Here is a 110589-nt window from a genome sequence, read left to right as displayed (position 1 = left end):
TCGGTGTCGTTGATGAACAGCCGCGACTCGTCGAGCGAAAAGCACAGCCCGTTTGGCTGCCCGAAATCGTCGGCCAGCAATGTCAGCCGGGCGCCGTCGCCATCGATGCGGTAGACGCCCTGGAACGGCAGGTCCTGTGGCCGTGGCACGCCATAGAATTCCCTCCGGCCATAGCCCGGATCGGTGAAGTAGATCGATCCGCCTGTGGCAACGACGATGTCGTTCGGGCTGTTGAGCTGCTTGCCCTGATGGTGCGTGGCAAGCACGGTCACGCTGCCGTTGGGCTCGGCGCGGGTCACGCGGCTCGTCGCATGCTCGCAGGTGACCAGCCGCCCCTGGCGGTCCAGCGTGTTGCCATTGGCCTTGTGGCTCGGCTCGCGGAACAGCTCGATCTCGCCTTCGGCATTGCGGCGATACATCCGGCTGTCCGGAATGTCGGAGAAGACCAGCCATTTCTCATAGGGGTGCCAGACCGGCCCTTCGAGGAAGCCGAAGCCGCTCGCCAGCGTTTCGATCGCCGCATCGCCGACGACGTCGTCGAAGCCGGAATGGCGCGCACGCGCCGAAACCGACATCATCGGCTCCCGGCGCGAACAGCCGTGCTACTCCGCATGGTGACGAATGGCATGAGCGCTTCCCGATATGGTCTTCTTGTTGGGGCAGAGCGTAGGCGCGGTACCGACGAGCCGATACGGGTCAAAGCGCAGGGCTGACTGTGCGTTTGCACAGTCGGCCCTGCCTATTGAGCATAGAATAGGGCGACGCCAGATCAGGGCCGGCGAACACGCCGCAAAAGCGCGGTCAGGGTTGCGCTCGCGCAAGCTACGGCCACAAGCACGACCACGCCGGCAGCGTTGGATTTTTGCCCTGCGCGAAATGGGTCTTGCTGCGTGGGTTGAGGGCTGTGAACCAAGGTGTTCAGATCGGACCGGCTGCCGTGCCGAACGGAATAGGCCCGCGTGAACTCGGCACCGAGAAGGAAAATTTCCGACGAGTAGTAAACCCAGAGCAGTATGACGAGCAGGCCGCCGGCGGCGCCATACGAGGACGCAATCGCGCTGGTGCCGATGTACCAGCCGATAAGCGATTTTCCCAATGTGAACAGGGCCGCGGTCCCGACAGCGCCAATTGCCACATCGCGCCATTCCAAGGTTCGATCGGGTAAAACCTTGTAAATGGCGGCAAACATCACGGAGATAAGCGCAAACGAAACGACGCCATTGATCCCGCTGAGTATGATCGTTCCGAACGGCAGATGGGCGTTGATGAAAGCGCCCAGTGCCGAAATCGCGGCGCTTGCGATGAGAGAGACCAGCAACAGGAACCCGAGCGCGGCCACCAACCCCAGACTGGCGGCCCGTGCCCGCACCAGACGCGACAGGGAATTGCCTTGCGGTTCGATCTTCCAGATTGTGTTCAACGACTGCTGCATCTCGCCGAAAACGCCAGACGCGGCCACCAGCAAGGTGACCAGCCCTATGATCGCGGCCCAGGTGCCGTATAGGCTGCCGGATGCACTTTCCAAGGCTGTCTTGAGGAGATCGGCGCTTTCCGGTCCCATCAGCCCTGATATCTGCGCGGACAAGGCCAATTGTGCGGCATCGTGGCCGAAGACGAGACCAGCGATCGCAACCACGATCAGCAAGATCGGCGCCAGCGACGTGGCGGCATAAAAGGCCATCGCCGCACCATGACTAAGCGCATTGTCGTTGATGAAGCCGACTATGCTTTCACGCACCAGGTGCCATGAATCTGCAAATGAGGGTCGCACTTCGGGTCCGCAGGCATTGAGTTGGCGTTCATTAGCAATGCGCCGGACCTTCCGATGTTCCGGGTTGTGGCCGCCGCTGTTTCAGTGTTCCGCCAGCCAGGCATCGAGCCGGTCCTGTTCGCGGCGCAGCGCGTCGATGTTGATCAGGCCACGCGCCATGGCGAGATAGATCGCCCGCGTCCGCGAGTTGAACACGGAAGCATCGCCGGCGCCGTCCTCCGCCGGCACGATGCCGAGCTTGTCGTAGCAGTGCTTGATGCGGCTCTGCGCACCACGGATCGACAGGCCGCGCCGCGCCGCGATCGCCCGGTCGGTCAGGCCGAGCGCGATGTCGATCAGGCTCTCATATTCGCCGTCGGTGATGCCCTCGAACTTGTCCTGCACGCGGTGCTGGATGCCGCGGATCTCGCGGTCGATGATGCAGTGGCCTTCGCGGAAAACCCCGCGCAGGGCGGACCGCATGCCCTCCTCCGTCGCCGATTTGAGCACATAGCCGTAGACCGAGCCCGGCGGCACGATGCGCGCCACGCCGCGCACATAGGCTTCGTCGGCGAAATTCGACCAGAACAGGATGTGCGTGCCGGCGCGGCGGTTCCAGATCGCCTTGGCAACTTCGATTCCCGTCGCCTTCGGCATCTGCAAATCGAGCACGACATGCAGTGGCTCGCGTTCGGCCGCCAGGTTGATGGCGTCCTCGCCGTCGCTCGCTTCGATCACCTCGACGTCGCCGGGCCACAGCTGCTCCACCGTCCGCCGCGCGAAGCTGCGGTGCAGCCCGTCATTCTCGGCGATCATCACAAGCATCACATGGCCTCCGATACGGCGAACTCGCCAGGCACCGCTGCAGCCGCCGCCAAGTCTCGCGACGGCTGGCGGTCGATCTCGACGACGACACGGGTGCCGCCGTTCTTGCGGCCGGCTTGGCCGATGCGCAGCCGCGCCCCGATAAGGGCTGCCCGCGTGTGCATATGGCCGATGCCGCCATACGCGGCCGGGTCGACAGCGCCGCAGCCCTGGCCGTCATCCGTCACGATCACCCGCAGCACGCTCGCGGTCGACGCCAGCAGCACGTCGATGCGGTGCGGCGCGGCATGGCGAACGGCATTGTTGATCGCTTCCTGCACGATCCGGTAGAGCGCGGTCCGCACTGGCTCGGACAGGCTGTCGGCGCCGCCGTCGCTGGTGTCGGCGATGCGCACGGCGATCGGCGGCTTGGCCCTGGCGACGCTGCGGTTGAGATGCGCCTCGACCGCGTCGCGCAATCCGAACAGTTCGAGCACGCTCGGCCGCATATCGTCGACGATGTGGCGCAGTTCCGTCAGGCAGCCGGCGACCTCCTGCTCGAGATCGGCAAGCTGCGCTGCCCGCGCCACGCCCTGGCCGCGAAGGGCCGAAAGCTGGCGCGCGATGCGGGCGAGATCGGCAAGCGTCTGGTCGTGCAGGTCCATGGCCATGCGCCGGCGTTCGCGCTCCATGCCTTCGGTCAATTGCGAGGCGCCGACGCGCAGCAGTTCGACACGGTTGCGCGCCTCGCTCTCGGCCAGCATGGCGCGGCGCGCCTCCTCGGTCTGGATCAGCGCGAAGATGTAGGGCGCGATCAGGTCCGCGCATTGCTGGGCGACCGCGACATCGGCAAGCGTGTAGCAGTCGACCTCGTGCCGGCTGATGTTGAGCGCGCCGATGATGCCGCCGCGCGCCCTGAGCGGCACGACGATGCGGCTGCGCAACCTGGCGGCGAAGATCGGACCATCGATGGCGGTGGCGAAATGGAACCGCTCGTCGCTCAACGCATCGTCGGCGAGCAGATAGGGGACTTCGCCCCACAGCACCGAGCGGATCGGGCTGACTTCGGTCGGCAGGGGATGCTGGGCAAGCTCGCTCCAGCTGGTATGGAAGCCGGCTTCGTAACAGGCGTGCCGGCGGCCGTCATGCGACAGCACCGCCAGATCCATGTGATCGTGCGGGATGAGTGAGCCGATCTCGATGGCTGTCGCGCGGAACGCCGTGCCGGGATCGATATGGCCGGCAAGCGCCCGCGATATCGCCAGCAGCCGGTCGATCAGGACCAGGGACACTTCCGCCATTGTTTTCACGATCCTCCCGTGCCGCGAAATAGTGGACGCATGCCGCCGCCGCTGTCAACGACGGAGCCGCTGGCCATAGGGCTCCGCACTCAGCTTGACAAAAGAGCTGACGACAGCTCGGCGGTGTCGGCAGCCTTGTGGCGGCAATAGGAATTTTTTCTTGACTCGGTGCCCTCAGCTATGGTACATTTTTGCCTATGGTGCTGATTTGCGCCTATGACCCGCCGCACAGGCGGGTTTTTCGTTTGATGCTCCGTCAGCCAATGCGCGGGCGAAGGCTCCGAAGAAACCCGTCAGCCCGAATTCGTTGCCCTGCCATTGGCCCGCCCGATCAACTTGCGGTGCAATGATTGTAAAGGGTTCGCGTCCTGGTCTAGGGAGGAGGCCAGGAGACCGAACAGAATGCCAGTGACGCAAAACGTTGCTCCGGGCGCCCCGGGAATCCCGGCGCGCTGGACATCAAGCGCCAAGAGTGGCGTCGGAACGTCGCTTTCGCCGGTCGGCCGGATCTGGTTCACGATCAGCCACGGCATCCTCAACGAAGTCTACTATCCGCGTGTCGACAGCGCCTGCACCCGCGACCTCGGCTTGATCGTCACCGGTCCCGGCGGCTATTTTTCGGAAGAGAAACGCGATGCCGTGCATACGATCGAACCGTTCGAGGACGGCGTGCCCGCCTACCGGCTGGTCAATACGGCGAGCGACGGCGCCTGGCGGATCGAGAAGCGCATCCTCGCCGACCCGGCGCGCCCGGCGCTGCTGCAGGAAATCACCTTCACGGCGCTGAAAGGAGTGCCCGGTGACTACCGCGTCTACGCGCTTCTGGCGCCGCATCTGGTCAATGCCGGCATGGGCAACACCGCATGGGTCGGCGAGCACGAGGGCAAGCCCGTGCTGTTCGCCTCGGGGCGCGGCTCTTGCCTGGCGCTGGCTTCGTCGCTGCCCTGGAAAACCGGTTCGGCCGGCTATGTCGGCTTTTCCGACGGCTGGCAGCAACTCCACAACACCGGAGGACTCGATCCGGCTTGCCAGCGGGCCGAGGACGGCAATGTCGCGCTGACGGGCGAGATCGGCTTTTCCGCTACAGAGACCAAGGCCTTGCTGGCGCTTGGGTTTGGCGCGACATCAGACGAGGCCGCGGAACATGCTTTCGCCAGCCTGAAGCAGGGTTTTGAACCCGCGGCGAAATCCTACCTCCACAACTGGCGCAATTGGCAAAAGGGTTTGCTGCCGCTGGACGACCGGCACGCGGTCCCCGGGATCAACTTCTATCGCGTCTCGACGGCGGTACTGGCGACGCACCGGTCGATCATCGTGCCGGGCGCCGCGGTCGCCAGCCTGTCGATCCCGTGGGGCTTCAACAAGGGTGACGACGACCTCGGCGGCTACCATCTGGTCTGGCCGCGCGATCTGGTCGAGACGGCGGGCGGCTTTCTTGCTGCCGGCGATGCTGCCTCGGCCCTGCAAATCCTCGATTACCTCAGCTCCATCCAGCAGCCGGACGGCCATTGGCCGCAGAACGCCTGGCTCGACGGATCGGCCTATTGGCCCGGCATCCAGATGGACGAATGCGCCTTTCCGCTGCTGCTGGCCGATGCTTTGCGCCGCGCCGGCCATTTGCCGGGCGCCAGGCTCATGACCTTCCTGCCGATGATCGAGCGCGCCGCCGGCTATGTCGTGCGCAACGGGCCGGTCACCGGCGAGGACCGCTGGGAAGAGGATGCCGGCTACAGCCCGTTCACGCTCGCGGTCGAAATCGCCGCACTGCTTGCCGCGGCAGACCTGCTCGACGCCTGCGGCAAGACAGACGCCGCGACCTATCTGCGCGAGACATCGGACGTCTGGAACGACCAGGTCGAGCGCTGGACCTACGTCACCGGCACGGCGATCTGCAGTCAAGTCGGCGTCGAAGGCTACTATGTCCGCATCGCGCCGCCCGACAGCGCCGAGGCCAGTTCACCGAAGGACGGTTTTGTGCCGATCAAGAACCGGCCGCCGGGCGATACCGACCGACCCGCCGAAGAGATCGTCAGCCCGGATGCGCTGGCGCTGGTGCGCTTCGGTCTGCGGGCGGCTGACGACCCGCGCATGACAGACACGGTCAAGGTCATCGATGCGCAATTGCGCTGCGCGTTGCCGCAAGGGCAGCTCTGGTATCGCTACAACGGCGATGGCTACGGCGAGCATGAAGACGGCGCACCTTTCGATGGCACCGGCCAGGGTCGCCCCTGGCCGCTGCTGGCCGGCGAACGTGCCCACTATGAGCTGGCGGCTGGACGCGAGGAAAAGGCAGCCAGCCTGCTGGCAGCACTGGAAGGCTCGGCCGGATCGGGCGGCCTGTTGCCGGAGCAGGTCTGGGACGGCGCCGATCTGCCGGAACGCGAACTGCTGCATGGCCGCCCCTCGGGCAGCGCCATGCCGCTGGTCTGGGCGCATTCGGAGCATATCAAGCTGCTGCGCTCGCTGCGCGACGGCGCGGTCTTCGACATGCCGCCGCAAGGCGTCAAGCGCTATATCGAGGACAAGACGGTATCGCCGTTCAGAACCTGGCGGTTCAACAACAAGATCCGCACCATGCCGGAGGGCAAGACGCTGCGTGTCGAATTGTTGGACCCGGCTACAGTCCACTGGAGCACCGACAACTGGGCGACAGCCCATGACAGCCAGACGGTGGAGAACGCCTTCGGCGTCCATCTTGCCGATCTGCCCGCGGCAAGCCTCTCCGAGGGAAGCACGCTGACCTTCACTTTTTTCTGGCCCGGGACCGGCGATTGGGAGAATGTCGACTTCTCCGTCATATCGGGCGACCAAGATGGCCAGTAGATCATAGCCAGTAGACCTTCCCTCGATAGACCCCATAAATCTCCTAGAAAACAGGGACGAAACCATGCAGATCGGAATGATGGGACTGGGCCGGATGGGCGCCAACATGGTCCGGCGCCTGATGCGCGATGGCCACGAATGCGTCGTCTACGACATCAACCCGGCCAGCGTCGCCGCCCTGGTGACCGACGGCGCGTCAGGGGCGGCCTCGATGGAAGAATTCGTCGGCAAGCTGGCCAAGCCGCGCTGTGTGTGGCTGATGCTGCCGGCGGCAATCACCGGCAGGATCATCGACCAGGTGGCGGCCCTGATGGAGCCCGGCGACATCGTCATCGACGGCGGCAATTCCTATTACCACGACGCCGTCGACCAGGCCGCGAAACTGGCCGGCAAGGGTATCCATCTTGTCGATGTCGGCACCAGCGGCGGCGTCTGGGGCCTGGAGCGTGGCTACTGCCTGATGATCGGCGGCCCCGACGTGGCGGTGCAGCACCTCGATTCGATCTTCGCCACGCTGGCGCCGGGCGCCGATGCCGGCTCCAATCCGCCTGGGGATGCCGGGACTGCACCCTTCGGCTATCTGCATTGCGGACCGAGCGGTGCCGGCCACTTCGTCAAGATGGTGCACAACGGCATCGAATATGGCGTCATGGCCGCCTATGCCGAAGGCATGAACATCCTGAAGTCGGCCAATGCCGGCAAGCGGCAACGGACGGCGGACGCCGAGACCAGTCCGCTGGAAAACCCGCAATACTACCAGTTCGACATCGACCTTCCCCAGGTGGCCGAGGTCTGGCGGCATGGCAGCGTTATCGGCTCCTGGCTGCTCGACCTGACGGCCGGGGCGTTGAAAAGCGATCCGGGCCTGGTGAATTTCGGCGGCCGCGTTTCGGATTCCGGCGAAGGTCGCTGGACCCTGAAGGCGGCTATCGACACCGGCGTGCCGGCTCCGGTGCTGTCCTCGGCGCTGTTCGACCGCTTCTCCTCGCAGGGCGAATCCGAATTCGCCGACAAACTGCTCTCCGCCATGCGCTACGCCTTTGGCGGCCATGTCGAGAAGCCGAAGGCCGGCAAGTGACGACACTGGGGGAGACACGCGCATGAGCCAGGAACGATCCGACACGCTGGTGCTCTTCGGAGCCACCGGCGACCTCGCCCACAAGAAGATATTTCCAGCCCTTTACCAGATGGTCGCCAAGGGCACGCTTACCGAACCGGTGATCGGCGTCGCCTTCGATGCCTGGGACCTCAAGCAATTGCAGGCGCGCGCCCGTGACGGCATCGTCAATGCGCTCGGCAAGATCGACGAAAAAGCGTTCGCCAAATTCGCCTCGCTGCTGCGCTACGTCAGCGGTGACTACCGCGATGGAGCGACGTTCGAGAAATTGAAGAGCGCCCTCGGCACGGCGCAGCGGCCGCTGCACTACATGGCGGTGCCGCCGACCATGTTCGAGACCGTCGTCCAGGGGCTGGAGCAATCAGGCACCGCGCATGGCGCACGGCTGATGGTGGAAAAGCCCTTCGGTCACGATCTGCAATCGGCGCGCTGGCTGAACCGCGTCCTGCATCTGGTGTTCGACGAACAGTCGATCTTCCGTATCGACCATTATCTGGGCAAGGAAGCGATCCAGAACCTGCTCTATTTCCGCTTCGCCAATTCCTTCCTCGAGCCGATCTGGAACCGCAACTACGTCGAAAGCGTGCAGATCACCATGGCCGAGGATTTCGGCGTCGAGGGACGTGGCCGTTTCTATGACGATGTCGGCTGCATCAGGGACGTCATCGAGAACCATCTGCTCAACATCCTGTTGCTGCTTGCCATGGAGCCGCCTGTCGGCCGTTCCGCCGATGACCTGATCGACGAGAAGGTGCAGGTGCTGCGCGCGATCAGGACGCTGACAAAAGACGATGTCGTGCGTGGCCAGTTCACCGGCTATCTCGCCGAACCCGGCGTAGCGCCGAACTCGCCCGTCGAGACCTTCGCGGCGGTGCGTTTCTTCGTCGACACCTGGCGCTGGCAGGACGTGCCGTTTTTCATCCGCGCCGGCAAGAACATGCCGGTGCATGTCACCGAAGTGGTGGTGCGGCTGAAGCGGCCGCCGCTCGATGTCTTCGATCCGATCAAGCCCGCCGACCAGAACTACGTCCGCTTCCGCATCGACCCGCAGGTGGTGATCGCCATCGGAGCCCAGCGCAAGGCGCCGGGCGACGACATGATCGGCGAGCAGGTCGAACTGACGGCGCTCGACGACTCAAAGGGCGACATGCCGCCCTATGAGCGCCTGATCGGCGACGCCATGAACGGCAACGGGCAGTTGTTCACCCGCCAGGACGCCAGCGAACTGGCCTGGCGCATCGTCGGTCCGGTGCTTGGCGACACCACGCCGCCGCATCTCTACGAGCCGCTCACATGGGGACCCGCGGACGTCATGGCCGGGTTTGGGCCGCCCAATGGCTGGATCGATCCGGTGAAGTGAGAGGACCACACGATGGCCAAGAAAGTGAAGCAACCAGCATCGGGCACCGAGAAGCCGGACACTGAAAAAATCGTGCTCACGATCGACATCGGCGGCTCGCACGTCAAGATCCTCACCAGTGCCGGCGGCGCGGAGCGCCGCGCCGATTCGGGGCCCGACCTGACGCCGCGGCAGATGATCGATACGGTCAACAAGCTCGCCGAAGGCCTGTCCTACGACGTCGTCTCGATGGGCTATCCGGGGCCGGTCAACCACAACAGGCCGCTCGCCGACCCCGCAAATCTCGGCAAGGGCTGGGCTGGATTCGACTTCGCGGCTGCGTTCGGCAAACCGGTGAAAGTGGTCAATGACGCGCTGATGCAGGCCATCGGCAGCTACGAGGGCGGACGCATGCTGTTCCTCGGGCTCGGCACCGGTCTCGGTGCGGCGATGATCGCCGACAACGTCGCCCAACCGATGGAACTCGCGCATTTGCCCTACAAGAAGGGCAGGAGTTTCGAGGATTATGTCGGCGAGCGCGGCCTGGAAAAGCGCGGCAAGAAGAAATGGCGCAAACACGTCTTCGACGTCGTCAACCGGCTCCGTGCCGCCATGCAGGCGGACTATGTCGTGATTGGCGGCGGCAACGTCGACAAGCTCGATGAATTGCCCGCCGACTCCAGGCGCGGCGACAACACACGCGCCTTCGAAGGCGGGTTTCGTTTGTGGCGCGACAAAGCGCTGATAGTCTGATACTGCTATTGTTTAATATAGTTGTTCAAAATAACGTGTGACCTGACATCAAATCGTTGCAATACGCAGATTTGCCGACTAGGAATTCCGCGCTACACCAACGCCATTCGTCCCGTGGACGCACGAAGGACGCCATAGCATTTTGATTTCGCGCATGAACCTTTCCGGAAGTCGAATCCGATTTTCAGGTCATTCGCTGTAGACGGAGAAATAGAGTGACCGACGATAGCAACAGTGCCCGTAAAGACATCGATCTGCTCGAGCTGACCGCTCACATCGTGTCCGCTTACGTCGAGAAGAACCGCTTGCCCGCCTCCGGCCTGGCCGACCTCATCGCCAGCGTCAGCGCCTCGATAAACGGGCTCGGCAAGCCTGCGGTCCCGGTGGCTGCCCCCCTGGTCCCGGCGGTCAACCCCAAGAAGTCGGTGACGCCCGATTTCATCATCTGCCTCGAGGACGGCAAGAAGTTCAAATCGCTGAAGCGTCACCTGGGCGTGCATTTCGGCCTGACGCCGGACGCCTATCGCGCCAAATGGGGCTTGCCGTCGGATTATCCGATGGTCGCTCCCAACTACGCGGCCTCGCGTTCGCTACTGGCGAAATCGATCGGCCTCGGCCGCAAGGCTGCCCCCGTGAAGGCACCCGCCAAGGGTAGGAAGGCCAAGGCCTCGGCCTGATCATTTGGTCCTGAGCCAACAGTTAGGACGACTGGAACAGAAGCCTGCCGGCGAATCCGCCTTGGCAGGCTTCATGTTTTTGTGGCTTGGATGGACCGGACGGGTTCCTAAGCAATTCCAGGATAAGTGTGAAACGGTTTTCCGTCCGGAATTGCGTAAAAACAACGAGTTAGAGCGGGCCGCCGTTTCCGTGAAACGGTGAACTGCTCTAGGGGAGCGAGCCATGAACTACACCAGGATGGTGATCGAGAAAGAGGCACCGGAAGAATACGGCTACGACCGTATCCGCTACAATCTTTCGGAAAGTTCGATCGCCGACCAGAAGCTGTCCGACATCGGCCTGTCGCTGCCTGATCTCACGCTTTTCTATGGCGAGCATCGCGGCGACAAGCAGTTGCGTGCACTGATATCGGCGCAGGATGCCGGCATTTCACCGGACGATGTCCTGGTCACCGCCGGTGCCGCCGGCGCGCTGTTCATCATCTCGACCTCGCTTTTGTCGGCCAATGACCACCTCGTCGTCATCAGGCCCAACTACGCCACCAACATCGAAACCCCAAGGGCGATCGGCTGCGCCATCAGCTTTGTCGACCTGGCCTTCGAGGAAGGCTTCGCCATCGATGTCGAACGCGTCAAGGCGGCGATGCGGCCGGACACGAAGCTGATCAGCGTCACCTGCCCGCACAACCCGACCGGCACGATGATGAGCCGAGCCGAACTCGATGCCCTGGTGGCGCTTGCCGAAAGCAGCAACTGCCATCTGCTGGTCGACGAGACCTATCGCGACCTCTCCTACGGCCGGCGGCTGCCGACCGCTGCCTCGCTGAGCCCGAAGGCGATCAGCGTCTCGTCATTGTCCAAGGCCTTCGGCATTCCCGGCATCCGCATCGGCTGGCTGATCACCCGGGACGCGGCGCTCCAGGAAAAATTCCTCGCCGCCAAGGAGCAGATCGGCATTTGCGGCAGCGTTATCGATGAAGGCATTGCACGGGGCATGCTCGAGCGCCGGGACGCTTTCCTGGCAACGCTGCTGCCCGAAATGGCCAAGCGCCGCGACATCGTCCAGGCCTGGATCGATCGCGAACCGCTGGTCGACTGGGTGCGGCCCGAAGGCGGCGTCGTCGGCTTCCCGCGCCTCGATGTCGAAACCGGCTTCGACCTCGACCGGTTCTATGTGAACCTGCTGGAAAACCATGGCACCTATGTCGGACCCGGCCACTGGTTCGAGATGGAGAAGCGCTTCTTCCGCGTCGGCTTTGGCTGGCCGACGGAAGCCGAATTGCGCGGCGGCCTTGATGCCATCTCCGCCGCGCTGCGGCAGTAACTACCGCGTGCCGGCGATGGAACGGGCTGAAAATTCCTTGATCCAGCACTGATTTTGACGCATATCCGCTGCGAACTGAGCTAAAAAGTTCCGCCAGCCGGACCAGCGCCCATCGTGGAAGTGCCCCGCCAGCTGACGTCACTGCAACGGGGCCTCTTAAATCATGACAGCAGAACAGATATCGCCGGACCAGCGCTATGCCGCGTTCCGTCATCGCTCCTTCCTGAGCTATTGGGCGGCGCGTTTCCTCACCACATTTGCCACCATGGTCGTGTCCGTCGCGGTCGGCTGGCAGATGTACGATTTGACCCGTGACCCGCTCGATCTCGGCCTGGTCGGCATCGTCCAGTTCTTGCCGTCGCTGCTTCTGGTGCTGGTCACCGGCGTCGTCGCTGATCGCTTCGGCCGCCGCCTGATCATGGCGCTGGCGGTCGTGGTGGAGGCGATGTGCGCGCTGGCGCTGCTGTTCCTGACGCTGCGCGGCATCAGCGGGCCGCTGCCGATCTTCTGCGTGCTTGCCATGTTCGGCGTCGCCCGCGCCTTTTTCGGTCCGGCCTCCGCCTCGCTGTTCGCCAATCTGGTGCCGCCTCAGGATTTCGCCAACGCCATCGCTTGGAATTCATCGGCCTGGCAGACGGCAACCATCGTCGGCCCGGTGGCCGGCGGCCTGCTCTACGGCGTGTCGCCGGAAGCGGCCTACGGAACCGCGGCCGTCCTGATGCTCGTGTCCGGGCTGCTGATCTTCACCATCCCGAAGCCGTCGCAGCGCACCGAGTCGGACAAGCCGACGATGCAGCACCTGCTCGGCGGGTTCAGCTACATCTGGAGCGAAAAGATCGTGCTCGGCGCCATCTCGCTCGATCTGTTCGCCGTGCTCCTGTCCGGCGCCTCGGCGCTGCTGCCGGTCTATGCGCGCGACATCCTCCAGCTCGGCCCCTGGGGTCTCGGCCTGCTGCGATCGGCGCCCAGCATCGGCGCCATTTGCGTCGCCATCTGGCTGGCCGGGCATCCGCTCCGCAACCACGCGGGCATGATCATGCTGGCCGCCGCCGCCTCGTTCGGCGCCTTCACCGTGCTGTTCGGCCTTTCCACCATCACCTGGCTGTCGATCGTGGCGCTGGTCTTCCTCGGCGCCACCGACATGTTCAGCGTCTACATCAGGGAAACCCTGATCCAGCTGTGGACGCCCGACGAGGTGCGTGGCCGCGTCAACGCCGTCAACCAGGTCTTTGTCGGAGCCTCCAACGAGGTCGGCGAATTCCGCGCCGGCACGATGGCCGCACTGATCGGCACGGTGCCGGCCGTGGTGATCGGCGGCGTCGGCGCCATCGCCGTCGCGGGCCTGTGGATGGTGCTGTTCCCGCAACTGCGCAAGGTGCGCCACCTCAACGGACGCAACTGATCTTCTTACGGCTGACAGCCGACATGCCTCGCCTATACACAGGAGCCCCCATGATCACTTGCTACCTGAAATATGTCATCGACCCCTACAAGCTTGCCGAGTTCGAAGACTATGGCCGTCGCTGGATAGGTCTGGTCAACCGCCTCGGCGGAAACCATCACGGCTATTTCCTTCCGAGCGAGGGGGCTAACAATATCGCTTTTGCCATGTTCAGTTTTCCGAGCCTTGCCGACTACGAGGACTATCGCAAACGGATGGCTGCCGACCCTGAATGCCAGGAAGTGTTTGAAATGGAAAAACGCAATCGCAGCATTCTCAGCTACGAGCGCAGCTTCCTGCGGCCAGTGCTCGAACCTTAAAGGGCGTCGCGTCGAAACAGATTCACGCGCCGCGCTTTAGATCTTTGTTTTATGCATGTCGTCTTCCAACACCGAGGTCACTTTTGGGCGACATGCATTAGCTATCTGCTCGGCTTGCCGAAAATCATCCGCAGGAACTCGTCCAGCCAGCGCTTGAGATGCATGTCCCAGATCAGCCGGCCGCCGAGATGATCGCGGCCGGGCTGGGCACCGGGCAGTTCGAAGCGATGCGCGCCGCGCACCACCCAGCGCTGCATCATCACCCTGGTCAGTTCGCCATGGAACTGGATGCCCCAGGCATTGTCGCCGTAACGGAAGGCCTGGTTGGGATAGGTTTCGGCCGTCGCCAGCAGCGTGGCGTCCCTGGGCAGCGAAAAACCCTCGCGGTGGAACTGGTAGACCATCTCCGGCCAGTGCATCAGTTGCTTGCCGGCTTCGGTCGCCTTCAGGGGATACCAGCCGACCTCGACCAGCCCTTCGCCGTGTCCTTCGACCTTGCCGCCGAGACAGTTGACCAGCATCTGTGCGCCGAGACAGATGCCGAGACATGGCCGGTTCTCCCTCAGCGGTATTTCCAGCCAGCTGGTCTCGCGGCGAACGAACTCGTCCTCGTCATTGGCGCTCATCGGGCCGCCGAACACCACCGTGCCGGCGTGGCCGTCCAGTGTTTCGGGCAAAGCGTCGCCAAGCGGCGGCCGGCGAATATCGAGGTCGAACCCTTCTTCCAGCAACATGTGGCCGACACGCCCCGGGCTCGAACTCTCCTGATGCAGCACGATCAGGATCTTTGGCTTCGAACTCGTTTGGCGCGGCATGGAAGGCGAAGATCCTATTCGTCGCTCGATGTTCCGGTGGCGCCCGGCGCGTGCGCCGCTGCCTTGCGGCGCGCCTCGACGCGATCATGGCGTTCGACGCCGATCAGCTCGGCGACGCGCCAGACGGTGTTGTCCTCGAGCTCGTGCAACTCGCCGTCGGCATAGACGATTTCCCACATCAGGCCGATGAAGGCCTTGCGCGCATCGGCATCGAGATGGCGCTTCAGGACACTGGTGAAGGCATAGAGATCGATCGCCTCATTGTCGGCCCGCTCGCCGGCGGCGGCAAGCGCCTCGAGTTCGGCGCCGCTGATCGAATAGCTCTCCGCCAGCACCGCCTTGAACCGCTCCCACTCGACATCCTGGCGCACGCCATCGGCGTTCATCACATGGTAGAGCAGCGCCGAGGCAGCGATGCGCGGATCGTCCGTGCTGGCATGCGTGCCGGCACCGGCCGGCAAATCCCTGAGAAACGACAGAACGCGTTCAAACATAAGTCCATTCCCCAACGGCTCGATGGCCGGCCCAACTCAAAACAACCGAAACCGGCGCGGCGATTTTTCCGCTTCCTCGTCCGGATCGACGCCGGGATCGTCCGGCAACCGCGCAAGCTCCTCGGCCGGCTCGACGCCCTCGGCATCGCTCGGCACCGCTGCGAAGGCCGCCGCGGTGATCGGCCTGACATGATCCTCGTGGCGCTCGGCATCCTTGCTCGACGACATGTCAGGGCCGGCATCATCGATCACCTCGATCGGCCTTTTTTCGCTCGTCGGCTTTGCCAATGCTTCGATGACCGGCGCCGCACCGGCTGGCATGTCATCATGGCTGTCGATCAACTGGCCGAGACGCTCCATCGGCGCACGCCACTCGAAGGCGTCGAGCCGGCCGGTGATCGGCGACACTGGCGCCCAGCGTTCCGATACCACGCCGTCTGCGACCCAGGCCGGATCGCGCGGCGCCCGCACCGCCCTGGACAGCAGCTGCCGCACTTTGCCCTGATCCCCGGTCTCGGCCTCCTCGATGTCGGCGAGCAGCAGATAGGCGCCCTCGCGGCGGTCCATCCGGATCGCCGCCTCGGCCTCGCGGCGGGCGGTCGAGAAATCCTGTGCGTCGAGCGCGGCGCGCGCCACCGTCATCGACGATTCGGCGTGGTTCTTCTTCATTTCCTGCAGCTTCTTCGCCCGGTTGAGGCGGTCGAGCACGGCGTCGCCCGGCCTTGCATGGGTATAGAGCTCGGCGACCTCCGGATGCGGCTCGGCCTTCCAGGCCGCCTCGAGTATCTTCGAGCCCTTGCGCACATCGTTCTGCTTGAACAATGCGGCCGCGGCGGCAACGGCGGCGGGCGCGAAATCGGGCCTAAGCTTGTTGGCCTCGATCGCCGCCGTCCTGGCAGCGGCGGGATCGCTCTCGGCAAGCGCCTGCGCCTTGGCGGTCAGCAGTACGGCGCGGCGGCGGTTGGCGGCATCGCGTTCGATCTGCCGTGTCGATTTCTGCGCGTCGACCAGTTTCAGGGCGCCGTCCCAGTCGCCGCGCGCGGTCAGCTCTTCCAGCGTCGATTCCGCCGCCCAGGCCAGCTGCGGCGCCATCACCGCGGCGCGGCCGGCATAATGCCTGGCGGCGTTGCGGTCGCCGAGCCGTTCGGCTTCCAGATAAAGCCCGCGCAAACCCAGCAGCCGCATCTCGGGATCGTCGAGCATGCTTTCGAACTTCTGCCGCGCGCCTTCATGATCGCCTTCGAGCAGCGACGCCTGCGCTTCCAGCAGGTGGATCAGCGGCTCCTGGTCGGAACGGATCAGCTTGGCGGCTTCCTTGGTCTTCTTGCGGGCCAGCGCGCCATCGCCGGCGCCGGCGGCGATCATGCCGGTCGACAGCGCCTGGTAGCCACGGTCGCGGCGGCGGACGCGGAAATAGCGTGAGATGGTGTAGGGGCTGTTCCACAGCGACTTGAGCAGCCACCACAGGATCATCACCGCGGCGACCACGGCAACGACGGCCACCGCCGCCACCATCAGGCTGACCTGGTATTGATAGCCGTTGAAAGTGACGACCATGTCGCCCGGCCGGTCGGCCAGCCAGGCAAAGCCCAGCCCGAGCGCGAAAACGACGATGAGGAAGGCGAGCAGGCGGATCATTGTGTTGCCCTCATGCCTTCATCGCGCCCGAGATCAGCGCATCGACCTGGGTTTCGACCTCGATGCGTGCCTTCAGCTTGCCGGCAAAGTCCGCGCCAGCGGCCTTGGCGGCCTCGGGCAGCGTTTCATACTCGCTGAGTGCCTTGGCGTAGTCGCCCTGGTTGACCGCCGCCTCCATGCGCGCGACGGTTTCCGGTGCGCCGGCGCCTTCGACGGCACCGATCGGCCTGACCTTGACCAGCGATTCGGCGCTCGACAGAAGGCTCTGAACAAAGCCGGCATTCTCATCGACGGGCGTGGCGGCTGTGACCATGGCATTGGCGGCGGCATCAGCCTGCGATGCGATCTCGGCGCGGGTCGGAACGCCCTTTTCGGCATAGGGGCGCAGTGCCGCAAGCTGCGGCGCATCGGGCGAAATCGCGGCGAGGGTTTCGAGTTCGGCCGAAAACGGCCCGCCACGCTCAAGCGCCGCCTTCAAGGCCGACGCCGCGATGGCAAGCGCGATCTTCGGCTGTCCCGCCGCAGCTTCGACCTTGCCGGACAGCTGCGACACAGACTGCTCCAGCGCCGTCAGCCGGCCCTCCTGCGCCGTCGCCGCCTCGCCGGCCGACTTCACCAGCGCGTCGAGGCCTGCCAGTTTCTCGTTGAGCGGACCGAGATCGACCGGCGCCGAGCTGCCGGCCTTGCCGAGGGCGGCGACCGCCGTCTCGATCTGCGCGACCTTGTCGCCCAGTGCGGCGACCCCGGCTGCGTCGCCTGCTCCACCTTTCTCGACAGCCGATTTCAGCGCCGCCACATCGGCCTTGACCTGTTCCAGGCCCGAGGACAGGCCGACCATCTTCGCCGCTCCATCGCCGTTGCCGCCGGCGTCCTTCAAACCGGCGATTTCGGTCTTCAGCGAGGCGATGTCACCGTTGACACTATCGAGCGAGACGCCGGCACCGGAACCCGGCGCGCCAAGCAGGCCGGCAAATTGCAGCCCGCCGGCGCCGACCAGCGCGATGACGCCGCCGATGATGCCGGCGGCGACGCCGTTGAGGCCGCCGCGCTTTTCAGGGGGTGGCGCCATTTTCTCGTCCCGTGTCTCGGATTTTGCCTTGTTGCCGTCGGTCTGCGTGCGCTTCGCCGATGCGTCCTCGAAACTGTAGTCATAGGCTTTGGTCTTGCCGGCCGGCGCATCGGACGATCCGGGACCGTCGGACGATCCGGGATAAGGGATCTCGGCCTCGCTAGTGGGCTTTGTCGCCGCTGCCGGCGGCTGCTCCGGTTCGGCCCGGGCGTCGGTATGCTCCCAGGGCTCGAGATCGGTCTGGTCGGCGTGTACCGGCTCTTCGGGAACCGCGGGCTGCGAAGCGTTCGCGGCTTCCTCAGCCTTCGCCTCGTCTGTCCGGGCCTCCTGCCCGGCGGCGTCCTCGTCGGCGATGCGTGAGACGGCGCCCGGCTCGAGATCGATGGTCACCGGCTCGCGGCGGCTTTTCGAGTGTCGCATCTTCGGCGTCTTGACCATGCCTGGGCTCCGCACAATTCGCTTCGTCTCAACGCCTGGCGGCGCATGATGGTTCAGAAAGGGTCTAGCACATCACCAAGCGGTGAAAAGGGGCGGTGTGATGACGCGGCTCAGCGCGGCGCCTGCAAAAGCGCCAGCAGTGCGTCCTCGTCAGGCTGTGCGGCGATGCGGATCCTTTCGCTGGCGACATCGTCGAAGGCTGCGGCGATGCGAGTGGAAAGCGCAAAAACCCATATTTTTTCGAAGAGACCGCGCAGAGCGGGCCGCCTTGCCAAGGTCTGCATCGCCGCCGCCGCCTTGGCTGAATAGAGCAATACCGCGTCGGCAGGTTGCCCTGACAGGCGTTCGAGGATGACTTCGTCCGGATAGCCCACCGTCAGAGTGTCATAGGTCTCGACGGCGTGGACCCGAACGCCCGCCGTCCCGAGCCTCTGTTCGAACGCCGGAAAACGCACGCGCCCGCAGAGATAGACGATCGTCTTTCCAGAAAAATCGGCGGCGAGCCTGTCGGCCAGCGCCTCCGCATCGCCCGGGCCTTCACTGACCGACAAAAAACCCGCTCGACGCGCCGCTTGCGCCGTCCTTTTGCCGACCGCATGGCAAGGCAAGGCGGCGAGCGTCGCGATGATTTCTTCCGGCGCATGGCGCACGGCATTGGCGCTGGTGACGGCCACCGCGACGGCATCGTCCGGGATCGGTCCGGCGGCGGCGGGCAACGCCTTTGTTTCGGTCAGGGGCAAAAGAACCGGCTGAAAGCCCGTCTCCTCAAGCCGATGCGCAGTGCGCGAAGCACCCGGTTCCGGCCTGGTCACCAGGACGCGAAGCATTTCAGAGCCAGCCGTCGAAGAACTTTTCGCCGGCCTTGGCACGCACGCTCCGGGCTGCTTCACCGCCGATGCTGGCGGCGTCTTGCGCCGGTCCCTGCAGCTCGACCGTGTGCGACTGCATGCCGTCGGGCGAGATGATCAGCCCGGCAAAAGACAGTTTTCCGGCCTCGATCGCCGCATAGCCGGCGATCGGCGTGCGGCAGGAGCCATCCAGCGCCGCCAGGAAGGCACGCTCGCAGGCCAGCGCCTGGCCGGTCGGCACATCATGGACGACTGCCAGCATCTTTTCGACATCGCGGTCGCCGATACGGGTTTCGATGCCGATCGCGCCTTGCCCCGGCGCCGGCGGGAAGACATCGAGCGGTATCAGGTCGGTGACGACATGCTCGAGCCCAAGCCGCTTCAGCCCGGCATAGGCCAGGATCGTGCCCGCGGCCACGCCTTCTTCGAGCTTGCGCAGCCGCGTTTGCACATTGCCGCGGAACATCACCACGTCGAGATCCGGCCGCATCCGGCGGATCAGCGCTTGCCGCCGCAGCGACGACGACCCGACTTTCGCCCCGCGCGGCAGTTCGGCGATCGTCTTCGCCGCCTTGCCGACAAAGGCGTCGCGTGCGTCCTCGCGCGGCAAGAAGGCCGAGAGTTCCAGACCGTCGGGCAGTTGCGTCGGCATGTCCTTCGACGAATGCACGGCGATATCGATCCGGCCCGCCAGCAGCGCCTCCTCGATCTCCTTGGTGAACAGGCCCTTGCCGCCGGCTTCCGACAGTGGCCGGTCCTGGATGCGGTCGCCGCTGGTCGAGATGACCACCACCTCGAATGCCTCCGCCGGCATGCCATGCGCGGCCATCAGCCGCGCCTGTGCTTCATGCGCCTGCGCCAGCGCCAGCGGGCTGCCGCGTGTTCCGATTCTCAAGATTGTTTGCATGGCGCGCAGTCCGTGATAACCCCCCGGCAAGCGAGGCTTTTCCGGGGTTCTCCTAACGGGGAAAGCCCCATGATACAATCTTTAGGGACAGCGACGAATTGATCCGCGTGCTGGGCATAGAGACGAGTTGTGACGAGACCGCCGCCAGCGTGGTGGCCATCGACGGCGACGCCGCGCCAAAAATCCTGTCCAACATCGTGCTCAGCCAGATCGAGGAACATGCCGCGTTCGGCGGCGTCGTGCCGGAAATCGCCGCACGTGCCCATGTCGAGGCGCTGGACGGCATCATCGAGGCGGCGCTTGCCGATTCGGGCACAGGGCTCGCCGATATCGACGCGATTGCCGCCACCGCCGGCCCCGGCCTGGTCGGCGGGCTGATCGTCGGGCTGATGACCGCCAAGGCAATCGCCGCGGCGGCGAACAAGCCGCTGATCGCCATCAACCACCTCGAAGGCCATGCGCTGACCGCAAGGCTGACCGACGGGCTCGACTTTCCCTATCTCTTGCTGCTGGTCTCCGGCGGCCATACGCAAATCGTCGCCGTGCGGGGCGTCGGCGACTACCAGCGTTGGGCAACGACCATCGACGACGCGCTCGGCGAAGCCTTCGACAAGACGGCCAAGATGCTCGGCCTGCCCTATCCCGGCGGGCCGAATGTCGAAAAGGCGGCACAGGCCGGCAATACCTCGCGCTTTGCCTTTCCGCGTCCGATGAAGGGCTCGGCCCAGCCCGACTTCTCCTTCTCCGGCCTCAAGACCGCCGTGCGCCAGGCGGCGAGCGCCATTGCGCCGCTGAGCGACAAGGACGTCGCCGACATCTGCGCTTCCTTCCAGGCAGCGGTCGCCGATGCTCTGGCCGACCGCGTTTCTCGCGCGCTGGCGCGCTTTCGGCAGACATTTCCCGGCGCCAAAAGCCCGGCACTGGTCGTGGCCGGAGGCGTCGCCGCCAACCGCACGATCAAGATCATGCTGGAGCGGCTCTGTGCCGAGACCGGCTTCACCTTCATCGCACCGCCGCTGAAGCTTTGCACCGACAATGCGGCGATGATCGCCTGGGCCGGCATCGAGCGGCTGCGCGAAGGCATGGCGCAGGAGAACGGCTTCGATTTCGTGCCGCGCTCGCGCTGGCCGCTGGATAGCATCTCGGCGCCGATGGTCGGCTCCGGCCGGCGCGGAGCCAAGGCATGAACGAGCTGGCAAGCGGCAACGACACCGCGCCAACCGGCTGGCGCGTTGCCGTGCTCGGCGGCGGGGCCTGGGGCACTGCCTTGGCCTTGGCCATGCTGCGCGCCGGCCATTTCGTCCGCCTTTACGCGCGCGACCCGGAGACCGTCGCCGCGATCGACCGTGGCGAAAATCCACGCTATCTGCCGGGCATTGCGCTCCAGCCCGGCATCGTGGCGACGAGCAACATCCAGGCCGCGCTCGACGGTGCCGACTGCGTGCTGGCGGTGACGCCGGCCCAGTCGCTGCGGACTACGCTGGCGGCAGCGAAGGACCATATGCCGGCCGGTATCCCGCTGGTTCTGTGTGCCAAGGGCATCGAAAGCGAGACCGGCGCCTTGCTGTCGGCGATCGTCGAAGAAATCCTGCCGCTCAATCCGGTTGCCGCTCTGTCGGGCCCGAGCTTCGCCACCGACGTCGCCCGCGGCCTGCCGACGGCCGTTGTGGTCGCCGCCCGCGACGAGGCATTGGCCGCCGATCTCGCCGCCCGCTTTTCCGCCGAAAACCTGCGCTGCTATTCGAACGACGACCTGATCGGCGTCGAGATCGGCGGCGCCTTGAAGAACGTCTTCGCCATTGCCGCGGGTGCTGTCACTGGCGCGGGTCTCGGAGCCAGCGCCCAGGCCGCCATGGTGACGCGCGGCTTTGTCGAATTGCGCCGCATCGGCGCTGCCTTCGGCGCCAGGCCCGAAACGCTGATGGGGCTTTCCGGCCTTGGCGACCTGCTGCTGACCTGCTCGTCCACCCAGTCGCGCAATTTCGCCTATGGCCTGGCGCTCGGCCAAGGCAAGCCGCTTGCCGGATTGCCGCTGGCCGAAGGCGTGCCGACGGCGGCGATCGCTGCCCGCATCGCCACCGAGCGCAACATCGACGCGCCGATCATTGCCGCCGTCGCCGCCATACTGAACGGTGCCATCACCGTCCGGCAGGCTGTGACGGCCTTGATGACCCGGCCGCTGAAGACCGAAACCAACGATTGATCCCCCAACCTTGAACCCGAGATCAGGAGAGAGAACCATGCTGTTTGCTGTGATTTGCAAGGACAAGCCCGGAAGCCTGCAGGTGCGCCTCGACACGCGGCCCGAGCATATTGCCTTTCTCGAAGGGTTGAACGGCGACAAGAAGCTGGCATTCGCCGGTCCGTTTCTTGACACCGAAGGCAAGCCCAATGGCAGCCTCGTGGTCGTCGAAGCGTCCGACCTGGCAGGGGCGCAGGCTCTTTCGGCCGCCGACCCCTACGCCAAGGCCGGGCTGTTCGAAAGCGTCGAAATCCGCCCGTGGAACTGGACGTTCAACAAGCCGGCGGCTAGTTAATCCCGGTCGCCGCGCGACTCCTAGGAGGAGAAAGACATGAACTACTGGCTGTTCAAATCCGAGCCATTCAAGTTCTCCTTCGAGATGCTGAAGGCCAAGGGCAAGGCCGGTACGCAATGGGACGGCGTGCGCAACTACGCCGCGCGCAACAACATGAAGGCCATGCAGATCGGCGATCTCGGCTTCTTCTACCATTCCAACGAAGGGCTGAACGTCGTCGGCATCGCTGAAGTCTGCGCGCTTGCCCATCCCGACACCACCTCGGACGATCCGCGCTGGGAATGCGTCGACATCCGCGCCGTAAGGGATGTGCCAAACCCGCCGACGCTGGAACAGGTCAAGGCCAATCCGAAGCTTGCCGACATGGCGCTGGTGCGGCTCGGCCGGCTTTCCGTGCAGCCGGTGACGCCGGCCGAATGGAAGGAAGTCTGCCGCATGGGCGGCTTGACGCCGGCTCCGTGACGGCGCTGACGCCCAACAGCGCGAGGCAATTCATTCTCGACAACACGGCGCTGATGGCGCCGCCGCACGTGCCGGAGATCCTGCTTCATCTTGCCGACGAAGCGCATGATTTGTGGCAGCGGACCGAGGATGAGCTGGTCGAGATCGGCCTGCCACCGCCTTTCTGGGCCTTTGCCTGGGCCGGCGGCCAGGGCCTTGCCCGCTATATCCTGGACAATCCCGGCACGGTGCGGGGCAAGCGCGTGCTCGACTTCGCTTCCGGCTCCGGCCTTGTCGCCATCGCTGCCGCCAAGGCAGGTGCCGCCAAGGTGATCGCAACCGACATCGATCCGTTCTGTGCCACCGCGATCCGGCTCAACAGCGAGATCAACGGTGTCGGGACCGAATTCCTCGGCACGGATTGCATCGGCACCGATGCAGGTTGGGACGTGGTCCTGGCCGGTGATGTTTTCTACGACAAATCTTTCGCGGACCGGCTGATGCCATGGTTCGCAACGCTGAAGGCGCGCGGCGCCGAGATCCTCATCGGCGATCCCGGACGGTCGTATCTGCCGAAGGCAGGGCTGGAGCCGCTTGCGGTCTATGAGGTGGCCGTCACGCGGGCACTGGAGGATGCGCTCGTCAAGCATACTACTGTCTGGCGGTTTGCTTGACGCCAACGCCGAACAGGCGTTCCATCAAGTTCGCATCTGGAGGGGGAAATCATGGATTTTTCAGCAGTGAACTGGCTGGCGGTGATCGCCGCCGCAATTCTGGCATGGCTGTTCGGCGCCGCCTGGTACATGGGCCTGAGCAAGCCGTGGCTGAAAGCCGCCAAGCTCGATCCGGCGACGATGAAGAAATCGCCGCTGCCCTTCGTCATCAGCTTCATCGCCGAACTGGTCATGGCCACCATATTGGCCCTGGTCGTCGGCGCGATGACCGGCGGCGAGCCGACATTGCTCGCCGGACTTGTCTTCGGCTTCGTGCTCTGGCTTGGGTTCATCGCCACGACGCTGTCGGTCAACCATCGCTACGAGAATTTCGGCTGGGACCTGACCCTCATCGACGGCGGCCACTGGCTCGGCGTGCTGCTGATCATCGGCGCCGTGATCGGCTGGTTCGGCCCGGCGGCAACCTGATCAAGAACGGAGTAGGGCAGTAAGGCAGTAGGGGAATAGGGGGCAAACGGCACCGACTGCTATCCCTACTGCCCTACTGCCCTACTGCCCTACTGCCCTACTGCCCTTTGTCCGTGGTCCGCGTCTTGGCGACTTCCTCGAGCATCCATTCGCGAAAGGCGACGATGCGCGGATCGTCGCCGGTATTTTCGGGATAGACCAGGAAATAGGCGAACTCGGGCGCCACCCGCAGGCCGAGTTCGAAAGGCTGCACCAGCCTGCCCTGGGAAAGGTCGTTCGCCACCATGGCGAAATCGGCGAGCGCCACGGCATTGCCGTCGAGCGCTGCCTGGACGGCATCCGTGGAGTTTCCGAACACGACGGTCCGGCTGTCGTCGAAATCAGTGATGCCGGCCGCCGCCATCCACATCCGCCAGTTCGGCCATGTCACGCCTTGCCGCGACCATTCGATATGCGCAAGCGTGTGATTGAAGAGGTCGCGCGGCTCACGCAGCGGCGGACCGGACGTCAAGAGGCTCGGGCTGCACACCGGAATGAGGATGTTGTCGAACAGCCGGTGGGTGCGAAGACCCGGATATTTGCCGGCGCCAAAACGGATGCCGACATCGATGTCATCGAGTTCGAAATCCCGCACTTCATAGGCAATGTCGAATCGCAATTCGATATCTGGGTGATGCTTGCGAAAATCGTCGACGCGTCGCATCAGCCATTTTGACGCGAACTGCGCGTCGAGCGTTACCTTCAAAAGGGCGGTGCCGCGCGCCAGCTTTTGCGCCCGCGAAACGGCCCGGCCAAGCAGGTCGAGCGCGTCGGCCGAGGCGTCGAACAGCACCGTCCCCGCCTCGGTGAGCCGGATGGTGCGGCTGGTGCGCGTGAACAGCACCAGCCCGAGTTGATCCTCGATTTCCTTGATCTGATGGCTGACGGCGGCCGGTGTCAGGCCGAGCTCGTCGGCGGCGCGGGTGAAATTGAGGTGCCGGGCCGCTGCTTCCAGCGTCCTCAAGGCACGAGTCCCGGGCAGAAGACGAGCCATCCTATCCTCAAATAAAACTTGATGATCCAGAGAAAACTACTCGTTTCTCGCAGGGATTTCAATATGGCATGATCCCATCATCGACACATCATCAAGCCGGATTTGATATCCGGAGACAACGGATCATAACCATGTCCATCATCGTTTTGAATTCATCGACACTCCGCCCGGCCTGGCTGGCCGAAACCCTCGACTGGCTGCGCCACGCCCGGGTCGCGATACGCCTCGCCCGCCGCGACATTGCCTACCAGGACGTCGAGGATCTCTCCGATCGCCAACTGCGCGATATCGGCGGCGAGCGCCGTGACGTCGCTCGCGCAATGGACAGAGAACTTGGCCGGCTGGGCCTGCTAGACATCGGCTGGCAGAAACCTGGTCGTAGGGGAATAAGGGAATAAGGGAATAGGGGAATAGGGGAGTAGGAAAAACTAAGGCTGCGCCGAGCTTGTCCCTACTCCCCTACTCCCCTACTCCCCTACTATCTCACCACCCTCACCACCGTCCGATCCGACAGCAGCGGCAGCAGTCGCGCCATCGTACGAGCCGTGACAGCCACACAGCCTTGCGTCGGCGTGAAGCCGGGGCGCGCCAGATGGAAGAAGATGGCGCTGCCGCGCCCGCGCCGGCGCGGCGACAGGTTCCAGTCGAGCACAAGACAGGCGTCGTAGAGCCGGTCGTCGCGCCGCATGCGTTCGTGGCTGGCGCCATAGGGTATCTTGACGGGCCTGTTGTAGTTGCGATCGTCGGGCACTTCGCACCAGCCCAGATCGGGCCCGATCGGCGTCATCGCCAGACGGGTCCTGCGGCCGCTGGAGAACTGATCTCCCCGGAAATACCCCGACAGTATCCGCATCGCGGCCAGCGGCGTGGCGCCATCGCCTTCGCGCTTGCCGGCCGAGATGCCACCGCGCCCCAACGCACAGGCAAACACCGTTTTCCCGGCCTGCAGCAGGCCCTGGCTTGGATGCCCGGGCCTCGCCCGCACGGTCAGCACACGCAGCCCTTTTCGCAAAATTGCGCCGGCTGCATTGCGATCGTGTTTTTTCTTGTATGATCGTGCCACGGAACAAATCACTGTGAACGGCTGTTGCGCCGGTCAGCTTCCGCATAAACAGGCAGCGGTCAACTGAATTTTCTTTTCAAAACAACGGATTGATCCATGACTTCACGCACCATACTGATCGTCGACGATGACGATGACCTGCGCGGCACACTGGTCGAGCAATTATCCCTTTACGAGGAATTCGACGTGCTTCAGGAATCGACTGCGGCAAAAGGTGTCGCCGCAGCGCGCGGCGGCCTCATCGATCTGCTCATCATGGACGTTGGGCTGCCCGACATGGATGGCCGCGAAGCGGTGAAGATCCTGCGCAAGGGCGGTTACAAGGCGCCCATCATCATGCTGACCGGTCACGACACCGATTCGGATACGATTCTTGGTCTCGAGGCCGGCGCCAACGACTATGTGACGAAGCCGTTCCGCTTCGCCGTGCTGCTGGCGCGCATTCGGGCGCAGCTGCGCCAGCATGAGCAGAGCGAGGACGCCACCTTCTCGGTCGGGCCCTATACTTTCAAGCCCAGCCAGAAACTGCTGCTCGACCCGCGCGGCGGCAAGGTGCGGCTGACGGAGAAGGAAGCCTCGATCATCAAATATCTTTATCGCGCCGACCAGAAGGTGGTGACGCGCGACGTGCTGCTCGAGGAAGTATGGGGCTACAATTCCGGCGTCACCACGCACACGCTGGAAACCCATGTCTACCGGCTCCGCCAGAAGATCGAGCGCGATCCTTCCAATGCGGAAATTCTTGTGACAGAAAGCGGCGGCTACAAGCTGGTTCCTTAAACATTTCATTATCCAACGAGCGGTCGGGCGGGGCCGCTTTCGGGTACGATCCAGTTGGAGGGTGGTTTGGATCGAACTCGCAGAGGAGGAGTCGGACTGTCGGTTCGGGGACATAGCTAGATGGCGCTGGATGACGACATCCGCGTCCTGTCCGCCGTGAGGCTCTTCGAGGGCTTCACGCAGGAACAATTGCGCCTGCTCGCCTTTGGCGCCGAGAACACCAGGCTGATTGCCAACCACAAGCTTTATCGGGAGGACGACGAGGCCGATTCCGCCTATATCGTCGTCAGTGGGCGCATCGTGCTGTACCGGGAGCAAGGTGGTGAACGCATCCCAATTGGCACGGCAGGCCCCGGCACAATCCTGAGCGAACTGGCGTTGATCGCCGACACCAACCGGTTGACCAGCGCCTCGGCCGAGATCGATTCGGAAGTGATGCGGCTCAGCCGCAAGATGTTCCGCCGCATCCTGGAGGAATATCCCGAGATCGCGGTCAAGCTCCACCAGCGCATCTCGGAGGAATTTCAGGCGATGATCCGCCGCATCGAGGAACTGGCGCCGCGCTTCTCTGGCTGAAGGCTGCCCGCCTGCGAAGCTGTTGTGTCGCGGCCAAAGGCGGAAGCGCGGCAGCGCTTTTCAACGACATTGGCCGCGATGAACTGATCGTGGCGCACTGCGGCCGGAGCGGGAATCGCCAAGGTTCGTTCATCCGGACGCCCGGATCCAGGGGCAAGGGTCCGTTGACAGGCATGAGGTGAAATCCTAAAGCACCTCGAAGGCGGCCGGCACAGCAGGCGCCATCACCACCAGGCTCCTGGGGGAGCGAGCCATGCCAGGGCGGTACGAGACGATTATCTTGTATTCCCGCAATGACGCGTTCGGCGACGGATTAATCCGGATTCCGGCTTTGCGCGCCGCCAGAACGGCATTCCCCGATAGTTTCATCGTCTACGGAACCACCCGGTCGTCGTCCCTTGAACATAGCCTCAATCGCCATGCCGGCCATTTGGTCGATGCGATCAATGTGCGGACGCCCCTGGCGCGCCTGATCGCCGGTCACCGCAACGGCAAGGGGCGATTGGCCGTGGTCGATTTCCGCATCTCGGCGCGTTGGCTGCTTCAAGCCTCGGCATCACTGCTCGGCCGCGGCATCGCCTATGAGGCAAACTTTCCGGCTTTCGCCCTTTCCTGGCGCTTGGGCCAAAGGCCTGAAGCACGACCCGGGCACAATGCCTGGCGCTACCACCGCCTCATCGAACGCCTTGCCGGCAAGCGGCTGCCTTTCGATCATCGGCTGGAGCCTGGCCCGGCCGCACGAGCGGCGGCCAGGAGCCTTGCGGACGGCAAGCATGCTCCGTTGATCATTATCGCGGCGCACGGCAGCGCCAGCAAGCGCATGTCGGCGGATCAGGTTGCCGCGATCGCCAACAGCCTGATCACCGGCGGGGCGGACCTTCTCTATGTGAAAACTCCCGGCGATGGTCCCGATATGGCTGAACTGGCTCAGCGCGTACCGAAGCTGCGGCTTGTCGATTCCGCCGCGATCGAGGGTGTCGATATCGGTGACATCTTGCTGGCGCTCGGCGAGTTTGCCGATCTTTACATCGGCGCCGAAGGCGGTACCGCACATCTCATGGCAACCGTGATGACGCCGATGGTTATCCTCAGTGGCGGCGCCAACATGGCCCGTTGGAGGCCGCTTTCGAACTGCGTGGACGTGATCGAATCCCGTCTTGCAAGCCCGACCGGCCTGGTCGCCAATGTGCCTGCGTCGACAATCATCGAAGCGGCGCAACGGATGCTGGCGACGCGCCGCCGCGACCATCCCCATCTGCCGGATCTCGCAGGCCTGTCAGTCCAGCAATTTCGCGATAACGACATGCATGAAGACTTGAAGCGCGCCGTTTGAACTTGAATTCATTTGGCGCGCTTCGAAGCGCGTTGAGATTCAGGTCGGCCATTTGCAGGCCAGCCTCACCTGAACATCGACGCCATGGTACAATGGGTTCGGTGGGACGAAGCGCTGCAACCATGGTGACCACCGGCACAATGCAGGCGGAGTTCTCGGCGGCAGATCTGGCGGCTGTCGTACTTTGGTTCCAGTGGAGTTCCTCTCAGTCCTCAATGAGAATAGCAATGCCAGAGAACAACGCGCTGAACACAAAGCATGGCGGCGAATGGATAATAGCCTGGCGCTTGGTCGTACTGGCGGCGACGGCGATTAATGTTGCGATGCTCTTAGCCGCGCTGTTCATCGCGGAAATTCGTGGCCTGGACGCTTGGATCTTTTATCGAGATCCATCTGCAGCCGCCGAAGTCGGCTTCTATACGGGGTGGATTTCGTCCCTGGGTGCTTCGCTATGGATCGGCACCGGCGCTGCGACCCTGTTTGCTGGCCTGCTCACGCATCGATGGGATTGCACGTTTCTCGGCGGCCTTACCCTGTTCTTGGGCCTCGATGACCTGTTGTTGATCCATGAGGACGTGCTGCCCATTGTAGGGATACCGGAGATCGTTCCGATGATTGTCTACGCCGCCGCCGGGTTGTTCTGGTTCTTTCGGCTGCGACGAAAGACATTCGACGGCACGATCGTCTTTGTGGCCGCAGGCTTCCTGCTCGCGATGTCAGCATCGATTGACCAGCTCGGAGAGCTGTTTCCTACCCCTGGCTCTGCGGCCGCCATCGCCGAAGACGTCGTCAAAGAGCTTGGCATCTTCCTTTGGGCGGCAGGTGCCGTTGGGTACGCGGCGATGGTGACACGATTGGGCCGTCCGTGGGTGGATCCAGCCGACTCCACCTCTACCGACTGACTGCCGCAGGCCCCGCATCTTCGAGCAGGCTAGTCCAAATCGAACCGCGCGATCACAGGCACATGGTCCGACGGGCGCTTCCAGCCGCGCGCCGGACGCAGGATTTCGTAGCCGGAAAAGCTGGGCACCAGGTTTGGCGACGACCAGACGTGGTCGAGACGGCGGCCGCGATTGGACAGCTCCCAATCCTGCGCGCGATAGCTCCACCAGGTGTAGAGCTTCTGCTCATGCGGCACGTTGAGCCGCATCAGGTCGACCCAGTTGCCGGCGCGACGCATCGCCTCGAAATTTTCCGTCTCGACCGGCGTGTGGCTGACCACGTTGAGCAATTGCTTGTGCGACCAGACGTCATGTTCGAGCGGGGCGATATTGAGGTCGCCGACCAGCACCGAGCCGGACACCTCGTCATGTTCTGCCCGGATGGCATTCATCTCGGCGACGAAGTCGAGCTTGTGCTTGAACTTCCTGTTGATGACGGGATCCGGTTCGTCGCCGCCCGCCGGAACGTAGAAATTGTGGAGCAGGATCGCCTTGCCGCCGGCCCGCACCGTGACCGAGAGGTGCCGGCTGTCCTCTATCTCGCAAAAGCGTCGCTTTTCGACCACTTCGATCGGCCGCCGCGCCACCGTCGCGACGCCGTGGTAGCCCTTCTGGCCATGGAAAGCGATGTGCTCATAGCCGAGCTTGCGGAAAGCCTTTTCGGGAAACAGTTCGTCGGGAACCTTGGTTTCCTGCAGGCACAGCACGTCGGGCGCATGCTCGACGAGCAGGCGCTCGACGATCGGCATGCGCAGGCGAACGGAGTTGATGTTCCAGGTGGCGACGGAAAAGGGCATTGGCAATCCAGGACAGCGTGCAGCCGGCCAGAACCGATGGGTTCCGGCGGGGAAGACGCCTTTTGACGGAGTCAGTCCGGGAAATTGCCAGCCGCGGGCCGCAAAGACAAGCCGGGCAACGCCCGACGAGGCGCGGCCCGGTGCTTTCCACAGCTATAACAACTGGGTTAGCGCGCCTTGTTGGTGTTGAGCTCGCGGTTCGCCGTGTAGTCGATGGCGAAAGTATCCGGCGCGAAGCTGACGCCTTCCTTGGTGTTGAAGATCATCACCGTCGTATCCTTGCCCTGCGCGTCGGTGATCGTCCACTGCCGCAAGTCGAAGGTTTTCGGATCGAACATCATGGTGATCTTCGAATTGCCGAACACCGATTTGTCGGCGAGCTGGATGGTGGTGAGGTCATCCTCCTGCTTGACGCTTTTGACGCGGTCGCCGGAGAGGTCGATCCTGGTGTCGAGCAGCAGCTTCAGAGGCGTCTTCGACAACGGATAGAGATCGGACGTGTTGAGCCTCTTGTTCAGGATGACCACCGACTGGCCGTCTGAAATCACCCGGAAGTTTGAAGAGCCGTCATAGTTGAAGCGGATCTTGCCTGGTCGTTCGAGGAAGAACTTGCCGCCGGTCTGCTCGCCCTTGGGGCCGAACTGCACGAATTCGCCGCTCATCGATTTGACCGAGGAAAAGTGGTCGGCGATCTTCTGTGCCGCGGCCGGCACGGCCGCCTGCGCCGAGGCCAGCACCTGGAAGCCGGGCACCGCGTTGAAGGCTGCCGCCCCCGCAAACGCCAGGCCGAGGCCCAGCAACTGACGCCGGGAGGGAGCAAATGTGCTGAGCGCTGAAAGATCGTTTTTCATGTCGGTCACTCTCATCCAATTCCTGAGTTGTTGTGCTTGGACCCCCAGTTAGGCTGAAATTTGGCGGGTCAGGCGTCCCTTGGTCGCTTCAACGCCTTGAAAGGTTCAAGGTTGCCGGACCGGGATGTCACAAGGGTCAGGCTTTCCAGTCAGAACTTGTCCTCTTCGGTCGGCACCAGGATCTCGCGCTTGCCGGCATGGTTGGCCGGGCCGACGATACCTTCCTTCTCCATCTTCTCGATGATCGAAGCGGCGCGGTTGTAGCCGATGCCCAGCCGGCGCTGGATATAGCTGGTCGAGGCCTTGCCGTCGCGCAGCACCACGGAGACCGCCTGGTCGTAAGGATCGTCGGAATCCTCGAAATTGCTGTTGCCGCCACCGCCGCCGGAACCACCCTTGCCCGACGGCTCGTCGTCGTCCTCGCTATCATCCTCGGTGATGGCGTCGAGATATTCCGGCACGCCCTGCAGCTTCAGATGCGCAACGATCTTCTCGACCTCTTCATCGGCGACGAACGGGCCGTGGACGCGCTGGATGCGGCCGCCGCCGGCCATGTAGAGCATATCGCCCATGCCAAGCAGCTGCTCGGCGCCCTGCTCGCCCAGAATGGTGCGGCTGTCGATCTTCGACGTCACCTGGAAGGAGATGCGGGTTGGGAAATTGGCCTTGATGGTGCCTGTGATGACGTCGACCGACGGCCGCTGCGTCGCCATGATGACATGGATGCCGGCGGCGCGCGCCATTTGCGCCAGACGCTGCACGGCACCTTCGATGTCCTTGCCGGCGACCATCATCAGGTCGGCCATCTCGTCGATGATGACGACGATATAGGGCATCGGCTCGAGATCGAGGTTCTCGGTCTCGTAGATCGCCTCGCCGGTCTGACGGTCGAAGCCGGTCTGCACGGTGCGCGAGATTTTCTCGCCCTTCTTGTCCGCCTGGCTGACGCGGGCATTGAAGCCGTCGATATTGCGCACGCCGACCTTAGACATCTTGCGGTAGCGGTCCTCCATCTCGCGCACGGTCCATTTCAGCGCCACCACGGCCTTCTTCGGATCGGTGACGACGGGCGTGAGCAGATGTGGGATGCCGTCATAGACCGAGAGTTCCAGCATTTTCGGATCGATCATGATCAGCCGGCAGTCCTGCGGCGTCAGCCGGTAGAGCAGCGACAGGATCATGGTGTTGATGGCGACCGATTTGCCCGAGCCGGTGGTGCCGGCGACAAGCACGTGCGGCATCTTGGCGATGTCGACGATGACCGCCTCGCCATTGATGGTTTTGCCCAGTGCCAGCGCGAGCTTGGCCTTCGTGGTCTCGAAGTCGCGGCTGGCCAGGATCTCCCTGAGATAGACGGTCTCGCGCTTGGCGTTCGGCAGTTCGATGCCGATGGCGTTGCGGCCTGGCACAACGGCGACGCGGCAGGCGATGGCGCTCATCGAGCGGGCGATGTCGTCGGACAGGCCGATGACCCGCGACGATTTGATGCCGGGCGCCGGTTCGAGCTCATAGAGCGTGACCACCGGACCCGGACGGACGGCGATGATCTCGCCCTTGACGCCGAAATCCTCCAAGACGCCTTCGAGCAGGCGCGCATTCTGTTCCAGCGCGTCCTTGGACAGGCTGGCGTCGCGCACCACGTTCTTTGGCTCGGACAGGAAATGCAGCGACGGCATTTCGAACTTTTCCGAGCCGATCAGCGATGTCTGCGCCTCGCGCTGCACGCGGGCGCCTGGAGCCGGACGCGGCGCCGGCGCCTCGACACGGGTGGCGGCATCGGAGCGGAACGGCTGCACCTTGGCGGCCGGCGCGCCGCGGCGTTGCACGACAGGCTCATCGTCGAAATCGGCATCCTCGCCCGCATTGTCGAAGCGGTCGTCGAAGATATCGGCATCGTCGGGGTCGAGCGAGGCGCTGCGGTCATTGACCATGGCGGCGAAGAATTCCGGCTCGACGCGGGCGCGGCCATCCTGGCTCATCCGCTGCTCGGCGAACTCGGCCGATTCGACCCGTTCGGCGGCGCGCCGCCAGGCGGTGGAGCGCTGCTCCATTTCCGGCTCGTACTCGTCCCGCTCCTGCCTGCGGCGCACGGCGCGGCGGTGCATCCACGCGCGCAGCGACAGCCACCAATGGGTGATGGCGCCAAGCGCCAGGATGCCCTCGTCGCCTTCGTCCTCATCATTGTCGAACAACAGGTCGTCCTCGCGCGGATCGGCAGCGGGCTCGTCCTCCATGACGGCGAAGCCGTTCTTGCGACCGATCAGCGCCGAGCCATGGGCGAAGAGCCACAGCGCGGGCGCCGACAGCAGGATGGCGATGATGCTGGCGATCAGCCCGGTCGGATAGCCGCCGATGACGACGCCGGGGATCTTCAGCACCATGTCGCCGAACACGCCGCCGAGGCCTGTGGGCAGCGGCCAGGTCTTGGGCGGCACGACGCAGCCGACCATCGCCGCGGCCAACAGCGCGAAGCCGAACCAGGACAGCCCGCGCTTGGGCAGCCTGTCGACGCCGCGCGCGGAAAACAGCAGGAATCCCCAGATGACCGTCGGAACCAGGGCGGCGACGGCGGCGAGGCCGAAGAACTGCATGGCGAGGTCGGAGAACACGGCACCCGCATAGCCCATGGCATTGGTGACGGTGTTGTTCGTCGCGTGGGAGAAACTCGGATCGGCGACATTCCAGGTGGCAAGGCTGGCAACGCCAAAGGCGGCCAGCGCGAACAGGCCGACGCCGACCAGCCGCCCGACCTGACGCCGCGCGAACGCCTGGATGCCGTGCCCCGTATCGGCCAGCGCGAGCGGTGCTGAAGCCCCTGAACGCATGCTCTTCCCCGTCTGTCATGGTCTCGCCGGGTGCGTGGCGCACTCCGGCAGATTCGGGCCTCAGACTATCGGTGGGAAGGTTAAGGCCGCATTAACTATAAGAGGTTGAGACGCTCAAACCTCATTACCCCCGGTTGAGCCGTATGAAGCAATGACGGACGAGGGAGCTTCCATCGAACGAAACAATGGCGGGCTGCCGGCCCGCCATTGTCGTCTGGAACAAAGATCGGGCCTCGGCCCGATCGCGGTAAATCAGTTGGCGCCGCCGAGCGCCTGCACATTGGCGCAGAATTCCGCATACGGCTTGCTCATCGCCGCATCCTGGCATTCCTTCTTCATCGCTTCCTGCTTTTCCATCGGCATGGCCATGAAAGCTGTCTTGAAATCCGCCATCGGCTTCATGGTTTTCATGCCGGAATCCGTGAAGAACGGCGCCATGTTGTCGGGCTCATCCAGAGCACCGGCGAACGCCACGCCGCCGATCATGGAAAGAGCGAGCGCTCCCAGACAGATGTTCTTGAGGTTCATGAGATGGTTTCCTTCCCTGTTGTTTGGCACGAGCGTCAGAACGACGATCGTCCCCCCAGTTCGGAACCAGAGCGGTCGTTGTTTCCTCAAAAAACCTGATCACACGAACGTGATTGCGCCAAGACGGGCATTGCCGGAACGGCTTGCCAAAAAAAGAGGCCCGGATGCGATCCGGGCCTCAATGCGTGAACTCCTTTCGGGAGCGTCACGACGGGATTTTTTCAAAGCAATTCCGGGAGAACCGTGCAGCGTTTCCGTTCGGGATTGCGAGGAGATAAGGGGCCGGCGGGAGGAGGGTTCCGCCGGCCCCGAGGCTAAGCTGGCCTTACGGCACCACTTCGCCATGCTGGGAGATGTCGAGGCCTTCGACCTCTTCCTGGGTCGTCGGACGCAGGCCGACCAGCGCCTTGACGATGTAGAGGAGCACGAAGGTGGCAATGCCCGTCCACACGATGGTGACGGCAACGCCGTAGATCTGCTTGCCGAGCGAAGCACCTGCGCCGAGGCTGTTGATCGCCGGGTCGGCGAGCACGCCGGTGAGCAGAGCGCCGATCACACCGCCGACGCCATGCACGCCGAAGGCATCGAGCGAGTCGTCATAGCCGAACATGTGCTTGACCTTGACCGCCGAGAGGTAGCAGACGACGCCCGCCACGATGCCGACGATGAAGGCACCGGTCGGGTTGACGAAGCCGGAAGCGGGCGTCACCGCCACCAGGCCGGCAACCGCACCCGAGATGATGCCGAGCACGGAAGGCTTCTTGGCGACGATCCATTCGGCGAACATCCAGGCCAGTGCCGCCGCGGCGGTGGCAACCTGGGTGTTGAGCATGGCGGCGCCAGCAAGACCGTCGGCTGCCAGTTCCGAACCGGCGTTGAAGCCGAACCAGCCGACCCACAGCAGCGAAGCGCCGATCACCGAATAGACCAGGTTATGCGGCGCCATGTTGGTGGTGCCGTAGCCTTCGCGCTTGCCGAGAACCAGCGCACAGACCAGACCGGCGACACCGGCGTTGATGTGAACGACCGTACCGCCGGCAAAGTCGAGCACGCCCGCCGATCCGAGGAAGCCACCACCCCAGACCCAATGCGCGATCGGCACGTAGACGACCAGCAGCCACAATGCCGTGAAGATCAGCAGCGCCGAGAACTTCATGCGTTCGGCGAAGGCGCCGGCAATGAGCGCCGGCGTGATGATGGCAAACGTCATCTGGAACATCGAGAACACGAATTCAGGAATGTTGGCGACGCCCGGAAGCCATAGCGAGGCCGTGGTGATGCCGTGATGGAAGAACTTGGAGGTGCCGCCGAGATAGGCGTTCATGCCGCCGCCATCGGAGAAGGCCAGCGAATAGCCGAACATGAACCACAGCACCGTCACCAGACAGGTGATGGCGAAGCTCTGCATGACGGTGGCAAGCACGTTCTTCTTGCGCACCATGCCGCCGTAGAACAGCGCCAGGCCCGGAATGGTCATCATCAGCACCAGCGCCGTCGAGGTCAGCATCCAGGCGGTGTTGCCGGTGTCGAGCACCGGGGTCGGGGCAGCAGCTGGCGCTGCAGCGGCCGCGGCCGGTGCCGCTTCCTGCGCGAATGCGGCGACCGTGCCCAATGCTCCGAGCGCGAACGAGCCGAGCAGCGCGGAGCGCGCCGCTGACTTCAAGGTGGAAGGAATATTCATTGAACTCTCCATTGGAATACGTGATCGCCGCTCAGAGCGCGTCGGTGTCTGTTTCGCCGGTGCGGATGCGCACCGCCTGATCGATGCCGAAAACGAAGATCTTGCCGTCGCCGATCTGGCCGGTCTTGGCGGCGGAGGTGATGGCTTCGACAGCCTTGTCCACCATGTCGGAACTGACGGCGACTTCGATCTTGATCTTCGGCAGGAAGCTGACCGCGTATTCCGCCCCGCGATAGATCTCCGTATGCCCTTTCTGACGCCCGTAGCCTTTGACTTCGGTGACGGTCAGGCCTTGGATGCCGACGGCGGTAAGCGCTTCGCGTACCTCGTCGAGCTTGAACGGCTTGATGATTGCCATCACAATTTTCATAAGGTTTCACCCTTCGCTGTTGCGGTCCCCCGCGTTTGCACACCTTCACCGATCCTAAAAAGCCGGAGAGTGCCCACGAGGATTCAAGCTCCGTGCCAAGTGCCGAAGCAGTGTGTTAACCCATTGTAAACAAAGAGATTGAGGAGCGTTCCGACGCAACCTGTTGATAGCTGCGGCGATGCATCTGCTTAAAAATTGGGCATTTTTTGAAAAATGCCTACTCTGCAGGCGATCGCTTCAGCCGGATCAGCCCTTCCTGCGCAACCGAGGCGATCAGCGTGCCGTCGCGGGCAAACAGCGACCCGCGTGTAAAGCCGCGCGACCCCTGTGTCGACGGGCTGTCCTGCGTGTAGAGCATCCAGTCGTCGAGCGCATGACTGCGATGGAACCACATGGCGTGGTCGAGGCTCGCCGCCTGGATATCGCGGTCGAAAATGGCGCGGCCATGCGCGAAGGTCGATGTGTCGAGCAGCGTCATGTCGGAAAGATAGGCGAGCACCGCCGCCTGGATGGCGCGGTCCGCCGGTACCGGACCGGTGGTGCGGATCCAGATGTTCTGCTTTGGCTCCAGTTTTTCGCGGCTGGTGTAATGCTTGAGCATCACCGGCTTCATTTCGATCGGCCGGTCGCGCTCCCAGTAGCGTTTGATGCCATCGGGCACCGCCTCGCCGAATTTGCCCAGCAATTCGCGTTGCGACAGCAATGTGTCCGGCCCCGGAACGTCCTGCGGCATCGGCACCTGGTGCTCCAGGCCGACCTCATCCTGCTGGAACGAAGCTTCGAGCGAAAAGATCGCCTGGCCGTGCTGGACCGCCACCACGCGCCGCGTGGTGAAGGAGCCGCCGTCGCGAATACGGTCGACCTCGTAGACGATCGGCACCTTGGTGTCGCCAGGCCGCATGAAATAGCCGTGCAGCGAATGCACGTACCGATCGGGATCCACTGTCCGCTGCGCCGCCACCAGCGCCTGGGCGATGGTCTGGCCGCCGAACACGCGCTGCCAGTCGAGCAGCGGGCTGCGACCACGATACAGATTGTGTTCCAGCTTCTCGAGGTCGAGAATGCCGAGAAGCTCGTCCATGGCTGCCGTCATATTTCGCGCCCTCGCCGCAGAAGTGTTATGGCGGTTTCCGACAGGACGGACAGGCAGTCAAGGGCGCAAGACCCGGCCGGCGCGCAGGAGCGAAGATGATGGAACGCAAGGCGGACACGAAAACCGGGGCAAACGTGAAAACAAGATCTGGGCTCGATGTCCTGGTCGCCGGCGCCGGCTATGTCGGCCTGGCCGCCGCCGTGTCGCTGAAGCAGGCGCGACCGGGTCTCGCCGTCGCTCTCGTCGATGCCGCACCTGCCGGCGCCTGGCAAAGGGATGGCCGCGCCTCGGCCATTGCCGCCGCCGCCTGCCGCATGCTCGACCAGCTCGGCGTGTGGGCCGAGATCGCACCGCAGGCGCAAGCGATCACCGAGATGATCATCACGGATTCGCGCACCGCCGATCCGGTGCGTCCGGTGTTCCTGACCTTCGACGGCGAAGTGGCGCCGGGCGAGCCTTTTGCGCATATGGTCGCCAACAGGGTGCTGAACGGCGCCTTGCGGGCCAGCGCCGAAAAGCTCGGCATCGACATCATCGAAGGCGTCGCCGTGCAGGGTTTCGAAACCAACGGCGCCGGTATCACCGTGCATCTTGCCGACGGCGCGACGCTGAAGGCCCGGCTGCTGGTCGCCGCCGACGGCGTCAACTCGAAGCTGCGCGACATGGCCGGCATCAAGACGGTGAAGTGGGAATATGGCCAGTCCGGCATCGTCTGCACCGTGGCGCATGAACGCCCGCACAACGGTCGCGCTGAAGAGCATTTCCTGCCGGCCGGCCCCTTCGCCACATTGCCGCTCAAGCCCGGTGAGGACGGCACCAACCGTTCGTCGATCGTCTGGGTCGAACGTACGCCCGATGCCGAGAAGCTGGTGGCCGGTGACGATCTCCTCTTCGAACACGAGCTGGAGCAGCGTTTTGGCCTGAAGCTTGGCGAGATCCGCGTTGCCGATAAGCCGCGCGCCTGGCCGCTCGGCTTGACCATTGCGCGTGCCTTCGTCGCACCCCGCATCGCGCTCGCCGGCGATGCCGCCCACGGCATCCACCCGATCGCCGGCCAGGGCCTCAATCTCGGCTTCAAGGATGTCGCAGCCCTTGCCGAGGTGATCGTCGAGGCCGACCGGCTCGGCCAGGACATCGGCGCGCTCGACGTCCTCGAACGCTACCAGCAGTGGCGCCGCTTCGACACGGTGCAGATGGGCATCACCACGGACGCGCTGAACCGGCTGTTTTCCAACGATATCGGCCCGCTGCGAACCGCCCGCGACATCGGCCTCGGCCTCGTCGAACGCATGCCGCGCCTGAAGGATTTTTTTATCCGGCAGGCGTCGGGACTGTCCGCCAGCACGCCGCGATTGTTGAAGGGCGAGGCGATCTGAGCGCTGTCGCTCAGTTGACCTCGAAACCCAGCTTCTGCCGCAGCCGCAATATCCTCTGGTCGGATATTTCGATGCGTTTCTCGCCGCCCTGGGCGGCGCGGTTGACCATCTGCAGCAGATCGTTTCGCTCGGCGACATCGAGACGTTCGCGCAGGAACGGCGCCAGTCTGTCGATGACAACGGTGGTGTCGTCGACTTGCGCCGCCGCCCATTTGGCATAGATCACCGCCTCGTCGGTCTTCTTCTTGTCGGCGATCTCGGAAATCACCGCGCGGATGACAGCCTCGCGCTGCGGCAGGATGGGCCCATCCTCGGAGACGATTGATGTGATCAGCGTAGCCGCCGCGACGACCGGGTCATCGATCGCCGTCAGCGGCGACAGCGCCGCCTGCTTGCGCAGCTTCTTGCGACGAATATTGCCCTGCACGCGCCCGACGACGTCCGCAACCTCGCGAGCCGCGTCGTTCATCGCCTTCATCCGGTACCACCAGAACGCCGCCGCGCCCATCACGCCAAGGATAGCAATCAGGAAAGGCATGTCGAAATCCCCAAGAACCCCGGCGACGATAGGAGAACTCTCGCCTTGCTTCAACACGCAAAAGTTGCGCACGAAATGAACCAGGACGATCGTTCAGTCGAACGCCTTGGTTTCCACGTGGCTGTAGCACATGGCGGAGGCTATGACCCCGGCACATCGTAGATCGCCCGCACCTCGATGGTGCCGATTTCGGCCAGCGGGATCTCGCCGGCGATCTCCAGCGCCTGGTCGAGATTATCGGCCTCGATCATGACGAAGCCGAGCAACTGCTCCTTGGTTTCGGCGAACGGGCCGTCGGTGATCAGTCGCTTGCCCTGGCGTCGCCGCACCGTCTTCGACGTCTTCACCGATTGCAGCGCCTGCGCGACGATCAGCATCCCACGCTGATCCAAGGACCGGTCGTGAGCCATCGAATCGGCATCGAGCTTGGCCAGACGCTCCGGCGTCATGGCATGAAGGTCGTTTTCCTCGCCATAGACCAGACAGACATATTTCATTTCCAGCTCCCTTGCTGTGACGAACCATAGGCGATCACGGTATCGGTTGAGTCCTTGCCGGCAGCGACATGGTCGAGAAGGCTGACCGCAATGCCGATGATGGCAATTGCCGCAAGCAACCGGCCGAAGCCGGAGGGCGGCACCTGCAGCGGGTCGCTTTCCCCGAGATCAGCCCTTCGGCCGGTGCTTGTCCAATGGGCAGAAAACAGATTGTTCATGTGAGCCTCCATCGGCCACGAGAAATCCGTGGCCGCCCGCAGGACGGTCGGGGCCGATGCAAGTCGACATTTTTGCACGCACATTTTTTAAAAAAGATTCGATGAGACCTGCCGGCGCCGCATGCGCGCGCAAAACAGCGCGGTGGCCTTCCCCCGCGCCCGCGCTATAGTTGGGAGGAACGCCGCCTGGCCGGCGCCACCGCTGCAATAAGGAGAAATTAATGGACCGCACCGCAAACGCCGTCTGGAAAGGCAATCTGAAAGAGGGCACGGGCACGCTCGACACCCAGAGCGGAACCCTGAAGGGCACGCCCTATTCGTTCAAGGCGCGCTTCGAGGACGAGAGCGGCAAATCCGGCACCAACCCGGAAGAACTGATCGCCGCCGCGCACGCCGGCTGCTTTGCCATGCAGTTCTCGCACTTCCTGGCCGAGAACGGCACGCCTGCCACCGAACTCGACGCCAAGGCGGTGGTGACGCTGGTTCCCGGCACGGGGATCACCGGCAGCGCCCTCACCGTGGTCGGCAAGGTCCCGGGCATCGACGCGGCGAAATTCAAGGAATTGGCCGAAAAGGCCAAGGCCGGCTGCCCGGTCTCGAAGGCGCTCGGCGCCATAAACGTGTCGCTCGACGCCAAGCTCGGCTGAGAACGCTGCATGCGGTGTGAGACCCGGCGCGAACGCTCAGGCGCGCGCCGGGGACCTATGCTCCCAGCGCGTCCAGCCGGGCACGCAGTGCGGCGACTTCCTGCTCCAACGCCTCCAACCGCGCCTCCAGGTCGGAAGCAGGCAGGACCGATGCACTTCGCTGCGCCGAAAGGACGGTAACGTCTACCGGGCCGCTCAGCAGATGCACGTAGCGGTCCTCGCGCTGGCCCGGTCCGCGCGGGATTTCCTGGATGAGTGGCGGCCGACGTCCAATCAGCATGTCGAGTTCGGCGCGCAGATATTCGATCGACGAAAACCGCGCCATGCGCTCCGTGCGCGCCGACAATTCATGGGCCGTCTGCGGCCCGCGCAGCAACAGCAAGCCGATCAAAGCGGTCTGCGGCGTGGTCAGCGAGAAGCGCTGCGCCATCTGGTGCTCGTAGCGCTCGACACGCGAGCCGAACATCTGCCGCACCAGTCCCTTTTGTTCGAGCAGCTTCAGCCCCCGGTGCACCTCGGTCTGCTCCAGCGCCATCACCGGCTCGCGCGCCGTCTTCTGGTTGGCGGCGGCCAGTGCCGCGTTGAGCGTCAGCGGATAGACATCCGGCGTCAGCTCCTTCTTCTCGATCAGGCAGCCGAGGATGCGGGCTTCGATGGGAGAGAGGATGGGAAGGTCATCGCTCATTGGCTTATCCTTTGATCCTGGAGGGACAGCACCCCCCTCTGTCCTGCCGGACATCTCCCCCGCAAGGGGGGAGATCGGCAGCTTCAGCGCTGTTCATCCATTCTTGCAACGTTGGAGACTAGCGAAAGTCGAGATGACGGCCAATCTCCCCCCTTGCGGGGGAGATGTCCGGCAGGACAGAGGGGGTGTGAAGGATCGCGACGGACGCAGTTTGCAACAACCTCCGCCTAAACCCTTCTCTCCACCATCATCTTCTTGATCTCGGCGATCGCCTTGGCCGGGTTGAGGCCTTTCGGGCAGGTCTGCGCGCAGTTCATGATGGTGTGGCAGCGATAGAGCCGGAACGGGTCTTCGAGGTTGTCGAGCCGCTCACCGGTGGCCTCGTCGCGGCTATCGATCAGCCACCGATAGGCCTGCAGAAGCGTTGCCGGGCCGAGATAGCGGTCGCCGTTCCACCAATAGCTCGGGCACGAGGTCGAGCAGCAGGCGCACAATATGCATTCGTAGAGCCCGTCGAGCTTCTCGCGATCCTCATGGCTTTGCAGCCATTCCTTGGCCGGCTCCGGCGACACCGTCTTCAGCCAGGGCTGGATCGAGGCATGCTGGGCATAGAAATTGGTGAGGTCGGGCACCAGGTCCTTGACCACCTGCATATGCGGCAGCGGGTAGACTTTCACCGCGCCGGAAATGTCGTCGCAGCCCTTGGTGCAGGCCAGCGTGTTGGAACCGTCGATGTTCATGGCGCAGGAGCCGCAAATGCCTTCGCGGCAGGAACGCCGCAAGGTCAGCGTCGGGTCGATCTTGTTCTTGATCCACAGCAGCGCGTCGAGCACCATTGGACCGCAATCGTCCATGTCGACGAAATAGGTGTCGATGCGCGGGTTCTCGTCATCGTCCGGCGACCAGCGGTAGATGCGGTATTCCCGCAGATTGGTGGCGCCCTCCGGCTTCGGCCAGGTCTTCCCCGGCTTGATCTGCGAATTCTTGGGGAGCGTGAGTTCAACCATCTTCGATCCTCAATACACTCTGGCCTTCGGCGCGATCTTGGCGAGGCTGATGCCGCCGTCCTTTTCCGCCAGCTGCGGCTCGGTGTGCACCGGCCGATAGGAGAGCGTCACCTTGCCGTCTTCGCTCAGCCTGGCCAACGTATGCTTGCGCCAGACCGCGTCGTCGCGCGCCGAAAAGTCCTCGCGTGCGTGCGCGCCACGGCTCTCCTTGCGCGCCTCGGCGCTGTAGACCGTGGTGATGGCATTGGCCATCAGGTTTTCCAGCTCCAGCGTCTCGACCAGATCGGAGTTCCAGATCATCGAGCGGTCGGACACTTTGATGTCCTTCAACTCGCCCCAGATCTGCGAAATGCGCTTGCAGCCGTTTTCGAGCGACTCCTGCGTGCGGAATACGGCCGCGTCTTCCTGCATCGCCTTCTGCATCTTTTCACGCAAGCTGGCCGTCGGCGTCGAGCCATTGGCGTGGCGCAGCCGGTCGAAGCGGTCCATGATCTTCTCGACCGAGGCTTCGTTGGGTGAAGGGATCGCCGACTTGCGGTCGATGACCTGGCCGGCGCGGATCGCGGCCGCGCGGCCGAACACCACAAGATCGATCAGCGAATTCGAACCGAGCCGATTGGCGCCATGCACGGAGGCGCAGCCGGCTTCGCCGACAGCCATCAGGCCGGGCGACACCTGGTCTGGATTGAGCGCCGTCGGATTGAGCACCTCGCCCCAGTAGTTGGTCGGCACGCCGCCCATATTGTAGTGGACCGTGGGCAGCACCGGGATCGGCTCCTTGGTCAGGTCGACACCGGCAAAGATCTTGGCCGATTCCGAAATGCCCGGCAGCCGCTCATGCAGGACAGCGGGATCGAGATGGTCGAGATGCAGGAAGATGTGGTCCTTGTTCTTGCCGACGCCGCGGCCCTCGCGGATTTCCAGCGTCATGCAGCGCGAGACGACGTCGCGCGAGGCGAGGTCCTTGGCTGACGGCGCATAGCGCTCCATGAAGCGCTCGCCCTCGGAATTGACGAGATAGCCGCCTTCGCCGCGCGCGCCCTCGGTGATCAGGCAGCCGGCGCCATAGATGCCGGTCGGGTGGAATTGCACGAACTCCATGTCCTGCAGCGGAAAGCCGGCACGCGCGGCCATGCCGCCGCCGTCGCCGGTACAGGTGTGCGCCGAGGTGGCCGAGAAATAGGTGCGGCCATAGCCGCCGGTCGCCAGCACCACCATCTTGGCCGAGAAGCGGTGGATGGTCCCGTCATCCAGGTTCCAGGCGACGACACCGGTGCAGGTGCCGTCCGGCTCCATGATCAGGTCGAGCGCGAAATACTCGATGAAGAACTGCGCGTTGTTTTTCAGCGACTGGCCGTAGAGCGTGTGCAGGATGGCGTGGCCGGTGCGGTCGGCGGCGGCGCAGGTGCGCTGCACCGGCGGGCCTTCGCCGTAGTTCATCATGTGGCCGCCAAACGGCCGCTGGTAGATCTTGCCCTCTTCGGTGCGCGAAAACGGCACGCCGTAATGTTCGAGCTCGTAGACCGCAGCCGGCGCTTCGCGCACCAGATATTCCATGGCGTCGACATCGCCCAACCAGTCCGAGCCCTTGACGGTGTCGTACATGTGCCACTGCCAGGAATCGGGACCCATGTTGGACAGCGAGGCGGCAATGCCGCCTTGCGCCGCCACCGTGTGCGAGCGGGTCGGGAACACCTTGCTGATGCAGGCGGTGCGCAGGCCCTGTTCGGCCATGCCGAGCGTGGCGCGCAGGCCGGCGCCGCCGGCGCCAACGACCACCACGTCAAACTTGTGGTCGACATAAGTGTAGCCAGCGCTGTTGGCTTGTGTCGCGTCCTTGGCCAACTCAGCCTCCGAATGTCAGCTTGAGCAGGGCGAAGATCGAGGCGACGCCGACCGCTATGGGAAAAAATGTATTGAGCGCGATCAGCGCCAGCTTCATGCCTTCGCCATGCACGTAATCCTCGATGATCACCTGCATGCCGATCCGCATATGGATGAGCCCGGAGATGAGCACCAGGGCCATCACCAGCGCCACGAACGGGTTGGCAAGAGCTGCCCGCACATGTGCGTAGTCGGCGCCGTTGAGCGCGATCAGGAAGCCGACGAAGAACAGGATCAGCGGGATGTTGGCGATCGCGGTGAGGCGTTGGCGCCAGAAATGCCCGGTGCCTTCGCGGGCGGAGCCGAGGCCGCGGACCCTCGCCAGCGGCGTGCGCATGTCGGTGTTTTTGCCGCTCATGGTCAGGCTCCCCGCGCTATGGTGCCGGCGATCCAGATCAGCAGCGTGAGCAGGATCGAGCCGGCCAGCGTCGCCCAGGCGATCTTCGAGGCCGTATGCTTCTCCAGGCCCGCGCCGGTGTCCCAGACCAGATGGCGCACGCCACCCAGCATATGGTGCATCAGCGCCCAGGTGTAGCCGAACAGGATGAATCGGCCGAGCCAGGTGCCGAAGGCCCAGTTGGCCCAATCGAAGGTCGCCTGCGAGGAAGCCGCCGCCATCAGCCACAGGGCGACCAGCAGCGTGCCGAAATACAGCGCACCACCGGTGATGCGGTGAATGATCGACATCGTCATGGTGATCGGCGGCCGGTACACGGTGAGGTGCGGCGAAATCGGCCGTTCACGTCTGACAAATTCGCGGGTGGCTGGTGATTTGCTCATGGCTCCCCCAGTTCGGCGTCTCTCTGGAGCCTCAGGTGGAAATGCGGCATTGCCGCTTCCGGTTGCGACTTCGGACAGCCGGTTTCTAATGCTCTTTTTGCACCGCGTCAAAGCCAGAAAACTGTTTCGAAAACGTAATTTAGTCTGACTAAAAGGCGGGCTTTGGCTTCAATCGATTAGGCCGGAAGGCCCGAAGCCGGCTCGATATCGCTGCAGTGCAACATGTCTGGCCCCAGGGCCCAGCGGCATTGAGATCAGCGCTAGCGTTTGCAGGTCCGCGGCGTCGACCCCTTCTTCATCACCAGCGCCTCGCGTCCGTCGATCACGATTGCGTCATGCGTGGCCGCCTGGTAGCGGCTGCTCTGGTTGGCAGGCGATGCCGCAAACTCCTCGGTCGCGCCGTCGGACCCGACCACACGCAACGACGTCCCTAGATTTTGGATGGAAATCACACCGTTGTTGCCGCATCTGTAGGTGGCCGTGCCTATGCCGGATCGCGGCGCAGTAAGGTCGGTAATGATCTTGGTTGCAGCTGTCGGAGGCGCCGCGGCTGTGACGGACTGCTGAGCCGACGCAGGTGAGACGACGACGGTATTGACCGCCTTCGGCGCGCTGTCCTGCGGCACACAGGCTGCAACGATAACGAGCAACGGGAAAACGGACGCCCAATTCGGCCGGCGTAGCGACATATGCTGTCCTCCCGCGCGGCAAACCAGCCGCGATGCTTTGCCAAGATCAAGGTCATCCCGACGCCGAGACGGACACCGGCGCGATGGTGCGGCCAAGAATGGCCGAATGATGGCCACCGGGTTTTCCATCCAGTCGGATATTAACGGATATTAACCATGTTTACGGAGACATCGCCGCCAAACGCGCCAGCCTCTTAACAAAGGTTAAGAAAACGTTAATTTCTGATTCGAGGAGGCTTTCCCTCAAGATACGGAGGACGCCATGCGTTCGAATTCAGGCAGATCGCGCCTCGCGGCGCTCATCGTGGCGGCCTCGGTCGTCGGCATTGCAGCGCCGGCGCTTGCCGGCGCGCGGCATCAGGATCGCGTCTACGCCGATTCCTTCGGCAACCTCGTCGTCGACAGCGCCGCCGGCTACAAGCGCATCATCGTCGGCCAAGGCAGGCTGGCCAAGCAGCTTTCCGACTACACCAGCGCCGGCCAGCCCAAGGTGATCTACGAGAACGAAGCCGACGAAATCAGCGATTATAGCGATTGCTACCGGCCTCCGGTGCTGGTGAAGGGCCGCTCCTATATGTACGGTCTCTCCGACGGCGAGATGCCCGAGCTCAGCCCCTGCCGCTAGCCTCGATACCGGCTGACGACCAGTTGCCGGCCGGCCCGGCGGAGACGCGCACGCAATCGCGCCCGGCATTCTTCGCCTGATAGAGCGCCAGGTCGGCGCGCCGCATCAGATCGGCAAAGTCTTCGCTCGGATGAAGTTCGGCGACGCCGAAGCTCGCGGTGCAGCGGTTGTCCGCCGGCAGTCCGTCGATGGGCAGCGCGCCGAAAGCACTGCGCGTGCCCTCGGCGAACAGCCGCGCCGCGGCAAGGTTGGTTCCCGGCAGGATGATGGCGAACTCCTCGCCGCCGATGCGGCCGGCAACGTGATGCGCGGCGGCGGCTTCGCGCAGGAAGCCTGCAAAAATCTCGATTACCCGGTCGCCGGACGCGTGGCCGAAACTGTCGTTGACGCTCTTGAAATGATCGAGATCGGCGATGACCAGCGCGACCGGCACGCCTTGCCGCATCGCGCCAAGCACCGCCAGCTCGGCATGGCGGGTGAAGCCGCCGCGGTTGAGCAGGCGCGAAAGCGTGTCCGTCTCCGACTTCGACGTCACTTCGGCAAGCACGTCGCGAACCAGGATGGCCAGCATCAGCAGCGCCAGCGCCAGCGCAAAGACAGTGCCGAGCGATTGCGACACCAGCGCGTAGTTGCTTTGCAGATAGGCTTGCGGATTGGCGCCCCAGCCGCCGAGCGCATGCGCGATGAACGGCTTGGAGGCAAACTGCAGGCCGCTCGCCGCCAGCACGGCCATCAATATGCGATCGAGACGGTCAAGCTTTTGCCTCGATGACCAGACGATGGCCAGCCCGACGAACTGCATGACCGCATAGGGAAGCTGGTAAGCCATGATGCGGATGAGCGACTGGCGAGGCAGGTCCTGCACGAAATACACGGCTATGGTGGTGGCCAACAGGAAAAACAGCATCGGCTTCCAGGGCGGCGCCACGCCGTATTTGCGGGCAAGCCCGCCATTGAACGCAATGGTGGCGCCAAGGAAGACCGCGAAGGCGGCAACGACCGGGAGCCGCGCGTCGGCAAAAGCGGGAATGGAGAATTCGATGGCCGAATAGGCCATGCCCAGCAGATAGCCAAATGCCAGCCAGCGCGCCGGCGCCCGGCCGACATCGTGGAAGGCGACCGCCATGAAGGATGCCGCCAGCAGGCCGGCAACCGACAGATTGATCAACAGGATGAAGTTGGCGCCGCTCATGTTCTCCCGCACCCGCGCCGACAGCTAATCATCGACGGGCGAAGAAGACGTTAACGCCGTCCCGCCCGGACAGATTCAGCCGGTCTTGAGCGGCTCCGGCAGGAACGCCGTTTCCGGCCGCTCATAGGACAGGCGTACACTGTCACGGCCGTTCTTCTTGGCTTTGTAGAGCGCATCGTCGGCACGGCGCATCAGCGGCTCCAGCGCCTCGCCACCGCTGCGGGCCGCCACGCCGAAGCTTGCCGTCACCTTCGTTCCCAGGGGAAGCCCGTCGACATGGCCGGCCGAATAGACGGTGCGCACCGCTTCGGCGAACAGCCGCGCCGCCGCAAGATCGCTGAGGGGCAGCAGCACCGCGAATTCCTCGCCGCCGATACGCCCGGCAACACCGCGCGCGCCGGCCGCCGACCGAAGCTTGGCGGCGAAGTCGGCGATCACCCGATCGCCCGCCCCATGCCCATGCACATCGTTGAGCGCCTTGAAGTGATCGAGGTCGGCCAGCACCAGCGCGACCGGGAACCGGGCCGAGGCGCAGTGCTGCAAGAGTCGCATGCCTCGCTCCTCGAAGCCACGCCGGTTGAGCAGGCCCGACAGGGGGTCGGTATAGGTCTCGGTCTTCAATGCCTTCAACACGTCGAGTGCCGCGGCGGAAAACAGGCACAGCGCGATGAGCAGCGAGAGCAGCGCGTGCGACAGCAGCGCCGTCGTCCAGTAGGACGAGCCATAGAACCCGTCATAGCTGGCGAAGGGCCCATGCGCGATGACGACGGCAAGGGTGCGCACGAAGAAATTGACGCCCGACAGCAGCGACAGTACGAACAGGATTTTTTCGGTCGGGCCGTTGTTGCGTACCGGGCGCAGTTCGGCGGCAACCAGAAGGCTGATGCCGCCGAATGCGAAATTCATCGCCAGGATGCGCCAGGTGAGATCCGGCGCGACGAACAGGAACCAGCATAACGACGCCAGGCCGCCGCCCGCCAACACGGCGATCCCCACAGAGGGCACCTTGCGGCCATAACGGTGGATGACGGCGCTGGACAGACAGCAGGCAGCGATGGTGAAGCAGATGTTCGACGTAAGCTTGGTCAGCGGCATCCCGATGGGCAAGGTGAAATACTGGAGCAGGAAGCCAGCCGCCGAGAGACTGTAGCTGATCGCCAGAACGGCCAGATAGGGGCGGTGGCGCTGATAGGACCACAGCACGAGGAACGCCGCGCCGAGCGCCAGCGCGATCGTCGGGTTGAGCAGCGCAATGAGCAGACCCGTGTCCAACCGACTGTGACTTCCCCTAGCTTACGTCAGGGAAGAGTTTAGAGAGCAAGCGCAAACAAGCGGTTAAGCGAAAGCGGCAAGCAGGACCGCCGCCTCAAAATAATGCAGGGAACCGCAGTCCCCAGTCAGCGTTCCTCCGTTCACAATCTGGAGCGACCCATGGCCGACACAATCACACTGACCGACCACGATGCGATCCGCTCGTGGGCTGCCGGGCGCGCCGGCTTTCCCGCAATCGTCGACATATCGCCGGAGGCGGGGACGCAGCCCATGTTGAGGCTGGTCTTCGGCCAGCACGCCTATCAGGACCAGGACCAGCCTGAACGGCCGCTCAATGCGGGAGGCTATGAACTTGTCGAATGGGACGAATGGTTCAAGCTCTTCGAGGAACAACAGCTTGCGCTTGTGGTCGCCGCCGAACAGCCGGGACGCCGCGAGGAGTTCCACGAACTCGTCCGCCGCGACGGAAAGCTTTGAACCCGAGCCCACACGGCTCGGGTTCTGTTCAAATCCGGGTTACTTCCACTCGCGTATGTCGACGAAGTGGCCGGCGATCGCCGCCGCCGCCGCCATCGCCGGCGAAACCAGATGGGTGCGGCCCTTGAAGCCCTGCCGGCCCTCGAAATTGCGGTTCGAGGTCGAGGCGCAGCGTTCATGCGGCTTCAGCCGGTCATCATTCATCGCAAGGCACATCGAACAGCCCGGCTCGCGCCAGTCGAAGCCGGCGGCGACAAAGATCTTGTCGAGCCCTTCGGCTTCCGCCTGTTCCTTGACCAGGCCGGAGCCCGGAACGATCATCGCATCGACATGCGGGCTGACCGTCTTGCCTTCGACCACCTTGGCGACGGCGCGCAGATCCTCGATGCGGCCATTGGTGCAGGAACCGATGAAGACGCGATCGAGCGTGATGTCGGTGATCTTGGTGCCCGGCGTCAGCCCCATATAGTCGAGCGCGCGCTGTTTGGAGGTGCGCTTGTTTTCATCGGTGATGTCGTCCGGGTTCGGCACGATGCCTTGCACCGACACGACATCCTCGGGCGAGGAGCCCCAGGAGACGATCGGCGGCAGCTTGGCCGCGTCGAGCACGATCACCTTGTCGAAATGCGCGCCCTCGTCGGACTGCAGCGTCTTCCAGTATTCGAGTGCCGCATCCCAGGACGCGCCCTTCGGCGCGCGAGGCTTGTCCTTGACATAGGCGAAGGTCGTCTCGTCGGCGGCGATCAGGCCGGCGCGCGCGCCGCCTTCGATCGACATGTTGCAGATCGTCATGCGGCCTTCCATCGACAGCGCACGGATCGCCTCGCCGGCATATTCGATGACATAGCCAGTGCCGCCGGCGGTGCCGATCTCACCGATGATGGCCAGGATGATGTCCTTGGCGGTGACGCCTTCCGGCAGCTGGCCGTCGACACGCACCAGCATGTTCTTGGCTTTGCGCTGGATCAGCGTCTGCGTCGCCAGCACATGCTCGACCTCGGACGTGCCGATGCCATGCGCCAGCGCGCCGAAAGCGCCATGCGTCGAGGTGTGGCTGTCGCCGCAGACGATGGTCATGCCGGGCAGAGTAAAGCCCTGCTCCGGACCGATGATGTGGACGATGCCCTGGCGAATATCGTTCTCGGAATAATATTCGACGCCGAAATCCCTGGCGTTCTTGGCCAGCGCCTCGACCTGGATACGGCTTTCCTCGTTCTTGATGCCGAACTTGCGCTCGGGTGAGGTCGAGACATTGTGATCGACCACGGCCAGCGTCTTTTCCGGATGTCGGACTTTACGGCCGGTCATGCGCAGGCCTTCGAAGGCCTGCGGGCTGGTCACTTCATGGACCAGGTGGCGGTCGATGTAGAGCAGGCAGGTGCCGTCGTCCTGGCGGTCGACGACATGGTCGTCGAAAATCTTGTCGTAGAGGGTGCGCGGTGCGCTCATGTGCGTAAATCCGTCGATATGAGAATGGGAAAGAGCAGACGCCTGACTTGCGGCCCGGCGAAAACGACCTGAACAGGTCGGCCTAGGGTAGTCGGCTGGTCAGCGCCCCGGACACGCGCGCGGAAAAGCGCGACGGCAGGCGTTTCCTGTCCTGCAGCACGAACCCCTTGTAGGCCGGATCGCCAAAAAGCTCTTCCATGGCGTGGCTCATACCAATGTTTTGGGTTTTCGGCAATTCTTCTCAGAACCTGGATTCCTCGCCCTCACCTTAGACGTTCGGGGGAGGAAGAGCACCAAGGTCGGCGAGTTCGCGCCGTTCCTCTCCCCCGTCGATCGGGGGAGAGGTGTCGAGCGGAGCACGCCCGAGTGGGGGTGGGCCCCTCACCGAAGCAAATACTTCCGCCTGATTACCGCCTGCTTGAGTCTTCTTGCCTGTCTTGTGGCGGCGCGTTCGGCCAATGGCTTCCCCCACTCCGTCGCTGCTGCGCAGCGCCACCTCTCCCCCCTCCGGAGGGAGAGGAAGGGAGCCAAGGTCGGCAAACTCTCAGTTCACAAAACCTCGAACACAAACGTCTTCACCAGCGCGTCCGGCTCAGCGATCGCATAGCAGCGAAACCACGGACTCTGTTCGACGAGCCGCCATTTCCCAGCTTGCTCCAGCTCATCGAACACGGCTTGAAAGCCGCCACTTTCGAACACCTGGTCACGCACGGTGAAGATGGCATGGCCACCCTTGCGGGTGATGCGCACCAGCTCGTGCAGGCTAGAGGCCGGCGCATGGCTGATGGTGAACACGCCGGTCGAGAAGAAGGCGCGGAAGTGGCCGTCAGGCCATGGCAACGTGTCGCCCAGCATTGCCTGCTTCAGTTCGCTGTAGGCATTGCGGCTGCCGGCAATCTTCAGCATATCGTGCGAGAGGTCGAGCCCCGCAATGTCGCGGTAACCGAGCGCCTTCAGCGACGGTCCCGACAGGCCAGTGCCGCAGCCGCCATCGAGCAAGGGGCCATCGCCCGCCGGCACATGGCGCGCCACCCAGGCGGTGATCAGGAAAGGCAGGAGGTAGCCGAGCGAGGCGGTCTCGCTGTCATAGGTCGCGGCCCATGCGGCATAGGCCTCTTCAAGCGCTTCCGGCGTGTCGGCCGTGTAGACGGAATCCAGCGCCGCATTGGCTTTGTCGACGATCATGGGACCTCCTCAACGGGAATGCTCGGGGATCGTAATGCTGTCTTCGCCGAAAAACTATTCCTCGTGCTGGCGGCGCAGCCGCCGCTCCAGCGCCCTGAGCGCCAGCGACAGGCCGACGGTCAGGATGAGATAGATGTAGGCCGTTATCGAATAGGTCTCGAAGAAGCGAAAGGAGCCGGCGGCGTAGACCTTGCCCATCTGCGTGATGTCGGCAACGCCGAGCACCGAGACCAGCGAGGAATCTTTGACCAAAGCGACGAAATCATTGCCGAGCGGCGGCAGGATGGTGCGGATCGCCTGTGGGAACACGATCAGCCGGAAGCGCTGAGCGCGGGTCAGCCCAAGCGCCTTCGCCGCCTCGATCTGGCCCTTCTCCACCGACTGGATGCCGGCCCGGAAAACCTCCGAGATGAAAGCCGAATAGCCGATGGTCAGCGCCATGATGGCGCGCCAGAGCAGCGACACGTCGCGCACCAAAAGCTCGCCGAACAGGCCGGCACTTTGCAGCGGCACGGTCAGCGCGTTCCAGGCCGCGACGAAAGCCGGTGCACCGGCAAAGGCGATCCAGAACAACAGCACCAGGATCGGCACGCCGCGGATGATCTCGACATAGAAGCGCGCGATCTGGCGCAGCCCGCGCGAGCCGGACATTCCCATCAGCGCGATGCCGAGACCCATGGCCGAAGCCAGCACGAAGGCGATCACGGTGACGAAGATGGTGACGCCGATGCCCTTGACGACCGTGGCGAACACCTGGGTATAGAGGTTGCTGGTGGCGACGAAGACGGCCACCGCGATGGCGAGGGTTACGGCAACGACGAGCCACCAGGGGAAGTCGGCTTTGGACGAAGAGGAAGGGACCTGCATCAGAAGGATTGCGCCAAGGCACCCCCCTCTGGCCTGCCGGCCATCTCCCCCGCAAGGAGGGAGATTGGCAGCTTCAATGCCCGCGCCTTTTCTTCAATGCTGGAGGTACGCGAAGGCAGGGCGAACAGCCGATCTCCCCCCTTGCGGGGGAGATGTTCGGCAGGACAGAGGGGGGTGTTCAAGCGCAAGTCAGCGCGAGTTTACAAGATCGCTACTGCCCCATCTTGTAATCAAGAAACCATTTCTTGTTGAGCGCATCGAGGGTGCCGTCGGCCTTCAGCGCCGCGATGGCCGCGTTGACCGGTTTCACCAGGTCGGACCCCTTCGGGAAGATAAACCCAAAATCCTCGGTGCCGAGCGGTCCGCCGATCAACTTCAGCTTGCCTTCGGAGGCATCGACATAACCCTTGCCGGCGGTGCCGTCGGTCAGCACGACATCGACGTCGCCTGATTTCAGTGCCTGCACGGTCGCGCCGAACGTCTCGAACAGTTTGATGCGCGGGTTCTGCTCATTGCCGTCGAGCACGCTGTAGACGGCGGTGTAGAAGGGCGTGGTGCCGGCCTGCGCGCCGATCAGCCCGTCCTTGAAGGCGCCGAAGGTCTTGGCGTCGGTGAAGCGGCTCTCATCGCCGCGCACCAGCATGAACTGTTCCGAGCGCATATAGGGGTCGGAGAAATCGACCTTCTCCTTGCGGTCGTCCTTGATGGTGATGCCGGTCATGCCAATGTTGTACTGGTTGTCGGAAACCGCCTGGATCATCGCGTCCCAGGAAGTGTTCTGGTACTCGACCGTGAAATTGAGCCGCTTGGCGATCTCGTTCATCGCGTCATATTCCCAGCCGATCTGTTTGCCGGTCTTGGCATCGATGAACTGCAGCGGCGGATAGGCGTTTTCGGTCACAACCACCACCTTCTTGCCGCCGAGGTCGGGCAGCGCCTGCGCGAAGGCGGCAACGGGTGCCAGGACGAGGGCAAGCAGGCCCGCCAGCAGCAGTTTCGATTTGGTCATGACACACTCCCCGGGAATTGATGACCCGGGCATGGCCGGGTTTGCAGGAAAATCCGGCGCCGACTTTAGCTTTCCGCAAGCGTCATGCAAGACGCTCTGCCGTGTCGCCTGGGGCGAAATCGGATTCCAATGCTCTCAATCGGAAGATTCCGGGAGATCCGTGCCTTAGCCGGCGGTCAGTCAGCCGCCGGTGCCTTGGCGTCCGTCTCGCGCAGCCCAGCAATGAGCTTGGCCAGGATGCGGTGCAGGCCATCCAGTTCGACCGCGCTGAGGCGGGGAAATTGGCAGAGTATCTGGACAGCAACGTCTTTGGCGGGCCTGCGTAGCGACTGTCCCTTGGCTGTCAGCTCCAGAAGCACCCGGCGCTCGTCGGCAGCGTCGCGCCGGCGGGTGATGAAGCCGCCCGCCTCCAGCCGTTTGAGCAGGGGTGTCAGCGTCGCCGAATCGAGACCCAGCACCTCGCCGAGCCCACCCACCGTGCGTGGCGCTCGCTCCCACAGCGCCATCATCGCCAGATATTGCGGATAGGTGAGGCCGAGCGGTTCGAGCAATGGCCGGTAGAGCCGTGTCATCAGCCCGCTAGCCGAATAGAGGGCGAAGCAGATCTGGTCGTCGAGTTTCGGCACCCCGGCGAAATCCGCCGAGGCCTGCGTGGTATCGTCCGTCTGTTTTGTGTTCATGCTGCCTTTGCCGGAAGCGCCTTAGCCGAAAGTGCCACCTCGATGTTGCCCTTGATGGCGTTGGAATAGGGGCAAACCTGGTGCGCCGCCGATACAAGCGCTTCCGCCGCCGCCTGATCAAGACCTTTTGTTTCCGCTGCCAGCGAAACGCCGAGCACAAATCCGCCCTGCGCATTGCTGTGCAGGCTGACATTTGCCGTCACCGAGGCATCCTGCAGCGGCAGTTTCTGCTTGCCGGCGATGAAGCGCATGGCGCTTTCGAAGCAGGCGGCATAGCCGGCGGCGAAAAGCTGTTCGGGATTGGTGGCGCCACCTTTGCCGCCAAGCTCCTTGGGCATGGCAAGATCGAGGCTGAGCAAGCCATCATCGCTCTGGACATGGCCGGCGCGGCCGCCGACGGCGCGGGCTTGGGTAGAATACAATGCAGGCATTTCATTCTCCATTTAAATCGTGCACGATTGTTTAGTACACGATCTAAACCGAGTCAACCGCCGACTTTTCCGCCAGCCGGCCCCGGAAACGAAAAAAGGCGGCCGAAGCCGCCTTTTCAAACTTGCTCGTCGAAAAACTTATTCGGCGGTGGCTGCTTCGGCTGCCTTTGCGGCTTCAGCTGCCTCGGCGGCGGCCTTCTTCTCGGCGGCGTCCTGAGCGGCCTTCTCGACGGCCAGAGCCTCGGCGGCTGCCACCTTCTCGGCCTCGATGCGGGCCTTCTCGGCGTTCAGAGCATCGCGCTCCTCGTCGTTCAGCTTGCGGGCGCGCACGCCGGTGTTTTCCGAAATACGGGCCGATTTGCCGCGACGATCGCGCAGGTAGTAGAGCTTGGCGCGACGCACCTTGCCGCGGCGAACGATTTCAACGCCTTCAACCATCGGCGAGTAGACCGGGAACACGCGCTCGACGCCTTCGCCGTAGGAAATCTTGCGAACCGTGAAGTTCTCCTGGAAGCCGGCGCCTGCGCGGGCGATGACGACGCCCTCATAGGCCTGGACGCGGGTGCGGGTGCCTTCGGTCACGCGGACCTGGACGCGCACGGTGTCGCCGGGCTGGAATTCGGGAAGCTTGCGCTTGGCTTCGATCTTGGCGGCCTGTTCGGCCTCGAGCTGACGGAGAATATCCATCTCAAAAGTCCACTTCTTGTTCTTCCGACAGTCAGAGCGTCCGACACTCGCCTTGCAGTTCCATTGACCGCTTGGCTATGCCCTTTGTCTCCAAGACACTTGTCTTTGAAACATCAGGCAGGGGCGACTACACCGTCATTGTTGACGGGTCCGGCAGATTCTTTTCTGGCCGGTACGGGCGGGCACATACAGCTATTTCGCCGCTTTGTCACGCCTTGGCAGCGCATTTTCTGCTCGCATGGCACCATCGTAATCCTGCCGTGCCGGGTTGCGCCGGTCGTTCAGGCTTTCTAAGCCTGAAATAACACAGTTTTGAGCGGCCGCAATTCATGTCTGTCTTCGATGCCATCCTGCTCTTTCTGGCGGGCTTTCTGTCAGGCGCCGCCAATGCGGTCGCCGGTGGCGGCACCTTCATCACCTTCGGCGCCATGACGTTGGTCGGCCTGCCGCCGATCGTCGCCAACGCCACCTCCTCGGTGACGCAATTTCCAGGCTACATCACCTCGACCCTCGCCTACTCGGCCGATATCAGGCATTTCTGGCGCGGCGCGCTGCTGCTGTGCCTGATCTCGGCCGTGGGCGCACTGGCCGGCGCTCTGATCCTTTTGGCGCTCGACAATCCCTCGTTTCGTGCTCTGGTGCCGTGGCTGCTCTTGGCCGCGACGGCCCTGTTCGCCGCCGGCCCCTGGCTGAAACCGGTGCCGAAGCCCGGCCATGAAGCGGCGGTGGGCTCGCTCGCCGGCTCCCTGGCGCAGTTTCTCACCGCCATCTATGGCGGCTTCTTCGGCGCCGGCATGGGCGTGATGATGCTGGCGACGCTCGGCCTCACCCAAGCCGGCGACTATCACCGGCTGAATGCGTTGAAGAACATGCTGGCCATGGTCATCGCCGCGGTCGCGATCGTCGTCTTCGTCTCGGGCGGCGTCGTCGCCTGGCCGCAGGCGATCATCATGATCCCGGGCGGCGCGCTCGGCGGCTATGCCGGCGTCTGGATCGCCAGGCGCGTGCCGCAAAACGCGGTGCGCGGCTTCGTCGTCGCGGTCGGCCTGTTTCTGGCTTTGTATTACTTTTGGAAAGGCTGAGCGGCGGCGCCCAACAAATCAGGACGCCGCTCTTTCGTCAGCGCTTCCGACTGCGCCCGCCGCCAGGCGGCGATCTTCTTGTGATTGCCCGAGATCAGCACCTCGGGAATCTCGCGCCCTTCAAACTCCTGCGGCCGCGTATAGTGCGGGTGTTCGAGCAGGTCGTTCTCAAAGCTTTCTTCCTCGCCCGACACCGCGTTACCCATCACGCCCGGCAACAACCGCACCACCGCATCGAGCAGAACGAGCGCTGCCGGCTCGCCGCCCGAGAGGATGTAGTCGCCGATCGAGACTTCCTCCAATCCCCGCGCGTCGATCACCCGCTGGTCGACGCCCTCGAAACGGCCGCAGACGATGACCGCGCCCGGTCCTGCGGCCAGTTCGCGCACGCGGACCTGGGTCAGCGGCTTGCCGCGCGGGCTCATCAGCAGCCGAGGCCGCAGGTCGCCTTCCGGCGAAGTGTGGTCGATGGCTTTCGCCAGCACGTCGGCGCGCATCACCATGCCGGCGCCGCCGCCGGCTGGCGTGTCGTCGACGGTGCGATGACGGTCGGTGGCGAAGTCACGGATCTGGATTGCCTCCAGCGACCACGTGCCGGCCTCGAGCGCCCGGCCGGCCAACGACAGGCCGAGCGCGCCGGGAAACATTTCGGGGTAAAGCGTCAGCACCGAAGCGGAAAAACTCACCGGTTGCCCCCGGCATCGCTCGGTCCGCGCGGCCTGCCCTTCGGATCGAAGTCTTCCTCTCGCGGGCCGTCGCCATCCTCGTCCTCGACAAGTCCGGCCGCCGCCGGGTCGACACGGACGAAGCCTTCGGCGATCGACACTTGTGGCACGGCAGCCTGTGTGAACGGGATCAGCACGCCCTTGCGCCCGCCCAGCGTCACGTCGAGAATGTCGCCCCCGCCGAAATTGTGCACCGCGACGACCTTGCCAAGCACGGCACCCGTGTCGTCGCGGACTTCGAGGCCGACGAGGTCGGCATGATAGAATTCATCTTCCTCGCCGTCTTCCGGCAGCATCGAACGGTCGACGAACAGCTCCGTGCCGGCCAGCGCCTCGGCGGCGTTGCGGTCGGCAACGCCCTTGAAGCGGACCACGACGACGGTGTTGGCGGGCCTGATGTCGATGATCTGGAAGGCGCGGCCGTCACGGGCGTAGAGCGGGCCGTAGTCGGCCAGCGCCAGCGGTTCACCAGTGAAGGTCTTCACCCGCAATTCGCCCTTGATGCCATGGGCGGCGCCGATCACGGCCATCTGGACAGGGTTCTGGGGCTTGCTCATGGCGCTAAATCCTTTGGCTTTGCTCTAACGCTCCCCGATCGTCATTTCAATGACGCGCTCTTCACCGCTTCCTAACCCGGCTGCCGGAAAATGGCGGGGCATGCATGAAACAAAGGTCGAAAGCACGCCATGCAGGAATTCCTGATCCCGGCCAAACCCGATCTCCAGGCGGCGCGCGAAAGCTGGCTGAAGATGCTCGCGCGAGAACGTCGGCTGTCGCCTAAGACGGTGGAAGCCTATGAGCGCGACACGCGCCAGTTCCTGCATTTCCTCACCGGCCATTGCGGCGGCTCGCCCGGCATTTCGGACATCGCCGATCTGCGCCCGGCCGACCTGCGCGGCTTCCTCGCTGCGCGGCGCAATGCCGGCGCCGGTGCCCGCACGCTCGGCCGGGGTCTCGCCGGCATCCGCTCGCTGCTGCGTTTCCTCGAGCGGCGCGGCCTTGCCAATGCGGCGGGTGCGGCAGCCCTGCGCGCACCGCGCCAGCCCAAATCGCTGCCCAAGCCGCTGACGGCGAGCGACGCCAAGCATATCGTTTCCATCGAAGGCCAATTGGCGGAAGAACCCTGGATCGCGGCCCGCAACGCCGCTGTGCTGACACTGCTCTACGGCTCCGGCCTGCGCATTTCCGAGGCGCTCGGTCTGGCGGGCGCCGATCTGGCGTCGGCGGACGACAGGGTGCTGCGCGTCACCGGCAAGGGCGGCAAGACGCGCCTGGTGCCGGTGCTGCCGGTGGCGCTCAGGGCGATCGCCGAATATCGCCGGCTCTGCCCCTATCATCTCGACCCCAAGGGCCTGCTGTTTCGCGGCGCCCGCGGCGGCCCGCTCAACCCGGCCATCGTCCAGCGCGACATGGCCAAACTGCGCTCGGCGCTCAACCTGCCCGATACCGCGACGCCGCATGCGTTGCGACATTCCTTCGCTACGCATCTGCTCGGCCGCGGCGGCGATTTGCGCACCATCCAGGAACTGCTCGGCCACGCCAGCCTGTCGACGACGCAAATCTACACCGGCGTCGACACCGCGAGGCTGCTCGAGATTTACGAGTCGGCGCATCCAAGGGCATGAACCCTTCAATTTCGCAGTACCAATTAACCGTTTTGCCGCTTTTCGGTTCTAGAACTGACCATGATCCCGAAAAGTGGGACCCGGTTTTCGGAAAAGATCATGGTCAAACATGAAGACAGAACCATGAAACGCGTCATCGCCATCGCCGACCGTGCAGCTTCCGTGTCGCTGAAGCTGCTCGTCGCGCTCAATGTTTTGTTCTTCCTGTCGTTCCTCGCCGTGCTGCTGTTCGCGGCCGGCAAGGCGCATGCCGGAATCCCGACCTGCACCGGCGCCGACATGCTGTCGGCCTTGCAGAAGAACGATCCGGCGACCTACCGCAAGATCGAAGCGGAAGCCGCAGCGACACCGAACGGCAAGGGCCTGTTGTGGAAGCTGGAAAAGCCCGGCGAGAAGCCGTCCTTCCTGTTCGGCACCATGCATATGACCGACCCGCGCGTCACCACGCTGCCTCCCGACGCGCAGAAAGCCTATGACGCCGCCGGCACCATCGTCATCGAAACCACCGACGTGCTCGACAAGCAGAAGATGATGGTCGCGATGCTCCAGGAGCCGGACCTGATGATGTTCACCGATTCGACGACGCTGGCGTCGCTGCTGTCGCCCGACGATGCGGCGGCCATGAACGCCGCCCTCGACGCACGCGGCATTCCTCCGGCAACGGTTGCCAAGATGAAGCCGTGGATGCTCTCGGCCATGATGGCACTGCCGGCCTGCGAGCTGGCCCGCCAGTCAGGCGGCGCCCCGGTGCTCGATGTCAGGCTGGCGCAAGGTGCGAAGGCTTCCGGCAAGCCGGTGGAAGGATTGGAGACGGCTGAAAGCCAGCTACGCGCCATGGCCTCGCTGCCGCTGGCGTTTCACATGAAGGGTCTCGTCGACACGCTGAAGCTCGGCGATAAGATCAACGACATCAACGAAACCATGATCGTGCTCTACCAGCGCGGCGACACCGGCATGTTCTGGCCGCTGTTTCGCGTGGCCATGCCGGATGGCACGGACGACCCCGCGGGCTATGCGGCGTTCGAGGAAACCATGATCACCAGCCGCAACAAGGTGATGGTCGAGCATGCCGAACCGATCCTTGCCAGGGGCAACGTCTTCATGGCGGTCGGCGCCCTCCACCTTCCCGGTCCCGAAGGCCTCGTCGAGGATTTCCGCAAGGCCGGTTACACCGTCACGCCTGTAGGCCTGTAACCTTATCTGATCTGGGCCAGCATCGCCGGAACGACGATCCGGTGGAACGGCATGATGATCGCGAGATAGGCGCGCCCGAGCCAATTGTGCGTCTTGACGATCGTCGTCGCGGCCACTTCCTGCCGGCCCATGCCGAGATCCCGGACTTCGACCAGGACCCGGAAATCGAGATGCCGGTCGTCGAGGCCAAGCACAACCTTGCCGGGAAACTGGCTGATGAGCGGAAATATCCCGATCCGGCCCGACGGCAACACCGCAGCTTCCAGGCCCGTCTTCAACCGGAACGGCCTGACGGCAAGGTTGCGCAGCGCCATGAGCCGGCCGACCCAGGGCGGCGTTCGCCCCAAGGCGCGTTCCGCCGCGCCGAGTGCGGTTAAAGAAAGACCTTCAGTGACCAGCACATAGCGGTCGGCGAACTGGGCTCCGGCGAGAGCATCGCAGTGATTCGGGACAAACTCTGCTATGGGATTCGTCACGGCAAAATCCTCCGGAAAAACCATGATAGGCACCAATTTGGCGCGTTGCGTGGCGAAAAGGCGCCATTCCGGCTCCGGAACGGCGGGATTGTCCTTGTTTTTGGCGTTTTCCAACCCTAGCGTGAAACCAGTTCAATGATTGCGCGTTATGTGGTGTTGATTGATATTTTTCATCCACGGAGGACACTTTTATGGCGAACGCACCGAATCCAAACGACCCGTTCAATTCGTCCACCAACGCTCCGAGGCCAAGTGGCGGCGGTGGCGGTAGTGGTTGGCTGATTGCGCTGGTCGTCGTTATTCTTGCGGTTGTCGCGTATTATGTTTTTGGAAGAAGCGGTGAGCACCCGGCACCCGCCGAGCCGCCGGCAGCCAGCACACCGGCGCCCGCACCGGCACCGGCGGAACCGATGAAGCCGGCCGAACCTGCCCCAGCACCTGCCCCGGCACCTGCAGAACCGGCGCCTGCTCCGGCACCAGCACCAGCGCCGGCTCCAGCCCCAGCCCAATAAGTCGGCTCGATATTGAATACGAACGGCCCGCTGAAAGGCGGGCCGTTCTGTTTTGGGGGCAGCGCTACGTTCGTCTTTAAATATGAATGGGCTTGAAGAACGTGGCCAGCGCCGCCTCCTTCACCGCTTCCGACATCGTCGGATGCGCGTGGCAGGTGCGGGCCAGATCCTCAGACGAGCCGCCGAATTCCATCAGCACCGCCGCCTCGTGGATCATCTCGCCTGCGCCGAAGCCGACAATATGCACGCCGAGCACGCGGTCGCTTTGCTTGTCGGCGAGGATCTTCACAAAACCGTCGGTGTGCAGCATGGCGCGCGCCCGGCCATTGGCGCTGAACGGGAACTTTCCGACCTTGTAGTCGATGCCGGCCTTCTTCAACTCTTCCTCGGTCTTGCCGACCGAGGCGATTTCCGGGCTGGTGTAGACGACGCTCGGAATGACGTCATAGTTCACGTGGCCGGCCTGGCCGGCAATGGTTTCCGCTACCGCCACGCCCTCGTCCTCGGCCTTGTGTGCCAGCATCGGCCCGGCGATGACATCGCCGATGGCATAGATGCCCGGGACATTGGTCCTGAGATGGCCGTCGGTCTTGACCCGGCCGCGCTCGTCGACCTCGACGCCGGCTTCTTTCAGCCCAAGACTGTCCGAATAGGCGCGGCGCCCGGTCGAGATCAGCACCGCATCGGCCTCGATCGTCTCGGCGGCGCCGCCCTTGACCGGCTCGAAGGTGACCGTGGCACCCTTCTTGGCCTTGGCGACGCCGGTGACCTTGGCGCCGAGCTTGAACTCGAAACCCTGTTTGGATAGCAGCCGCTGGAACTGCCTGGAGACCTCGCCGTCCATGCCGCCCAGGATGGTGTCGAGGAATTCGACCACGGTGACCTTGGCGCCGAGCCGCGCCCACACCGAGCCGAGCTCGAGGCCGATGACACCGCCGCCGACCACCACCAGATGGCCGGGCACCTTGTCCAGCGACAAAGCGCCGGTCGACGACACGATCACCTTCTCGTCGATGTCGACCTTGACGCCGGGAATGCCGGCGACATCCGATCCGGTGGCGATGACGATGTTCTTGGTCTCGATCTCCTCGACCTTGCCGTCCTCGCCGGTCACCGAGACCTTGCCGGCCGCGACCACCTTGCCGGTGCCGCGAAAGCTGTCGATCTTGTTCTTCTTGAACAGGAAGGCGACGCCGTTGACGTTCGACGACACCGTCGCATCCTTGTGCGCCATCATCTTCGTCAGGTTCAATTTCGGCGCTGGTATCTCGATACCGAGCGCGTCGAAGGAATGGCCGGCTTCGGCGAACATCTCGGAGGCATGGAGCAGCGCCTTCGACGGAATACAGCCGATGTTGAGGCAGGTGCCGCCGAAGGTCGCGTTCTTCTCGACCACCGCAACCCTGAGCCCGAGCTGCGCCGCCTTGATGGCGCAGACATAGCCGCCCGGTCCCGATCCGATGATAACGACGTCATAAGCCATGTTTGTTTCCCTTTGCTTGGCGCTCAGCGGCCGCCGCTTACATTCAGGATCGCGCCCGTCGTATAGGACGCGGCGTCGGATAGAAGATAGAGAACCGCGCCGGCGACTTCATGCGCAGTGCCCACTCTTTTCATCGGCAGTATATCGCGGAACCGCTCTATCCTGTCCGGCTGCCCGCCAGAGGCATGGATCTCGGTGTCGATGATGCCCGGCCGCACCGCATTGACGCGGATACCTTCCATCGCCACCTCGCGGGCGAGCCCGACGGTGAACGTGTCGATGGCGCCCTTGGAGGCTGCATAGTCGACAAATTCGCCCGGCGAGCCCAATGTCGCTGCCGCCGACGAGATGTTAACGATCGATCCGCCCGCCCCCCCATGACGGGTCGACATGCGCTTCACCGCTTCGCGGGCACACAGGAACGAGCCGACGACATTGATGCGCATCATGCGCTCCAGCCGCGAAACGTCCATCTCGTCGACGCGCGCCTTGACGTCGACGATGCCGGCATTGTTGACGAAGGCGTCGAGCCGGCCATAGGCGCGGTCGACGGCCTCGAACATGGCCACGATATCGGCCTCGCTGCCGACATCGCCCTTGACGGCAAAAGCCTCGCCGCCGGTGGCCTTGATCTCGGCGACCAGTGCATTGGCGGCGTCCTGGTTCGCAGCGTAGTTGATCCCCAGTCGGTAGCCGGCCTTCGACCCGAGCCGGCAGATGGCGGCGCCGATGCCGCGGCTGCCGCCCGTGACCAGCAGCACCTTTTGCGTCCCGCTCATTCCTGGCATCCCTTCAAGGCAAACACATTCCACGGCACTTTCGAAAATCCGCTGCCGCCATAGGCCGAGGATTGACGCAGCGCCGGACCGAGATCCGGCAGGATCAGCGTTTTCGGCGCTTCCACACCCTCGGCCGGCAGCAGCCCGATGCTGCCGCCATTGGTGCCCCCTTTGGTACTCTTGTCGTCCGACGTGCAGATGACACCGTGCCAGGAGGTGCAGGCGGCGAGCTCCTCGCCGGTGACGTCACCCTCGGGGCATTTGTACATCAGCGCGCCATTCGGCCGTGACACACCTTCGTTCCACATGACGATGCCGTTGAGCACCACATCGTTGTCGAGGATCATCCGAAAAGTATTGGTGACAGTCGCCGAAGTGCCGGTTGGGGTAAAGTCGATCTCGGCGCCGCTCTGCGCGTCGCCATAGACAGCGAGCTCGATCGGACAGGCGGCGCGGGCATTTGCCGGGATCATCGCCGCGCTGACCGCTATCAATGCAGTCGACAGGCTTTCGGGAAAGAAAGAACGGATCGTCACTGCTATCCGCCTTCAACAGCTTGATCGAGGATGAAGACCGTCGAAAGAAAATAGTCTATCTCGAACGCAACGTTTTCATTCCTGTCGACCGGAATGGTGTTCACCTCGTATTTGAGGGTCAAGATGCGTGAACCCTCCGCCAGCTCAATATAGACGTCGCGCTCACGACCGCCGCTGATCGCCCACTTGAATTCGCTCTTGTTTAGGAACTGCAGTGCCTTGGGCAAGGTATGTATGGCTATCGGCTTTCTGCCTGCGAAAGTTACTGGATGCCGCCCCACATCGACATCCAAGTGGCCGTACCAAGTCGGCATCGCTCCACCCGATTGCAACCTTCCGAAGGCAGGTTCCACGCTAATCGACCGTAAGCGAAAATCGGGACTGAAAAAGAACTCGCAATTCTTGCCATAGATGCACCACGCCGACTCGATGTCCCCATGGCGAAAATGATTATCGGCGCCCACATCCTCCGGATCTATCAAGTTTCGAACCGTTTCGCGGCTGCTTTTGCCGAGTTCGATCGACCCCGACCGGCCTGTCGTTACAAGCTCGAACAGGTCGATTGGCTCGACAGACTCAGCCATCGAACCAACCCTAGAGATCGAGCACCAGCCGTTCCGGATCCTCCAGGCTTTCCTTGACGCGGACCAGGAAGGTCACCGCTTCCTTGCCGTCGACGATGCGGTGATCGTAGCTCAGCGCCAGATACATCATCGGACGGATCACGATCTGGCCGCCGACCACGACAGGCCGGTCCTGGATCTTGTGCATGCCGAGGATGCCCGACTGCGGCGCGTTGAGGATCGGCGTCGACATCAGCGACCCGTAAACGCCGCCATTGGAGATGGTGAAGGTGCCGCCCTGCATATCCGCGACCGACAGCTTGCCGTCACGCGCGGCGATGCCCAGCCGGCCGATATCCTTCTCGATCTCGGCGATCGACATCTGGTCGGCATTGCGCACGACCGGCACGACGAGACCCTTCTCGGTACCGACAGCGACACCGATATGGGCGTAGTTCTTGAAGATGATGTCGGTGCCGTCGATCTCGGCATTGACCGAGGGGATTTCCTTCAGCGCGTGCGTGACGGCCTTGGTGAAGAAGCCCATGAAGCCGAGCTTCACGCCGTGCTTCTTCTCGAACACGTCCTTGTATTTGGTGCGCAGCGCCATCACCGCTGACATGTCGACCTCGTTGAAGGTGGTCAGCATGGCGGCGGTCGACTGCGCTTCCTTGAGGCGGCGCGCGATGGTCTGGCGCAGCTTGGTCATGCGCACGCGCTCCTCGCGAGAGGCGTCGTCGCCGGAGGATGGCGCGCGCACGGCAACCGGTGCAGGTGCCGCCTTCGGCGTCTCTGCCGGCTGTGACGGCGCGCCTTTGGAGATGGCGTCGAGCACGTCGCCTTTCAGCACCTGGCCACGCTTTCCCGAACCGGAGATCTGGTCGACCGAGAGATTGCTTTCGGCGATCAGTTTCGCCGCGGCCGGTGCCGGCGGCATGGTGCGCGGCTCGACGGGGCCGGCATCGCCGGCGATCTTGGCGGTCTCGGCCGCGGCCTGCTTGCCGGTCGATGCCGCATCGGGCGACGAGGCCTGCGACACCGCTTGCGGCTTGGTAGCCGGAGCAGCGGCCGCGCCACCTGCCGAAATCGACCCCAGCAAAGCGCCGACGCCGACCGTCTCACCTTCCTTGACGGTGATCTCACCCAGCGTGCCGGCGGCGGCGGCAGGCACCTCCACCGTCACCTTGTCGGTCTCGAGCTCGACCAGCGGTTCATCGGCGGCGATTGTATCGCCAACCTTCTTGAACCATTTGCCCACGGTCGCTTCAGTGACGGATTCGCCGAGAGTGGGAACGCGGATTTCGGTAGCCATTGTGCCTGTCCGTTTTCTTTCGGTTCTGTTGTTCGCCCAGATATTCTCTATTCACCAAGCGCGTCTTCGAGCAAGGCGGCGAGCTGGGCGAGGTGCTTCGACATCAGTCCGGTCGCCGGCGAGGCGGCAGCCGGGCGGCCGGTGTAGCGCACCCGCTGATGCTTGGCATCGATATGCGCCAGCACCCATTCCAGATACGGGTCGATGAACGACCAGGCGCCCATGTTCTTGGGCTCTTCCTGGCACCAGACCATCTCGGCATTGCGGAACCGCGACAGTTCGGTGATCAGCGCCTTGGCCGGGAACGGATAAAGCTGCTCGACGCGCAGCAGATAGATGTCGTTGATGCCGCGCTTCTCGCGCTCCTCATAGAGGTCGTAATAGACCTTGCCCGAACACAGCACGACACGGCGGATCTTTGAATCCTTGACCAGCTTGATCGCCTGGCCGGAAAGCAGCTGCGCATCGTCCCACAAAAGCCGGTGGAACGAGCTTTCGCCCGAAATTTCCGGCAGCGTCGACACCGCCCGCTTATGGCGCAGCAGCGACTTCGGCGTCATCAGGATCAGCGGCTTGCGGAAGTCGCGCTTCAGCTGCCGGCGCAATATGTGGAAGTAGTTGGCCGGCGTCGTGCAGTTGGCCACTTGCATGTTGTCTTCGGCGCAAAGCTGCAGGAAGCGTTCGAGCCGGGCCGAGGAATGTTCCGGACCCTGGCCTTCATAGCCATGCGGCAACAGGCAGACAAGGCCGGACATTCTGAGCCACTTGCGTTCGCCCGACGAGATGAACTGGTCGAACACCACCTGGGCGCCGTTGGCGAAGTCGCCGAACTGCGCCTCCCACAAGGTCAGCGCCTTGGGCTCGGCCAGGCTGTAACCATATTCGAAGCCCAGCACCGCCTCTTCCGACAGCATCGAGTTGATGACTTCGTAGCCAGCTTGAGCCGCCGACAGATTGTTGAGCGGGATGTAGCGGGTCTCGTCGCGCTGGTCGTAGAGCACGGAATGGCGCTGCGAGAAGGTGCCGCGTTCGGAATCCTGGCCCGACAGGCGGATCGGATTGCCGTCGAGCAGGATGGCGCCGAAGGCCAGCGCCTCGGCCGTCGACCAGTCGATGCCTTCGCCCGACTCGATCGCCTGACGTCGGTTTTCGAGGAAGCGGATGATCGTCTTGTGCGCCTCGAAATCCTTCGGCACCTCGGTCAGCTTCTTGCCGATTTCCTTCAGCGTCTTGACCGGCACGGCGGTCTTGCCGCGCCGCTGTTCGTCCTGGTTGTCGGCGGTGCGCAGGCCCGACCAGGCGCCGTCCAGCCAATCGGCCTTGTTGGGCTTGTAATGCTGGCCGACTTCCCATTCGGATTCCAGATGCGCCCGCCAGTCGGCCTTGAGCTGGTCGAGTTCAGCCTGGCTGATGTGACCCTCGGCGATGAGCCGGTCGCCGTAGATCTGCACGGTCGTCTTGTGGGTGCGGATGTTGCGGTACATGATCGGCTGGGTGAAGGCCGGCTCGTCGCCCTCATTGTGGCCGAAGCGGCGATAGCAGAACATATCGACCACAACAGGCTTGAAGAACTTCATGCGGAATTCGATCGCCACCTTGGTGGCGTGCACCACGGCTTCCGGGTCGTCGCCATTGACGTGGAAGATCGGCGCCTCAATCATCTTGGCCACGTCTGATGGATAGGGCGACGAGCGCGAGAAGCGCGGGTTGGTGGTGAAACCGATCTGGTTGTTGATGATGAAGTGCAGCGTGCCGGCGACGCGGTGGCCGCGCAGGCCGGACAGGCCGAGGATCTCGGCGATCACGCCCTGACCGGCGAAGGCGGCATCGCCATGCAGCAAGAGCGGCAGCACCTTGGCGCGCTCTTCCAGCGGCACGATCTCCTCGCGGCTGCGGCCGAACAGGTAATCCTGCTTGGCGCGCGCCTTGCCCATCACCACCGGATCGACGATTTCCAGATGCGAGGGGTTGGCGGTCAGGGACAGATGCACCTTGTTGCCGTCGAACTCGCGGTCCGACGAGGCGCCGAGATGGTACTTGACGTCGCCCGAGCCCTCGACCTCGTCGGGTGCGGCCGAGCCGCCCTTGAACTCGTGGAAGATGGCGCGGTGCGGCTTGGCCATCACCTGGGAGAGCACGTTCAGCCGGCCGCGATGCGCCATGCCGAGCACGATCTCCTTCATGCCGAGCTGGCCGCCGCGCTTGACGATCTGCTCCAGCGCCGGGATCAGCGCTTCACTGCCATCGAGGCCGAAGCGCTTGGTGCCCTTGTACTTGACGTCGATGAACTGCTCGAAGCCTTCGGCCTCGACCAGCTTCTGCAGGATCGCCTTCTTGCCGGTGGCGGTGAAGGTGATCTCCTTGTCGGCGCCCTCGATGCGGGCCTGGATCCAGGCCTTTTCCTCGGGGTCCGAAATATGCATGAACTCAACGCCGAGCGTCGAGCAATAGGTTCGGGTCAGGATTTCCAGCATCTGCCGGATGGTGCCGAATTCAAGCCCGAGCACATTGTCGAGGAAGATCGGCCGGTCATAGTCGGCTTCGGTGAAGCCATAGTTCTCCGGCGACAGCTCGTTGTAATCCTCGAGCGGCTTGGCGATGCCGAGCGGATCGAGATTGGCGTGCAGATGGCCGCGCATGCGGTAGGCGCGGATCATCATGATGGCGCGCACCGAATCGCGCGTCGCCTGATGCACGTCGGCATCGGACAGGACGACGCCGTTGGTGACCGCCTTGTCCTTGACCTTCTTTTCGATCGTCTTCTCGACGATGCCCCAGTTGCCGTCGAGCGCCGAGACCAGTTCGCCATTCGCCTGCAGCGGCCAGGAGGGCTTGGCCCAGGAGGCGCCCTTGGCGTTCCTGCGCACATCGCCGGCATCGTCTTTCAGCCCGGCGAAGAACTCCTGCCATTCGGGATTGACCGAGGCGGGATCGTCCTCATAGGCAGCGTAGAGCGCGTCGATGTAATCGGCGTTGCCGCCATAGAGGAATGAGGTGAGCGAAAATTGGTCGTTGGCCTGATCTTGTCTTGCCATTTTTTGTCCGCGGAGCCTGGCTCCGTCTCCTGTTTTTGGAGGGGAGTAGGGGAATAAGGGAATAGGGGAGTAGGGCTTTTTGCCGCTGCTATTTTCCCTACTGCCCTACTCCCTTACTCCCCTATTCCCTTACCCTTTGATCGCCTCGACCAGCGTCGTGCCTAGCCGCGCCGGCGAGGGCGATACTTTTATCCCAGCCGATTCCATCGCCGCGATCTTGTCTTCCGCGCCGCCCTTGCCGCCGGAGATGACCGCGCCCGCATGGCCCATGGTGCGGCCGGCCGGCGCCGTGCGCCCGGCGATGAAACCGGCCATCGGCTTGCTTCGGCCACGCTTGGCTTCGTCCTTGAGGAACTGCGCGGCGTCTTCCTCGGCCGAACCGCCGATCTCGCCGATCATGATGATCGACCTGGTCTCGTCATCGGCGAGGAACATTTCGAGCACGTCGATGAATTCGGTGCCCTTGACGGGGTCGCCGCCAATGCCAACGGCGGTGGTCTGGCCGAGGCCGACATTGGTGGTCTGGAACACTGCCTCATACGTAAGCGTTCCCGACCGCGAAACAACGCCGACCGAGCCCTTGCGGAAGATGTTTCCGGGCATGATCCCGATCTTGCATTCGTTGGGCGTCAGCACGCCCGGGCAGTTCGGCCCGATCAGCCGCGACGTCGAGCGGTCGAGCCGCGCCTTGACCCTGATCATGTCCATCACCGGGATACCTTCGGTGATGCAGATGATCAGCGGGATCTCGGCCTCGATCGCTTCCAGGATGGCCTCGGCGGCACCCGCCGGCGGCACATAGACGACGGAGGCGTTGGCGCCGGTCTTTTCCTTGCCCTCGGCGACGGTGGCGAAGATCGGCAGGCTCTCGCCCTTCGCGCCGGTCCACGTCTCGCCACCCTTCTTCGGGTGGATGCCGCCGACCATTTTCGTGCCGTGATAAGCCAGCGCCTGTTCGGTGTGGAACGTGCCGGTCTTGCCGGTCAGGCCCTGCACCAGCACCTTGGTGTTCTTGTCGACGAGAATGGACATTTTTTGCGACCTGATCAGTGATTGCGGAAGGGGTTCATGGCGACCACGGAGCCATAAGACTGCCCGTGGTTGAGGTCTTCGGTGTAGAGTATCTTGACGCCAAGGCGCTCGGCGGCGGCGATGATGGCGCCATCCCAATATGAAATCTGGTAGCGTTGCGCGTTCGCGACGCCCCGCATTACAACGGCGCTATCCAGATCCTGGCAGGGCTTCATGGAGATCGCGGCGACCCATTCGGCCGCCTTCGCCGGCGCCAGTGTGACCTCAGCTCGCTTGGTCACGTTGACATAGAACTCCTGCAGCACCTGTGCGGAGGTCGAATAGTCTTCCTTGGCGATCAACTCCACGGCGCGCTCATACTTCGCGCGCTCGGCCTTGTGTCCGATGGCGGCATAGACGAGGATGTTCGTGTCGAGGAAGCAGTCAGCGATCATAGAGAGCTTCCCGGTTCCATTTCTTGCTACCCATGTCGCCTGCCGCCTCGCGGGCGAGCCGCAGAAGGGCCTGCCGTGCCTCGTCCTTGGCGTACCGCTTGGCGGCCACTGCCGAGAAAAACTCCCGCACCATGGCGTTGACGGTCGTTCGCTGTTCGGCGGCCGTCAGCTTGACCTGCTCCAAGACCTCGTCTTCGACTGCCAGAGTGATGTTCTTCATTTCTCTTTTCTCCTGCGCCTACTTCACACAGTATATGTGTAACTGTGTGGCAGTCGCAAGTTCGTTACAGCCGCTTCAGGTCGGCGACGGTGAGGTCGCTTTTGGCATTGCCGGTGTTGAGCGTCGTTGCCGGCTCGAACATCAGCACCACGGGTTCCGCGGTCAGCGAGCGCGGCCGGTGTTCGACGCCACGCGGCACGACGATGAAATCGCCCTCGCCGAGCTCGACCGGACCATCGCGGAAATCGATGGCGATACGCCCGCGCAGCACGAGGAAGGCTTCGTCCTCATGGTCATGCGCATGCCAGTCGAACATCTCGCCGAACTTGGCGACCTTCGCCTGGCTGTCGTTGACATCGCCGGCGATATGCGGATCGAAAACCTTGCTGATCTTTTGATCCGCCGCCTCGACGAGGTTTATCTTGCGCGGAGGCATCCGCTCAGCCCTTCACTGCCGCCACGATCTTCTTGGCAGCATCATCGAGATCATCGGCCGACACCACGTTGAGACCGCTGTCGTTGATGATCTTCTTGCCAAGCTCGGCATTGGTGCCTTCCAGGCGCACCACCAGCGGCACTTCCAGCCCGACTTCCTTGACCGCGGCAATGACGCCCTCGGCAATGATGTCGCACTTCATGATGCCGCCGAAGATGTTGATCAGGATGCCCTTGACCGCCGGATCCTTGGTGATGATCTTGAACGCCGCCGTCACTTTTTCCTTGGACGCACCGCCGCCGACATCGAGGAAGTTGGCGGGTTCGGCGCCGTAGAGCTTGATGATGTCCATCGTCGCCATGGCGAGGCCGGCGCCGTTGACCATGCAGCCGATATTGCCGTCGAGCGCGACATAGGCGAGGTCGTATTTCGACGCCTCAATCTCCTTCTCGTCCTCTTCGGTGGTGTCGCGCAGGTCGAGCACGTCGGGATGACGGAACAGCGCGTTGTTGTCGAACGACACTTTCGCGTCGAGCACGCGCAGCCGGCCGTTCTTCATGACGATCAGCGGGTTGACCTCGAGCAGGCTCATGTCCTTCTCGACGAAGGCCTTGTAGAGGATAGGGAACAGCGTATCGCCGTCCTTGGCCGCATCGCCGTCGAGCTTGAGCGCGCCGTTGAGCGCCTTCAGGTCGGCTGCCGTGACGCCTTTTTCCGGATCGATGGCGACGGTGATGATCTTTTCGGGCGTGTCATGGGCGACCGCTTCGATGTCCATGCCGCCTTCGGTCGAGACGACGAAGGCGATGCGGCCGACCGAACGGTCGACCAGGATCGACAGATAGAGCTCGCGCTCGATGTCGGCGCCGTCCTCGATATAGAGGCGGTTGACCTGCTTGCCGGCCGGACCGGTCTGCTTGGTCACCAGCGTGTTGCCCAGCATCTCATTGACGTTGGCGACGACGTCGGCCACCGATTTCGCCAGCCGCACGCCGCCCTTGGCGTCCGGGCCGAGCTCGGTGAATTTGCCCTTGCCGCGGCCGCCGGCATGGATCTGGCTCTTCACCACATAGAGCGGGCCCGGCAGCGCCTTGGCGGCGGCTTCCGCTTCGCTCGCCTTGAACACCGGCACGCCTTCGGCCACCGGCGCGCCAAAGCTCTTCAGCAGCGCCTTGCCCTGATACTCATGGATGTTCATCTGGATGGTCTCCGGATCGACTGGGGGTTCACTTGCTGGAGATTCATTTGGAGGCGAGTTGCGGCGCGATCTTGACGCAGGCCTCGGTCAGGCCCTGCACCGTCGCCACCGAGGAGTCGAACATCTTCTGCTCGCTCTTGTTGAGCTCGATCTCGATGATGCGCTCGACGCCGCCGGCGCCGATCACCACGGGAACGCCGACATAGGTGTTCTTGACGCCATACTGGCCGGAGAGATACGCCGCGCACGGCAGCACGCGCTTCTTGTCCTTGAGATAGGCTTCGGCCATCGAGATCGCCGAAGCGGCCGGCGCGTAATAGGCCGAACCGGTCTTGAGCAAGCCGACGATCTCGGCGCCGCCGTCGCGGGTGCGCTGGACGATCTGGTCGAGCTTCTCCTTCGAGGTCCAGCCCATCTTGATGAGGTCGGGCAGCGGAATGCCCGATACCGTCGAGTAGCGGATCATCGGCACCATGGAATCGCCGTGGCCGCCGAGCACGAAGGCGGTGACGTCCTCGACCGAGACCTTGAATTCCTCGGCCAGGAAATAGCGGAAGCGCGCGCTGTCGAGCACGCCGGCCATGCCGACGACATGGCTGTTGGGCAGGCCCGAGAATTTCTGCAGTGCCCAGACCATGGCGTCGAGCGGGTTCGTGATACAGATGACGAAGGCCTTCGGCGCATACTTCTTCAGGCCGGCGCCGACCTGTTCCATGACCTTGAGGTTGATGCCCAGAAGGTCGTCGCGGCTCATGCCGGGCTTGCGCGGCACGCCGGCGGTGACGATGCAGACGTCGGCGCCTTCGATGCCGGCATAGTCGTTGATGCCGGTGAGCCTGGAGTCGAAGCCATCGACAGGCGACGACTGCGCGATATCGAGCCCCTTGCCCTGCGGGATACCTTCGGCAATATCGAACAGCACCACGTCGCCGAGGTCCTTGAGGCCGATCATGTGAGCGAGCGTGCCGCCGATCATGCCAGAGCCGATAAGCGCTATCTTGTTGCGTGCCATGTGAGGATGTTTTCCCTTTGTCGGTGACGACGTCTCAAATCTCTGGTGATTTGATGGCGGCGTCGAAGAAGAGGCCGGAATGCTGCGGGGAACCGCGAATTTTCGCCGCACCCAATAGCCCCGGCATGGAAAAAATTCAAACGATTATTTTGGCGTCAGTGTTTTCAATCGGTTAGATCATTTGGGATTTACGTAAACGTCAAAGTTTATAAGCCGGCTTGAGAAGAAGTAGCCGATGAAGATGGAAATCGTAAGGCTGGATACCGGCGATGACGCCCTTGTGATGGCGGTCGCCAAGGATGTGTTCGACGAGCAGGTCAGGCCGGATCGGCTGGCTCGACAACAACAGAGCCCTTGATCGTGCTGGCGAGATAGAGGCGCGCGAAGGAACGCTACGGATCCGATTTCTAGGCCTGCGCCTGCTGTCCCTCTGGCGCCGGCTTCCCTTTCTGCCGCTCCGCCCAATCCTCCAGCCAGTCGCGGCTTTGCATCTCGATCAGCCGCGATGCGGTGCGCTCGAACTCGAAGACTTCAACGCCGCGCTTGGCTGCATAAAGCTGCGGCGGCTGCGCTTCGGCGCTCACCACCAGCCGCACATGATGGTCGTAGAGCGTGTCGATCAGCAGGATGAAGCGCTTGGCCTCGTTGCGTTTGCCTTCGCCGAGCACCGGGACGTGGTCGATGAAAATGGTTGAGAAGCGCCCGGCGATCGCCAGGAAATCACGTGCGCCAAGCGGCTTCTCGCAGAGATCGGCGAAGGAGAACCGCGCCGCATCGCCCGCCGCACGCGGCACGATCACCTGCCGCCCTTTGAGGGCCAGCGACGTCTCGGCGGTCGGCGCGCCCCGCGTCATGGCTTGCCATGCCTCGTCGAGTAGCTCGTCCGCCGCCGCATCGGCCGGCGTCACATAGACCGGTGTCCGGGCGAGCTTTTCCAGCCGGTAGTCCTTGTCGGCATCGAGCGCCAGCACCTGTGTGTGCCGCTCCAGTATGCCGATGAAGGGCAGGAAAAGCTGGCGGTTCAGCCCGTCGCGGTAGAGGTTTTCCGGCGCCACATTCGAGGTGGCGACCAGCACCACGCCGCTGGCAAACAGCGCCGAAAACAACCTGGACAGGATCATCGCGTCGGCAATGTCGGTGACCGAGAACTCGTCGAAGCACAGCACCCAGGCTTGCTCGGCAAGGGCCTTGGCCACCGGCGGGATCGGATCGTCTTCCCTGACGTCGCCATTCTTGCGCGCCTGCCGGTGCTTCTGGATACGGTCCTGCACGTCGGCCATGAAGTCGTTGAAGTGGACGCGGCGCTTGCGCCGCACCGGCAGCAAGTCGAAGAACATGTCCATCAGCATGGTCTTGCCGCGGCCGACGCCGCCATGGATGTAGAGGCCTTTGACGGCCTCATGCGTCTCGCGCTTGCGGGCGAACAGCCAACCCAGCGCGCTCGACTTATGCGCCAGCCGCTTGGCCGAAATCTCATCGGTCAGCCGGTCGAGCGCCGCAACGATCCGTTCCTGCGCCGGATCGCGGTCGATCGTACCGGTTTCCACCAGATGGTCGTAGCGCTGCCTGACGGTCGCATGGGTCTGGAGGCCGTCACGCAGATGCATCGGTCACGTCGTTCTGGAGCGATTCCGGGAACCGGAATTGCGTAAAACAAAAACTATCTCGTAAGTGAAATCGGCTGGCCGTTGGAAGTCTGGCCGTCGAATTTCGAGCCGCCCGAGGAATAGAGCCGCGCCAGCGCACCGCCGCTCTCGTCATAGAGCGTCAGCTGTTTGCCGGCGACGTTCCACGACTTGACGCCGTCCATCGGTGCCGGGCAGTGCAGCGGCCCGGCGCGGAAGCCGGCGCCGAATTTGGTCTGCGGTGTCGCCACCTTGCAGCTCTGGCCCGCAACGCTGGCGTTCCAGACACCGGCAACGCTGGCGGCGGTCACGTCCGAAGCGCCGGCTGGCGCCGAACCGTCCGAAGGCAGCGCGGCGACCTGCGTGTTCGCGGGAGCGGTCGGGAATTGCGACGGGTCGGTGGTGCCGGGCGATGCCGGCGGCGGCAATTGGTTCGCCGTCACCTTGCCGGCGGGCGCGGCCTCCAGCGGTGCCGGCTGCTGGTCATCCATCGAGGAAAAACGTGAGGTCGAACAGCCGCTCGCAACGAGCGCCGCCAGCGATATGGCCACCAGACCGGGTTTCGAAAAAGTCATTCCAACCTCCGTCGGATCCGGCTGGGGGGAAGCCGTCCGCACAATCTCACCCCCACCAAGATGGAGAAGGTGGCGAAATTTCAACCCGATATGGTTAAAATACAGTTTGCAGCCAGAAGTGTTGCAATTTTATCGCAACGGGGACGGCTGACCGCTTGTCGCGGGTCGCTTGGGAATTCCGGTCAACACTTCGTCGGTGGACGCTTGCGCGAACCGCCTTAGCGCCTATGTCTGGAAAACGAAACCCTGCTGGAGCCGCAAATTGGCCGCGAGAAAGACTGCCGCCAATCGCTATTACAGCGGCCCGCCCAGCGACCATTTCGACGGCGCATTGTTCTTCAATCCCGACGGCCAGCCACCCGGCCGTTTCGCCGACCTGCTGAAATGGCAGTTGAATGGCCAGCGCTCGAAATGGCCGGCGAGCGATGCAAGCCCCTTTCCGCAGGCGAAACCGACGGCTCGGGTCGAGGGCGCCGCGCTGGAAGTGACCATGGTTGGTCATTCCACCTTGCTGGTCCAGACGGCCGGTCTGAACATTCTTACCGATCCGGTGTGGTCGCTGCGCGCGTCGCCGCTTTCCTTCGCCGGACCAAAACGCATCAATGCGCCAGGCATCGCCTTTGCCGACCTGCCGCCGATCGACCTCGTTCTGGTCAGCCACAACCACTATGACCATCTCGACCTCGCCACGTTGAAGCGGCTGAAGGGCGGCCACGACCCGCTGGTGCTCACTCCGCTCGGCAACGACGCCATCATCGAAGCCGCCGTGCCAGGCATGCGACTGTCGGCGCATGACTGGGGCGACAGGGTCGAGATCGGCAATGGCGCCGCTGTCCATGTCGAGCCGGTGCATCACTGGTCGGCGCGTGGCGCCCGCGACCGGCGCATGGCGCTGTGGGCCGGCTTCGTCGTCGAAACACCTGACAGCAGGCTCTATTTCGCCGGCGACACCGGCTTTCACAATGGCATCAACTACCGGCTGATGGCTGAGAAACATGGCGGTTTCCGCTTCGCCATCCTGCCGATCGGCGCCTATGAGCCACGCTGGTTCATGGCGCCGCAGCACCAGAACCCTGGGGAAGCGGTGCAAGGTATGACGCTGTGCAATGCCGCCCATGCCGCCGGCTGTCATTGGGGAACTTTCCAGCTCACTGACGAGCCGATAGACGAGCCGGCGCGCAAATTGACCGAGGCGCTTGACGATCAAGGCATCGCACGCGAGCGCTTTCGCGCCTTGCGGCCGGGCGAGGTCTGGGATGTGCCGGAGCACATAGCGCCCTGATCCGCATCGGTTTCGACGGAACCCCAGCGCGGCAACCGCGTTTTCAAGTGGTTGAAAAGTCTGTCGGTTTGCGAGGCATTGCCATGCTCAAATGGATCATCATTCTCCTGATCGTCGCCGCAGCGGCGAGCCTGCTCGGCATGCCGGCTCTGGCAGGTGCCGCCGCCACCGGTGCGCGCATCCTTATCGGCATCGTTCTGATCATCTTCCTGCTGGTGGTGCTGGGCATTTTCGCCGTCACATAAGTCCGGCGCTTTCGCCGTGACCAAGCCGCGGCGCACTGGTAATTCCTGCCCGTTTCCGCCATATAGCGCCAAACGGACACGGAATTTTTCGGAGCAATGGCCAGCACTGCCCCTTTCGCCAAGATGAACGGCATCGGCAACGAGATCATCGTTGCCGATATGCGTGGCCGTGCCGATCGGGTGACGGCGGCGGCGGCGATTGCGCTGAACGCCGATGCCGCGACCAGCTTCGACCAGATCATGGCGATCCATGACGCCAGGACGCCGGGCACCGCCTTTTTCATCGACATAGTGAACTCCGACGGAACCGGTGCGCAGGCCTGCGGCAATGGCATGCGCTGCGTCGTCCAGGCGCTCGCCGCCGAGACCGGCCAGAAGATCTTCACCTTCGAAACCGTGGCGGGCATCCTCAATGCGCGCGAACATGCCGACGGTTCGATCTCGGTCGATATGGGCACGCCCCGCTTCGGCTGGCAGGATATCCCGCTGGCCGAGGAATTCCGCGACACCCGCATGATCGAGCTGCAGATCGGCCCGATCGATGCTCCGGTGCTGCATTCGCCCTCGGTCGTTTCAATGGGCAACCCGCACGCCATCTTCTGGGTCGACCGCGACGTCTGGTCCTATGAGCTCGACCGCTTCGGTCCGCTGCTCGAGAACCACCCGATGTTCCCCGAGCGCGCCAACATCACCATCGCTCAGGTTACTTCGCCCGAAACGATGATCATCCGCACCTGGGAGCGCGGCGCCGGACTGACCAAGGCCTGCGGCTCGGCCGCCTGCGCCGCCGTCGTGGCCGCTGCCCGCACCAACCGGACCGGCCGCAGCGTCAGTCTGTTGACCCCCGGCGGCGGCATGCTGCATGTCGAATGGCGCGACGATGACCACGTGGTCCTGACGGGCGCCGCCGAATGGGAATTTTCCGGCAGCTTCGACCCGTCGAACGGGACATGGGCCCGCGACACCGAAAGCGCGGCCTGATGTCCGCTCTGCCCAAGAGCCCGATGTCCCAGGGCATCGATGTCGTCACCTTCGGCTGTCGGCTCAACACCTATGAATCGCAGGTGATGCGGCGCGAGGCTGAAAGTGCCGGTCTGGGCGCGCTGGAAGGTGGCGCCATGATCTTCAACACCTGCGCCGTGACAGGCGAAGCAGTGCGCCAGGCCAAGCAGGCGATCCGCAAGGCGCGCCGCGACAACCCGCAGGCGCGCATCATCGTCACCGGCTGCGCCGCGCAGACCGAGCCTGAAAAATTCGCCGCCATGGACGAGGTCGATCTCGTGCTCGGCAATGAAGAGAAGCTGAAGGCCAACTCCTATCGCGCACTGCCGGATTTCGGCGTCAACGACACCGAAAAGGCACGCGTCAACGATATCTTTTCGGTGCGTGAGACCGCAGGCCACATGGTCGACGCCATCGAGGGCCGGGCACGCGCCTTCGTCCAGGTGCAGAATGGCTGCGACCACCGCTGCACCTTCTGCATCATTCCCTACGGCCGCGGCAATTCGCGCTCGGTGCCGATGGGCGCCGTGGTCGAGCAGGTCAAGCGGCTCGCCGGCAACGGCTATGCCGAGATCGTTCTGACCGGCGTCGACATGACATCATTCGGCGCCGATCTGCCGGGCGCGCCGAAGCTCGGCAGGCTGGTGAAAACAATCCTGAAACAGGTGCCGGACGTGAAGCGCCTGCGGCTGTCCTCCATCGATTCGATCGAGGCCGACGACGATCTGCTCGACGCCATCGCCACCGAGCCGCGGCTGATGCCGCATCTGCATCTGTCGCTGCAGTCGGGCGACGACATGATCCTGAAGCGGATGAAGCGCCGGCATCTGCGCGACCAGTCGATCCGCTTCTGCGAGGATGTGCGCAAGCTGCGCCCCGGTATCGTCTTCGGCGCCGACATCATCGCCGGCTTCCCGACCGAGACCGACGAAATGTTCGAGAACTCGGAAAAAATCGTCGAGGAGTGTGGCCTGACCCATCTCCACGTCTTCCCGTTCAGCCCACGCGAAGGCACGCCTGCCGCGCGCATGCCCCAGCTCCGCCGCGAATTGGTCAAGCAGCGCGCCGCCCGGCTGCGCGCCGCCGGTGAAGTTGCGTATATCAGGCATCTGTCGTCGCTCACCGGTACGCGTCAGTCGATCCTGATCGAGCGCGACGGCCTTGGCCGTACCGAGGGTTTTACGCTTGCCGCACTCGGCACGGGCGCACCGGGTGAGATCGTCGAGGCCGATATATCAGGCCACGATGGTAGCAGGCTGATCGCGGCGCCCCTCGCCGCCCGCGCGGCCTGAGAAACGCAAAGCATGGCTGGTTTTTTCAAGAAGATATTTTCGTTCGGCAAGAAAGAGGTGGTCGAGGAGCGGGTCGACGAGGCCGCCCCGCTGCCGCCGATCAAATGGGAAGCGCTCGAGGCGCTGAAGCCGGCGGCCGAGCAGGTCGTTCCGGAGTTCTTGAAGCGTGACGAGCTGGAGCGCGAGGCGGAAACTGCGCCGACGCCGACGACGGTCGAGCCGGAAGTGATCCCCGCGCCGGAATCGGCGCCTGTCGAGAAGCCGGTGCCCGAGCCGGCACCGGCCATTCCGCCAGCACCGGAGCCGACTATTCCCTCCGAGCCGGAACCCCTGCCGGAGCTCGAGCCGGAAGAAGAACCCGCGCCCGAGACGCCTGCCGAGCCGCCGGCGCCCGAGGAGATACCAACACCTCCCGCCGTTCCGGAGCCTGCTCCCGAACCGCAGCCGCAGGAGGTCCCGCCACCCGCGCCGGCCGAGCCGGAGATCGTCCCGTCACGCCCGGAACAGCAGCCGGAACCGGAACCGGTCGAAGTGCCGACACCGGGGCCGGCCCCTGCTCAGCCATTATCAGAGGTCAGCGCCGCCCCTCATCCGCCTGCTGGCACCTTCTCTCCGTCTGAAGACGGGGAGAAGGAAGAAGTTTCAGCACCGACGCCCGAAGCCCCGCCTGCCGAAATCGCACCTCCCATTCGCCAGCCGGCGCCGATCGAATCGCAGCCGGTCATTGCGGAAATTGCGCCCGAGCCGCAGTCTCTTCCACAACCCGCGCCGGAGCCAAAAGCCGCACCCGGCAAGGTGACCGTCACCAAGAAGGTCGAGCAGAAGGCCGAGCCACAGAAGGCGCCGGAGCCGGCACCGAGGCGCTCATGGTTCCAGCGCATGAAGGACGGGCTTGCCCGCTCCTCCAAGGAGCTCACCGGCAACATTGCCGGCGTCTTCACCAAGCGCAAGCTGGACGAAGAGACTTTGCAGGACCTTGAGGATGTGCTGATCCGTGCCGATCTCGGCATGGAGACGGCCTTGCGCGTTACCGACGCGCTGGCCGCCAGCCGCTACGGCAAGGACGTCTCCGACACCGAGGTCCGCGCCATCATGGCGGCCGAGGTGGAAAAAGTGCTGGCCCATGTCGCCATGCCGCTGGAGCTCGACCTTTCACACAAGCCGCATGTCATCCTGGTGGTCGGTGTCAACGGCACCGGCAAGACCACAACTATCGGCAAGCTGGCCGCCAAGCTCACCGATGGTGGCCTGTCGGTGATGCTCGCCGCCGGCGACACCTTTCGCGCCGCCGCGATCGAGCAACTGAAGATCTGGGGCGAGCGGACGAAATCGCCTGTGATCGCCTCAAAGATCGGCGCCGATGCCGCGGGACTGGCCTATGACGCCTTCGAGAAGGCCAAGGAGGCCGGTTCCGACGTGCTGATCATCGACACCGCCGGCCGCCTGCAGAACAAGACTGAACTGATGGCGGAGCTCGAAAAGATCGTCCGCGTGCTTGGCAAACTCGACCCGGAAGCACCGCACACCGTGCTGCAGACGGTCGACGCCACCACCGGCCAGAACGCGCTCAACCAAGTCGAGATCTTCCGCAATATCGCCGGCGTCAACGGCCTGGTGATGACCAAGCTGGACGGCACGGCGCGCGGCGGTATTCTGGTGGCGATCGCGGCAAAGCACAAATTGCCGGTCTATTTCATCGGCGTCGGCGAACAGGTCGACGACCTCGAACCTTTCTCGGCAAGCGAATTCGCCAGGGCGATCGCTGGAGTAGCTTAACAAGCATGTCCCAAAAAGTTGCAGACTTTTTGGATCAGATCATGCGCAAGAAAGAGATTCCATGAACCCACCCATTCTCGAACGCGATCCGTCGGACCCGCAGAAGCAGAAGAAGGAAGGCGTCAATCCGCTGCTCAAGCTGGTGCTGGAGCTGGGTCCGTTGATGGTGTTCTTCTTCGCCAATGCGCGCGGCGGATGGCTGGTGCAGAAATTCCCTGTTCTGGCCGAGTTCGGCGGGCCGATTTTCGTCGCCACCGGGCTGTTCATGGCCGCCACGGCAATCGCCCTGATCGCCTCGTGGCTGCTCACCCGCACCTTGCCGATCATGCCGATGGTGTCGGGCGTCGTCGTCTTCATCTTCGGCGCGCTGACGCTCTATCTGCAGGACGACATCTTCATCAAGATGAAGCCGACCATCGTCAACACGCTGTTCGGCGGCGTGCTGCTCGGCGGGCTCTACTTCGGCAAGTCGCTGCTTGGCTATGTCTTCGATTCGGCCTTCAGCCTCGACGCCGAAGGCTGGCGGAAACTGACCTTCCGCTGGGGCCTGTTCTTCCTGTTCCTGGCCATCGTCAATGAGGTGGTGTGGCGCAATTTTTCCACCGACGCCTGGGTTACTTTCAAGGTCTGGGGCATCATGCCGATCACGCTTCTGTTCACCTTCAGCCAGATGCCGCTGATCCTGCGTCATTCACTCGAGGACAAGGCCGGCAAAGAAGAGAGAACCGGAAAGTAGAAAAAGCGGTTCTGCGTTCGTGAAACAATGAACCGTTCTGGGGAGAGGGACATGGAATTCATCACCACGCGCGACCAGTTGAGGACGATCTACAAGACGCCACGGCCGACCGACGGTTCTATCCGCAAGGAGCTGAAAAAACTTGACGGTCATTGCCGCTCCTTCATCGGCAAGAGCCCGTTCGTGCTGATCGGCTCGTCCGACGGTGCCGGCAACGCCGACGTGACGCCGAAGGGCGACAAACCGGGCTTTGCCACCGTTCTCGACGACACCACCATCGCCATTCCCGACCGGCCCGGCAACAACCGGCTCGACACGCTGGAGAACATCCTCCTCAATCCCTCGGTCGGGCTGCTCTTCCTCATTCCCGGCATGAACGAGACGCTGCGCGTCAATGGCGACGCCCGCATCACCGTCGACGCAAATTTGCGCGAACGGCTCGCCGTCGACGGTAGGGAGCCGCAAAGCGTCGTCGTGGTCAGCGTCAAGGCCGCCTACATGCACTGCGCAAAAGCCTTCATGCGCTCGGACCTGTGGAAGCCGGAAACCTGGTACGACCGTGCGACGCTGCCGACGCTCGGCCAGATCATGCGCGATCAGCTGGCGGTTGCCGATTCCGCCGAGGCGACCGACCGCTGGCTCGACGAGGAATACAAGAAGACGATGTGGTAGGTTTCCGGACGCGATTCGCGTCTGGACCGATTCCATACCTTGCTGAACATCCTTGCCATTTCCGGCAGCCTGCGCGCGGCTTCCACCAATTCGGCGCTGATCGCCGCACTGGCCCGCGAAGCGCCGTCCGGCTGCCGCGTCACCGTCCATGACGGGCTTGGCCGGCTGCCCATCTTCAATCCCGATGATGAGGGCGAGCGGACGCCGCTCGAAGCCTCCAAGCTGATCGATGCCGTCACTCGAGCCGACGGCGTGATCGTCTCCTGTCCGGAATATGCCCATGGCGTGCCGGGCGGGCTGAAGAACGGGCTCGACTGGCTGGTCTCGCGCGACGCCGCCGTCGCCAAGCCGGCTATGCTGGTGCACGCCTCGCCGCGCTCGCTGTTTGCCCGCGCCGCACTGGCCGAGATCATGCGCACCATGTCGTTCGCGCTTTGCGACGATGTGCTGGAGATTGCCCTGCTCGGCAAGAAGCCGCCGGAGGTCGAGAGCATCCTGGCGGAGCCGGCGAACCGGCAAGCGATGCGCGATGCGCTGAATGCTTTCGCGGACTTTATCCGCGCCCGTTGAGTGCCGACCCACCACGCATTCGTCATCCTAGGGCGAAGCAAGGAGCGAAGCGACGCGGCGCAGACCCTAGGATGACGAAGGAAAGGGGCTCGCCATGCCTTCGAAATCAACCCTTTCGCAGCGTCTCCACATCCGTCTTCCCAACATACCAATCACGCGCATTGACCTCCTCGAAAACCACCCAGACATCGTTATTGCCGAGGCCGGTGGCGTCCATGATGGCCGCCGTGACCTTTTTGGCGATGTCCGCCTTCTTGCCCGCCGGATCGGCTGATATCACTTCCTTGACGATGCGGATGTTGACGAATGGCATTTTGTCCTCCCGGGATGTTCGTGCTCGCGACCCGCTTCGATGAAACCTCGAACGGCCGCCAGTGCTCAAGTCTCAGTATGTCTTGGCGCCGTTGACCATCAGCCGCACCATGTAGAGCGACGTGGTGCCGGCGATGTAGAGGCAATTCAGCTTGTTGCCGCCGAACACGCAATTGGCGGTGACTTCCGGTACCTTGACCTTGCCGATCAGCGTGCCGTCCGGATCGTAGCAATGGATGCCGTCGGCGGCACTGGTCCAGATGCGGCCGTCCTCGTCGAGCCTGAAGCCGTCGAACAGGCCGGCGGTGCAGTCGGCGAAGACTTTTTCGCCCGAAACCTTCTTGCCACCCTTGCCGACATTGAACACCCGCATATGTGCCGGATTCTGCGCGCCATGCGTGCGGCCGGTGTCGACGACATAAAGCTTGCTCTCGTCTAGGGAGAAAGCGAGCCCGTTGGGCCGGACCATGTCGGTGATGACGGCTTCGACCTCGCCGGTGCCGGGATCGACCCGGTAGACATGACAGGCGCCGATTTCGCTCTCGGCCCTGTCCCCCTCATAATCCGTATCGATGCCGTAGCTTGGATCGGTGAACCAGATCGAACCGTCGGATTTCACCACCGCGTCGTTGGGCGAATTCAGCCGCTTGCCCTTCCATTTGGACGCGATCGTGGTGACCGAGCCGTCGAACTCGGTGCGGCTGACACGGCGGCCCGAATGCTCGCAGGTGATCAGCCGGCCCTCCCGGTCGACGCTGTTGCCGTTCGAATTGCCGGACGGCTGCCGGAAGACGCTGACATTGCCGTCGGTCTCGTCATAGCGCAGCATGCGATTGTTGGGGATATCGGACCAGACGACATAGCGGCCGGCGGCGAACCAGGCCGGCCCCTCCGCCCACTGGCATCCGGTGAACAGCTTCTCGACCTGCGCGTTGCCGTTGAACAGCCGCGCGAAGCGCGGATCGAGAATTTCATAATAGTCTGCGGCCGCCATGCTTTCCTCCCGGCATCAATGACACCGGATCAAGCCAGCCGGAGGGACAGAAGGCAATGTGGGTACGCACAGTGTCATGCAAAAGATCGCTTGCCGGCTCTGCGCATGACGTTAATGCATGTCGCCCAAAAGTGGCCCCGGTTTGGGAGAACGACATGCATAAAAACAAAGACCTAAAGCGCGTCGCCTGAATCCGTTCAACGCGACGCGCTTTAGCGCCGCATTAACCGGCTATGCGTCCAGCGCAATGGTGCATTGCAACATCTTCTTTTTGCAATGCACCATTACTATGTCATGCTTCGTATCGATCAAGGGAGGAAGAAACCGCCGCCGAAACGCGGCGCCAAAAAGGAACCTTGCTATGATCCTCGACAGTCTCATGACCCGCGCTCGCAACAGCATTGCCAAGCGCAAGCACTACAACCGCCTTGTCGCCGAAATCGACAGCTTTTCCAGCCGCGATCTGGCCGACATGCGCGCCGACCGCTCGGAAATGCTCTACCAGATCCACAAGCAGATCTACGGCTGATCTCAAGTCTCGTAACACGCGCCGCCAAGGTGCATTGAGATTCAGGTCAGGCCGAGACGAAAACGGTGGTTTCCGAGAACCGGAGCGGAGCGTACTTAAGTACGTGAGCACCGGAAGCGCAGGAAGCCGCCGTTTGCAGGCCGGCATCACCTGAATATCAATGCACCGCCAGCGCCTTGTCGATCTGCGGCAGCAAGAGATCTCTCGCCGTCTCGGGCGTCAGCGGGCCGACATGCTTGTAGGCGATCTTGCCGTCCTTGCCGATGACGAAGGTTTCCGGCACGCCATAGACGCCCCAGTCGATCGCCGCGCGGCCCGCTTCGTCGACCCCTATCGCCTGGAACGGATTGCCGAGATCGCCGAGGAACCGGCGTGCGTTTTCGGGCCGGTCCTTGTAGTTCAGCGCCGCCATGGTGAAACGCTTGTCCTGCGACAGCGCCAGAAGCACCGGGTGCTCTTCGCGGCATGGCGCGCACCACGACGCGAAGACGTTGACCAATGTGACCTTGCCGGCGAAGGTTTTCGAATCGAGCCCCGGCAGGTTTGACCCCTCCAGCGCCGGCAGGCTGGTTTGCGGCGCAGGCAGGCCGATCAGGGCCGACGGCACTTCCGAAACATCGCGCCCCGACAGCAGCTGCGACAGGAACAGTCCGGCCAGGCCGAGGAAGATCAGCAGCGGCAACAGCACGAACAGGCGACGAGTGCGCGGGGGCGGCGTTTCCGTTTCGGTGCTCATGGCTTTGCCGCCTTGTCGGAGCGCCGCCGCACGCCGGACGCCTCCAGTTCGGCAAGCTCACGCTTGCGCGCCCGCTGGTCGAGCAGGATCCAGCCGATCAATCCGGCCAGCACCACGGCCGTGATGCCGTAGGCGGCGGTCACGTAGAGTGCATGCGCGCTCATGCGGCAGGCCCCGCTGAAGTGCGGCCTTCCAAGCCGATCATGTCGCCCAGTCTAGACATGCTTTTCCTTAGCCTCGCTCCGTCGGCTTCGCAATCGGTCGCCGCGCCGCAGTCATACGCCGCGTCAATCCGTGCCATGGCGCAGCGCCAGCGCCGCCGAGACCGGACCCAGCACGCCAAGAAACAGGGTCAGCGCGGCAAGAATGAGGAAGGGCTGCAGAAACGGATCGGGATTGGCGGTCGCCCCATAGCTTGCCGAAACGCCGAAGATCAGCACCGGAATGGTCAGCGGCAGCACCAGCACCGAGATCAGCAGCCCGCCACGCGGCAGCGCCACTGCCACAGCAGCACCGGCGGCGCCGATGAACGTGATGGCCGGCGTGCCGACCAGAAGGGTCAGCGCCGTGGCGCCGATGCCGAGCGGCTCCATGTTCATGAACAGCCCGAGCAGGGGCGCGGCGACCACCAGCGGCAGCACGCTGCCCGCCCAATGCGCCAGGCATTTCACCAGCACCGTCAAGGCCAGCATGTGGCGGTCATTGCCGAGCACCAGGAGATCGAGCGAGCCGTCCTCGCGGTCGGCCTGGAACAGTCGGTCGAGACCGAGCAGGCAGGACAGCAGCGCGCCGATCCACAGGATGGCCGGTCCGATGCGGGCCAGCAGCTTCAGGTCCGGCCCGACACCGAACGGGATGGTGGCGATGACGGCAAGGAAGAAGATGACCCCGGTCAGCGCCCCGCCGCCCGCACGGATGTTGAGGCGGATGTCGCGGGCGAAGAGGGCTAGCATGGTATGAGATGCTCGCGCGCCATCATCAACCCGTTTCCCCCATCCTCAACTCCATTCCCTCGATCCCCAGCGGCAGATGCGTCGCCGCGACAATCATCCCGCCATCCGTGCAATGCTTGGCCATCAACCCCGCAAACCGCGCCTCCGACGCCTTGTCCAGCCCTGCTGTCGGCTCATCCAGCAACCACAATGGCCGGTGGCTGACCAGCAGTTTCGCGATCGCCGCCCGGCGCCGTTGCCCGGTCGACAGATAGCCGAACGGCAGATGGCCGATGCCACCGAGCCCGACCGTTTCCAGCGCCTCTTCGACGCCGAGCTGTCCGTCGCCGTTGAAGTCGCGCCAGAAGCGCAAATTCTCCGCCACGCTGAGCGCCGGCTTCATTGCGTTCTGGTGGCCAAGGTAGTGACAGGCCGACGCGATCGATGGGAACGCTTCGCCGCCACCTTCAATCTTCACGCTGCCTTCCGCCGCCGGCAGCAGCCCGGCGATGACCCGCAGCAGGGTCGACTTGCCCGATCCGTTCGGCCCGGTGACGATGAGCGCCCGACGCTCCTCCAAGGCAAAATCGATGCCGGAAAACACCGCCTCGCCGCCTCGCTCGCCGCACAGATTTTCGGCGATCAGCCGCATTCCTCGCCTGCCCTGAAACCATGTGTCGCGGCCGCTGCCGCATCGCACAAATTTGCTTTCAACTGTCTAGAACTATTCCAGAAAATTCTCTATATGCGGTGCATCCGTGCCAGCGGTCGGCACGGGAACAGAATTAGCGCCGAACCAGCGCACGCGCCGCCTTGAACGGCTCGGGTTGCTTGGGAACGGACAGCGGAAATGGCCGTACCCGCACCTTTGCGCGTGATTGCATGCCATCGGCGTCCGTTCCCTTTCAGGCTGAACAGACAAGGATCGCACGTGTCAAAATCCCTCGACAGTTTCAATTGCCGCCGCACGCTGACCGCAGGCGGCGCGGAGTATGCCTATTTCGACCTCATCGAGGCCGAGAAGAACGGTCTCACCGGCATCTCGCAGCTGCCCTATTCGATGAAGGTGCTGCTGGAAAACCTGCTGCGCAACGAGGACGGCCGCTCCGTCACCAAGGAATCGATCCAGGCGGTGGCCGGCTGGCTGACCGACAAGGGCACCGCCGGTGTCGAGATCGCCTATCGCCCGGCCCGCGTGCTGATGCAGGATTTCACCGGCGTTCCGGCCGTGGTCGACCTTGCCGCGATGCGCGACGCCATGGCTTCGCTCGGCGGCGATCCGCAGAAGATCAACCCGCTGGTGCCGGTCGACCTCGTCATCGACCATTCCGTCATCGTCGACGAATTCGGCACGCCGATGGCCTTCGCCCGCAATGTCGAGCTGGAATATGAGCGCAACGAGGAGCGCTACAAATTCCTCAAATGGGGCCAGCAGGCGTTCCGCAACTTCCGCGTCGTGCCGCCTGGCACCGGCATCTGCCATCAGGTCAACCTCGAATATCTCGGCCAGGTGGTGTGGACCAACACCGAGGACGGCGAAACGACAGCCTATCCCGACACCTGCGTCGGCACCGATTCGCACACCACCATGATCAACGGCCTTGGCGTGCTCGGCTGGGGCGTTGGCGGCATCGAGGCCGAGGCGGCCATGCTCGGCCAGCCTGTCTCCATGCTTTTGCCTGAGGTGATCGGCTTCCGCCTCACCGGCAAGCTCAAAGAAGGCGTCACCGCCACCGACCTCGTCCTCACCGTCACCCAGATGCTGCGTAAGAAGGGCGTCGTCGGCAAGTTCGTCGAGTTCTTCGGGCCGGGCCTCTCCAACATGACGCTGGCCGACCGCGCCACCATCGGCAACATGGCGCCCGAATATGGCGCCACCTGCGGCTTCTTCCCGGTCGACTCGGAAACCATCCGCTACCTCACAATGTCCGGCCGCAGCGAGGACCGCATCGCGCTGGTCGAGGCCTATGCCAAGGCTCAAGGAATGTGGCGTGAGACCGGCTCGACCGATCCGGTGTTCACTGATCTGCTCGAGCTGGAACTTGGCTCCGTCGTGCCGTCGATGGCCGGACCCAAGCGGCCCGAGGGCCGCGTCGCCCTGGAAGGCATTCCGGAAGGCTTCGCCAAGGCGATGGAGACCGAATACAAGAAGGCCGCCGAAATCTCCAAGCGCTACGCAGTCGAAGGCACCGACCATGATCTCGGTCATGGCGACGTCGTCATCGCCGCCATCACTTCGTGCACCAACACCTCGAACCCGAGTGTGCTGATCGGCGCCGGCCTCCTGGCCCGCAACGCCAACCGCCTCGGTTTGAAGCAGAAGCCATGGGTGAAGACCTCGCTGGCGCCGGGCAGCCAGGTGGTCGCCGAGTATCTGGAGAAATCCGGCCTGCAGAAGGAACTCGATCAGATCGGCTTCAACCTGGTCGGCTTCGGCTGCACCACCTGCATCGGCAATTCCGGCCCGCTGCCGGCGCCGATCTCGAAGACCATCAACGACAAGGGCCTGATCGCTGCCGCGGTCTTGTCCGGCAACCGCAACTTCGAAGGCCGCGTCTCGCCCGACGTGCAGGCGAACTATCTGGCCTCGCCGCCGCTGGTCGTCGCGCACGCGCTGGCCGGCACCGTCACAAAGGACCTGACCACCGAGCCGCTCGGCGAGGACAAGAACGGCGAGCCGGTCTACCTCAAGGATATCTGGCCGAGCTCGGCCGAGATCCAGGAGTTCATCGAGAAGAACGTCACCCGCGAGCTGTTCGCCCGCAAATATGCCGACGTCTTCAAGGGCGACGAGTACTGGCAGAACGTCAAGGCGCCGGAAGGCCAGACCTATGCCTGGGACGACAACTCGACCTATGTGCAGAACCCACCCTATTTCGCCGGCATGACGTCAGGTTTCGGCACGATCGGCGACATCAAGGGCGCCCGCGTACTCGGCCTGTTCGGCGACAAGATCACCACCGACCACATTTCGCCGGCCGGATCGATTAAGGCGGCCTCGCCGGCCGGCAAATACCTCACCGACCACGGCGTCGGCGTCGCCGACTTCAACCAGTACGGCACGCGGCGCGGCAATCACGAGGTGATGATGCGCGGCACCTTCGCCAACATCCGCATCCGCAACCACATGCTGGGCGAGAACGGCCGCGAGGGTGGCTACACCATCCACTACCCGTCGAAGGAAGAGGAATCGATCTACGACGCGGCGATGGAATACAAAAGGGAAGGCGTGCCGCTGGTTGTCTTCGCCGGCGTCGAATACGGCAACGGCTCGTCGCGCGACTGGGCGGCCAAGGGAACCAATCTCCTTGGTGTCCGCGCGGTCATCGCCCAGTCCTTCGAGCGCATCCATCGCTCGAACCTGGTCGGCATGGGCGTTATCCCCTTCGTCTTCGAGGAAGGCACCTCATGGGCATCGCTCAACCTCAAGGGAGACGAGCTGGTCGAGATCGACGGCTTGAGCACCATCAAACCGCGCCAGACGATGATCGCCAAGGTCACCTATGGCGACGGCACGGTGAAGAATGTGCCGATCATCTGCCGCATCGATACGCTGGATGAGCTCGATTACTTCAAGAACGGCGGCATCCTGCAATACGTGCTGCGCGATCTGGCTGCTTAGTACGGGAGTAAGGGAGTAGGGCAGTAAGGGAGTAGGGAAGGTGAAGACCTATTCCCCTATTCCCCTATTCCCCTATTCCCCTATTCCCCTACCTTCGGCTTCCCAAACCGCGCCGCTGCCGCCAAAAGCACGCTGAGCATCACGCCATTGAGGATGTGCCAGAGGAAGTGCGTTCCGAGCGGAAAGCTGCCGCAGACCACCGGGTCGATCATCCGGCAGATGACGGACACGACGAAGATCGCCGACCCCGCCAGATTATACCAGCCGGCGCGATTGCCGCTCACCGTCACCCAGACACCGAAGAAGGCGAGCGCCAGGAACGGCGGCAGATAGCCCGTCGTACCGTTCGACGCCTGGCGCAGCCAGTCCGGCACGGCAAGGGTTATCGCCCCGGCAAGCACATAGAAAGCGATGAAGATGGCGATGGCCTTGCCCCATCGCATGCCGAGGAAGCGACGCAGATTGAACAGCGTGTAGGCCAGCGTGAAGCCGGCGATCGGCAGCACGTCGGCCCAGACCGTGCCCTTGGTCGCAAAGGTGTGAAAGATCGTCGAGCCGATGCCGATCGCCACCACCCACCAGGCCAGCACCTCGGCGAAGGCGCCGGTGCCCAGCCTTCGCACCTCGCGCACGCCCCACAGGCCGGCGGCGATGAAGGCGAGATTGGTCAGGGCGTTGACCGGTTCGGACCAGAATTCCGGGCCGGTCCGCTCGCAATAGAGGTCGACCGGCGCCAAAAACGTTTGCCACATCGTGATTGCCGCCCGAATCGGTTTCTATCCTGAAGCGCAGATCCTTCCTATTGCGGGGTTGCGGTCGGCTGCAATGGCAAAATTTCACTGCAACGTGACTTCCCGTTGACTTCCGGTTCTGCCACATATTTTAGCAATCAAGATAAAGCCGGCACCACCGGCGGGAATCGGAATGGCCATGGCCTCGCGAAAATCATTGTGGCTGGCAGCTCTTGCGCTGGCCTTCTCGGCGTCTGCCGGCGCCGGGCATGCCGGCGAATCCGATCGCGCCCATGCCGACCGGGTCCAGATCGACAGGCCCCAGATCGACAGGCCATTGGGCGTGGTCGAGCTGTTCACCAGCCAGGGCTGCAGTTCCTGCCCGCCGGCCGATACGCTGTTCTCCGAACTTGCCGCCAAGGAAGATATCGTCGCGCTCGCCTATCACGTCGACTATTGGGACTATCTCGGCTGGCAGGACACGCTGGGCCGCAAGGAGAACACCGAGCGGCAATACGACTACATGCGCGCCTTCGGCAGCCGCTCCGTCTATACGCCGCAGGCCGTCATCAATGGCCGTGTCCACGTCAACGGCGCCAGCCGCGGCGAGGTCGATGGCGCGCTCGCCCGCATGGCCAAGAGCGGCGAAGGCATGCGCGTCGCCGTCAAGGTCAGCCGCACCAGCGACCGTGTGACGATCGACGCCGGCGATGCCGGCAACGGCCCCAGCGACGCCCATGTCGTCATCGTCTATTTCGACCCGCCGCAGACGATCAAGGTCGGCGAGGGCGAGAATACCGGCCGCAAGATGACCTACTGGAACGCCGTCACCGGGATACAGACCGCCGGCATGTGGCATGGCAAGGCACAGCGCTACGAACTGCCGATGAGCGAGATTGCCAAAAAGGGCGGCTGCGCCGTGCTGCTGCAGTCGGTCGGCAAGGACGGCATGCCCGGTCCCATTCTCGGCGCCGCGTTCATCCACAAGCCGTAACGGACGCCGGCGCCCCCCATCTTCGCTAGGACTGTGGATGGCCCCTCATCCGGCCGCTTCGCGACCACCTTCTCCCCGAGGGGAGAAGAGATAAAGCGCCCCCGCGATCTCCTCTCCCCCCGGGGAGAGGTCGGATTGTCCCGAATTGCCCCTTCGCAATTCGGTTGGCAATCCGGGTGAGGGGGACGCGACGCTCGGTGAAACCGCACTCGACTCACCACCCAATAAAAAACCGACGTCAGCTTGCTTCTGACGTCGGTCATTTAGGTTTTGGGATCGTCGCACCCGATTCTTCCGAAGAAGAACCGAGGTTGGTTCGATCCGACGCAGACCCGTGGGCGGGGGGCTTGGGGTTTACGAGCCGGTGCCGGACCGAACCGTCTCAGGCAACACCGGTAAATTCGTCGGACATTGGGGCATGAGCGCGGATAAAAAAAGGCAGAAATGTGGCGGAACATCACCAATTCCAACACGGCGTTTCATAAAAGTGACTGGACGTGACGAAAACGGCGCGGCGCGGGGCTCGGTTCGCCGGGCCTTGCAATTCAGTCGCGAACACGCCAACTTTGGTTGGCAAAGATTCATTTTGAAGGATCGAGGCATGACGGATGACAGCGGCGGGACGGGGGATGGGGACGCATCCGCGATATTGATCCCGCTGCACGAGGCGCGACGCGAACGTCTCGATCAGCCGGTGCGGTTCGACCGCCGCGAGTTGGACCAGATCCTCAGGCTCTACGGACGCATGGTCGCCGCCAATGAATGGCGCGACTACGCCATCGATCATCTTGCGGACCGCGCCGTGTTTTCCGTATTCCGCCGCACCAGTGAAGTGCCGCTGTTCCAGATCGTCAAGGATCCGAAACTGGCCCGCAAGCAGGGCGCTTTTGCCGTCATCGCCGCCGGCGGCCGCATCTTGAAGCGCGGTCAGGAACTTGGCCGCGTGCTTGGTGTGTTCGACAGCAAGCTCAAGGTTGTAGAGGCTTGAGCTACGGAATTGAAGAAACTGAAGAATTGAAGAATTGAAGAATTGAAGAAAAGGGCGCTCGACGCCTGATGTAACCGCCTTCAATTCCTCGCTTCAGTCCCCTCTAAGGCGAAACTTCCGCTCTGGCAGCGAGCTCGGATCGGGCGGCGCCGAGGCACCGCCATTCAGCGACAGCTGCATGAACACCGTGTCCAGCCAGCGCCCGTGCTTGTAACCGGAGCCTTCAAGACGTCCCGAATGGCGAAAGCCTAGCTTTTCGTGCAGCCGCACCGAGGCACTGTCGGGACGGCCATCGCCGATCACCGCGATGATCTGGCGAAAGCCCGCCGTCGTCACCGCCTCGATCAGGCTTTGCATCAGCTTGAGCCCGACGCCCTGGCCCTTGGCCTCGGGCGCGACATAGACCGAATCCTCGACGATGAAGCGATAGGCCGGGCGCGGCCGGAAGGCGCCGGCATAGGCGTAGCCGAGAACAGTGCCGTCCTTCTCCGCCACCAGGTAAGGAAAGCCGCCGGCCATCAGGCTGTCGAATCGAACACCCATCTCCGCGCGGCTCGGCGGCTCCAGCTCATAGCTCGCCGTGCCTTGGGTCACCGCGTCGGCATAGATGTCCGCGACGCTGTCGAGGTCGGCCACCGTGGCAGGCCGGATCGTAATATTGCTCATTGTGTATGCATGCCGTTTCCTTGCTCGCAACAACAGCAAAGACCGGCACAAAAGAAAAGGGCGGCCGTTGGGCCGCCCTTCTGGAACTCGATGGTCCAAGCGCTGCTGAACTAGCGGCGGTCGCCCATGAACTGCAGCAGGAACATGAACAGGTTGATGAAGTCGAGATAGAGCGTCAGTGCGCCCATGATCGCCTTGCGGCCGGCGACATCGGTAGCATCGCCCTCGAAATACATCTCCTTGATCTTCTGCGTGTCATAGGCGGTGAGGCCGGCGAAGACCAGCACGCCTATCGCCGACACGGCGAAAGACAGCGCCGACGACTGCAGGAAGATGTTGATCACCGACGCGATGATGATGCCGAACACGCCCATGATCAGGAACGAGCCCATCGCCGTCAGGTCGCGCTTGGTGGTGTAGCCGAACAGCGACAGCGCGCCGAAAGCGGCGGCGGTGGCGAAGAAGGTCTGCGAGATGCTTGCCGTGGTATAGACCAGGAAGATCGACGACAGCGACAGGCCGACGAGACCGGCATAGACCCAGAACGTGGTCTGCGCGGCAGCGACGCTCATCGACTGAATCCTGAACGACAGGAAGAACACGGCGGCTAGCGGCGCCAGCATCACCACCCAGCGCAGCGGCGAACCAAAAATCGCATAGCCAAACGAGGTCAGCATCTCGCCGCTTGGCAGCGTTGCGACAGCCGAAGCCGGATCGGTGGTGGTGGCCAGCATGATCGTGCCGACAGCGGCAAGACCCGTGATGAGGAGGCCAAGCCCCATCAGATTGTAAACCTTGATCATGTAGGCGCGCAGGCCCTGATCGATGTCGGCACCGACGCTGACGCCGGGCACGGCGCGCGTCTGGTAGTTGCGAATGGGATCAGCCATTGTAGTCCTCTATTGCTTCTGCCCCGTCCGGTGTCAGGTCCTTCCGAACCCAGGCGCCGCTGGCAGGGCTCCAGCATGCCTGTGGCGAAATATGATGGTTATTCGCGTCAAGAACAAGACCGTAACCGGATGTAACGGTTCGTGAGGCAACGAAGTGCCGATTCCTCGGCTTTCCAAACGGCTTTCTTACCAAGATTTAATCCAGGATGCCTTTTCCGGGCCTGTCGTCACAGGTTGCGCAGCACCGGTGCTGCCTTGTGGCCGAGCACCCGCCAGGTGCCGGCGAGACCAATGCCGACCGTGACCACCAGCGAAAACAGAATGGTTGCCACTGCCACCTCCGGCATGAAATGCGACGGCAATGTCATGATGCGCGCGACGACGAACCAGGCGGCTGCGCTGCCCGCCGCCAGCGCGAAGATGGCGGTGGCCAGCCCGATCAGCATATATTCGAGCGAGAAGGCCGATATCAGCGTCGTGCGTGTCGCACCCAGCGTCTTCAACACCACCGCATCATGGATGCGCGCCCGGTTGCCGGCGGCGAGCGCGCCGGCCAGCACCAGCACCGAGGCGATCAGCGCCACGCCGGCCGCGGCCCGAATCGCCGTGCCGAGCTGTCCGACCAGCCGGTTGACGACATCGAGCGCGTCCTTGACCCGCACCGTCGTCACCGCAGGGAAGGCGCGGGTGACGGCGTTGAGGATGCGGGCGTCGTCAGCCGTCGAGGCACTCTTTTCGGTCAGCGTCGCCATCCAGCCATGCGGGGCGCCCGCGAATGTGTTGGGCGAGAACACCATGACGAAATTGATGCCCATCGTCTCCCATTCGACCTGGCGGAAATTGGCGATCCTGGCCGTGACATTGCGGCCCAGCACATTGACGGTGATGGTGTCGCCGAGCTTCAGCCCGATCTCTTTGCCTTCCTGCGCCGAAAACGAAACCAGCGGTTCGCCGCTGTAATTTTCGGGCCACCAACTGCCCTCGGTCAGCGTCGCGTTCTCCGGCTGCCTGGTGTCATAGGTCAGGCCGCGGTCCCCCCTCAGCACCCAGGCGCCTTCCGCCGGCACCTTCACCTTGTCGACATCGACACCGTTCAGCGCCATCACCCGGCCGCGCAGCATCGGCACCTTGGCCAGCACGCCCTGCGGCGCCTGCTTGCCGATCAGCGCCGAGAAAGACGCGACATCGGCGCTCTGGATGTCGACGAAGAAGAAGTTCGGCGCCCGTTCCGGCAGGCTGCCGGAAATCTGCCGCCTGAGATTGCCGTCGATCAGCGCCAGCGTCACCAGCAGCGTCAGGCCGAGCCCCAGGGACAGCACCACCGATGGCGTCAGGGCGCCTGGCCGATGAATGTTGCCGATGGCGAGCCTGAGCGCCACGAAGCGCACGCGCGGGCTCTTCCTGGCCGCCCATTGCACCAGTGCGCCGACCACGCGCAGCACCAGGAAGGCGAAGACGGTAGCGCCGACAAAGATCGAGGCGATGCGCTGGTCGCCCGAGAACAGAATGGCCAGCGCCGCAAGCAACAGCGCGATGCCTATGGCCGCCGCGACATAAGCGGGGCGCGGCAAGCCGCGGCCTTCCAGCCCCATTTCGCGAAACAGCGCGGTTGCCGGCACGTCGCGGGCGCGGCCGAGCGGCAGCAGCGCGAAAGCCAACGTCACCAGCAGACCGAACAGCGCCGCCATGCCGAGCGCGCCGGGATAGAAGCCGCCTGCGGCCGGCACCGGAATGACGGATTCCAAGGCCGCACTCGCCGCGAACGGCATCAGCGCGCCGAGCACAAGGCCCAGCACGATACCCAATCCGGCTATGATCAGGATCTGCACGAGATAGACGGCAAAGACGAAGCCGCCCGAAGCGCCCAGGCTCTTGAAGGTGGCGATGACGCCGCGCTTGCCGTCGAGATAGGCGCGCACCGCATTGGCGACGCCGACACCGCCGACCACCAGCGCCGTCAGCCCGACCAGGGTCAGGAACTGGGAGAAACGTTCGATGTTGGAGGACAGCGCGGGCGCCGCATTGCTGCGTGTGCGGATCGACCAGCCTGCTTCGGGGAAATCCGTGGCGGCCTGGTCCTGGACGGCCTTCAGCCGCGCCTCGTCGGCGTCCGCCGGTAGGCGGATCTTGTAGGCATTCTCGACCAGGCTGCCCGGCTGGATCAGTCCGGTGGCCGCCAGCCCGTCGGTCGAGATCATCAGCCTTGGCGCGAAGCCGAAACCGTCGGACACGGCGTCCGGTTCGGCGACCAGCCTGGCGCGCAGTTCGAAAGTGGCGGTGCCGAGCTTCAGCCGGTCGCCGATCTTGACGTGCAGCCGCTCGAACAGAAGATCGGGTGCCGCCGCACCGAAGACGCCGAACTCTTCGCCGAACAGTTCCTGTTTCGACAGTGCCGGCTCGGTCTCCAGCGTGCCATAGAGCGGATAGGCATTGTCGACCGCCTTGGCCTCGACCAGCGCCTGGTCGGATCCGTCGGCCAGACGCGCCATCGAACGCATGCTGGCGGTCCGGGAAACCGTGCCGAGCCCGTCAAGGAAGCTGCGCTCCGCCTGGCTGGCGTCACGCTGGTTGATCTGGAAGCGAAGATCGCCGCCAAGCAGCGTCTGGCCCTGATTGGCGACACCGGCGGTGATCGAACGCGCCACCGAGTTGACGCCGCCGATGGCCGCGACGCCGAGCGCGATGCAGGCGAGGAAGATCAGGAAGCCGGACAGGCCGCCGCGCATCTCGCGCAGCGAGAAGCGGACCGCGAGCCTCAACGTCCGGGACAGCGGCATCAGGCCGTCACCTTGACGGGCGCCGGCGCCTCGATCCGGCCCGAGCGCATCGAAACCTGGCGCGAGCAGCGCGCCGCGAGCGCCGGATCATGGGTCACCAGCACCAGCGTCATGCCGCGCTCGGCCGCCTTGGCAAACAAGAGGTCGGCGACCTGCCGCCCGGTCGCCTGGTCGAGATTGCCGGTCGGCTCGTCGGCGATCAGGATGCGCGGCGACGGCGCCAATGCGCGGGCGATCGCCACGCGCTGCTGCTCGCCGCCCGACAGTTCGCCGGGATAGTGGGTGACGCGGTCGCTGAGGCCAACCGCCTCCAGCTCGCGCGCCGCCACCGAGAACGGATCGGCATGGCCGGCCAGTTCCAGCGGCACCGCGACATTTTCCAGCGCCGTCATGTTGGGAATGAGATGGAAGGACTGGAACACGATGCCAATGTTTCGGCCACGAAACGAAGCAATCTGGTCCTCGCTCTTGCCGTTGAGCAGCTCGCCGGCGATTCGAACCGCACCCGAATCGACCCTTTCCAGGCCTGCCAGGACCATCAGCAATGTCGACTTGCCGGAACCCGAAGGCCCGACGATGCCGGTCGCCTCGCCCGTCGCCACATCAAGGCTGACACGCTTCAGCACATGGACCGATGAAGCGCCCTCGCCAAGGGTCAGGGATACATCTTTCAGCGCGATGACGGCTTCTGTCAAAATGAAATCGTCCTATATCTGGAAAGGCTCTGCTTGCCGGAAGCCGTCGACTGAAGAATTCCTAGCTCATATGGGGCCTGCCGCATGTCTTTCAAACGCAGTATTGCCGCAGGCTTGATAGTTTTCCTCGCCATCAGCGGCGCCATGTCGTCGGCGAGCGCCGAGCCGTTCAAGATCGTCGGCTTCGGTGACAGCCTGATGGCGGGCTTCGGTCTTGGCCCGGACCAGGGCTTTACCGACAGGCTGCAGGCCGCGCTTGGCGCCAGGGGCCAGGATGTGATCGTCGCCAATGCCGGCGTCTCCGGCGACACGACGAGCGGCGGCCTAGCGCGGCTGGACTGGTCGGTGCCGGACGGCACGCAGCTGGTCATCCTCGAACTCGGCGCCAACGACATGCTGCGCGGCGTTTCGCCCGACATCACCAGGAAGAACCTCGACGAGATGCTGAGCAAGCTGAAGCAGCGCAAGATTGCCGTGCTTCTGGCCGGCATGCGTGCCGCACCCAATCTCGGTCCCGACTACCAGAATGCGTTCGACGCCATTTTTCCGGACCTGGCGAAGAAATACGAAGTCGTGCTCTACCCGTTCTTTCTCGACGGCGTCGCCGGCCAGCCCGGCATGCAACTCGAGGACGGCCTGCATCCGAGCGCAAAAGGCGTCGACCAGATGGTCGAACGCATCCTGCCGACGGTAGAGAAGGTGATCGCGACAGTGCCGGGCGATTCCTAGCGGATTGGAACTGTTTCCGCCCGGCAAGCTTTTAACAGGGACTGTGGCCAACAAACCTCTTGCTCCGTTTGACTATCGATGATTCGCTATAGGTGACAGTTCGATTCGAGGAAGGGAGGCTCTTCATGCCGCGTCTTTTCACCGCCCTCGAAATTCCGCGTGACGCTGCCCTTTCGCTGTCCCTGCTGCGGGGCGGCTTGCCGGGAGCCCGCTGGATCGATGTCGAAAACTACCATCTGACGCTGCGCTTCATCGGCGATGTCCCCGGCCATGTCGCCGACGAGATCGCCAACGCGCTCGACCGCGTCCACCGCCCTTCCTTCTCGCTGGCGCTGTCCGGCGTCGGCGCTTTCGGCCAGAAGAAGCCGCATGCGGTGTGGGCGGGCGCTTCCGCCTCGCCTGATCTGGCCGCGCTTCAAGGTGAGATCGACCGCATCTGTCAGCGGCTCGGCATCCCGGCCGACCCGCGCAAATTCATGCCGCATGTGACGCTGGCGCGCTTACGCAATTCGACCCCGCTGGACGTCGCCCAATATCTGTCGGCGCGCGGGAATTTCTCGACGCTGCCGTTCCGCATCGGCCGTTTCGTGCTGATGTCGTCGCGCGATTCGGTCGGCGGCGGACCCTATATCATCGAGGAAGCCTGGCCGCTGTCAGGCACGGACGCCCACGCCTCCAGCCTTGTCGCCAGCGCCTCCGACGCCTCGCGGATCATGCGATAGGCGGAAGCGAAGGCTTCTGCCTCGTCATGATAAGGATCCGGCACGTCGCGTGATTTTCCCTGCGCGAACTCCAGGAACAGATGGATGCGGTCCTGCACGGCCGCCGGCGCCAGCGCCTTCAGGTCGGCGACATTCGACCGGTCCATGCCGAGGATCAGGTCGAAACGGTGGAGGTCCTGCGGCGTGACCTTGCGCGCCCTCTGCCCGGAAATGTCGACGCCGTGCCGCACCGCAATCGCGATCGCGCGTCGATCGGGGGCAGAGCCGGCCTCCCAGTCACTGGTTCCCGCTGAATCGAGCAGCATATCCCGGCCCGACCCGCGCTCGGCCCAAACGGCGCGGAAGACACCTTCCGCCAGCGGCGACCGGCAGATGTTGCCGAGGCAGACGAAGAGAATGGAATTTATGGGCTTCGCGTTCATCGATCCGTCGCTATGGTGAGGGTCGTTTTCGAATAGCACAGGATATGGACATGGCGAGAGAGAAACTGGGCAGGCAAGCCGCTGAAGCTGCATTGACCGGTCTCGACGGCTGGGCGCTGGCGGAAGACGGCGCCTCCATCAAGCGCACATTCACCTTCGCGAATTTCTCCGAGGCTTTCGCCTTCATGACCCGCGTCGCGCTTGCCGCCGAGACGATGGACCATCATCCCGACTGGTCGAACGTCTACAAGACAGTCGACGTGACGCTGAACACTCACGACGCCGGCGGCGTCACCGCGCTCGATATCGATCTGGCCAAGAAAATGAACCGTTTTGCCGGCGCCTGAGGCCTGGTATCGCCTCGGCGGGCCCAAATCGGCACCGGCATCTTGTAGCGGGGGTCGGGTTTCACCACATTTTCCCCCGCGGGCATGCGCCGGGATGCGCACGGGCCCTGCAAGGAGAGACTGATGGCGCAACAATCCGGTTTTGATTTCTTCGGCTTTGGCGGCAAGCTGGCAGACGAGAGCGAAGTGCGCGAGAAATTCTGGCGCACAGCCAAGAAGGCGGCGCGGCAGATCCCCTTCATGGAAGAGGTTGTGGCCGCCTATTACTGCGCCATGGACAAGAACACGCCGCTGCGCGCCAAAGGCATTCTGCTGGCCGCGCTCGGTTATTTCGTGCTGCCGGTGGATGTCATCCCCGACTTCGTCTTCGGGCTTGGCTTCACCGACGACATCGCCGTGCTCACCGCCGCGATCACCGCCGTCAGTGCCCACATCACCACTGCGCACCGGCAGGCCGCCAGGGACGCCATGGCCGACAAGGGCTGAACTCGCGCACGGACGCCGTTGAAGCCGGCTTTCTGCGGCAGCGTAAAAAGTCAAACTCTTGCCGCTTTCGTGGCCTCCAAGTCGCCAAAGGGATGTCGCGCCAGCCGCTCGCAAGGCGGAGGCGCGGGAATGGCGGCGGTTTCCTCGGGGTGAGGCTCCTTTTCTCTTCGGAAATTCACCGTTTGGTAACCCAGATTAAATCAAAATGAAGCGACGGGCAGGACGCCAAGCCGGCCTGCCTCCGCACCATTTGGAATACGGGAAAAGCGATGCGCGGATTGATTGCTATAGTTTCGAGTCTGGCCCTGGTGGCCGTGGCAGCGCCGGCACTGGCGCAGTCGGCGACCAAAATCGGCCAGCACAATGCCTGGGGCACCTACAGCTACCAGGCGTCGGGCGGCAAGGTCTGCTATGTCCTGACCGTGCCGACCGACAAGCAGCCGCCGACGCTCGACCATGGCGACATGTTCTTCTTCGTCAGCCAGCGACCCGGCCAGCAAGTGTCCTACGAGCCGCAATTCATTGCCGGCTACAACTTCCAGGACGGCTCCAAGGCCACCGTGACCATCGACAAGAAGACGTTTTCGATGTTCACCCGCGGCAAGTCGGCCTGGGTCGAGAATGCCGCCGAGGAGCCGGTGCTGATCGCCGCCATGAAGACCGGCACCGACATGAAGGTGACGGCGAAGTCCGGCCGCGGCAACCCGACCAGCTACGTCTTCTCGCTGAAGGGCATTTCGGCGGCGCTGACGTCGATTGCCAAGTGCAAATAGGCAAGAGTGCAAGCAAGCACTTCGTTCGAATGAAAGGCCGGGCCGCAAAGCCCGGTCTTTTTGCTTTCAGCCTTGCCCCGATCCCGGCCCGGCCTCCGCTCGGCGGCGCCGGATCGCCTCGGCGATGAAGACACGCGACAGCGTGTGGTAGAGCGGTTCGTGCGAGATCATGCGCGCCGTGCCATAGCCCAGCATCGAGGCCAGCATCAGCGCGATGACATTGTCGTGATTGCCGGTCATCTCCAGAATGATGACGAAGGCCGTCATCGGCGCCTGGACGACACCGGCGAAATAGCCAGCCATGCCGAGCAGCGCCGCCGCCCCCGTGCCGGCGCCGAAGAGAAGGCCGAGCGAGCTGCCGATGCCGGCGCCGACCGCCAGCGAGGGCGCGAAAATGCCGCCCGGAATGCCCGAGATCATCGACAGCAGTCCCGCCAGGAACTTTTCGGCAAAGAAGAACCATGGCAGCGGCGTGCCTTCGACCGCCCCGCGCGCCTGCATATAGCCGGTGCCGAAGGTCAGCCCGCCCGAGGCGATGCCGATCACTGCAACCAGCAGCCCGCAGACGGCCGCGACCAGCAAGGCGCGCCGCAAAGGCTGGCCTGTGCTCCAGCGCCGGATCCAGCGTGTCGCCTTCAACGCCAGCAGCGAAAACAGCGCGCCGAACCCGCCGCCGATGATGCCGCAGGCAAGCACCAGCGGCCACTCGGCGGCAAACGAGATCGTGTCCCTGGCGACGCCGAAATAGGTGTAGTTACCGAGCAGGCCGAGCGAGGCGAGGCCGGCCAGGATCACCGCCGTCAGCACCAAGCCGTTGGTGCGCGCCTCGTAGGTGCGGCCCATCTCCTCGATGGCGAAGACGATGCCGGCCAGCGGCGTGTTGAAGGCGGCGGCGATGCCGGCGGCCGACCCGGCAAGGATCAGACCCCGGGCTTGGACCATGCCGCCCCAGCGTGCCGCCTGCAGCATCAGGGACGCGCCGACCTGCACGGTCGGACCCTCGCGGCCGATCGAGGCGCCGCAGAACAGGCCGACGATGGTGAGCATGATTTTGCCGACCACCAGTTTGAGGGACAGGATGTGGCCGCGGTCATCGTCGTCGCGCAGATGGCGTGCGGCGATCGCCTGCGGAATGCCGCTGCCTTGCGAGCCGGGAAAGAAGGCGTGGGCAAGCCAGGCGCACACCACGAAACCCAACGGCGTAATGGCAAGCGGGAGATAGAAACGCCAGCCGCCTGCGTCTCCTGTCATCAGGTGAAACAGTTCCTGCGCCCTGTCCGCCAGCACCGCGAACAGCACGCTGATCACACCGATGCCAAGCGCCCCGGCCCAGAACACCAGGCGCGGCTGCCACACCCGCCGTGAGCCCCACATCGCGCGCGAACGCCGCAGCATGGGATATCTTCGCGATGTGCCGGCCATGTCTGTCCTCGATCGTGGAGTATCGAGCCCTAACACGTGCAGGCCAGAGGTTAAACCGGCACAACCCATGACTCTGCCGTCAACCTGTGCTATGCGCCGCGCTTCCTTTCCGGCACGATGCGTGAAATCGGCCGCAAACCGCTTATATCAGTGCAACCATGACCCTTTCATACGATCTCACCACTGACGGCGCCCGCGACGCGTTGCGTGCCCGCGCGGCACAGCCCGAAAAGCCGTCGCTGATCGGCCTGACGCGGGTCGAACTCGCCGAGGCTCTGGTTGCATCAGGCACCGTGCCCGAGCGCCAGGCGAAAATGCGCGCCCAGCAGCTGTGGCACTGGATGTATGTGCGCGGCGTCTCCGATTTCGCCGGCATGTTCAACATCTCCAAGGATCTGCGCGCCGAGCTGGACAAGCACTTCACCGTCGCCAGGCCCGAGATCGTCGAGGAGCAGATTTCCGCCGACGGCACGCGCAAATGGCTGTTCCGCTTCCCGCCGCGCGGCGCCGGCCGGCCGGTCGAGATCGAAACCGTCTACATTCCCGAGGAAGGCCGCGGCACGCTGTGCATCTCCTCGCAGGTGGGCTGCACGCTGACCTGTTCGTTCTGCCACACCGGCACGCAGAAGCTGGTGCGCAATCTGACGGCTGAAGAGATCCTCGCCCAGCTGCTCACCGCCCGCGACCGGCTCGGCGACTTCCCTGACCGCGACACGCCCGACGGTGCCATAGTGCCGGCTGAGGGCCGCAAAGTGTCCAACATCGTCATGATGGGCATGGGCGAGCCGCTCTACAATTTCGAGGCGGTGAAGAAGGCGCTGCTGATCGCTTCCGACGGTGACGGCCTGTCCCTGTCGAAGCGGCGCATCACGCTGTCGACCTCCGGCGTCGTGCCGGAAATCTTCCGCACCGGCGAGGAGATCGGCGTCATGCTGGCGATCTCGCTGCATGCCACCAATGACGATCTGCGCGACCTGCTGGTGCCGATCAACAAGAAGTATCCGCTCAACGAACTGATCGCCGCCTGCCGCGCCTATCCCGGCCTATCCAACGCCAAGCGCATCACTTTCGAATATGTGATGTTGAAGGACGTCAACGATTCCATCGAGGACGCCAAAGGCCTGATCAAGCTGCTCAAGGGCATTCCGGCCAAGATCAATCTGATCCCGTTCAACCCGTGGCCGGGCACCAATTACCAGTGCTCGGACTGGGAGACGATCGAGAAATTCGCCGATTACATCAACAATGCCGGCTATGCCTCGCCGATCCGCACGCCGCGCGGCCGCGACATTCTCGCCGCCTGCGGCCAGCTCAAATCCGACTCCGAGCGCATGCGCAAGGTCGACCGGCTGGCGCTGGAAGCGATGATGATAGCGGGGCACGGCGAGGCGTGAGCCGCCCCTTCGCCTGGCTAAAGCGCTTCGCAATCATGGCCGTCGGCTATGTCGCCGCGGTGCTGACCTCGATCCTGGTGCCGGTGCTGCTGATCGCTCTTCTGGAAGGCATCGAAGACGGCAACTGGTCCATCATTTTCGCCTTCGACTGGCTGGGCTCGTTCCCGCTCGCCGTGTTGACAGTAATGATCGGCGCGCTGTTGATCGTCGGCCCGGCGCTCTTTGTCGCCGAACGGTTTTCACTTCGAGGATGGTTCTACTTCGCCGCCACCGGTGCGATCACGTCCATCGCCTTTGGCGTATCCATGCCGCGCTCGGCCAGCAGCTTTGTCTTCAATCCGGGCTTTCTGGGTTTTCTCGCCACCGCCGGCATCGCCGCCGGTTCGGTCTACTGGCTTCTGGCTGGACGCAGGTCCGGCACGCGACAGAATCTGGGCCGGGATTGATGGCACGTCTCGTCGGCTACCTCGTCCGTTTCACCGTCATCCTGTTCGGCTATGCCGTCGCCTCGCTGGCGGCGAGCGCCTTCCTCAACATCCTGTTGCTGGCATCGCTCGGCTACACGCCGGAGCATGCGCACCCGACGGCGACGGCTTCCCTGTATTTCTCAATTCCCTTCGCCGCCCTGTTCGTCGCCTATTTCGCCCTGATGCCGGCCTCTGTCGTCATCCTGCTTGCCGAAATCCTGGGCCGGCGCGACTGGCTGTTCTATGCGCTGGCAGGCGCGGTGGTTGCCGGTGTTTTCCTCGGGCTGGCCGACCACAGCGATGACACCGCCTTCGTCGTCAGGGACACCAGCGCCATCATGGCCGTGATAGGCAGCGGCATGGTCGGTGGTATCTTTTACTGGCTCAGCGCCGGGCGCTGGGCCGCAAGCTGGTGGCAAGGCGAACCAGGATCAAAAGAGGATGGCCAGACAGGATGACGGCGCCTACTTCGCCTGCGCCGTCAGGATCTTGAGCGCGAAGGCGGAGAACACGCCGGCAAAGAGATAGTCGACCACCCGTGTGACGCGCGGGCTGGCCTTCATCGCCGCCGAAAACTTTTCCGCCGCCAGCACCATCGGCACGGTCACCGGGATCGACAGCACGATGAACATCGTGCCCAGGAAAAACAGCTTTCCTGGTGCGTTCGGATCATGCGCGGAGACGAACTGCGGCAGGAAGGTCATGAAGAACAGGATGATCTTGGGGTTGAGCAGGTTGACGCCGAGGCCCGCCGCCCAGCTGCGCAACAGCGAAATCTCGGGGCCTGTCTTCTTCTCCGGCGAAAAGGCCGAGCCCCTGGTGATTGCCTGCCAGGCCAGGAAGACGAGATAGCCGGCGCCGAAGATCTTCAGCACGAAGAAAGCCATCGGCGAGGCGACGATCAGCGCCGAGACACCGACAACCACCAGTGTGGTGTGGATGAGCGTGCCGCACAGCGCGCCGGCCATCGAGGCAAAGCCGGTGGCACGGCCCTGGCTCAGCGTGCGCGAGACGAACAGGGTCATGTCCGGCCCCGGCGTGACCGCCAGGATGACCGTGGCAATGGCGAACTGGATCAGCGTGGTGGTGTCTGGAATGAACGACATGAGCGGCCCAAGGGATTGGGAGGCCTATACAGGATGCGCCATGACGATGCCAGACACAGCAGCGACCCGATCTCGATCCAGCAGGCGTCCGCACGGCATTCGCTGGACGGCCGGCCGCGGCGTCCTATGCCTGCCTGCTCAGCCGCATCCTCGCCAGCTCCTCCGCGACGAGTTGATCGTTGCGGACATCGGCGTCCCTGGTGAGCTGGTCGATCGGCTTGGGCCGGCCGAGGAAATAGCCTTGCGCCTCGTTGCAGCCTTCGACCTGCAGGATGGTGAGCTGGACATGCGTCTCGACGCCTTCGGCAAGCACCGGAATGTCGAGGCTGCGGCCCAGCGTCAGCACCGCCCGGATGATGGCCTTGGCCTGCGGGCTTCGCTCGACGTCAGCCATGAACGAGCGGTCGAGTTTGATCTTGTCGAAGGGAAACGAGCGCAGCGTATCGAGCGATGAATAGCCGGTGCCGAAATCGTCGATCGCGATCGTCACCCCCAGCGCCTTGATCTGGCGCAACACATGCAGCGTGCGCACCTTGTCGGCGACGATCGTCGATTCGGTGAGCTCCAGCTCCAGCCGTTTCGGCGACAGCCCGGTCTCGACCAGGATCTGATGGACGAGCTTGGCGAGATCGGCATGGGCGAACTGTACCGGCGACAAATTGACCGCGATCTTGTGGCCATTGCCCCACGAGGCCGCCTGGCGGCACGCGGTCCGCAGCACCCATTCGCCGATCGCCATGATCGAGCCGTTCTCCTCGGCAATCGGGATGAATTCGGCGGGCGGGATCATGCCGTGCACCGGATGGGTCCAGCGCAGCAGCGCCTCGTAGCCGCAGGTAGCGCCGGTCGGGACCGAGGTCTGTACCTGATAGTGGAGCGAAAGCTCGCCGCGCTCGATCGCCTGGCGAAGGTCGGTGGCCAGCGCGCGGCGCGCCCGCGCCGTCTCGTCCATGGCGGATTCGTAGAAGCAGACGGCTCGCGTGACGTCGTTCTTCGCCCGGTACATGGCAAGATCGGCATTGCTGACCAGCCGCTCGCGGTCGGCCCCGTCGCGCGGATAGACGGCGACGCCGATGCTGGCGCCGGCGGCGATTTCGAAATCGTCGAGCCGCAACGGCTCGAACAGGGATTTCTCCAGTCGCGAGACCAGTCCGAGAAGGTCCTTCTGATCCTTGAAGCGCTTGATCGCGGCGAACTCGTCACCGCCGAGCCGGGCGACGAATTCGCCCTCGCCGATGAGTTTCGACAGCCTGCGGGCGACGATCTTGAGTGCCTGGTCGCCGGCCGCATGCCCCCTGAGGTCGTTGATCTCCTTGAAGCGGTCGAGATCGATGACGATGACCGCCGTCATTGTGTCCTCGCCCTCGCATGCCCGGTCGATTTCATGGTCAAGGCGGTCGTTGAAGGAGACCCGGTTGGGAAGGCCGGTAAGGGCGTCGTTGAGGGCGAGATGCTGAAGCCGCTCGAAGCTCTCCAAACGACCACGCTCGTCGATCAGATAGCTGGCGAAGCCGGTAGCTGCGACGATCAGGCCGACCACGGCGACGGCGACCGCCATTGCCACCAGAATATCGGGATTGGTGCCTGTGCTGATGAAGGACAGCGGCGTCACCGCCACCGCGGCCATAGCCGTGAAATGCAGGCCGACGATCGCCAGCACCAGCAGCCCGATGGCGAGATAGTGCGACCAGCGGTATGGCCGGCGCACGGCATGGCCGACGGCCAGGGCGGAGAACACCGCCGAGATGATCAGTGAGGCCACGACATAGGAGCCGTCCCATTCGACGATGCCGGCAACGTGATAGGCCATCATGCCGGTGTAGTGCATGGCCGAGATCGCCAGGCCGACGACGACGCCGCCCCATTCCGGGGCCAGGCGCCGGCTCTTGCCGGATGCGAGGGTGAAACCCAGCCCGGTGCCGGCGATGGCGATAACCAGGGATGCCATGGTCAGGACCGGATCGAAGGTGATCGGCGCGCCGGGCTGGTAGGCCAGCATGGCGATGAAATGGGTGCACCAGATCGACGAGCCGGCGGCGACCGCGGTCAGGAACAGCCAGCCCTTCATCTGCACGCCGGTGGTTTTTCTCGAACGGTCGAAGAGGCCGATCGTCACCCAGCAGCCGGTGACGCACATCAGCGCCGCCAGCAGGACAAGCCACAGATTATGCTCCATGGCGATGCATGATATAACGCGCATCAAGAACGGCCCGAGCCCGAGGACACCCGCGACAAGGCAGGCAAGAAGCCGCCCGAAATGGTCGAGGCGGCTTTGTCGCGAATGTTAGCGGCACGGCGTGAAAACTTGATTAAGTCCTTCCGGCAAATGCAGCCTTTGATTGCAGCAGGTTGTTTCCGCTGCCGGCGGCCACCGGCCATGCGCTGGACCAGAAGCCATGCATGCACGCGTGCTTGCTCGCTCTGCCGTTCCTGCTAAAAGGCGCTGCGACAATCCGTGACGCCCAGGCTGGGGCGTCCGCCATCGACGGAGTAGAAATGTCCAAGGCCAAAGACGTCAAGAAGGTCGTGCTCGCCTATTCCGGCGGTCTCGACACATCCATCATCCTGAAATGGCTGCAGACTGAACTCGGCGCCGAAGTCGTGACTTTCACCGCCGATCTCGGCCAGGGCGGCGAACTCGAGCCGGCCCGTCGCAAGGCCGAGATGATGGGCATCAAGGACATCCGCGTCGTCGACGTGCGCGAGGAATTCGTCGCCGACTTCGTCTTCCCGATGTTCCGCGCCAACACCGTCTATGAAGGCACCTATCTGCTTGGCACTTCGATCGCGCGGCCGCTGATCTCCAAGCATCTGGTCGATATAGCCCGGGAAACCGGCGCCGACGCGATCGCGCATGGCGCCACCGGCAAGGGCAACGATCAGGTTCGCTTCGAGCTTTCAGCTTACGCACTGAACCCCGACATCAAGGTCATCGCGCCGTGGCGCGACTGGTCGTTCAAATCGCGTACCGACCTGATGAATTTCGCCGAGCAGCATCAGATCCCGGTGCCGAAGGACAAGAAGGGCGACGCACCTTTCTCGGTCGACGCCAACCTCTTGCATTCGTCCTCCGAGGGCAAAGTGCTGGAAGACCCGTGGGTGGAGCCGCCGGAATTCGTTCATCAGCGCACCGTTTCGCCGATGGACGCGCCGGACAAGGTCACCGAGATCGAGATCGAGTTCCTGAAGGGCGATCCGATCGCGCTGAACGGCAAGAAACTGTCGCCGGCGACCATGCTGGCGGCACTCAACGATCTTGGCCGCGACAATGGCATCGGCCGGCTCGACCTGGTCGAGAACCGCTTCGTCGGCATGAAATCGCGCGGCGTCTACGAAACACCAGGCGGCACCATCCTGATCGCCGCCCATCGCGCCATCGAATCGATCACGCTCGACCGAGGTGCCGCCCACCTCAAGGACGAGTTCATGCCGCGCTACGCCGAGCTGATCTACAACGGCTTCTGGTTCGCGCCCGAACGGCTGATGCTGCAGGCGATGATCGACAAGAGCCAGGAAGACGTCGAAGGCACGGTGCGCCTCAAGCTCTACAAGGGCAACGTCATGGTCACCGGCCGCAAGTCGAAGAAGACGCTCTATTCGGATGCGCTGGTCACCTTCGAGGACGACCGCGGCGCCTACGACCAGAAGGACGCCGCCGGCTTCATCCGTCTCAATGCGCTGCGGCTCAGGACGCTGGCCGCGCGCAACCGCACCAAGTAGGGCGGATGCGCGGGTTCGGTCGCTGCCTGGCGCCGCTGGTTGTTCTGGCGACGCCGGCCGCCGGCCAGGAGTTCGACCCCGCTTCTCTCGACCTTCCCGCGCTGATCGAGTGCAGGGCGGACGTTCCAGCCTACAACGACTTTGCCCTGTGGCTGTCCAGCGCATCGGGTGCCGTTGAAACGCTTGGCTGGAAGGAGGTTGCCTCGGGCAATCCGTTTCTCAGCCAATACGAACTGCCGGCCAAAATCCGCGTGTTCAACCGTGAGACAGGATCGATCGTGTTTACCGCTGCGGGGCCGATGGCCGTGCTCGACGGCGTTGCCGCGCCGGAGCTTGCCAAAGAACTCAACGTCATGGCCGTTTTTTCCACGCCGCAAAAATTCCTTGGCGAGAAGGTCGTTGTCCAAAGCACCGAAGAGTCGGAAGGATTGACCTTCTCCACCGACGTCAAGCTCAACGTCTCGACCGTCGAGTCCCACCCCGGCAAGACCCTGGCCGGCTGCTCCTACACGCTCGAAATCAAATAAAAACCCGGCATTCATGAACTGACCCCTTAAAGTTGGACAGTTTAAGGTGGCGGCAGATTTAAGGGCTGGGTTCTGTATTGCACAGGGCTCAGCCCTTTCAGTTTCAGTTTGATGCGATCATGATTGTAGTAGTGG

At 63.7% G+C, this 110589-nt stretch carries 119 protein-coding genes (1 of these 119 only partly in view); 49 read left to right on the top strand and 70 right to left on the bottom strand.

Translation table 11 applies throughout. From position 1 onward, the window contains the following. The 4 genes from NKH52_RS18510 to NKH52_RS18495 form a co-directional block, all read right to left on the bottom strand. Nucleotides 1–575, bottom strand: the 5' portion of a protein-coding gene (locus tag NKH52_RS18510; protein ID WP_352735083.1) for an SMP-30/gluconolactonase/LRE family protein. 316 nt of this gene lie to the left of the window's left edge; the window shows 575 of its 891 coding nt (coding positions 1–575); it begins with the start codon at nt 573–575; its stop codon lies off the left edge, out of view. A gap of 194 nt (nt 576–769) precedes the next feature. After that, complete coding sequence (locus NKH52_RS18505) at nt 770–1681, bottom strand: YihY/virulence factor BrkB family protein (RefSeq protein WP_245273214.1); 912 nt, start codon at nt 1679–1681, stop codon at nt 770–772. Between the two features lie 171 nt (nt 1682–1852). Continuing rightward, nucleotides 1853–2575 (bottom strand): response regulator transcription factor, encoded by a 723-nt coding sequence (locus NKH52_RS18500; RefSeq protein WP_127318792.1) that lies wholly within the window; start codon nt 2573–2575, stop codon nt 1853–1855. Then, entirely contained in the window at nt 2575–3855 is a 1281-nt protein-coding gene (locus NKH52_RS18495; protein WP_352735079.1) for a sensor histidine kinase, read from the bottom strand. The genes NKH52_RS18500 and NKH52_RS18495 overlap by 1 nt, the downstream gene beginning before the upstream one ends. A 402-nt stretch (nt 3856–4257) precedes the next feature. Here NKH52_RS18495 and NKH52_RS18490 point away from each other — a divergent pair, with 402 nt between their 5' ends. The 8 genes from NKH52_RS18490 to NKH52_RS18455 all read left to right on the top strand — a co-directional run bounded on the left by NKH52_RS18490 (nt 4258) and on the right by NKH52_RS18455 (nt 13649). Then, on the top strand, nt 4258–6678 hold the full coding sequence (locus tag NKH52_RS18490) for a glucan 1,4-alpha-glucosidase (RefSeq protein WP_352735077.1): 2421 nt from the start codon (nt 4258–4260) through the stop codon (nt 6676–6678). Between the two features lie 64 nt (nt 6679–6742). Continuing rightward, entirely contained in the window at nt 6743–7756 is a 1014-nt protein-coding gene (gene gnd / locus NKH52_RS18485; protein ID WP_127808739.1) for a phosphogluconate dehydrogenase (NAD(+)-dependent, decarboxylating), read from the top strand. 22 nt (nt 7757–7778) lie between these two features. Then, nucleotides 7779–9155 carry a glucose-6-phosphate dehydrogenase gene (gene zwf, locus NKH52_RS18480; protein ID WP_127412268.1) on the top strand — a complete coding sequence of 459 codons (1377 nt, stop codon included), beginning with the start codon at nt 7779–7781 and terminating at the stop codon, nt 9153–9155. Between the two features lie 12 nt (nt 9156–9167). Continuing rightward, the gene (locus tag NKH52_RS18475; protein WP_352735074.1) at nt 9168–9887 is read left to right on the top strand and encodes an ROK family protein; all 720 of its coding nucleotides are present in this window, start codon (nt 9168–9170) and stop codon (nt 9885–9887) included. Between the two features lie 215 nt (nt 9888–10102). Next, nucleotides 10103–10564 carry a Ros/MucR family transcriptional regulator gene (locus tag NKH52_RS18470; protein ID WP_023811220.1) on the top strand — a complete coding sequence of 154 codons (462 nt, stop codon included), beginning with the start codon at nt 10103–10105 and terminating at the stop codon, nt 10562–10564. 223 nt (nt 10565–10787) lie between these two features. Beyond that, complete coding sequence (locus tag NKH52_RS18465) at nt 10788–11888, top strand: aminotransferase class I/II-fold pyridoxal phosphate-dependent enzyme (protein ID WP_352735072.1); 1101 nt, start codon at nt 10788–10790, stop codon at nt 11886–11888. Between the two features lie 163 nt (nt 11889–12051). After that, nucleotides 12052–13290 (top strand): MFS transporter, encoded by a 1239-nt coding sequence (locus tag NKH52_RS18460; RefSeq protein ID WP_352735070.1) that lies wholly within the window; start codon nt 12052–12054, stop codon nt 13288–13290. Between the two features lie 50 nt (nt 13291–13340). Further along, complete coding sequence (locus tag NKH52_RS18455; RefSeq protein WP_352735068.1) at nt 13341–13649, top strand: NIPSNAP family protein; 309 nt, start codon at nt 13341–13343, stop codon at nt 13647–13649. A 101-nt stretch (nt 13650–13750) separates the two neighbouring features. Here the strand turns inward: NKH52_RS18455 and NKH52_RS18450 are convergent, their stop codons facing one another. The 6 genes from NKH52_RS18450 to hemC form a co-directional block, all read right to left on the bottom strand. Further along, nucleotides 13751–14464, bottom strand: coding sequence for a glutamine amidotransferase (locus NKH52_RS18450; RefSeq protein ID WP_352735066.1), 714 nt, complete (start codon nt 14462–14464; stop codon nt 13751–13753). 14 nt (nt 14465–14478) lie between these two features. Next, nucleotides 14479–14958, bottom strand: a complete 480-nt coding sequence (locus tag NKH52_RS18445) for a tellurite resistance TerB family protein (protein ID WP_127296572.1) — start codon at nt 14956–14958, stop codon at nt 14479–14481. A gap of 36 nt (nt 14959–14994) precedes the next feature. Next, the gene (locus NKH52_RS18440) at nt 14995–16596 is read right to left on the bottom strand and encodes a heme biosynthesis protein HemY (protein ID WP_352735064.1); all 1602 of its coding nucleotides are present in this window, start codon (nt 16594–16596) and stop codon (nt 14995–14997) included. Between the two features lie 10 nt (nt 16597–16606). Then, complete coding sequence (locus NKH52_RS18435) at nt 16607–18103, bottom strand: COG4223 family protein (RefSeq protein ID WP_352735062.1); 1497 nt, start codon at nt 18101–18103, stop codon at nt 16607–16609. Nucleotides 18104–18213: 110 nt separating this feature from the next. Next, the gene (locus tag NKH52_RS18430) at nt 18214–18930 is read right to left on the bottom strand and encodes a uroporphyrinogen-III synthase (protein WP_352735060.1); all 717 of its coding nucleotides are present in this window, start codon (nt 18928–18930) and stop codon (nt 18214–18216) included. A gap of 1 nt (nt 18931) precedes the next feature. Further along, complete coding sequence (gene hemC / locus NKH52_RS18425) at nt 18932–19858, bottom strand: hydroxymethylbilane synthase (RefSeq protein WP_352735058.1); 927 nt, start codon at nt 19856–19858, stop codon at nt 18932–18934. A 101-nt stretch (nt 19859–19959) separates the two neighbouring features. On the opposite strand from hemC, the gene tsaD reads away from it, so the two are divergent. Genes tsaD through NKH52_RS18395 form a run of 6 tightly spaced genes read left to right on the top strand, consistent with a single transcriptional unit; the run spans nt 19960 to nt 23978 of the window. After that, nucleotides 19960–21045 carry a tRNA (adenosine(37)-N6)-threonylcarbamoyltransferase complex transferase subunit TsaD gene (tsaD, locus tag NKH52_RS18420; protein ID WP_352735137.1) on the top strand — a complete coding sequence of 362 codons (1086 nt, stop codon included), beginning with the start codon at nt 19960–19962 and terminating at the stop codon, nt 21043–21045. Next, nucleotides 21042–22061, top strand: coding sequence for an NAD(P)H-dependent glycerol-3-phosphate dehydrogenase (locus NKH52_RS18415; protein ID WP_352735056.1), 1020 nt, complete (start codon nt 21042–21044; stop codon nt 22059–22061). Before tsaD ends, NKH52_RS18415 begins: the two co-directional genes overlap by 4 nt. A gap of 37 nt (nt 22062–22098) precedes the next feature. After that, entirely contained in the window at nt 22099–22395 is a 297-nt protein-coding gene (locus NKH52_RS18410; RefSeq protein ID WP_127808728.1) for a YciI-like protein, read from the top strand. Nucleotides 22396–22431: 36 nt separating this feature from the next. Beyond that, the gene (locus tag NKH52_RS18405; RefSeq protein ID WP_023811233.1) at nt 22432–22857 is read left to right on the top strand and encodes an EVE domain-containing protein; all 426 of its coding nucleotides are present in this window, start codon (nt 22432–22434) and stop codon (nt 22855–22857) included. After that, nucleotides 22812–23510: a class I SAM-dependent methyltransferase gene (locus NKH52_RS18400; RefSeq protein ID WP_352735053.1), complete on the top strand. Its 699-nt coding sequence runs from the start codon at nt 22812–22814 to the stop codon at nt 23508–23510. The genes NKH52_RS18405 and NKH52_RS18400 overlap by 46 nt, the downstream gene beginning before the upstream one ends. Before the next feature lie 51 nt (nt 23511–23561). Further along, the gene (locus NKH52_RS18395; RefSeq protein ID WP_352735051.1) at nt 23562–23978 is read left to right on the top strand and encodes a DUF1761 domain-containing protein; all 417 of its coding nucleotides are present in this window, start codon (nt 23562–23564) and stop codon (nt 23976–23978) included. Nucleotides 23979–24075: 97 nt separating this feature from the next. Here the strand turns inward: NKH52_RS18395 and gcvA are convergent, their stop codons facing one another. Continuing rightward, nucleotides 24076–25011: a transcriptional regulator GcvA gene (gene gcvA / locus NKH52_RS18390; protein WP_352735049.1), complete on the bottom strand. Its 936-nt coding sequence runs from the start codon at nt 25009–25011 to the stop codon at nt 24076–24078. Nucleotides 25012–25142: 131 nt separating this feature from the next. Here gcvA and NKH52_RS18385 point away from each other — a divergent pair, with 131 nt between their 5' ends. Further along, nucleotides 25143–25409: a hypothetical protein gene (locus tag NKH52_RS18385; protein ID WP_352555145.1), complete on the top strand. Its 267-nt coding sequence runs from the start codon at nt 25143–25145 to the stop codon at nt 25407–25409. 80 nt (nt 25410–25489) lie between these two features. Here the strand turns inward: NKH52_RS18385 and NKH52_RS18380 are convergent, their stop codons facing one another. Beyond that, nucleotides 25490–26026 (bottom strand): L,D-transpeptidase family protein, encoded by a 537-nt coding sequence (locus NKH52_RS18380; protein WP_196815328.1) that lies wholly within the window; start codon nt 26024–26026, stop codon nt 25490–25492. 144 nt (nt 26027–26170) lie between these two features. Between NKH52_RS18380 and NKH52_RS18375 the strand changes: the two genes are divergently transcribed. From NKH52_RS18375 to NKH52_RS18360, 4 genes are all read left to right on the top strand, one after another. Further along, nucleotides 26171–26854 (top strand): response regulator transcription factor, encoded by a 684-nt coding sequence (locus NKH52_RS18375; RefSeq protein ID WP_013528898.1) that lies wholly within the window; start codon nt 26171–26173, stop codon nt 26852–26854. 120 nt (nt 26855–26974) lie between these two features. Beyond that, nucleotides 26975–27430 (top strand): cyclic nucleotide-binding domain-containing protein, encoded by a 456-nt coding sequence (locus NKH52_RS18370; protein WP_023811239.1) that lies wholly within the window; start codon nt 26975–26977, stop codon nt 27428–27430. Nucleotides 27431–27710: 280 nt separating this feature from the next. After that, a complete protein-coding gene (locus tag NKH52_RS18365; RefSeq protein WP_352967545.1) occupies nt 27711–28763 on the top strand; it encodes a glycosyltransferase family 9 protein in 1053 nt (350 codons plus the stop codon). A 227-nt stretch (nt 28764–28990) separates the two neighbouring features. Beyond that, nucleotides 28991–29665, top strand: coding sequence for a DUF8692 domain-containing protein (locus tag NKH52_RS18360; protein WP_352735045.1), 675 nt, complete (start codon nt 28991–28993; stop codon nt 29663–29665). Between the two features lie 29 nt (nt 29666–29694). Here the strand turns inward: NKH52_RS18360 and NKH52_RS18355 are convergent, their stop codons facing one another. The 7 genes from NKH52_RS18355 to tesB form a co-directional block, all read right to left on the bottom strand. Beyond that, nucleotides 29695–30501: an exodeoxyribonuclease III gene (locus tag NKH52_RS18355; RefSeq protein ID WP_352735043.1), complete on the bottom strand. Its 807-nt coding sequence runs from the start codon at nt 30499–30501 to the stop codon at nt 29695–29697. Between the two features lie 167 nt (nt 30502–30668). After that, nucleotides 30669–31352, bottom strand: a complete 684-nt coding sequence (locus NKH52_RS18350) for an outer-membrane lipoprotein carrier protein LolA (RefSeq protein ID WP_023811243.1) — start codon at nt 31350–31352, stop codon at nt 30669–30671. A 149-nt stretch (nt 31353–31501) separates the two neighbouring features. Next, nucleotides 31502–34177, bottom strand: a complete 2676-nt coding sequence (locus NKH52_RS18345; protein WP_352735041.1) for a DNA translocase FtsK — start codon at nt 34175–34177, stop codon at nt 31502–31504. Nucleotides 34178–34429: 252 nt separating this feature from the next. After that, nucleotides 34430–34705, bottom strand: a complete 276-nt coding sequence (locus tag NKH52_RS18340) for a hypothetical protein (RefSeq protein WP_023811245.1) — start codon at nt 34703–34705, stop codon at nt 34430–34432. 325 nt (nt 34706–35030) lie between these two features. Beyond that, nucleotides 35031–36386: an ammonium transporter gene (locus NKH52_RS18335; protein ID WP_502908058.1), complete on the bottom strand. Its 1356-nt coding sequence runs from the start codon at nt 36384–36386 to the stop codon at nt 35031–35033. 31 nt (nt 36387–36417) lie between these two features. After that, nucleotides 36418–36756, bottom strand: a complete 339-nt coding sequence (locus tag NKH52_RS18330) for a P-II family nitrogen regulator (protein ID WP_352735039.1) — start codon at nt 36754–36756, stop codon at nt 36418–36420. Nucleotides 36757–36973: 217 nt separating this feature from the next. Continuing rightward, a complete protein-coding gene (tesB, locus tag NKH52_RS18325; protein WP_013528888.1) occupies nt 36974–37849 on the bottom strand; it encodes an acyl-CoA thioesterase II in 876 nt (291 codons plus the stop codon). 98 nt (nt 37850–37947) lie between these two features. On the opposite strand from tesB, the gene NKH52_RS18320 reads away from it, so the two are divergent. Next, nucleotides 37948–39225, top strand: coding sequence for a ubiquinone biosynthesis hydroxylase (locus NKH52_RS18320; protein WP_352735037.1), 1278 nt, complete (start codon nt 37948–37950; stop codon nt 39223–39225). A 10-nt stretch (nt 39226–39235) separates the two neighbouring features. Here NKH52_RS18320 and NKH52_RS18315 read toward each other — a convergent pair whose 3' ends face one another. The 3 genes from NKH52_RS18315 to NKH52_RS18305 all read right to left on the bottom strand — a co-directional run bounded on the left by NKH52_RS18315 (nt 39236) and on the right by NKH52_RS18305 (nt 40478). After that, a complete protein-coding gene (locus tag NKH52_RS18315) occupies nt 39236–39763 on the bottom strand; it encodes a hypothetical protein (RefSeq protein WP_352735035.1) in 528 nt (175 codons plus the stop codon). Between the two features lie 140 nt (nt 39764–39903). Beyond that, nucleotides 39904–40260 carry a YciI family protein gene (locus NKH52_RS18310; RefSeq protein WP_128288545.1) on the bottom strand — a complete coding sequence of 119 codons (357 nt, stop codon included), beginning with the start codon at nt 40258–40260 and terminating at the stop codon, nt 39904–39906. After that, a complete protein-coding gene (locus NKH52_RS18305) occupies nt 40257–40478 on the bottom strand; it encodes a hypothetical protein (protein ID WP_352735033.1) in 222 nt (73 codons plus the stop codon). Before NKH52_RS18305 ends, NKH52_RS18310 begins: the two co-directional genes overlap by 4 nt. A gap of 221 nt (nt 40479–40699) precedes the next feature. Here NKH52_RS18305 and NKH52_RS18300 point away from each other — a divergent pair, with 221 nt between their 5' ends. Next, nucleotides 40700–41125, top strand: coding sequence for an OsmC family protein (locus tag NKH52_RS18300; RefSeq protein ID WP_013528883.1), 426 nt, complete (start codon nt 40700–40702; stop codon nt 41123–41125). 55 nt (nt 41126–41180) lie between these two features. Here NKH52_RS18300 and NKH52_RS18295 read toward each other — a convergent pair whose 3' ends face one another. From NKH52_RS18295 to NKH52_RS18270, 6 genes are all read right to left on the bottom strand, one after another. Beyond that, nucleotides 41181–41810: a YceH family protein gene (locus NKH52_RS18295; protein WP_352735030.1), complete on the bottom strand. Its 630-nt coding sequence runs from the start codon at nt 41808–41810 to the stop codon at nt 41181–41183. A 227-nt stretch (nt 41811–42037) separates the two neighbouring features. Continuing rightward, a complete protein-coding gene (locus tag NKH52_RS18290; RefSeq protein WP_013528877.1) occupies nt 42038–42817 on the bottom strand; it encodes a succinate dehydrogenase iron-sulfur subunit in 780 nt (259 codons plus the stop codon). Nucleotides 42818–42826: 9 nt separating this feature from the next. Then, a complete protein-coding gene (gene sdhA, locus NKH52_RS18285; protein ID WP_352735028.1) occupies nt 42827–44662 on the bottom strand; it encodes a succinate dehydrogenase flavoprotein subunit in 1836 nt (611 codons plus the stop codon). A 1-nt stretch (nt 44663) separates the two neighbouring features. Beyond that, the gene (gene sdhD / locus NKH52_RS18280) at nt 44664–45059 is read right to left on the bottom strand and encodes a succinate dehydrogenase, hydrophobic membrane anchor protein (protein ID WP_352613007.1); all 396 of its coding nucleotides are present in this window, start codon (nt 45057–45059) and stop codon (nt 44664–44666) included. A 2-nt stretch (nt 45060–45061) separates the two neighbouring features. Next, nucleotides 45062–45481 (bottom strand): succinate dehydrogenase, cytochrome b556 subunit, encoded by a 420-nt coding sequence (gene sdhC, locus NKH52_RS18275; protein WP_352735026.1) that lies wholly within the window; start codon nt 45479–45481, stop codon nt 45062–45064. 260 nt (nt 45482–45741) lie between these two features. Next, a complete protein-coding gene (locus NKH52_RS18270) occupies nt 45742–46170 on the bottom strand; it encodes a hypothetical protein (RefSeq protein WP_352735024.1) in 429 nt (142 codons plus the stop codon). A gap of 262 nt (nt 46171–46432) precedes the next feature. Here NKH52_RS18270 and NKH52_RS18265 point away from each other — a divergent pair, with 262 nt between their 5' ends. After that, nucleotides 46433–46795, top strand: a complete 363-nt coding sequence (locus NKH52_RS18265) for a hypothetical protein (RefSeq protein WP_352735022.1) — start codon at nt 46433–46435, stop codon at nt 46793–46795. Here NKH52_RS18265 and NKH52_RS18260 read toward each other — a convergent pair. After that, complete coding sequence (locus NKH52_RS18260) at nt 46779–47987, bottom strand: GGDEF domain-containing protein (RefSeq protein ID WP_352735020.1); 1209 nt, start codon at nt 47985–47987, stop codon at nt 46779–46781. The genes NKH52_RS18265 and NKH52_RS18260 overlap by 17 nt on opposite strands. Before the next feature lie 75 nt (nt 47988–48062). Then, on the bottom strand, nt 48063–49259 hold the full coding sequence (locus tag NKH52_RS18255) for a GGDEF domain-containing protein (RefSeq protein WP_352442074.1): 1197 nt from the start codon (nt 49257–49259) through the stop codon (nt 48063–48065). A 159-nt stretch (nt 49260–49418) separates the two neighbouring features. Between NKH52_RS18255 and NKH52_RS18250 the strand changes: the two genes are divergently transcribed. Continuing rightward, the gene (locus tag NKH52_RS18250; protein WP_023811261.1) at nt 49419–49736 is read left to right on the top strand and encodes a hypothetical protein; all 318 of its coding nucleotides are present in this window, start codon (nt 49419–49421) and stop codon (nt 49734–49736) included. A 39-nt stretch (nt 49737–49775) separates the two neighbouring features. Here NKH52_RS18250 and leuC read toward each other — a convergent pair whose 3' ends face one another. From leuC to rplS, 7 genes are all read right to left on the bottom strand, one after another. Next, the gene (gene leuC / locus NKH52_RS18245) at nt 49776–51185 is read right to left on the bottom strand and encodes a 3-isopropylmalate dehydratase large subunit (RefSeq protein WP_352735018.1); all 1410 of its coding nucleotides are present in this window, start codon (nt 51183–51185) and stop codon (nt 49776–49778) included. A gap of 549 nt (nt 51186–51734) precedes the next feature. Next, nucleotides 51735–52370 (bottom strand): class I SAM-dependent DNA methyltransferase, encoded by a 636-nt coding sequence (locus NKH52_RS18240; protein WP_352735721.1) that lies wholly within the window; start codon nt 52368–52370, stop codon nt 51735–51737. A 54-nt stretch (nt 52371–52424) separates the two neighbouring features. After that, entirely contained in the window at nt 52425–53237 is an 813-nt protein-coding gene (locus NKH52_RS18235; RefSeq protein WP_352735720.1) for an amino acid ABC transporter permease, read from the bottom strand. A 211-nt stretch (nt 53238–53448) separates the two neighbouring features. Next, nucleotides 53449–54246, bottom strand: coding sequence for a transporter substrate-binding domain-containing protein (locus NKH52_RS18230; RefSeq protein ID WP_056585774.1), 798 nt, complete (start codon nt 54244–54246; stop codon nt 53449–53451). A 176-nt stretch (nt 54247–54422) separates the two neighbouring features. Further along, entirely contained in the window at nt 54423–54926 is a 504-nt protein-coding gene (locus tag NKH52_RS18225; protein ID WP_352735719.1) for a MarR family winged helix-turn-helix transcriptional regulator, read from the bottom strand. Next, entirely contained in the window at nt 54923–55357 is a 435-nt protein-coding gene (locus NKH52_RS18220) for an organic hydroperoxide resistance protein (protein ID WP_023811268.1), read from the bottom strand. The genes NKH52_RS18225 and NKH52_RS18220 overlap by 4 nt, the downstream gene beginning before the upstream one ends. Before the next feature lie 138 nt (nt 55358–55495). Beyond that, complete coding sequence (rplS, locus tag NKH52_RS18215; protein ID WP_023811269.1) at nt 55496–56044, bottom strand: 50S ribosomal protein L19; 549 nt, start codon at nt 56042–56044, stop codon at nt 55496–55498. Between the two features lie 329 nt (nt 56045–56373). Here rplS and NKH52_RS18210 point away from each other — a divergent pair, with 329 nt between their 5' ends. Next, nucleotides 56374–57126 carry a sulfite exporter TauE/SafE family protein gene (locus NKH52_RS18210; protein WP_352735717.1) on the top strand — a complete coding sequence of 251 codons (753 nt, stop codon included), beginning with the start codon at nt 56374–56376 and terminating at the stop codon, nt 57124–57126. On the opposite strand, the gene trmD is transcribed toward NKH52_RS18210, so the two are convergent. Together trmD and rimM are read right to left on the bottom strand one after the other, a co-directional pair. Next, complete coding sequence (trmD, locus tag NKH52_RS18205) at nt 57108–57812, bottom strand: tRNA (guanosine(37)-N1)-methyltransferase TrmD (protein ID WP_127296316.1); 705 nt, start codon at nt 57810–57812, stop codon at nt 57108–57110. The genes NKH52_RS18210 and trmD overlap by 19 nt on opposite strands. Beyond that, nucleotides 57809–58408, bottom strand: a complete 600-nt coding sequence (gene rimM, locus NKH52_RS18200) for a ribosome maturation factor RimM (RefSeq protein ID WP_352735716.1) — start codon at nt 58406–58408, stop codon at nt 57809–57811. Before rimM ends, trmD begins: the two co-directional genes overlap by 4 nt. 129 nt (nt 58409–58537) lie before the next feature. Here rimM and NKH52_RS18195 point away from each other — a divergent pair, with 129 nt between their 5' ends. Together NKH52_RS18195 and NKH52_RS18190 are read left to right on the top strand one after the other, a co-directional pair. Beyond that, nucleotides 58538–59476: a tyrosine recombinase XerC gene (locus NKH52_RS18195; RefSeq protein WP_352735715.1), complete on the top strand. Its 939-nt coding sequence runs from the start codon at nt 58538–58540 to the stop codon at nt 59474–59476. Between the two features lie 123 nt (nt 59477–59599). Next, complete coding sequence (locus NKH52_RS18190; protein WP_023811275.1) at nt 59600–60670, top strand: TraB/GumN family protein; 1071 nt, start codon at nt 59600–59602, stop codon at nt 60668–60670. A 2-nt stretch (nt 60671–60672) separates the two neighbouring features. On the opposite strand, the gene NKH52_RS18185 is transcribed toward NKH52_RS18190, so the two are convergent. From NKH52_RS18185 to mdh, 13 genes are all read right to left on the bottom strand, one after another. After that, the gene (locus tag NKH52_RS18185; RefSeq protein ID WP_352735714.1) at nt 60673–61260 is read right to left on the bottom strand and encodes a DUF2867 domain-containing protein; all 588 of its coding nucleotides are present in this window, start codon (nt 61258–61260) and stop codon (nt 60673–60675) included. Nucleotides 61261–61734: 474 nt separating this feature from the next. Continuing rightward, nucleotides 61735–63141: a dihydrolipoyl dehydrogenase gene (gene lpdA, locus NKH52_RS18180; protein WP_352735713.1), complete on the bottom strand. Its 1407-nt coding sequence runs from the start codon at nt 63139–63141 to the stop codon at nt 61735–61737. 23 nt (nt 63142–63164) lie between these two features. Continuing rightward, the gene (locus NKH52_RS18175) at nt 63165–63920 is read right to left on the bottom strand and encodes an SDR family oxidoreductase (protein WP_352735712.1); all 756 of its coding nucleotides are present in this window, start codon (nt 63918–63920) and stop codon (nt 63165–63167) included. Further along, nucleotides 63917–64393, bottom strand: coding sequence for a hypothetical protein (locus tag NKH52_RS18170; RefSeq protein ID WP_352735722.1), 477 nt, complete (start codon nt 64391–64393; stop codon nt 63917–63919). Before NKH52_RS18170 ends, NKH52_RS18175 begins: the two co-directional genes overlap by 4 nt. Nucleotides 64394–64458: 65 nt before the next feature. Then, nucleotides 64459–65040, bottom strand: a complete 582-nt coding sequence (locus tag NKH52_RS18165; protein WP_352735711.1) for a hypothetical protein — start codon at nt 65038–65040, stop codon at nt 64459–64461. Between the two features lie 10 nt (nt 65041–65050). Beyond that, a complete protein-coding gene (gene odhB / locus NKH52_RS18160) occupies nt 65051–66331 on the bottom strand; it encodes a 2-oxoglutarate dehydrogenase complex dihydrolipoyllysine-residue succinyltransferase (RefSeq protein WP_352735710.1) in 1281 nt (426 codons plus the stop codon). 47 nt (nt 66332–66378) lie between these two features. After that, complete coding sequence (locus tag NKH52_RS18155; RefSeq protein WP_352555111.1) at nt 66379–69366, bottom strand: 2-oxoglutarate dehydrogenase E1 component; 2988 nt, start codon at nt 69364–69366, stop codon at nt 66379–66381. A gap of 129 nt (nt 69367–69495) precedes the next feature. Further along, nucleotides 69496–70398 carry a succinate--CoA ligase subunit alpha gene (sucD, locus tag NKH52_RS18150; protein WP_352735709.1) on the bottom strand — a complete coding sequence of 301 codons (903 nt, stop codon included), beginning with the start codon at nt 70396–70398 and terminating at the stop codon, nt 69496–69498. A 14-nt stretch (nt 70399–70412) separates the two neighbouring features. Further along, a complete protein-coding gene (locus NKH52_RS18145; RefSeq protein WP_352735708.1) occupies nt 70413–70832 on the bottom strand; it encodes a PIN domain-containing protein in 420 nt (139 codons plus the stop codon). Continuing rightward, entirely contained in the window at nt 70822–71052 is a 231-nt protein-coding gene (locus NKH52_RS18140; RefSeq protein WP_352735707.1) for a hypothetical protein, read from the bottom strand. Before NKH52_RS18140 ends, NKH52_RS18145 begins: the two co-directional genes overlap by 11 nt. 64 nt (nt 71053–71116) lie before the next feature. After that, nucleotides 71117–71488: a cupin domain-containing protein gene (locus NKH52_RS18135; RefSeq protein WP_352735706.1), complete on the bottom strand. Its 372-nt coding sequence runs from the start codon at nt 71486–71488 to the stop codon at nt 71117–71119. Between the two features lie 4 nt (nt 71489–71492). Then, nucleotides 71493–72686, bottom strand: coding sequence for an ADP-forming succinate--CoA ligase subunit beta (gene sucC / locus NKH52_RS18130; RefSeq protein WP_352735705.1), 1194 nt, complete (start codon nt 72684–72686; stop codon nt 71493–71495). A gap of 43 nt (nt 72687–72729) precedes the next feature. Continuing rightward, nucleotides 72730–73698 carry a malate dehydrogenase gene (gene mdh / locus NKH52_RS18125; protein WP_013528846.1) on the bottom strand — a complete coding sequence of 323 codons (969 nt, stop codon included), beginning with the start codon at nt 73696–73698 and terminating at the stop codon, nt 72730–72732. Between the two features lie 235 nt (nt 73699–73933). Between mdh and NKH52_RS18120 the strand changes: the two genes are divergently transcribed. After that, nucleotides 73934–74056 carry a hypothetical protein gene (locus NKH52_RS18120; RefSeq protein ID WP_352735704.1) on the top strand — a complete coding sequence of 41 codons (123 nt, stop codon included), beginning with the start codon at nt 73934–73936 and terminating at the stop codon, nt 74054–74056. 49 nt (nt 74057–74105) lie between these two features. On the opposite strand, the gene zapE is transcribed toward NKH52_RS18120, so the two are convergent. Together zapE and NKH52_RS18110 are read right to left on the bottom strand one after the other, a co-directional pair. Further along, nucleotides 74106–75305 (bottom strand): cell division protein ZapE, encoded by a 1200-nt coding sequence (gene zapE, locus NKH52_RS18115; RefSeq protein WP_352735703.1) that lies wholly within the window; start codon nt 75303–75305, stop codon nt 74106–74108. Between the two features lie 53 nt (nt 75306–75358). Next, nucleotides 75359–75898: a protease inhibitor Inh/omp19 family protein gene (locus NKH52_RS18110; protein WP_352735702.1), complete on the bottom strand. Its 540-nt coding sequence runs from the start codon at nt 75896–75898 to the stop codon at nt 75359–75361. Nucleotides 75899–76160: 262 nt separating this feature from the next. Between NKH52_RS18110 and NKH52_RS18105 the strand changes: the two genes are divergently transcribed. The 8 genes from NKH52_RS18105 to NKH52_RS18070 all read left to right on the top strand — a co-directional run bounded on the left by NKH52_RS18105 (nt 76161) and on the right by NKH52_RS18070 (nt 83473). After that, entirely contained in the window at nt 76161–77180 is a 1020-nt protein-coding gene (locus tag NKH52_RS18105; RefSeq protein WP_127296328.1) for an MBL fold metallo-hydrolase, read from the top strand. A gap of 83 nt (nt 77181–77263) precedes the next feature. After that, nucleotides 77264–77425: a DUF1328 family protein gene (locus tag NKH52_RS18100; RefSeq protein ID WP_013528842.1), complete on the top strand. Its 162-nt coding sequence runs from the start codon at nt 77264–77266 to the stop codon at nt 77423–77425. A 96-nt stretch (nt 77426–77521) separates the two neighbouring features. After that, entirely contained in the window at nt 77522–78406 is an 885-nt protein-coding gene (dapF, locus tag NKH52_RS18095) for a diaminopimelate epimerase (protein WP_352735701.1), read from the top strand. Next, the gene (mtaB, locus tag NKH52_RS18090) at nt 78406–79719 is read left to right on the top strand and encodes a tRNA (N(6)-L-threonylcarbamoyladenosine(37)-C(2))-methylthiotransferase MtaB (protein ID WP_352555106.1); all 1314 of its coding nucleotides are present in this window, start codon (nt 78406–78408) and stop codon (nt 79717–79719) included. The genes dapF and mtaB overlap by 1 nt, the downstream gene beginning before the upstream one ends. A 12-nt stretch (nt 79720–79731) precedes the next feature. After that, nucleotides 79732–81495, top strand: a complete 1764-nt coding sequence (ftsY, locus tag NKH52_RS18085; RefSeq protein WP_352735700.1) for a signal recognition particle-docking protein FtsY — start codon at nt 79732–79734, stop codon at nt 81493–81495. A 61-nt stretch (nt 81496–81556) separates the two neighbouring features. Then, nucleotides 81557–82231, top strand: coding sequence for a septation protein A (locus tag NKH52_RS18080; RefSeq protein WP_023811294.1), 675 nt, complete (start codon nt 81557–81559; stop codon nt 82229–82231). Nucleotides 82232–82282: 51 nt separating this feature from the next. Beyond that, complete coding sequence (locus tag NKH52_RS18075) at nt 82283–82903, top strand: pyridoxamine 5'-phosphate oxidase family protein (RefSeq protein ID WP_023811295.1); 621 nt, start codon at nt 82283–82285, stop codon at nt 82901–82903. Between the two features lie 39 nt (nt 82904–82942). After that, nucleotides 82943–83473 carry an NADPH-dependent FMN reductase gene (locus NKH52_RS18070; protein ID WP_352735699.1) on the top strand — a complete coding sequence of 177 codons (531 nt, stop codon included), beginning with the start codon at nt 82943–82945 and terminating at the stop codon, nt 83471–83473. 106 nt (nt 83474–83579) lie between these two features. On the opposite strand, the gene NKH52_RS18065 is transcribed toward NKH52_RS18070, so the two are convergent. Together NKH52_RS18065 and NKH52_RS18060 are read right to left on the bottom strand one after the other, a co-directional pair. Continuing rightward, nucleotides 83580–83786: a tautomerase family protein gene (locus tag NKH52_RS18065; RefSeq protein WP_128304273.1), complete on the bottom strand. Its 207-nt coding sequence runs from the start codon at nt 83784–83786 to the stop codon at nt 83580–83582. Between the two features lie 72 nt (nt 83787–83858). Beyond that, nucleotides 83859–84779: an SMP-30/gluconolactonase/LRE family protein gene (locus NKH52_RS18060; protein WP_352735698.1), complete on the bottom strand. Its 921-nt coding sequence runs from the start codon at nt 84777–84779 to the stop codon at nt 83859–83861. 361 nt (nt 84780–85140) lie between these two features. Between NKH52_RS18060 and NKH52_RS18055 the strand changes: the two genes are divergently transcribed. Continuing rightward, nucleotides 85141–85308, top strand: a complete 168-nt coding sequence (locus tag NKH52_RS18055) for a hypothetical protein (RefSeq protein WP_013528833.1) — start codon at nt 85141–85143, stop codon at nt 85306–85308. A 157-nt stretch (nt 85309–85465) separates the two neighbouring features. On the opposite strand, the gene NKH52_RS18050 is transcribed toward NKH52_RS18055, so the two are convergent. From NKH52_RS18050 to ccmA, 4 genes are all read right to left on the bottom strand, one after another. After that, nucleotides 85466–86044 (bottom strand): DsbE family thiol:disulfide interchange protein, encoded by a 579-nt coding sequence (locus NKH52_RS18050; protein ID WP_352735697.1) that lies wholly within the window; start codon nt 86042–86044, stop codon nt 85466–85468. Next, a complete protein-coding gene (gene ccmD / locus NKH52_RS18045; protein ID WP_127268184.1) occupies nt 86041–86208 on the bottom strand; it encodes a heme exporter protein CcmD in 168 nt (55 codons plus the stop codon). Before ccmD ends, NKH52_RS18050 begins: the two co-directional genes overlap by 4 nt. Before the next feature lie 123 nt (nt 86209–86331). Beyond that, on the bottom strand, nt 86332–86997 hold the full coding sequence (ccmB, locus tag NKH52_RS18040; protein ID WP_352735696.1) for a heme exporter protein CcmB: 666 nt from the start codon (nt 86995–86997) through the stop codon (nt 86332–86334). A gap of 25 nt (nt 86998–87022) precedes the next feature. Next, on the bottom strand, nt 87023–87628 hold the full coding sequence (gene ccmA / locus NKH52_RS18035; protein ID WP_352735695.1) for a heme ABC exporter ATP-binding protein CcmA: 606 nt from the start codon (nt 87626–87628) through the stop codon (nt 87023–87025). Between the two features lie 279 nt (nt 87629–87907). Between ccmA and acnA the strand changes: the two genes are divergently transcribed. Next, entirely contained in the window at nt 87908–90598 is a 2691-nt protein-coding gene (gene acnA / locus NKH52_RS18030) for an aconitate hydratase AcnA (protein WP_352735694.1), read from the top strand. A gap of 80 nt (nt 90599–90678) precedes the next feature. Here the strand turns inward: acnA and NKH52_RS18025 are convergent, their stop codons facing one another. Next, nucleotides 90679–91350, bottom strand: coding sequence for a ceramidase domain-containing protein (locus NKH52_RS18025; RefSeq protein ID WP_128304276.1), 672 nt, complete (start codon nt 91348–91350; stop codon nt 90679–90681). 172 nt (nt 91351–91522) lie between these two features. On the opposite strand from NKH52_RS18025, the gene NKH52_RS18020 reads away from it, so the two are divergent. Next, nucleotides 91523–92323 carry a DUF1223 domain-containing protein gene (locus tag NKH52_RS18020; protein ID WP_352735693.1) on the top strand — a complete coding sequence of 267 codons (801 nt, stop codon included), beginning with the start codon at nt 91523–91525 and terminating at the stop codon, nt 92321–92323. Nucleotides 92324–92924: 601 nt separating this feature from the next. Then, nucleotides 92925–93311, top strand: coding sequence for a DUF2794 domain-containing protein (locus NKH52_RS18015; protein WP_023811306.1), 387 nt, complete (start codon nt 92925–92927; stop codon nt 93309–93311). A gap of 93 nt (nt 93312–93404) precedes the next feature. Here NKH52_RS18015 and NKH52_RS18010 read toward each other — a convergent pair whose 3' ends face one another. The 4 genes from NKH52_RS18010 to NKH52_RS17995 all read right to left on the bottom strand — a co-directional run bounded on the left by NKH52_RS18010 (nt 93405) and on the right by NKH52_RS17995 (nt 98339). Next, the gene (locus tag NKH52_RS18010; RefSeq protein ID WP_352735692.1) at nt 93405–93977 is read right to left on the bottom strand and encodes a GNAT family N-acetyltransferase; all 573 of its coding nucleotides are present in this window, start codon (nt 93975–93977) and stop codon (nt 93405–93407) included. A 110-nt stretch (nt 93978–94087) separates the two neighbouring features. Continuing rightward, nucleotides 94088–94867, bottom strand: a complete 780-nt coding sequence (locus tag NKH52_RS18005) for a Bax inhibitor-1/YccA family protein (RefSeq protein WP_352735691.1) — start codon at nt 94865–94867, stop codon at nt 94088–94090. Nucleotides 94868–95094: 227 nt separating this feature from the next. Further along, entirely contained in the window at nt 95095–97644 is a 2550-nt protein-coding gene (locus NKH52_RS18000; RefSeq protein ID WP_352735690.1) for an ABC transporter permease, read from the bottom strand. Continuing rightward, nucleotides 97644–98339 carry an ABC transporter ATP-binding protein gene (locus NKH52_RS17995; RefSeq protein WP_352735689.1) on the bottom strand — a complete coding sequence of 232 codons (696 nt, stop codon included), beginning with the start codon at nt 98337–98339 and terminating at the stop codon, nt 97644–97646. Before NKH52_RS17995 ends, NKH52_RS18000 begins: the two co-directional genes overlap by 1 nt. Before the next feature lie 84 nt (nt 98340–98423). On the opposite strand from NKH52_RS17995, the gene NKH52_RS17990 reads away from it, so the two are divergent. Then, nucleotides 98424–99068: an arylesterase gene (locus NKH52_RS17990; RefSeq protein WP_352735688.1), complete on the top strand. Its 645-nt coding sequence runs from the start codon at nt 98424–98426 to the stop codon at nt 99066–99068. 125 nt (nt 99069–99193) lie between these two features. Next, nucleotides 99194–99790, top strand: coding sequence for an RNA 2',3'-cyclic phosphodiesterase (gene thpR, locus NKH52_RS17985; RefSeq protein WP_352735687.1), 597 nt, complete (start codon nt 99194–99196; stop codon nt 99788–99790). Here thpR and NKH52_RS17980 read toward each other — a convergent pair. Next, complete coding sequence (locus NKH52_RS17980; protein WP_352735686.1) at nt 99694–100212, bottom strand: low molecular weight protein-tyrosine-phosphatase; 519 nt, start codon at nt 100210–100212, stop codon at nt 99694–99696. The genes thpR and NKH52_RS17980 overlap by 97 nt on opposite strands. Nucleotides 100213–100262: 50 nt before the next feature. Here NKH52_RS17980 and NKH52_RS17975 point away from each other — a divergent pair, with 50 nt between their 5' ends. The 3 genes from NKH52_RS17975 (at nt 100263) to NKH52_RS17965 (ending at nt 101818) form a co-directional block, all read left to right on the top strand. Next, nucleotides 100263–100559, top strand: coding sequence for a 4a-hydroxytetrahydrobiopterin dehydratase (locus NKH52_RS17975; protein ID WP_023811314.1), 297 nt, complete (start codon nt 100263–100265; stop codon nt 100557–100559). 123 nt (nt 100560–100682) lie between these two features. Beyond that, nucleotides 100683–101045, top strand: coding sequence for a YkvA family protein (locus tag NKH52_RS17970; protein ID WP_127413204.1), 363 nt, complete (start codon nt 100683–100685; stop codon nt 101043–101045). 269 nt (nt 101046–101314) lie between these two features. After that, nucleotides 101315–101818 carry an invasion associated locus B family protein gene (locus NKH52_RS17965; RefSeq protein ID WP_127296348.1) on the top strand — a complete coding sequence of 168 codons (504 nt, stop codon included), beginning with the start codon at nt 101315–101317 and terminating at the stop codon, nt 101816–101818. A 66-nt stretch (nt 101819–101884) separates the two neighbouring features. On the opposite strand, the gene NKH52_RS17960 is transcribed toward NKH52_RS17965, so the two are convergent. Further along, nucleotides 101885–103240 (bottom strand): chloride channel protein, encoded by a 1356-nt coding sequence (locus NKH52_RS17960; RefSeq protein WP_352735685.1) that lies wholly within the window; start codon nt 103238–103240, stop codon nt 101885–101887. A gap of 158 nt (nt 103241–103398) precedes the next feature. Between NKH52_RS17960 and rlmN the strand changes: the two genes are divergently transcribed. From rlmN to NKH52_RS17945, 3 genes are read left to right on the top strand one after another with little or no spacing between them, the layout of a single operon-like run. Continuing rightward, nucleotides 103399–104634, top strand: coding sequence for a dual-specificity RNA methyltransferase RlmN (rlmN, locus tag NKH52_RS17955; RefSeq protein ID WP_352735684.1), 1236 nt, complete (start codon nt 103399–103401; stop codon nt 104632–104634). Further along, complete coding sequence (locus tag NKH52_RS17950) at nt 104631–105080, top strand: hypothetical protein (RefSeq protein WP_352735683.1); 450 nt, start codon at nt 104631–104633, stop codon at nt 105078–105080. The genes rlmN and NKH52_RS17950 overlap by 4 nt, the downstream gene beginning before the upstream one ends. Then, nucleotides 105080–105559, top strand: coding sequence for a hypothetical protein (locus NKH52_RS17945; RefSeq protein WP_352735682.1), 480 nt, complete (start codon nt 105080–105082; stop codon nt 105557–105559). The genes NKH52_RS17950 and NKH52_RS17945 overlap by 1 nt, the downstream gene beginning before the upstream one ends. 6 nt (nt 105560–105565) lie before the next feature. Here the strand turns inward: NKH52_RS17945 and NKH52_RS17940 are convergent, their stop codons facing one another. Then, complete coding sequence (locus NKH52_RS17940) at nt 105566–106207, bottom strand: LysE family translocator (protein ID WP_352735681.1); 642 nt, start codon at nt 106205–106207, stop codon at nt 105566–105568. A 124-nt stretch (nt 106208–106331) separates the two neighbouring features. Next, on the bottom strand, nt 106332–108407 hold the full coding sequence (locus tag NKH52_RS17935; RefSeq protein ID WP_352735680.1) for a putative bifunctional diguanylate cyclase/phosphodiesterase: 2076 nt from the start codon (nt 108405–108407) through the stop codon (nt 106332–106334). Nucleotides 108408–108703: 296 nt separating this feature from the next. Here NKH52_RS17935 and NKH52_RS17930 point away from each other — a divergent pair, with 296 nt between their 5' ends. Together NKH52_RS17930 and NKH52_RS17925 are read left to right on the top strand one after the other, a co-directional pair. After that, nucleotides 108704–109927, top strand: coding sequence for an argininosuccinate synthase (locus NKH52_RS17930; RefSeq protein WP_352735679.1), 1224 nt, complete (start codon nt 108704–108706; stop codon nt 109925–109927). A 5-nt stretch (nt 109928–109932) separates the two neighbouring features. Beyond that, the gene (locus tag NKH52_RS17925) at nt 109933–110454 is read left to right on the top strand and encodes a hypothetical protein (protein WP_352735678.1); all 522 of its coding nucleotides are present in this window, start codon (nt 109933–109935) and stop codon (nt 110452–110454) included. Between the two features lie 41 nt (nt 110455–110495). On the opposite strand, the gene NKH52_RS17920 is transcribed toward NKH52_RS17925, so the two are convergent. Beyond that, nucleotides 110496–110589 (bottom strand): IS3 family transposase (locus tag NKH52_RS17920; RefSeq protein WP_352967573.1); only part of this gene is annotated, 94 nt, incomplete at its 5' end.

It is taken from the genome of Mesorhizobium sp. M1066 (genome assembly GCF_040318635.1).
Lineage (GTDB): Bacteria > Pseudomonadota > Alphaproteobacteria > Rhizobiales > Rhizobiaceae > Mesorhizobium.
Note: the sequence above shows the minus strand (reverse complement) of the source record. Positions and strands in the feature narration are given on the sequence as shown.

What these genes read in the sequence shown, in the direction of transcription:
- NKH52_RS18195 (WP_352735715.1), top strand. Translation starts at nt 58,538, where the DNA reads ATGCAGGAATTCCTGATCCCGGCCAAACCCGATCTCCAGGCGGCGCGC.
- NKH52_RS18240 (WP_352735721.1), bottom strand. Translation starts at nt 52,370, where the DNA reads ATGATCGTCGACAAAGCCAATGCGGCGCTGGATTCCGTCTACACGGCC.
- rplS (WP_023811269.1), bottom strand. Translation starts at nt 56,044, where the DNA reads ATGGATATTCTCCGTCAGCTCGAGGCCGAACAGGCCGCCAAGATCGAA.
- tesB (WP_013528888.1), bottom strand. Translation starts at nt 37,849, where the DNA reads ATGACGGCAGCCATGGACGAGCTTCTCGGCATTCTCGACCTCGAGAAG.
- hemC (WP_352735058.1), bottom strand. Translation starts at nt 19,858, where the DNA reads ATGCAAACAATCTTGAGAATCGGAACACGCGGCAGCCCGCTGGCGCTG.
- sdhD (WP_352613007.1), bottom strand. Translation starts at nt 45,059, where the DNA reads ATGAGCGGCAAAAACACCGACATGCGCACGCCGCTGGCGAGGGTCCGC.
- NKH52_RS18235 (WP_352735720.1), bottom strand. Translation starts at nt 53,237, where the DNA reads ATGCAGGTCCCTTCCTCTTCGTCCAAAGCCGACTTCCCCTGGTGGCTC.
- NKH52_RS18295 (WP_352735030.1), bottom strand. Translation starts at nt 41,810, where the DNA reads ATGAGCGATGACCTTCCCATCCTCTCTCCCATCGAAGCCCGCATCCTC.
- sucC (WP_352735705.1), bottom strand. Translation starts at nt 72,686, where the DNA reads ATGAACATCCATGAGTATCAGGGCAAGGCGCTGCTGAAGAGCTTTGGC.
- NKH52_RS17965 (WP_127296348.1), top strand. Translation starts at nt 101,315, where the DNA reads ATGCGCGGATTGATTGCTATAGTTTCGAGTCTGGCCCTGGTGGCCGTG.
- NKH52_RS18290 (WP_013528877.1), bottom strand. Translation starts at nt 42,817, where the DNA reads ATGGTTGAACTCACGCTCCCCAAGAATTCGCAGATCAAGCCGGGGAAG.
- NKH52_RS18315 (WP_352735035.1), bottom strand. Translation starts at nt 39,763, where the DNA reads ATGCCTTTCCTGATTGCTATCCTTGGCGTGATGGGCGCGGCGGCGTTC.
- NKH52_RS18075 (WP_023811295.1), top strand. Translation starts at nt 82,283, where the DNA reads ATGGAATTCATCACCACGCGCGACCAGTTGAGGACGATCTACAAGACG.
- NKH52_RS18465 (WP_352735072.1), top strand. Translation starts at nt 10,788, where the DNA reads ATGAACTACACCAGGATGGTGATCGAGAAAGAGGCACCGGAAGAATAC.
- NKH52_RS18490 (WP_352735077.1), top strand. Translation starts at nt 4,258, where the DNA reads ATGCCAGTGACGCAAAACGTTGCTCCGGGCGCCCCGGGAATCCCGGCG.
- NKH52_RS17980 (WP_352735686.1), bottom strand. Translation starts at nt 100,212, where the DNA reads ATGAACGCGAAGCCCATAAATTCCATTCTCTTCGTCTGCCTCGGCAAC.
- zwf (WP_127412268.1), top strand. Translation starts at nt 7,779, where the DNA reads ATGAGCCAGGAACGATCCGACACGCTGGTGCTCTTCGGAGCCACCGGC.
- NKH52_RS18435 (WP_352735062.1), bottom strand. Translation starts at nt 18,103, where the DNA reads ATGGTCAAGACGCCGAAGATGCGACACTCGAAAAGCCGCCGCGAGCCG.
- thpR (WP_352735687.1), top strand. Translation starts at nt 99,194, where the DNA reads ATGCCGCGTCTTTTCACCGCCCTCGAAATTCCGCGTGACGCTGCCCTT.
- mtaB (WP_352555106.1), top strand. Translation starts at nt 78,406, where the DNA reads ATGTCCGCTCTGCCCAAGAGCCCGATGTCCCAGGGCATCGATGTCGTC.
- odhB (WP_352735710.1), bottom strand. Translation starts at nt 66,331, where the DNA reads ATGGCTACCGAAATCCGCGTTCCCACTCTCGGCGAATCCGTCACTGAA.
- NKH52_RS18210 (WP_352735717.1), top strand. Translation starts at nt 56,374, where the DNA reads ATGTCTGTCTTCGATGCCATCCTGCTCTTTCTGGCGGGCTTTCTGTCA.
- NKH52_RS17930 (WP_352735679.1), top strand. Translation starts at nt 108,704, where the DNA reads ATGTCCAAGGCCAAAGACGTCAAGAAGGTCGTGCTCGCCTATTCCGGC.
- gnd (WP_127808739.1), top strand. Translation starts at nt 6,743, where the DNA reads ATGCAGATCGGAATGATGGGACTGGGCCGGATGGGCGCCAACATGGTC.
- NKH52_RS17990 (WP_352735688.1), top strand. Translation starts at nt 98,424, where the DNA reads ATGTCTTTCAAACGCAGTATTGCCGCAGGCTTGATAGTTTTCCTCGCC.
- lpdA (WP_352735713.1), bottom strand. Translation starts at nt 63,141, where the DNA reads ATGGCTTATGACGTCGTTATCATCGGATCGGGACCGGGCGGCTATGTC.
- NKH52_RS18175 (WP_352735712.1), bottom strand. Translation starts at nt 63,920, where the DNA reads ATGAGCGGGACGCAAAAGGTGCTGCTGGTCACGGGCGGCAGCCGCGGC.
- NKH52_RS18015 (WP_023811306.1), top strand. Translation starts at nt 92,925, where the DNA reads ATGACGGATGACAGCGGCGGGACGGGGGATGGGGACGCATCCGCGATA.
- NKH52_RS18340 (WP_023811245.1), bottom strand. Translation starts at nt 34,705, where the DNA reads ATGAACCTCAAGAACATCTGTCTGGGAGCGCTCGCTCTTTCCATGATC.
- ccmA (WP_352735695.1), bottom strand. Translation starts at nt 87,628, where the DNA reads ATGCGGCTGATCGCCGAAAATCTGTGCGGCGAGCGAGGCGGCGAGGCG.
- NKH52_RS18230 (WP_056585774.1), bottom strand. Translation starts at nt 54,246, where the DNA reads ATGACCAAATCGAAACTGCTGCTGGCGGGCCTGCTTGCCCTCGTCCTG.
- NKH52_RS18460 (WP_352735070.1), top strand. Translation starts at nt 12,052, where the DNA reads ATGACAGCAGAACAGATATCGCCGGACCAGCGCTATGCCGCGTTCCGT.
- NKH52_RS18370 (WP_023811239.1), top strand. Translation starts at nt 26,975, where the DNA reads ATGGCGCTGGATGACGACATCCGCGTCCTGTCCGCCGTGAGGCTCTTC.
- NKH52_RS18440 (WP_352735064.1), bottom strand. Translation starts at nt 16,596, where the DNA reads ATGATCCGCCTGCTCGCCTTCCTCATCGTCGTTTTCGCGCTCGGGCTG.
- NKH52_RS18320 (WP_352735037.1), top strand. Translation starts at nt 37,948, where the DNA reads ATGGAACGCAAGGCGGACACGAAAACCGGGGCAAACGTGAAAACAAGA.
- NKH52_RS18385 (WP_352555145.1), top strand. Translation starts at nt 25,143, where the DNA reads ATGTCCATCATCGTTTTGAATTCATCGACACTCCGCCCGGCCTGGCTG.
- NKH52_RS17940 (WP_352735681.1), bottom strand. Translation starts at nt 106,207, where the DNA reads ATGTCGTTCATTCCAGACACCACCACGCTGATCCAGTTCGCCATTGCC.
- NKH52_RS18400 (WP_352735053.1), top strand. Translation starts at nt 22,812, where the DNA reads ATGGAAGGAAGTCTGCCGCATGGGCGGCTTGACGCCGGCTCCGTGACG.
- NKH52_RS18345 (WP_352735041.1), bottom strand. Translation starts at nt 34,177, where the DNA reads ATGCGTTCAGGGGCTTCAGCACCGCTCGCGCTGGCCGATACGGGGCAC.
- NKH52_RS18355 (WP_352735043.1), bottom strand. Translation starts at nt 30,501, where the DNA reads ATGCCCTTTTCCGTCGCCACCTGGAACATCAACTCCGTTCGCCTGCGC.
- NKH52_RS18065 (WP_128304273.1), bottom strand. Translation starts at nt 83,786, where the DNA reads ATGCCATTCGTCAACATCCGCATCGTCAAGGAAGTGATATCAGCCGAT.
- NKH52_RS18335 (WP_502908058.1), bottom strand. Translation starts at nt 36,386, where the DNA reads ATGAATATTCCTTCCACCTTGAAGTCAGCGGCGCGCTCCGCGCTGCTC.
- NKH52_RS18020 (WP_352735693.1), top strand. Translation starts at nt 91,523, where the DNA reads ATGGCCATGGCCTCGCGAAAATCATTGTGGCTGGCAGCTCTTGCGCTG.
- NKH52_RS17925 (WP_352735678.1), top strand. Translation starts at nt 109,933, where the DNA reads ATGCGCGGGTTCGGTCGCTGCCTGGCGCCGCTGGTTGTTCTGGCGACG.
- NKH52_RS17975 (WP_023811314.1), top strand. Translation starts at nt 100,263, where the DNA reads ATGGCGAGAGAGAAACTGGGCAGGCAAGCCGCTGAAGCTGCATTGACC.
- NKH52_RS18270 (WP_352735024.1), bottom strand. Translation starts at nt 46,170, where the DNA reads ATGTCGCTACGCCGGCCGAATTGGGCGTCCGTTTTCCCGTTGCTCGTT.
- NKH52_RS18145 (WP_352735708.1), bottom strand. Translation starts at nt 70,832, where the DNA reads ATGATCGCTGACTGCTTCCTCGACACGAACATCCTCGTCTATGCCGCC.
- NKH52_RS18260 (WP_352735020.1), bottom strand. Translation starts at nt 47,987, where the DNA reads ATGAGCGGCGCCAACTTCATCCTGTTGATCAATCTGTCGGTTGCCGGC.
- NKH52_RS18100 (WP_013528842.1), top strand. Translation starts at nt 77,264, where the DNA reads ATGCTCAAATGGATCATCATTCTCCTGATCGTCGCCGCAGCGGCGAGC.
- NKH52_RS18120 (WP_352735704.1), top strand. Translation starts at nt 73,934, where the DNA reads ATGAAGATGGAAATCGTAAGGCTGGATACCGGCGATGACGCCCTTGTG.
- ftsY (WP_352735700.1), top strand. Translation starts at nt 79,732, where the DNA reads ATGGCTGGTTTTTTCAAGAAGATATTTTCGTTCGGCAAGAAAGAGGTG.
- NKH52_RS18220 (WP_023811268.1), bottom strand. Translation starts at nt 55,357, where the DNA reads ATGCCTGCATTGTATTCTACCCAAGCCCGCGCCGTCGGCGGCCGCGCC.
- NKH52_RS18080 (WP_023811294.1), top strand. Translation starts at nt 81,557, where the DNA reads ATGAACCCACCCATTCTCGAACGCGATCCGTCGGACCCGCAGAAGCAG.
- NKH52_RS18495 (WP_352735079.1), bottom strand. Translation starts at nt 3,855, where the DNA reads ATGGCGGAAGTGTCCCTGGTCCTGATCGACCGGCTGCTGGCGATATCG.
- NKH52_RS18000 (WP_352735690.1), bottom strand. Translation starts at nt 97,644, where the DNA reads ATGCCGCTGTCCCGGACGTTGAGGCTCGCGGTCCGCTTCTCGCTGCGC.
- gcvA (WP_352735049.1), bottom strand. Translation starts at nt 25,011, where the DNA reads ATGGCTCGTCTTCTGCCCGGGACTCGTGCCTTGAGGACGCTGGAAGCA.
- rlmN (WP_352735684.1), top strand. Translation starts at nt 103,399, where the DNA reads ATGACCCTTTCATACGATCTCACCACTGACGGCGCCCGCGACGCGTTG.
- NKH52_RS18110 (WP_352735702.1), bottom strand. Translation starts at nt 75,898, where the DNA reads ATGACTTTTTCGAAACCCGGTCTGGTGGCCATATCGCTGGCGGCGCTC.
- leuC (WP_352735018.1), bottom strand. Translation starts at nt 51,185, where the DNA reads ATGAGCGCACCGCGCACCCTCTACGACAAGATTTTCGACGACCATGTC.
- NKH52_RS18445 (WP_127296572.1), bottom strand. Translation starts at nt 14,958, where the DNA reads ATGTTTGAACGCGTTCTGTCGTTTCTCAGGGATTTGCCGGCCGGTGCC.
- NKH52_RS18500 (WP_127318792.1), bottom strand. Translation starts at nt 2,575, where the DNA reads ATGCTTGTGATGATCGCCGAGAATGACGGGCTGCACCGCAGCTTCGCG.
- NKH52_RS17970 (WP_127413204.1), top strand. Translation starts at nt 100,683, where the DNA reads ATGGCGCAACAATCCGGTTTTGATTTCTTCGGCTTTGGCGGCAAGCTG.
- NKH52_RS18450 (WP_352735066.1), bottom strand. Translation starts at nt 14,464, where the DNA reads ATGCCGCGCCAAACGAGTTCGAAGCCAAAGATCCTGATCGTGCTGCAT.
- NKH52_RS18135 (WP_352735706.1), bottom strand. Translation starts at nt 71,488, where the DNA reads ATGCCTCCGCGCAAGATAAACCTCGTCGAGGCGGCGGATCAAAAGATC.
- NKH52_RS18305 (WP_352735033.1), bottom strand. Translation starts at nt 40,478, where the DNA reads ATGAACAATCTGTTTTCTGCCCATTGGACAAGCACCGGCCGAAGGGCT.
- ccmD (WP_127268184.1), bottom strand. Translation starts at nt 86,208, where the DNA reads ATGAGCGCGCATGCACTCTACGTGACCGCCGCCTACGGCATCACGGCC.
- NKH52_RS18140 (WP_352735707.1), bottom strand. Translation starts at nt 71,052, where the DNA reads ATGAAGAACATCACTCTGGCAGTCGAAGACGAGGTCTTGGAGCAGGTC.
- NKH52_RS18060 (WP_352735698.1), bottom strand. Translation starts at nt 84,779, where the DNA reads ATGGCGGCCGCAGACTATTATGAAATTCTCGATCCGCGCTTCGCGCGG.
- NKH52_RS18455 (WP_352735068.1), top strand. Translation starts at nt 13,341, where the DNA reads ATGATCACTTGCTACCTGAAATATGTCATCGACCCCTACAAGCTTGCC.
- sdhC (WP_352735026.1), bottom strand. Translation starts at nt 45,481, where the DNA reads ATGAGCAAATCACCAGCCACCCGCGAATTTGTCAGACGTGAACGGCCG.
- NKH52_RS18405 (WP_023811233.1), top strand. Translation starts at nt 22,432, where the DNA reads ATGAACTACTGGCTGTTCAAATCCGAGCCATTCAAGTTCTCCTTCGAG.
- NKH52_RS17935 (WP_352735680.1), bottom strand. Translation starts at nt 108,407, where the DNA reads ATGCGCGTTATATCATGCATCGCCATGGAGCATAATCTGTGGCTTGTC.
- NKH52_RS18475 (WP_352735074.1), top strand. Translation starts at nt 9,168, where the DNA reads ATGGCCAAGAAAGTGAAGCAACCAGCATCGGGCACCGAGAAGCCGGAC.
- NKH52_RS18350 (WP_023811243.1), bottom strand. Translation starts at nt 31,352, where the DNA reads ATGAAAAACGATCTTTCAGCGCTCAGCACATTTGCTCCCTCCCGGCGT.
- NKH52_RS18375 (WP_013528898.1), top strand. Translation starts at nt 26,171, where the DNA reads ATGACTTCACGCACCATACTGATCGTCGACGATGACGATGACCTGCGC.
- zapE (WP_352735703.1), bottom strand. Translation starts at nt 75,305, where the DNA reads ATGCATCTGCGTGACGGCCTCCAGACCCATGCGACCGTCAGGCAGCGC.
- NKH52_RS18300 (WP_013528883.1), top strand. Translation starts at nt 40,700, where the DNA reads ATGGACCGCACCGCAAACGCCGTCTGGAAAGGCAATCTGAAAGAGGGC.
- NKH52_RS18330 (WP_352735039.1), bottom strand. Translation starts at nt 36,756, where the DNA reads ATGAAAATTGTGATGGCAATCATCAAGCCGTTCAAGCTCGACGAGGTA.
- NKH52_RS18265 (WP_352735022.1), top strand. Translation starts at nt 46,433, where the DNA reads ATGCGTTCGAATTCAGGCAGATCGCGCCTCGCGGCGCTCATCGTGGCG.
- NKH52_RS18410 (WP_127808728.1), top strand. Translation starts at nt 22,099, where the DNA reads ATGCTGTTTGCTGTGATTTGCAAGGACAAGCCCGGAAGCCTGCAGGTG.
- NKH52_RS18055 (WP_013528833.1), top strand. Translation starts at nt 85,141, where the DNA reads ATGATCCTCGACAGTCTCATGACCCGCGCTCGCAACAGCATTGCCAAG.
- NKH52_RS18430 (WP_352735060.1), bottom strand. Translation starts at nt 18,930, where the DNA reads ATGCTTCGCGTCCTGGTGACCAGGCCGGAACCGGGTGCTTCGCGCACT.
- NKH52_RS18395 (WP_352735051.1), top strand. Translation starts at nt 23,562, where the DNA reads ATGGATTTTTCAGCAGTGAACTGGCTGGCGGTGATCGCCGCCGCAATT.
- rimM (WP_352735716.1), bottom strand. Translation starts at nt 58,408, where the DNA reads ATGAGCAAGCCCCAGAACCCTGTCCAGATGGCCGTGATCGGCGCCGCC.
- NKH52_RS17945 (WP_352735682.1), top strand. Translation starts at nt 105,080, where the DNA reads ATGGCACGTCTCGTCGGCTACCTCGTCCGTTTCACCGTCATCCTGTTC.
- NKH52_RS18310 (WP_128288545.1), bottom strand. Translation starts at nt 40,260, where the DNA reads ATGAAATATGTCTGTCTGGTCTATGGCGAGGAAAACGACCTTCATGCC.
- NKH52_RS18415 (WP_352735056.1), top strand. Translation starts at nt 21,042, where the DNA reads ATGAACGAGCTGGCAAGCGGCAACGACACCGCGCCAACCGGCTGGCGC.
- NKH52_RS17960 (WP_352735685.1), bottom strand. Translation starts at nt 103,240, where the DNA reads ATGGCCGGCACATCGCGAAGATATCCCATGCTGCGGCGTTCGCGCGCG.
- NKH52_RS18505 (WP_245273214.1), bottom strand. Translation starts at nt 1,681, where the DNA reads ATGGCCTTTTATGCCGCCACGTCGCTGGCGCCGATCTTGCTGATCGTG.
- ccmB (WP_352735696.1), bottom strand. Translation starts at nt 86,997, where the DNA reads ATGCTAGCCCTCTTCGCCCGCGACATCCGCCTCAACATCCGTGCGGGC.
- NKH52_RS18155 (WP_352555111.1), bottom strand. Translation starts at nt 69,366, where the DNA reads ATGGCAAGACAAGATCAGGCCAACGACCAATTTTCGCTCACCTCATTC.
- NKH52_RS18050 (WP_352735697.1), bottom strand. Translation starts at nt 86,044, where the DNA reads ATGAGCACCGAAACGGAAACGCCGCCCCCGCGCACTCGTCGCCTGTTC.
- NKH52_RS18005 (WP_352735691.1), bottom strand. Translation starts at nt 94,867, where the DNA reads ATGGCTGATCCCATTCGCAACTACCAGACGCGCGCCGTGCCCGGCGTC.
- NKH52_RS18250 (WP_023811261.1), top strand. Translation starts at nt 49,419, where the DNA reads ATGGCCGACACAATCACACTGACCGACCACGATGCGATCCGCTCGTGG.
- NKH52_RS18225 (WP_352735719.1), bottom strand. Translation starts at nt 54,926, where the DNA reads ATGAACACAAAACAGACGGACGATACCACGCAGGCCTCGGCGGATTTC.
- dapF (WP_352735701.1), top strand. Translation starts at nt 77,522, where the DNA reads ATGGCCAGCACTGCCCCTTTCGCCAAGATGAACGGCATCGGCAACGAG.
- NKH52_RS18190 (WP_023811275.1), top strand. Translation starts at nt 59,600, where the DNA reads ATGAAACGCGTCATCGCCATCGCCGACCGTGCAGCTTCCGTGTCGCTG.
- NKH52_RS18360 (WP_352735045.1), top strand. Translation starts at nt 28,991, where the DNA reads ATGCCAGAGAACAACGCGCTGAACACAAAGCATGGCGGCGAATGGATA.
- NKH52_RS18170 (WP_352735722.1), bottom strand. Translation starts at nt 64,393, where the DNA reads ATGATCCCGGCAAATGCCCGCGCCGCCTGTCCGATCGAGCTCGCTGTC.
- NKH52_RS18165 (WP_352735711.1), bottom strand. Translation starts at nt 65,040, where the DNA reads ATGGCTGAGTCTGTCGAGCCAATCGACCTGTTCGAGCTTGTAACGACA.
- NKH52_RS18010 (WP_352735692.1), bottom strand. Translation starts at nt 93,977, where the DNA reads ATGAGCAATATTACGATCCGGCCTGCCACGGTGGCCGACCTCGACAGC.
- sucD (WP_352735709.1), bottom strand. Translation starts at nt 70,398, where the DNA reads ATGTCCATTCTCGTCGACAAGAACACCAAGGTGCTGGTGCAGGGCCTG.
- NKH52_RS18025 (WP_128304276.1), bottom strand. Translation starts at nt 91,350, where the DNA reads ATGTGGCAAACGTTTTTGGCGCCGGTCGACCTCTATTGCGAGCGGACC.
- mdh (WP_013528846.1), bottom strand. Translation starts at nt 73,698, where the DNA reads ATGGCACGCAACAAGATAGCGCTTATCGGCTCTGGCATGATCGGCGGC.